Source organism: Pseudomonas sp. GW821-FHT05D12, from assembly GCF_059419825.1.
The window spans coordinates 57,672-173,014 of record NZ_JBWKSN010000011.1; the positions used below are offsets into that span (position 1 = coordinate 57,672).

A 115,343-nucleotide genomic window follows, 5' to 3' on the forward strand; every position below is an offset into this window, starting at 1 on the left:
CCATCAGCAAGACCAATCGTCACCCCGCAGACGGCAAGAAACCCATCACCATCTTCGGCCCGGACTTTCCGTTTGCCTTCGATGACTGGATCGAACACCCGGCCGGGCTGGGCAGCATTCCCGCCGCCAACCATGGCGCCGAAGTGGCGATCGTCGGGGCCGGGATCGCCGGCCTGGTCGCCGCCTACGAGCTGATGAAACTGGGCCTCAAGCCGGTGGTGTACGAAGCCTCGAAGATGGGCGGCCGCCTGCGCTCCCAGGCCTTCGAAGGCGCCGAAGGCATCATCGCCGAGCTGGGCGGCATGCGCTTCCCGGTGTCGTCCACCGCGTTTTATCACTATGTCGACAAGCTGGGCCTGGAGACCAAACCCTTCCCCAACCCGCTGACGCCGGCGTCCGGCAGCACGGTGATCGACCTCGAAGGCCAGACCCATTACGCCCAAAAGCTCTCAGACTTGCCGGTACTGTTCCAGGAAGTCGCCGATGCGTGGGCGGATGCCCTGGAAGCCGGCTCGCAGTTCGGCGATATCCAGCAGGCGATCCGCGACCGTGACGTGCCTCGCCTCAAAGCGCTGTGGAACAAGCTGGTGCCACTGTGGGACGACCGCACTTTCTACGACTTCGTCGCCACCTCCAAGGCATTCGCCAAGCTCTCGTTCCTGCACCGCGAAGTGTTCGGCCAGGTCGGTTTCGGCACCGGCGGCTGGGACTCTGACTTCCCCAACTCGATGCTGGAAATCTTCCGCGTGGTCATGACCAACTGCGACGACCACCAGCACCTGGTGGTCGGCGGCGTGGCCCAGGTGCCGATGGGCATCTGGCGTCACGTACCGGAGCGTTGCGCCCACTGGCCGGCCGGCACCAGCCTCAGCTCGTTGCACCGCGGCGCGCCGCGCGCCGGGGTCAAGCGCATCGCCCACGCTGCCGATGGCCGCTTTGCCGTCACCGACAACTACGGCGACACGCGCGAATACGCCGCCGTGCTTACCACCTGCCAAAGCTGGCTGCTGACCACCCAGATCGAGTGCGATGAAACCCTGTTCTCGCAAAAAATGTGGATGGCCCTCGACCGCACGCGCTACATGCAATCGTCGAAAACCTTCGTGATGGTCGACCGCCCGTTCTGGAAAGACAAAGACCCGGAAACCGGCCGCGACCTGATGAGCATGACCCTCACCGATCGCCTGACCCGTGGCACCTATCTGTTCGACAACGGCGACGACAAACCCGGGGTGATCTGCCTGTCGTACTCATGGATGAGCGACGCGTTGAAAATGCTGCCGCAGCCTATCGATAAACGCGTGAAGCTGGCCCTCGACGCGCTGAAAAAGATCTACCCGAACGTCGACATCAAGGCACGCATCATCGGCGATCCGATCACAGTGTCCTGGGAAGCCGACCCGCACTTTCTCGGGGCCTTCAAGGGCGCGCTGCCGGGTCACTATCGCTACAACCAGCGGATGTATGCGCACTTCATGCAGAAGGACATGCCCGCTGAACAACGTGGGATTTTTATCGCCGGCGATGACGTGTCCTGGACCCCTGCCTGGGTCGAGGGCGCGGTACAGACCTCGCTGAACGCGGTGTGGGGCATCATGACCCACTTTGGCGGCAGCACTCACCCCGAGAATCCCGGGCCGGGTGATGTATTCGACGAGATCGGGCCGATCGCCCTGGCGGACTAAGGAGTTGAGAATGCGTGTCGCCCTGTACCAATGCCCGCCGTTGCCGCTGGATGTGGCCGGCAACCTCAAGCGTCTGCACCAACTGGCGCATGAAGCTTCGGCTGCCGATGTGCTGGTGCTGCCGGAGATGTTTCTCAGCGGCTACAACATCGGCGCCGAGGCGGTTGGCGCCCTGGCCGAAGCGCAGGATGGGCCATCGGCTCAAGCAATTGCCGAAATGGCGCAAAGCGCTGGCCTGGCGATTCTGTACGGCTACCCGGAACGCGCCGAAGACGGACAGATCTACAACGCCGTGCAATTGATCGACGCCCACGGCCAGCGCTTGTGCAACTACCGCAAGACCCACCTGTTTGGCGACCTGGACCACTCGATGTTCAGTGCCGGCGGCGATGATTGGCCGCTGGTGGAGCTCAACGGCTGGAAGCTCGGCGTCCTGATCTGCTACGACCTGGAGTTCCCGGAAAACACCCGCCGCCTGGCTCTCGCCGGAGCCGAGCTGATCCTGGTACCCACGGCCAATATGGTGCCGTTCGACTTTGTTGCCGACGTGACGGTGCGGGCACGCGCCTTCGAGAACCAGTGCTACGTGGCCTACGCCAATTACTGTGGGCATGAAGGCGAGATTCAGTACTGTGGGCAAAGCAGCATCGCCGCGCCGGACGGCCAGCGCATCGCCCAGGCCGGCCTGGATGAAGCCTTGATTGTCGGCACGCTGGATCACCAATCGATCCGCGACGCGCGCGCCGCCAATCACTACCTGCAAGACCGCCGCCCCGAACTGTACGGCGCACTGCACAAGCCCTGATCCTGCGGGTTTGCTAGCATAGGCACCTCTCTTGTTTCGGAAGTGCCCATGCCTGCGCCGGCCCACCCCCATCGCCAACACCTGACCCTGGCCAACGGCCTGCGGGTTTCCCTGCACCATGCGCCGCGCTTGAAACGCAGTGCGGCGGTCTTGCGGGTGGCTGCCGGCAGCCATGATGTGCCGCTGGCGTGGCCGGGGCTGGCGCATTTTCTGGAGCACCTGTTGTTTCTCGGTACTGTGCGTTTTCCCACGGGCGAAGGCTTGATGGCCTACGTGCAACGCCAGGGTGGCCAAATCAATGCCAGCACGCGCGAGCGCACCACGGAGTTCTTCTTCGAGTTGCCGGTGGCGAGCTTGGCGCAAGGTTTGGAGCGGCTGGCAGACATGCTGACTCACCCGCGCCTGACGGTCGAAGACCAGTTGCGTGAGCGCGAAGTCCTGCACGCCGAGTATGTGGCCTGGTCCCAGGATGCCCAGGCGCAACAGCAGGTTGCGTTGCTGGCAGGCCTGGCGGCGGATCATCCGTTGCGGGGTTTTCATGCAGGTAACCGCGACAGCCTGCCGGTGGAGCGTGAGGCTTTTCAGCAAGCGTTGCGGGCATTCCACCAAGGGTTCTATCGCAGCGGGCAGATGACGTTGAGCCTTGCCGGCCCCCAGTCGCTGGCAGACTTGCAAGCCTTGGCGCAGCAGTTCAGCGCAGCCCTGACCTCGGGGCCTTTGCAGCCCCAAGTCGAGCCGCCGCCATTGGCGCAAGGCCAGGCACCGAGTTATCAACATGTCGCCGATAACCACCTGCACCAGGTCATTACCTGCAGGGTTCCCCGCGAAGCACTGGATTTTCTCTGCACCTGGCTAAACGCCTCGGCACCAGGCGGCCTGTTGGCGGAACTGAAGGCAAGAAAACTCGCCAGCGCAGTGCAGGCGTCGGTGCTTTACCACTTCGCCGGACAAGCAGTGCTGGATATCGACTTCACGCTCGCGAACCAAAGCGCTTCGGCGACACACGTCGAGGCATTGCTTTACGACTGGCTGAGCTTTTTCGCACACAGCGACTGGGCTTCACTGCGAGAAGAATTCGACCTGCTGGCGGCGCGCCAACAGCAGGTGCAAGGCGCACTGGCCCTGGCCCGGCACGACAGCGAAGGCCTGACGGATGAGGACGTCGCGGCCCTCAAGACCCTGCTGGAGACCCTGCACCTACCGTCCTGCGAACAGGCCTGGCAACTGCCGCCCAACAATCTGTTCCTGCGCCCACCCGTCAAGGACGAGCGCGCCGGCCTGATTCGTGGCCAAACCAGCGCCCACCGGGGCTTGCGCACCTTTGCCCAAGACCGTTCGCGGGGGCGGCGAGAGCTGTCGGCACTGACATTCAGCCAAGGGTTGGCGAATGACAGCGATGAGGGCGCGCTCTACCTGCACTGGCGGTTTGAGGCCGCCGTACCCGCCGGGCTGGATAGCACCTTGCAGGCACTGCGCGAGAATGCTCGTCAGGCAGGTGTTGAAATGTCTTTCGAAACTGTCGGCAATGACTGGCTGGTGAAGCTGATCGGGCTGCAAGAGCCGATGCCAGCGATACTCGAGGCGCTGGCGCTCGACTTGAATCAACCGCAAGAGACGCCCAGCGCCCCGACACCGATGCTGGCGATCCGGGCATTGCTCAAGGCGCTCCCTGCCTGTTGCACCGCCGGCGTCAGCGTCTCCAGCGAGCAACCCATGTCCTGGGCCACCGCACGTTGGCAAGGGCTTGGCGTTGGTTTGTCACCCGCCTCTGAAGTGGCGATCAAGGCTGCGGCCGCGCGCTTGCCCGGGCACGCAGTGCGACTGGAATCCACGTGCACCAGCATCAGCGGCCAACATCTCTGGCATCAACTGAACACCGACTCCGCAGAGGCGGCGTTGCTGCTGTTTTGCCCTGCGCCGACCCAGTCCCTGACGGACGAAGCCGCGTTACGATTGCTCGGGCATTTGCTCCAGGGCCCCTTCTACCAACGTCTGCGGGTCGAGCTGCAGTTAGGCTACGCCGTGTTCAGCAGCGTCCGACAAATCAACGGGCAAATCGGACTGCTGTTTGGCGTGCAATCCCCCAGCGTTTCACTTGAAGGGATCCTTGAGCATCTGCAGGCTTTCCTGGCGCAGTTGCCTGCGCTGATCGACAGCCGCTCGCTGGATAACCAGGCCCTGGCGCAACAATTCACGGTCCAGGCGCTGCCCATCGCCCACGCCGCCGAACTGCTCTGGCAGGCGGATTTGGCGGGCCATCCGTCGGATTACCTCACGCGCCTCCAACAAGCGATCCAGGCCTGCACCCGCGAAGACCTGCTGCACGCCGCCCGACAGCTCGAGGCTGCTGCAGGCGGCTGGCGCTGCATCGCCAACGGCCCGCGCATCAACGATGCCTGGCAAATGCCCGGCTGATCATTGCCGCCCTTGCAAAAGGCTTTTGTTACCGAGACAGCGCTAACTTGAAAAGAATTGCGTAACATTCATACGCACACCTCTGAACATCTCCGACTGGAGGTGGACTATATGTATTACTTGGTAGTGAATGTCCCATCCCTTCGTAGGAGTAAGAATATGACCTGGTCCAAACCTGCTTACACTGATCTGCGCATCGGTTTCGAAGTCACCATGTACTTCGCCAGCCGTTAATCCGCTGGGTAATACAACGCCTCGGTTCGCCCGGGGCGTTTTTGTTTTGAGCTTTGCTTGATGGAGCGGCCATGTTTGTCCAGATTCTAGGTTCCGCCGCCGGCGGTGGCTTCCCGCAGTGGAACTGCAACTGCGTGAACTGCGCGGGTTTTCGTGACGGCAGCCTGCGGGCGCAGGCGCGCACCCAGTCGTCCATCGCGATTTCCGACGACGGCGTGAACTGGGTGTTGTGCAATGCCTCGCCCGATATCCGCGCGCAACTCCAGGGCTTTGCGCCGATGCAACCCGGCCGCGCCCTGCGCGACACCGGCATCAGCGCAATCATCCTGATGGACAGCCAGATCGACCACACCACCGGCCTGCTGAGCCTGCGCGAAGGTTGCCCACATCAGGTGTGGTGCACCGACATGGTCCATGAAGACCTGAGCACCGGCTTCCCGTTGTTCACCATGCTCACCCATTGGAACGGTGGCCTGGCCTGGAACCGTATCGAACTGGACGCCAGTTTCACCATCCCGGCCTGCCCCAACCTGCGCTTCACTCCCCTGCCGTTGCGCAGCGCCGCGCCACCTTATTCGCCGCACCGCTTCGATCCGCACCCAGGCGACAACATCGGCCTGATCGTCGAAGACCTGCGCACCGGCGGCAAACTGTTCTACGCCCCGGGCCTGGGCAAGGTCGACGCCCCCTTGCTGGAAATCATGGCTGGCAGCGATTGCCTGCTGGTGGACGGCACAATGTGGGACGACGACGAAATGCAGCGCCGTGGCGTCGGCACCCGCACCGGCCGCGAGATGGGGCACCTGGCACAAAACGGCCCCGGCGGCATGCTGGAGGTGCTGGAACAGCTGCCGAAGCAGCGCAAGGTGCTGATCCATATCAACAACACCAACCCGATCCTCGATGAAGACTCCCCCGAGCGTGCCGAGCTGGGGCGACGCAATGTCGAAGTGGCTTACGACGGCATGAGCATTGAATTGTAGGAGTGATCGAAATGACTGACACACCGCTGACCACAGCCGAATTCGAAGCCGCGTTGCGCGCCAAGGGCGCCTTCTATCACATCCATCACCCCTACCATGTGGCGATGTACGAAGGCCGTGCCACGCGCGAGCAGATCCAGGGTTGGGTCGCCAACCGCTTCTACTATCAGGTGAACATTCCGTTGAAAGACGCCGCGATCCTGGCCAACTGCCCGGACCGCGAGATCCGCCGCGAGTGGATCCAGCGCTTGCTCGACCACGACGGCGCGCCCGGCGAAGACGGCGGCATCGAAGCCTGGCTGCGCCTGGGCCAAGCCGTCGGCCTTGACCCGGACCAGCTGCGCTCCCAGGAACTGGTGCTGCCCGGCGTACGGTTTGCGGTGGATGCCTACGTCAACTTTGCGCGCCGCGCCAGTTGGCAGGAAGCCGCCAGCAGCTCGCTGACCGAACTGTTCGCGCCGCAGATCCACCAATCGCGCCTCGACAGCTGGCCGCAGCATTACCCGTGGATCGACCCCGCCGGCTATGAGTACTTCCGCACCCGCCTCGGGCAGGCTCGGCGTGATGTCGAGCATGGCCTGGCGATCACGCTGCAGCACTACACCACCCGCGAGGGCCAGGAACGCATGCTGGAAATTCTCCAGTTCAAACTCGACATTCTGTGGAGCATGCTGGATGCCATGAGCATGGCCTATGAATTGAAACGCCCGCCGTATCACAGCGTGACCGAGCAGCGGGTCTGGCATAAAGGGATCACCCTATGAGCTTCGATCGCAGCAGAAAACCGACCTGGCGCCAGGGCTATCGCTACCAGTATGAACCGGCGCAGAAAGGCCATGTGTTGCTCTATCCCGAGGGCATGATCAAGCTCAACGACAGCGCCGCGCTGATCGGTGGCCTGATCGACGGCGATCGTGATGTCGCCGCGATCATCACCGAACTTGAGCGGCAATTCCCCGGCGTACCGGAGCTGGGTGAAGACATCGAGCAGTTCATGGAGGTCGCCCGTGCTGAGCACTGGATCACCCTTGCCTGAGCAGCCGCCCATTGGCTTGCCATTATGGCTGCTGGCCGAGCTGACTTACCGCTGCCCGTTGCAGTGCCCGTATTGCTCCAACCCGCTGGATTTCGCCGAGCAGGGCAAGGAGCTGAGTACCGAACAGTGGTTCAAGGTATTTCGCGAGGCGCGTGAGATGGGGGCCGCGCAGCTGGGCTTTTCCGGCGGCGAGCCGTTGGTGCGCCAGGACCTCGCCGAGTTGATTGCAGAAGCACGCAGGCTGGGCTTCTACACCAACCTGATTACCTCCGGCATTGGCCTCACCGAGCAGAAGATCAGCGACTTCAAGAAGGCCGGCCTGGACCATATCCAGATCAGCTTCCAGGCCAGCGACGAACAGGTGAACAACCTGCTGGCCGGTTCGAAAAAAGCCTTCGCGCAAAAACTCGAAATGGCCCGCGCGGTCAAGGCGCACGGCTACCCGATGGTGCTGAACTTCGTCACCCATCGGCACAACATCGACAAGATCGACCGCATCATCGAGCTGTGCATTGCGCTGGAGGCGGACTTCGTCGAGCTCGCCACCTGCCAGTTCTACGGCTGGGCGCAACTCAATCGTGTGGGCTTGTTGCCGACCCGTGAGCAACTGGTGCGTGCCGAACGCATCACCAACGAATACCGCGCCAAACTGGAAGCCGAAGGCCACCCGTGCAAGCTGATATTCGTGACGCCGGATTACTACGAGGAACGCCCGAAAGCCTGCATGAACGGCTGGGGCAGCATCTTCCTGACCGTGACACCGGACGGCACTGCCCTGCCCTGTCACGGTGCCCGACAGATGCCGGTGCAATTTCCGAATGTGCGTGACCACAGCATGCAGCACATCTGGTACGACTCGTTCGGTTTCAACCGCTTTCGCGGCTACGACTGGATGCCCGAGCCGTGCCGCTCATGCGACGAAAAAGAGAAGGACTTCGGTGGCTGCCGCTGCCAGGCCTTCATGCTCACGGGGGATGCGAGCAACGCCGACCCGGTATGCAGCAAGTCCGAGCAGCACGGCATCATCCTGCAAGCGCGGGAAGAAGCCGAACATGCCACCCAGACCATCGAGCAACTGGCCTTTCGCAATGAGCGCAACTCAAGGCTCATCGCAAAAGGCTGACGGCCTCAGCGCTTGGCGATGATGTACACCGCGTGCACGATGCCGGGAATGTAGCCGCACAGGGTCAGCAGGATGTTCAACCAGAACGCGCCGGCGAAACCTACTTGCAGGAACACACCCAGTGGCGGCAACAGAATGGCGATGATGATACGAATGAAATCCATGGGATCAGCTCCAGAAAATCGGCTCGTGTGAGCCGTCTAGCTAATCGACCTTGGGCGTTCGTGAGGGTTCAGTGGGATCTGGCACTGGGCCATCCTTCAGGTCAGGATCTGCAACCCGTGTTTTCGCACGATGCTCAGCAGCTTTAGCGCCATGCCGCTGCGTTGTTTCTCGCCGGACTCCCATTTTTTCACCGTGGAGGCGCTGGTGTTCAGGTAGCGGGCGAAAACTGGTTGGCTCACATGACTGCTTTCACGAAGCTGCTTGATGAGTGCCCGGTCGGCATTCCTTGCCGACGTCCGCTAAAAAGCCATTGTTTTCACTGACGCTCAATCAACCTTTTCAATCCAAAAATTTCACCGACAAAAAAACGCCCCCAGCCAAAAGAATCAGGCTGGAGGCGCCGCGTATGCCGCGAGACGGTTCGAGAATCAGGATTTAGACGGCGATGCCCTTGCGGCATTGCAGTTGGGCTGTGCGCACGCGGGAGAAGGCACGGGCCAGGCGCAGGAGCATTTCGTCGATGTTGCTCTTGCTCACCGTCAGGGCCGGGGTGAAACGCAGGCAGTTGGATTGTGGCGCGTTTAGGATCAGGCCTTCATGCAGTGCGGCTTTTACCACCGCCTCGGCAGAATCATCCGACAAGGTCAGTCCCCAGATCAGGCCGTGGCCACGCAGTTGGCCATGGTCGTAGCGATAGGCCAGGCGGGCAAGGCCTTCGCCCAGGTAGCAACCCGACTCACGCACCTGTTCAAGAAAACCGTGCCCCAGCACCGTATCGAGTACCGCCAGCCCGGCCGAGGCCATCAGCGCATTGCCATGATGGGTGCCTTCCAACTCGCCCGCCGCAAAGCAACAGGCTTTGCCACGCGCCAGTAGTGCCGCCAACGGGACGCCGCCGCCCAGGCCTTTGCCGAGGGTGAGGATGTCGGCGCGCACGCCGTACTGCTGTTCGGCGAGCAAGGCGCCGCAACGGCCGAGGCCGGTCTGGACTTCATCGAGGATCAGCAGGATCCCCAGTTCCCGGCACAGGCGCTCGACGCCTTTGAGGTAGTGCTCGGTCGCAGGGATCACGCCGGCTTCGCTCTGGATCGGTTCCAGCATGATCGCAACGGTTTGCGCATCGACGGCGGCATGCAGCGCCGGCAGATCGTTAAAGGGCACATGGCTGAAGCCAGGCAGTTGCGGTTCAAAGCGGTTTTCACCGGCATTCGACGAGGCAGCCATCGCGGCAAAACTGCGGCCATGGCAACCACTGCTGGCGCTGATGATGCGGTAGGCGCCACCCCGGTGCAGTTGGCCCCATTTGCGCGCCAGCTTGATCGCCGCTTCGCAGGCCTCCGCGCCGCTGTTGAGCAGGTACGCCTGGTCGCTGCCGGTGCGGTGGCACAGGCGGTCGACAAGGTTGAGTTGGGCACGGTTATGCAAGCCGATACCGGGATTGATCAGTGCCTGGGTCTGGTCGGCCAAGGCTTTGATCAGCACCTGCGGGCTGTGGCCGAGGCTGTTGGCGGCATTGCCCTGGCTGAAATCCAGGTAAGCCCGGTCGTCGCTGTCCCACAGCCATGAGCCCTGGCCGCGTACGAAGACCTGGGCAGGCCGCGCGACGGTGGGCATCAGGCAGTCACTGGACAGGTCGTGGTGGGAGGCGTCCTCGATCAGGTCGTCGAGACTCGGCACAGGGCGGCGCATATTGAACAGGTTCACACTTCACCCCCGATGGCAAGCACACCATGGTGGGTCACCCCTGCACTCACGACCTTGAGGTTTTTTGCGTTGCCTATGTAAATACCATCAACATAAACACTGTTCATTGCCCGATCCGGCCCTGTAAGCCCTGCGAATAGGCGCTAGACTAGGCGTCTCGGGGGCCAACGGCCATTTCGATTTTCCAGCTTTTTCGATAAGAAAGACTTATGGATTTCAAGCAACTGCGTTATTTCGTCGCGGTGTATGAAGAAGGCCACGTAGGCCGCGCGGCTGAACGCCTGTCGATCTCACAACCGGCGTTGTCGCAACAGATTCGCCAGCTGGAGCAGAACCTCGATGTGAGCCTGTTCGAGCGCAGCAGCAAGCGCCTGCTGCCGACCCTCGCCGCCCACACCCTGTACAACCACGCCCTGCCGCTGATCGATGGCATGCAGCAGGCCGTCGAAGCCTTGCGCAACTTCAAGGGCCAGGCCATGCGCACCTTGGCCATCGGCGTGCTGCAAACCGTGCACACCAGCCTGGTCCCGCAAATGCTTGAACGCGTGCGCAAGGCCCAGCCGCACCTTGTGGTGCAGATCTACGAATTGACCGGGCTGGAGATCGAGCGCCGCCTGCTCAACGGCTCGCTGGACATCGGCATCAGCTACCTGCCGCCGCGCCAGCCAGGCCTGCACGGCGTGCTGCTGTATGAAGATGAGTTGAAGGTCGTCATCCCTGAAGACCACCCCTTGCGGGAATTCAAGAAAGTCTCGCTGAAACAGGCGGCCGAGTTGCCGATGTTGCTGCTGGGCGAAGAATTCCAGGTGCGGCAGATCTGGCAGGGCCAGTTGTCCAACCTCGGGCGCCGGCCGCAGGTACAGGCCGAACTGAATACCATGGTGGGAATTCTCGACAGCCTGCCACATACCAAGCTGGCCACCGTGCTACCGGGGCGCTCGCAGGACGAGCACAACAGCAAGGCATTGCTGTGGAAACCCTTGAGTGAACCCAGGGTGCCATTGAAGGTAGGTTTGGTGTGCCGCGATGTGCAGCGCCAGCAGGCGACGGTGGCATTGCTGCGCACGCTGCTGGAAGACGTGATGAACGCCCCGCCGGTACAGCCGTGAAGTGGGCGGTCCGGACTTTTTCGCGGGCAAAAGAAAACCCCGCCGAAGCGGGGCTTTGCAGACTGTTTCCCTGACATCCATTTCACTCCGCCGTCCTGGCAGAATCCTACGTGTCCGTGTTGTTGCTTTGCGCTTCCTGCGCGACGTCCATGTGAAGTAGATTATCCGTGGATCCAATTTGGCGATAGAGGACGAATAGCAGTACGTCATGTAAGAGAATGCTTACACGACCTCCACGCCGTTAGAACAGGGCTTCATCCAGCAGGAACAGCGATTCGCTGCCGGCTTTGACCGACGCACTCAGTGAATGAATACGTGGCAGCAGGCGGGCGAAGTAGAAGCGCGCGGTCCCCAGTTTGCTGGCGTAGAAATCTTCCTCAGCCTCCTTGCCCAACGCCGCCTTGGCCATGCGCGCCCACATATAGGCATACGCCAGGTAGCCAAAGGCGTGCAGGTACTCCACCGATGCCGCGCCGATTTCATTCGGGTTGGCCTTGGCGCGATCCAGCACCCAGGCGGTCAATTCATCCAGGTTATCCAGCGCTGCGCTGAGCGGACGGGTGAACTCACCCAACTCAGCGCCCGCCGTGGTGATGAACTGGCGGATTTCATCAGCGAACAACCGGTAGAACGCGCCGCCGCTGCCGACGATCTTGCGCCCCATCAAGTCCAGCGCCTGGATGCCGTTGGTGCCTTCGTAGATCTGCGTGATGCGTACATCACGCACCAGCTGCTCCTGGCCCCACTCACGGATGTAACCGTGGCCACCGAACACCTGCTGGCCAAGCACGGTGGTTTCCAGGCCGAGGTCGCTGAGGAACGCCTTGGCCACCGGCGTCAGCAACGCCACCAGGTTATCGGCACGCTCGCGCGCTGCCGCGTCTTCGCTGAACTTGGCGATGTCCAGTTGCGTCGCCACGTAGGTGGAAAACGCCCGGCCGCCTTCGTTGGCGGCTTTCATGGTCAGCAGCATGCGACGCACGTCCGGGTGGACGATGATCGGGTCGGCCACTTTGTCCTTGGCCTGGGCGCCAGTCGGCGCACGACTTTGCAAACGGTCGCGCGCGTATTCAATCGCGTTCTGGTAGGAGCGCTCGCCCGACGCCAGGCCCTGGATACCCACCCCCAGACGCTCGTAGTTCATCATCGTGAACATCGCCGCCAGCCCACGGTTAGGCTCGCCCACCAGGTAACCCACGGCTGCGTCGAAGTTCATCACACAGGTGGCGGAGGCCTGGATGCCCATCTTGTGTTCAATGGAGCCACAGGTCACCGGGTTGCGCGCGCCCAGGCTGCCGTCGGCATTGACCATGAATTTCGGCACCAGGAACAGCGAGATGCCCTTGGGACCGGCCGGCGCGTCCGGCAGTTTGGCCAGCACCAGATGGATGATGTTTTCAGTGAGGTCGTGTTCGCCACCGGTGATGAAGATCTTGGTCCCGCTGATCGTGTAGGAACCGTCCGCCTGAGGCTCGGCCTTGGTGCGGATGATGCCCAGGTCGGTCCCGGCGTGTGCTTCGGTCAGGCACATGGAACCGGCCCACTCGCCGGAGTACATCTTCGGCAGGTAGGTTGCCTTGAGTTCTTCGCTGGCATGGGTGTTGATCGACACACAGGCGCCGGACGTCAGCATCGGGTACAGGCCGAATGCCAGGCTCGAGGAGTTGATCATCTCTTCGACCTGCGCCGACACCGCCTTGGGCATGCCCATGCCGCCGAAGATCGGATCACCGCCTACGCCCACCCAACCGCCTTCGGCGTAGGTTTTGTAGGCCTGTGGATAACCATCCGGCGTGGTGACTACGCTGTCCGCCCAACGGCAACCCTGCTCATCGCCACCGCGACTGAGCGGGGCGATGGATTTGGCGGTGACTTTGCCGGCTTCTTCGAGGATTGCCTCTACGGTTTCGGCGTCAACGGTGTCTGCCAATGCCGGCAATTGGGCCCAAGTCTTGGCGACCTCAAAAACTTCGTTGAGGACGAAGCGCATATCACGCAGCGGCGCTTTGTAATCAGCCATGGCAAACCTCGTGAGAACGTTAAAAGTAATTCGGTAGGATCGGTTTTACAGGCTCCGAGTGTAACTGAACAACTTTTGAGACACATAGGGTCCATTCGTGACCATTCAGTATTTATAAGTCACACGTAAGTCTAATATGGCAGCGGGCTTGCTCGCGAAGGCGCTGTGTCAGTCACCTGAGGTGCTTCTGACACATGGCTTTCGCGAAGCAAGCCCGCTGCGCAGTTAGCGCTTGGAGAATCCGTGCCTACAGTGCAAACAACTGCGCCGGCAAGCTCATCAGACACTCGCTGCCCGCCTCCACAGCGGCGCGGTGAGTCGCTGTACGCGGCAGCAAACGCTTGAAGTAGAAGTCGCAGGTAGCCAGTTTGGCTTGGACAAACTCGGCATCGTCGTGTGCCTGAGCCGCTATTGCCATGCGCAACCACAAGTAGGCCAAGATGATGTAGCCGCTGTACATCAGGTAATCCACGGCCGCTGCGCCGACTTCATCGGGGTTCTTCATCGCGGCGGTGCCGACCTTCACCGTCAACTCGCCCCACTCCTGGTTCAACTGATTGAGTTGCGCCACATAAGCCTTGAGCTGCGGATGCTCGGCATTCGCCGCGCAGAACTTATGCACAATTTTGGTAAAGCCGCGCAACAACTTGCCCTGGCTGCCGAGCACTTTGCGCCCCAGCAGGTCGAGGGCCTGGATGCCGTTGGTGCCTTCATAGATCGGTGCAATCCGTGCATCGCGGGCCAGTTGCTCCATGCCCCATTCGCGGATGTAGCCGTGGCCGCCGAAAATCTGCATGCCGTGGTTGGTCACCTCCAGCCCAGTGTCGGTCATGAAGGCCTTGCAGATGGGGGTGAGGAACGCCAGCAGGTCTTCGGCCTCCTGGCGTTGGCCGGCGTCGCTGCCCAAGTGCGCGGTGTCGAGCAATTGCGCGGTGAAATAGGTCAGCGCGCGGTTGCCTTCGTTGAAGGCTTTCATGGTCAGCAACATGCGGCGTACATCGGCATGCACGATGATCGGGTCGGCGGGTTTTTCCGGGGCCTTGGCGCCGGTCAGCGAGCGCATTTGCAGACGGTCGTTGGCGTACTTGACCGCGCCCTGGAAGCTCGCCTCGCCATTGCACAAGCCCTGCATGCCGGTGCCCAGGCGCGCATGGTTCATCATGGTGAACATGCAGTTGAGGCCTTTGTTCGCCTCGCCAATCAAGAAGCCTTTGGCACCGTCGAAGTTGAGCACGCAGGTGGCCGAACCCTTGATACCCATCTTGTGCTCGATGGAGCCGCAGTGCACCGCGTTGCGTTCGCCCGAATCGGCATGGAACTTGGGCACGATGAACAACGAGATGCCCTTGGTACCCGCCGGTGCATCCGGCAGCTTGGCCAGCACCAGGTGGATGATATTGGCGCTCATGTCGTGCTCGCCGGCCGAGATGAAGATCTTGCTCCCAGTGAGCGCATAACTGCCATCTGCCTGGGGCACGGCGCGGGTCTTGATCAGGCCCAGGTCGGTGCCGCAATGGGCTTCGGTCAGGCACATGGTGCCGGTCCATTCACCGGCGGTGAGTTTGCCCAGGAAGGTGGCCTTCTGTTCGTCGGTGCCGTGGGCGTGGATCGCCGACATCGCGCCGTGGGTCAGGCCCGGGTACATCCCCCAGGAGGTGTTGCTGGAGCCGATCATCTCGCTGAGCACCAGGCCGAGCGATTGCGGCAGGCCCTGGCCACCGTAGGCCGGATCCGACGCCACGCCGTGCCAGCCGCCCTCCACATACTGGGCGAAGGCCTGCTTGAAGCCCTTGGGCGTGGTGACCACGCCATTGTCGAAATGGCAGCCTTCTTCATCACCGCTGCGGTTGAGCGGTGCGAGCACGTTCTCGCAGAATCTGGCGCCTTCTTCGAGGATGGCACTGACCATGTCCGGGCTGGCATCCGTCGCGCCCAAGGCCGCGTAGTGGCCGTGGAAATCAAACACGTTGTCGATCAGAAAGCGCATGTCGCGCAGAGGGGCTTTGTACTCAGGCATGGCAATGTCTCCGGCAGCAGATGGTTTTAACCTACTGCCGGCCGGCGCCCCGGACAATCATTGTAGAACCGATGAATACAGCGCCATCACTCAACCGGCAGCACTCTCCGTGCGCACGGCGCCACGTCGGGTTTGCCCGGCCGCCACCACACAGTTACGCCCCGCGCCCTTGGCGGCGTACAGCGCCTGATCGGCGGTCTTGAGCACTTCTTCGGGGGAGCGCTGCTCGGCCTGGCGCTCGGCCACGCCGATGCTGATGGTCACCGACACACTCGATGCACCGCTGCCGGCACGGCGCTGACGGCCCTGATGATCGTCCTGGGGACGGTCCGAGTTGCGCAGCTTGATGTCGTAGTCGGCGATGATCTCGCGAATCTCTTCCAGGTGCGGCATGCACTCATCCAGGGTCTTGCCGGCGAACACCACGGCGAATTCCTCACCGCCATAGCGATAGGCACGCCCACCGCCGTTGACCTTGGACAGTTTGCTCGCCACCAGGCGCAGCACCTGGTCGCCTACGTCATGGCCATGGGTGTCGTTGAAGCGCTTGAAGTGGTCGACATCACTCATCGCCAGCACGTAGTTGCGCCCCAAGCGCTGCATGCGCTCATTCAGCGCTCGGCGCCCCGGCAAGCCGGTCAGCTCGTCGCGGAAGGCCATTTGATACGCCTCGTGGGCCACGCCGGCGGCGATCATCAGCATCACCTGGCTGCACATGATGTTCAGGGTAAACGGCAGGATGAAGGTTTGCGGCAGCATCCAGAACAACCCCAGCAACCCCACCAGTTGCGCCGCGTGCAGCGGGCGCGGCTGGTACCAGTACTGGGCGGCGAGGGTCAGGAAGCCGATCAGGAACATCGGGTACGACAGCTGGATCAGGCTCATCCAGGTGCCATGCAGCGCCGGCCAGCGAATCTCTGCCAGCCAGTTCAGCACCGCCTGGGGATAACTTTGCTCCAGCGCCAATGCCACGCTGCCGACCGCCAGCAGCACCGCGCCACGGGCGACGAAGTCACGGAACAGGTGGGTCTTCTCCTGCCAGAGCGCGTAGATGCTGAAAAGCAGTGGCAACAACAGGCAACACAAGTGAAACACCACGGCGGCGTCTTCGCGCACGCGCCCATTGTCACGGTAAAAGTCGGTCTGGGTGTCGAGCAGGAAATAGGCGATGTACACCGTGATCATCAAGAACAGTTCACGTTGGCGGCGATACACCGCGCAGTACGAACCGCCGAGCAACAGCACCAGGGTCGGCAGCACGTTGAACAGCGAGGTGAAGAAGACGTTGAGATCCTTGACGTACGCAGCCGAGAGCCCGGCCAGCAAGAGCAGCAACGAAGGGAGAAAATGACTGAAACGTACAGCGGACACGCGTGACAAGGGTAAAGCTCCGACCCGCAAAGAAGTAATGGCACTGTGCCTTCACGCAGACAGTTAAGCACAACCTGTGTGACATGTATCACATTGCCATCACTTTAACGGCAGCCTGCGGCAATCCCTGAGCGCATTACTGCGGTTTTTTCTCACGCATAAAAAAACCGCCGCGCCTCAAAAGGCGCGGCGGTTTGTTCAGACAACCCGGTAAGGCTTAGTAAGCCAGGCCGAAGTCCTCTTCTTTCATGTCCATCAGGTTGTTGGCGCCCGACAGCATGGTGGCCACGTGTGTACGAGTCCGTGGCAGGATGCGCTGGAAGTAGAAGCGCGCAGTTTGCAGCTTGGCGGTGTAGAACGCCTCTTCGGTGGTGCCGCCAGCCAGTTTCTCGGCGGCCAGGCGGGCCATGTCGGCCCAGAAGTAGGCCAGGCAGGCGTAACCCGAGTACATCAGGTAATCCACCGACGCCGCACCGACTTCTTCACGGTCTTTCATCGCGGCCATGCCGACCTTCATGGTCAACTCGCCCCACTCTTTGTTCAGCGCGGCCAGCGGCGCAACGAATTCCTTGACGGCCTCGTTGCCTTCGTTGGCCTGGCAGAACTTGTGCACGATCTTGGTGAAGCCCTTGAGCGCTTCGCCCTGGGTCATCAGCACTTTACGGCCGAGCAGGTCCAGCGCCTGGATGCCGGTGGTGCCTTCGTACAACATCGAGATGCGGCTGTCGCGAACGTTCTGCTCCATGCCCCACTCGGCGATGAAGCCGTGGCCGCCGTAGATCTGCACGCCGTGGTTGGCCGATTCAAAACCGACTTCGGTCATGAACGCCTTGGCGATCGGAGTCATGAAGGCCAACAAGCCATCAGCCTGTTTCTTGGCGTCTTCGTCGGTGCCGTACTTGACGATGTCCACTTGCTTGGCGGTGAAGTACACCATCGCACGGTTACCTTCGGCGAAGGCTTTCATGGTCAGCAGCATGCGGCGCACGTCAGGGTGCACGATGATCGGGTCAGCGGCTTTGTCCGGGGCTTTCGGGCCGGTCAGCGAACGCATTTGCAGGCGGTCGCGAGCGTACTTCAGGCCGCCCTGGAAGCCGATCTCGGCGTGGGACAGGCCTTGCAGCGCGGTACCCAGGCGAGCGGTGTTCATAAAGGTGAACATGCAGTTCAGGCCTTTGTTCGCCGGGCCGATCAGGAAACCGGTGGCCGCGTCGAAGTTCATCACGCAGGTGGCGTTGCCGTGGATGCCCATCTTGTGTTCCAGGGAGCCACAGGTCACTGCGTTGCGCGCACCGATCGAGCCGTCTGCGTTAGGCAGGAACTTGGGCACGATGAACAGCGAGATACCTTTGGTACCCGCCGGTGCATCCGGCAGGCGGGCCAGCACGATGTGGACGATGTTGTCGGCCATGTCGTGTTCACCGGCCGAGATGAAGATCTTGGTGCCGGACACTTTGTAGGAACCGTCGGCCTGAGGTTCAGCCTTGGTGCGCAGCATGCCCAGGTCGGTGCCGCAGTGTGGCTCGGTCAGGCACATGGTGCCGGTCCATTCGCCCGACACCAGCTTGGTCAGGTAAGCGGTTTGCTGCTCGGGGGTGCCGTGCTCGGAAATAGTGTTCATCGCACCGTGGGACAGGCCCGGGTACATGCCCCACGACCAGTTGGCCGCGCCAACCATTTCGCTGACCGCCAGGCCCAGGGATTCCGGCAGGCCTTGGCCGCCGTGCTCGACGTCGTGGGCCAGGCTTGGCCAGCCGCCTTCGACGAACTGTTTGTAGGCTTCTTTGAAACCGGTAGGGGTCTTAACGCCTGACTCGCTCCAGGTACACCCTTCGATGTCGCCCACGCGGTTCAACGGTGCCAGCACTTGCTCACAGAACTTGGCGCCTTCTTCGAGGATGGCGTCAACCATGTCCGGGGTAGCGTCCTGGCAAGCCGGCAGGCTCTGATAGTGCGCTTCATAACCGAGCAGTTCGTCACGAACGAAGCGAATATCACGCAAGGGGGCCTTGTAGTCAGGCATAGCGATAAACCTCTGCTGATGAATCTGGAATGAACAACCGCATGGATTTGCTGTGGCGGTCAAACAGGTGTTTGAAACATACGTTTACGACCTGGGGTTGTCAAGCATCGTCCCGACGCCGTTTGTCATGACGCGCATCAATGCCACGCACGGCAAGGCCTGCGGCGGGATGTCACAAGGCGATCAGGAGAGAAATAGAACCGCAGGAGCTGGCTTGCCTGCTTTACAGGCGCAGCGGGGTATCAAGGGGACCGAGTAGAGGCTATCGCAGGCAAGCCAGCTCCCACAGAAGAACAGGCATGCCTGAAAAGAGGGGATCAGGCGTAGGTGTCGATCAGCGTGCCGAGCATTTCATCCGAAGCCTTGGCGACTTTGGCGCCCAGCTCCACTTGAAACTTGCCTTCGGCCATTTCGACCATATTGCTGGCCGAGTTGGAAGGCTGGGCCCGGTCGTTGGCGCGAAGACGATCGATCTGCGCATCCGACGGTTGGGTAGTCGCGGCGCTGGCAATGTTGCCGGCGGCCTGGTCGACACGGTTCTGCCCGGTCTGAATGCTGCTCAGGCCCGAGTAAAACGCGCTGCTTCCAGAGATTTCCATGGCGTAAGCCTGCCTTTAGAGAATCGTGAACGCTGATTGAAGCAGAGAAACCGGCAAAACGCCCGTCAAAAACACTAATGGCATAATGCCTTGTCGATAGCCAAAATCAGTCAAGCAGGTCCAACTGCAGGTGCTGCGCCACGGCTTCGGCGCTGGCGTGCTTGAGTTTCGGCACGCGGCCCAGGCACGGTGCGGGCAAGCGTTCGGCCAGGGTGGCGAGGTTTTCTTCCAGACGAGAGGTCTTGGGATCGATGATGTTCGCCACCCAACCCGCCAGCGGCAAACCGTCCCGCGCGATGGCTTCGGCGGTGAGCAAGGCATGGCTGATACAGCCCAGGCGCACGCCGACGACCAGAATCACCGGCAGCTTGAGCGCCATGGCCAGGTCCGACAGGTTGTCCTGGTCGGCCAACGGTACGCGCCAGCCGCCTGCGCCTTCGATCAAGGTGAAATCCGCTTGCCGCGCCAGGATCTGCTGCATGGGCTTCAACAGCGATTGCACGGTCAACGCCACCCCCGCCTCGCGCGCGGCCAGGTGCGGGGCGATGGCAGGCTCGAACGCCACCGGGTTGACCTCGGCATAACTCAGCGGCAATGAACATTCGGCCAGCAGCGCCAGCGCGTCCGCGTTGCGCAAGCCTTTGGGCGTGACCTGGCAACCGGAGGCCACCGGCTTTCCGGCGGCGGTGCTTTTGCCGAGCTGGCGTGCGGCGTGCAACAGGCCGGCGGCGACGGTGGTCTTGCCGACATCGGTGTCGGTGCCGGTGATGAAGTAGGCGGCGCTCATAGAGGTTTCTCCAGTACGGCATACACCACTTGGTAAGTCGCCGGCAGGCCCTGGGCCTGGCGGAACTGCTCGTAAGCGTTCACCAGTGCAACAATCCGCGCGCGCCCCGTCAACCCTCCCGGGCGACCCGGGTTGAGGTTATGCGCGCCCAATGCCTTCAATTCGTGGGTGAGGCTGCGCACATCCGGGTAATGCAGCACATGCGGGCGACGCTCCAGGCTCACCACGCGCAAGCCGCTGGCGGCGCACAACTGCTGATACGCCTCGAACGTGCGGAAGCGATTGACGTGAACCAGCCCGTCGACGGCGCGCCAGCTGTCGCGCAGCTCACCCAGGGTGCCCACGCACAAGCTCGCAAACGCCAACACACCGCCGGGCCGCAGCACGCGCCAGGCTTCGCTGAGTACAGCGTCGAAATTCGCACACCATTGCACCGCCAGGCTGGAGAAGATCAGCTCACAACTCTCGTCTTTCAACGGCAGGCGCTCGGCATCACCGGCGATGAAATGCTCGGCCCCGCCCAGTGGACGCGCGTGGTTGAGCATGCCTTCGGCGATATCCAGGGCCACGCCCTGGCTGGCTGGCAATAACCCGGCCAGCGCGCGGCTGAAATAGCCGGTGCCACAGCCCATGTCCAGCCAACGATCTGGCGCGATAGCCGCCGGCAGGCGTGCCAGCAGCGCATGCCCTACCGCGCGCTGCAACTCGGCGACGCTGTCATAACTGGCCGCCGCACGGGAAAAGGAGGCCGCCACCTGGCGCTTGTCCGGCAACGCGCCGGGCAAGGAAGGCTGGGATAGATCAGTCATCGACGCACTCATGCAAAAAAGCCTGGATGGCCCCCGCCACACCGTGGGGGTCTTCCAGAAGAAAAGCGTGACCGGCCTGTTCAATCAGGCCGATTTCAACATCGGGCAGCAGGGCCAGCAAGTGGCTGGCGGCCTCGGCGGGGACCAGTTCGTCCAACCCGGCAAACAGGTGCAACTGCGGGCCGCGATAGGCCAGCAAGGCTTCGCGGGTGTCCAGTTGGGCGAGCAGCTCCAGGCCGCTCATCAATGCGCTGGACGCCGTAGTCGGTGCCCCGCTGACCAGCAGGCGCGCCAGCCCACGCGGGTCTTCGGCGCCCTTGGCGCACAGCAGGCCGAAGCGTTTGAGGGTCACCTGTGAGTCGGCATGGCAACCGGCGAGAAACGCATCGAAGGTCTCGGCGGGCATCGCGCTGGGCCAGCCGTCATGGGCGACAAAACACGGGTTGCTCGCCAACGTCAGCAGGCCGCAGCAGCGCTCGCCGCGGCGCGCCGCCAGCTCAGAGGCAAGCATGCCGCCCAGGGACCAGCCGCCCAGCCAGGCGTTGTCCGGGAGCGTGGCGTCGAGTTCGTCGAGCCACTCATCCACGTCGCTGGAAGCCAGCAGCGGCAAGGGCTCGATCTGCACCCGCAGGTGCGCATCAATCCCCTGCAAGGCGGCGGCCAGGGGTTCCAGCGGTGATACGCCAAGGCCCCAGCCGGGCAGCAATATCAGTCGATCACGCATGGTCGGACTCCAAGCGAAAACACGCTTCCAACGCGTTTAACAATAGCTGCACCTGCGCTGCGCTGTGGGCCGCCGTCAAGGTCACGCGTAAACGTGCACTGCCGGCCGGCACGGTGGGCGGACGGATCGCGGTAACCATCAGCCCGCGCTCGCGCAGCCGCTGGGACAGGCGCACAGCCTTGGCGCTGTCGCCAATCAGGATGGGCTGGATCGGCGTAAAGCTGTCCATCAAGTCCAGGCCAAGCTGCTCGGCGCCCTGGCGGAACTGGCGAATCAGGCCATTGAGGTGCTCGCGGCGCCAATGCTCGGTGCGCAGCAACTCCAGGCTTTTCAGCGTGGCGCAGGCAAGCGCCGGCGGCTGGCTGGTGGTGTAGATGTAGGGCCGGGCGAATTGGATCAGGCTTTCGATCAGCTCCTCGCTGCCGGCGACAAACGCGCCGGCGGTGCCGAACGCTTTGCCGAGGGTGCCGACCAACACCGGCACGTCCTCCTGGCTCAAGCCGAAATGCTCGACAATCCCGCCCCCATTGGCGCCCAGCGGGCCAAAGCCGTGCGCGTCATCCACCATCAGCCAGGCGCCCTTGGCCCGGGCTTCACGGGCCAGTGCCGGCAAGTCGGCGAGGTCGCCGTCCATGCTGAACACGCCATCGGTGACCACCAGAGTATTGCCGGTGGCTTTCTCCAGGCGCTTGGCCAGGCTGGCGGGGTCGTTGTGCAGGTAGCGATTGAAACGCGCCCCGGACAGTAGCCCGGCATCCAGCAAGGAGGCGTGGTTGAGGCGATCTTCCAACACCGTATCGCCCTGCCCGACCAGCGCCGTGACGGCGCCAAGGTTGGCCATGTAGCCGGTGGTGAACAGCAAGGCGCGTGGACGCCCGGTGAGGTCGGCCAACGCTTCTTCCAGCTCATGGTGCGGCGTGGCGTGTCCGACCACCAGGTGCGAAGCGCCGCCGCCCACGCCCCAGCGGGACGCACCGGCGCGCCAGGCTTCGATCACTTGCGGGTGATTGGCCAGGCCGAGGTAATCGTTGTTACAGAAAGCCAGCAACGGCTGGCCATCCACCACCACTTCCGGGCCTTGGGGGCTGCCGAGCAAGGGGCGTTGGCGATAAAGGTGTTCGGCACGGCGGGCAGCGAGGCGCGCGGCGAGATCGAAAGACATGCAGGCCTCGGCAGATCAAGGAACTTGAGACTGAATGCGATCAACTGTGGGCGCGGACTTGCTCGCGAAGGCGGTGGGTCAGTCAGCACATCTGGCACTGAGACACCGCCTTCGCGAGCAAGCCCGCTCCCACCTTTGGAATGCATTCCAAATAGAAGGCGACGTCAAACCACGGCGTTATAGAACTGCTCGCTGCTCTTCTGCTCCACCAACGCCTGCTCGATCGCCGCCTGGTGCACTTCATCGGCGTGCTCTTCGCGCGCTTCCGGCAGGATGCCCAGGCGTGAGAACAGCTGCATGTCCTTGTCGGCCTGTGGGTTGGCGGTGGTCAGCAGTTTGTCGCCGTAGAAGATCGAGTTGGCGCCGGCGAAGAATGCCAGTGCCTGCATCTGCTCGTTCATCGCCTCGCGGCCGGCCGACAGCCGCACATGGGATTGCGGCATCAGGATGCGCGCCACGGCGAGCATGCGAATGAAGTCGAACGGGTCGATATCTTCGGCGTTTTCCAGCGGCGTGCCGGCGACTTTCACCAGCATGTTGATCGGCACCGATTCTGGATGCTCCGGCAGGTTGGCCAGCTGGATCAGCAGGTTGGCGCGGTCATCCAGCGACTCACCCATGCCGAGGATACCACCGGAGCAGATCTTCATCCCCGAGTCACGTACGTAGGCCAGGGTTTGCAGGCGCTCGCCGTAAGTGCGGGTGGTGATGATCGAGCCGTAGAACTCCGGCGAGGTGTCGAGGTTGTGGTTGTAGTAGTCGAGGCCGGCCTGGGCCAGGGCTTCGGTCTGGTCCTGGTCGAGACGGCCAAGGGTCATGCAGGTTTCCAGGCCCATGGCCTTCACCCCTTTGACCATCTGCAGCACGTAAGGCATGTCTTTGGCCGACGGGTGCTTCCAGGCCGCGCCCATGCAGAAACGCGTTGAGCCGATGGCTTTGGCGCGAGCGGCCTCTTCGAGGACCTTCTGCACCTCCATCAGCTTTTCTTTTTCCAGGCCGGTGTTGTAGTGGCCCGACTGCGGACAATATTTGCAATCTTCCGGGCAGGCGCCGGTCTTGATCGACAGCAAGGTCGACACTTGCACGCGGTTGGCGTCGAAATGCGCGCGGTGCACGGTCTGCGCCTGGAACAACAGGTCATTGAACGGCTGCACGAACAACGCTTTGACTTCGGCTAAGGACCAATCGTGACGCAACGTGGCGGTGGTGCTGGCGCTCATGGGCGATTCCTTGATTATGCTTGGGCAAGCGCTGCGGGAAGGGCAATACCCACAAGCGCGACACGGATGCTCGGCATATTTAAGGAAGATTCATGCACTGTCAACCCGAATACAAACACAAGGTTTACATCTGGTTAAAAAACACACAAACATGTTTACTCTGTGATGAAAGCCCCCAAACAGCCGAGTGCGTATGCACTGCCTGCGAATCGCAATTGCCCTGGCTGACGGAACACTGCGAGGTGTGCGCCCTGCCGTTGCCCATGGACGGGTTGATCTGCGGCCAATGCCAGCGCCAGCCGCCGGCCTTTAAACAAGTGGTCGCGCCCTTCACCTTCAGCTTCCCCGTCGACACCATGATCACCCGTTTCAAGCATCAGGCCCGCTGGCCACTCGGGCACCTGCTGGGCCGCTTGCTGGGTCAGCACCTGCGCCATCGCCTGGACAACGCTGAACTCAGCCGCCCCGATTGCCTGCTGCCGGTGCCCATGGCGCGCAAACGCCTGCGCGAACGCGGTTACAACCAGGCGCTGATGCTGGCGCGCTGGCTCAGCGAGGAGCTGGGCATCGGCGTTGATGAACACCTGTTGCTGCGCCCCCAGGAAACCGTCGCGCAACAGGCGCTGGACGCCAAGACCCGCCGACGCAACCTGCTCGGCGCTTTCGCCCTGGCGCCCGGCGCGCTGGTGCAGGGCCGGCACTTTGCGCTGGTGGACGATGTACTCACCACCGGTGCCACCGCCCACAGCCTGGCGCGCCTGCTGCTGAGCGCCGGGGCGCGGCAGGTGGATGTGTATTGCCTGGCACGCACGCCCAAACCGGGCGGCTGACTTGACTCCCGCGCGCCAGCGCTGCAACGTCCGCTCATCTCAACGAAGCGTGTGCCCATGTCCCTGCCGACTTCCCTCAGCCAACACATTATCCGTCGCCCCCAGCGCATCGCCTTGCTGGGGCATATCGCCGAGCAGGGCTCCATCACCCGTGCCGCCAAGAGTGCCGGCCTGAGTTACAAGGCGGCCTGGGACGCCATCGACGAGCTCAACAACCTGGCGCAAAAACCGCTGGTGGAGCGCAGCGTCGGTGGCAAGGGCGGGGGCGGCGCCAAGCTGACGGCCGAAGGCGAGCGCGTGTTGCGCCTTTACCAGCGCCTGCAAATGTTGCAGGCCGAGGTGCTGGGTTCGGATGAGGCCGCCAGCGACTTCAGCCTGCTCGGCCGCTTGATGCTGCGCACCAGCGCGCGTAACCAGTTGCACGGGCAAGTGATCGCCATCGAGCAGCATGGCCGCAACGACCTGATCTACCTGCAACTGGCCGGCGGACTGACCCTGCAAGCGCAAATCACCCACGACAGCACGCAACGGCTGGAGCTGGAAATGGGCGTCGAAGTGGTCGCGCTGATCAAGGCGGGCTGGTTGGAACTGCTCGCTCCGGAACAAGCTGCAACACCTGGACACAATTGCATGGGCGGCAGCGTCGAGGCCATTCTCGCGGCCGACGACGGCCCCAGCGAAGTGCGCATCGCCTTGCCCACTGGCCAGGTTTTGTGCGCCCTGGCCCAGCCCGACGCACTCAAGGCGCTGGGTGCCGTTGAAGGCAAGACGCTCCAGGTGCAATTTGCGCCGAGCAATGTGCTGCTCGGCACACCGGTGTAGCAGCGCCCCGCCTTCAAACTGCAACAATTTCGTCACGCCCGCTCCTTAAGGTGTCTGCAAAAACCGCAGGGAGCCTGAGATGAGCCTATTAGAAGAAAACCAAGCCACCGACCTCGAGCAGATAGTCGGCCTTACCCGCCGCCGCTTTATCGGCGCCGGCGCCCTGTGCGGTGCCGCGATGTTCCTCGGCGGCAACCTGCTGAGCCGCAGCGCATTGGCCGTCAACGCCGCCACAGCCAGCCCGTTGCTGGGCTTTACCAGCATCGCCGCCGCCACCAGCGACGCCATCACCCTGCCGCCCGGCTACAGCGCTTCGGTGCTGATCAGCTGGGGCCAGCCGCTGCACAAGAACGCGCCGGCGTTCGACCCGTCCGGCAACGGCACCGCCAAGGCCCAGGAGCAGCAGTTCGGGGACAACAACGACGGCATGAGCCTGTTCGCCTTCCCCGGCGACGATAACCGCGCGCTGATGGCGATCAACAACGAATACACCAACTATCGCTACCTCTTCGCCCACGGCGGTGCGCCGCAGTCGGCCGAAGACGTGCACAAGGCCCAGGCCAGCGAAGGCGTGTCGGTGATCGAAGTGCAGCGCAAAGGTGACAGCTGGCAGTTCGTCCAGGACTCGCGCTACAACCGCCGCATCCACGGCAACTCGCCGATCCGCGTGGGCGGCCCCGCTGCCGGCCACGCCTGGCTGAAAACCTCTGCCGACAAGTCCGGCAAGCAGGTGCTGGGCACCTTTCAGAACTGCGCCAACGGCAAGACGCCGTGGGGCACTTACCTGACGTGCGAGGAGAACTTCACCGACTGCTTCGGCAGCAGTAACCCCCAGCAAAGCTTCGACGCCGGGCAGAAACGCTACGGCGTGGTGGCCGCCAGCAAAGACATCAACTGGCACCTGCATGACCCGCGCTTCGACATCGCCAAAAACCCCAACGAGCTCAACCGCCACGGCTGGGTGGTGGAGATCGACCCGTTCGACCCGCACTCCACGCCGGTCAAGCGTACCGCCCTGGGCCGCTTCAAGCACGAGAACGCCGCCCTCGCCGAAACCCGCGACGGCCGCGCCGTGGTGTACATGGGCGATGATGAACGCGGTGAGTTCATCTACAAATTCGTCAGCCGCGACAAGATCAACCACAAGAATCCGAAGGCCAACAAAGACCTGCTCGACCACGGCACCTTGTACGTGGCGATCTTCGATGCAGGCGACGGCGATGCCGACCACCCCAAGGGCAAGGGCCAATGGGTTGAGCTGACCCACGGCAAAAACGGCATCGATGCCAGCAGCGGTTTTGCCAGCCAGGCTGAAGTGCTGATCCACGCCCGCCTGGCCGCCAGCGTGGTGAAAGCCACGCGCATGGACCGCCCGGAATGGATCGTGGTCAGCCCCACCGACGGCCAGGTCTATTGCACCCTGACCAACAACGCCAAGCGTGGCGAAGACGGCCAGCCGGTGGGCGGCCCCAACCCGCGTGAAAAGAACGTCTACGGCCAGATCCTGCGCTGGAAGGCGGATGCCGATAACCACGGTGCCAACACGTTCAGCTGGGACCTGTTTGTGGTCGCCGGCAACCCCGGTGTGCATGCCGGCACGCCGAAGGGCGGTTCGTCGAATATCAACCCGCAGAACATGTTCAACAGCCCCGACGGGCTGGGGTTCGACAAAGCCGGACGCCTGTGGATCCTCACCGACGGCGACTACAGCAACGCGGGCGACTTCGCCGGCATGGGCAATAACCAGATGCTGTGTGCCGACCCGAGCACCGGTGAGATTCGCCGCTTCATGGTCGGACCGGTGGCCTGTGAGGTGACGGGGATCAGCTTTTCGCCGGATCAGAAGACCCTGTTTGTGGGGATTCAGCACCCGGGCGAAACGGGCGGTTCGACGTGGCCGGAGCATCTACCCAACGGCAAGCCGCGCTCGTCGGTGATGGCGATTCGGCGGGATGATGGTGGCGTCGTGGGCGCCTGATAGGCCGTCTTCGCGGGCAAGCACGCTCCCACAGGTGAATGCATTCCAGCCTGGGGACGTGGGCGGATGCTAATTGCATCTGCGGGGTTGGTGGTGCCTGAGAGGTCGTCTTCGCGGGCAAGCCCGCCCCCACAGGTGAAAGCATTCCAGCCTGGGGACGTGGGCGGATTGGACGCCGGTGCATGCTGGAACTGGGTCAACTGTGGGAGCGGGCTTGCCCGCGAAGGCGTCCGCACAGCCACCACCTATCTCTGCCCGTGTGCGTTACCATACCCGGCCGGACGCGGCGCTCTGCTGCGCGCAGGAGTTCGCATGGCCCATCCGTTTGAAACACTCACCCCCGACCTGGTGCTCGACGCCGTCGAAAGCATCGGTTTCCTCAGCGATGCGCGCGTTCTCGCGCTCAACAGCTACGAAAACCGCGTCTACCAGGTGGGCATCGAAGACGCCGAACCGCTGATCGCCAAGTTCTACCGCCCCCAGCGCTGGACCAACGAAGCGATCCTCGAAGAACACCGCTTCACCTTTGAACTGGCCGAGTGCGAAGTCCCGGTGGTTGCGCCGCTGATCCACAATGGCGAAAGCCTGTTCGAACACGCAGGTTTCCGCTTCACCCTGTTTCCTCGCCGTGGCGGCCGTGCGCCGGAGCCGGGCAATCTCGATCAACTCTATCGCCTCGGGCAATTGCTCGGCCGCTTGCACGCGGTGGGTGCCACGCGCCCGTTCGAACACCGCGAAGCCTTGGGCGTGAAGAACTTTGGCCACGACTCCCTCACCACCCTGCTGGAAGGCAACTTCATCCCCAAGAGCCTGTTGCCAGCCTATGAATCGGTGGCCCGCGACCTGCTCAAGCGGGTGGAAGAGGTGTACAAGGCTACCCCGCACAAGAACATCCGCATGCACGGCGATTGCCACCCCGGCAACATAATGTGCCGCGACGAGATGTTCCATATCGTCGACCTCGATGACTGCCGCATGGGCCCGGCCGTGCAGGACCTGTGGATGATGCTCGCCGGCGACCGCCAGGAATGCCTGGGGCAGCTGTCAGAACTGATGGACGGTTACCAGGAATTCCACGACTTCGACCCGCGTGAACTCGCGCTGATCGAACCGCTGCGCGCCTTGCGCCTGATGCACTACAGCGCCTGGCTGGCACGGCGCTGGGATGACCCGGCGTTTCCCCACAGCTTCCCGTGGTTCGGCAGTGAGCGGTACTGGGGCGATCAGGTGCTGGCGTTGCGCGAACAGCTCTCGGCGCTCAACGAAGAACCGCTGAAACTGTTCTGACCGAAATGCCCCTGTGGGAGCTGGCTTGCCTGCGATGGCGTCACCTCGGCGAGCCTGATACACCGGGTTGCCTGCATCGCAGGCAAGTCAGCCCCCACAGAAAAGCCAGTCCCACTGTCTGACAAAAATCCTTACAATCGCGCTTTGTTAGCTGCCTAAGCAAGGATTCTGCATGCACGCCGCCAACCCTCGCAAAGGGTACATTTTGGGCCTGAGCGCCTATGTCATCTGGGGTCTGTTCCCGCTCTACTTCAAAGCCATCGCCAGCGTACCCGCCGCCGAAATCATCGTGCACCGGGTGCTGTGGTCGGCGCTGTTCGGTGGCGTGCTGCTGATGGTGTGGAAACACCCCGGCTGGTTCCGCGAACTGCGGGACAACCCCAAGCGCCTGGCGATCCTGGCCCTCAGCGGTTCGTTGATTGCGGGTAACTGGCTGACCTATGTGTGGTCGGTGAACAGCGGGCGCATGCTCGAAGCGAGCCTGGGTTATTACATCAACCCGTTGGTGAATGTGCTGCTGGGCATGCTGATCCTCGGCGAACGCCTGCGCCGCCTGCAGTGGGTCGCCGTAGGCCTGGCAGCGGTGGGTGTAGCCCAGCAGGTGTGGCAGGTGGGCAGCTTGCCGTGGGTGTCGCTGGTGCTGGCACTGACTTTCGGGTTCTACGGCCTGATCCGCAAGCAGGCACCGGTCAAGGCGTTGCCGGGGTTGGTGGTGGAGACTTGGATGCTGGTGCCGATTGCGGTGGCGTGGCTGCTGTTCAATCCGTCGGCGCACAGTGCGCAGCTGGAATTCTGGAGCACATCCGAGGCCTGGTGGCTGGTGGCCGCAGGCCCGGTCACGTTGATCCCGCTGGTGTGCTTCAACGCCGCTGCGCGGCATTTGCCCTACACCGCATTGGGCTTCCTGCAGTACGTAGCGCCGACGCTGGTGCTGCTGGAAGCCGTGTTGCTGTTCGGCGAACATCTGGCGCAAAGCACGCTGATCGCGTTCGCCTTTATCTGGGCCGGCCTGGTGGTCTACAGCCTGGACGCCTGGATGAGCGTGCGCAAACGCTGATCAAATAACGTACAAATCTCTGCAGGCCACGAGTGGCGTGGCTTGCAGACATCCACCCCAAGGTTATCCACAACCTGATCCCCGCCATTTGTGCACAAGCCCTTGAAACTGCTCGTTTTTTGCTCAGCTCGCGAAGACGCACGCAGTGCGTGGCCTGGGGCCAGGTCTCTACAGGTTATCCACAGGCCCATGCAAGATTTCCATGTATAACCTTGTGCGTGGTTATTCCTCGTTGCGCAGTTCCACCATCAGGTCATCCGCCAGGGTTTCCAAGGATTCCTGCAACGCCTCCAGGGACACGTTCGACGGCACCTGCAGCAGGGCCTCGGCGCTGAACAGCAGGTCGCCGCTCATCGGCGCTGGGCGCACATCGGTGCTCAAGCGCTCAAGGTTGACCCCCTGCTTGCTCAGCAGCGCCGTGATCTCGCGCACGATGCCCGAACGGTCATTGCCCACCAGCGTCATCAGGATCGGTTTGGACGCCGACGCCTGCCCGCTGCTGCCCTCGCCCACCAGCACCCGAATGCCGTGGGTGGACAAGTCCTCCAGCGCGGCCACCAGGGCCTGACGGCTTTCCGCCGGCACACTGACGCGCAGGATCCCGGCAAACTGCCCAGCCATGTGCGCCATGCGGCTTTCAAGCCAGTTGCCGCCGTGCGCCGCGATGTTCTGCGCGATGCGTTCCACCAGGCCGGGTTTGTCGGCGGCGATAATAGTGAGTACAAGATGGTCCATGGCGAATTCCTCAGATGTTGTTGTTTTCTGTAGGAGCCGGCTTGCCGGCGACAGCGGCCTGATCATCGCCGCAAGGCTCAAGGGCCTCATCGCTGGCAAGGACTCAGCGTCCCCCCAGCTCTTACAAGGTGGACGCAGGCGTGGCCGAAAACAAATCGTGTACCATTTTTAGATTTATCTGGAACAATCTCATAGTTTTTTGAGAACATCCCATTCTCCGCTGTGACCGTACGACCAAAGTGGGTCGCTAAACGACGTATTTAGTCTAATTTTCACAACCGCAAGTCATCATGTAGTATGCCCAACCGTGCACTACATAATGAAAATCTGAAACAGCGTATAAGCTCCGCAGAGTGAGGCAAGCAATGACTGAACACGTTCAAGTCGGTGGCCTGCAGGTCGCCAAAGTCCTGTTCGACTTCGTGAACAACGAAGCCATTCCCGGCACCGGCATCACTGCCGACCAGTTCTGGGCCGGCGCCGACAAGGTCATCCATGACCTGGCACCGAAGAACAAAGCCCTACTCGCCAAACGCGATGATTTCCAGGCGCGGATCGACACCTGGCACCAGACTCACGCCGGCCAGGCCCATGACCCGGTGGCCTACAAAGCCTTCCTGCAAGATATCGGATACCTGCTGCCAGAAGCCGCAGATTTCCAGGCAACGACCCAAAACGTCGATGACGAAATTGCCCGCATGGCCGGCCCCCAGCTGGTCGTGCCCGTGATGAATGCCCGCTTCGCCCTCAACGCCTCGAATGCGCGCTGGGGTTCGCTGTACGACGCGCTGTATGGCACCGACGCCATCAGCGAAGCCGACGGCGCCGAGAAGGGCAAGGGCTACAACAAGGTGCGTGGCGACAAGGTCATCGCCTTCGCCCGCGCTTTCCTCGACGAAGCCGCGCCGCTGACGGCCGGCAGTCACGTCGACTCCACCGGCTACAAGATCGTCGACGGCAAGCTGATCGTCAGCCTCAAGGGCGGCAGCAACAGCGGCCTGCGCGACGACGCCCAGTTGATCGGTTTCCAGGGCCCCGCGGCCGAGCCGATCGCGATCCTGCTCAAGCACAACGGCCTGCACTTCGAAATCCAGATCGACGCCAGCCCCCCGGTCGGCCAGACCGACGCCGCCGGCGTCAAAGACGTGCTGATGGAAGCAGCGCTGACCACCATCATGGACTGCGAAGACTCCGTCGCCGCCGTCGATGCCGATGACAAAGTGGTGATCTACCGCAACTGGCTCGGCCTGATGAAAGGCGACCTGGCCGAAGAAGTGGCCAAGGGCGGCAAGACCTTCACCCGTACCATGAACGCCGACCGTGTCTACACCGGCGTGGATGGCCAGGACGTGACCCTGCATGGCCGTTCGCTGCTGTTCGTGCGCAACGTTGGCCACTTGATGACCATCGACGCGATCCTCGACAAAGACGGCAACGAAGTCCCGGAAGGCATCCTCGACGGCCTGCTCACCAGCCTGGCGGCGATCCACAGCCTCAACGGCACCAGCAGCCGCAAGAACAGCCGCACCGGTTCGGTGTACATCGTCAAACCGAAGATGCATGGCCCCGAAGAAGCTGCGTTCACCAACGAGCTGTTCGGCCGCATCGAAGACGTGCTGAACCTGCCGCGCAACACCTTGAAAGTCGGGATCATGGACGAGGAGCGCCGTACCACGGTCAACCTCAAGGCCTGTATCAAGGCCGCCAGCGAGCGCGTGGTGTTTATCAACACCGGCTTCCTCGACCGTACCGGTGACGAAATCCACACCTCCATGGAAGCCGGCGCGATGGTGCGCAAGGCGGCGATGAAGGCGGAAAAATGGATCGGCGCCTACGAAAACTGGAACGTCGATATCGGCCTGAGCACTGGCTTGCAGGGCCGTGCGCAGATCGGCAAAGGCATGTGGGCGATGCCCGACCTGATGGCCGCGATGCTCGAACAGAAGATCGCGCACCCGCTGGCCGGTGCCAACACCGCCTGGGTACCCTCGCCGACCGCCGCGGCGCTGCACGCGTTGCACTATCACAAGGTCGACGTGTTCGCCCGCCAGGCCGAACTGGCCAAGCGCGAGCGCGCCTCGGTGGACGATATCCTCACCATTCCACTGGCGCAAAACACCGACTGGTCCGAGGAAGAGATCCGCAACGAACTGGACAACAACGCCCAGGGCATCCTCGGCTATGTCGTGCGCTGGATCGACCAAGGCGTGGGCTGTTCGAAAGTGCCGGACATCAACGACGTCGGCCTGATGGAAGACCGCGCGACGCTGCGTATCTCCAGCCAACACATCGCCAACTGGCTGCGCCACGGCATCGTCAATGAAGCCCAGGTGCTGGAAAGCCTCAAGCGCATGGCGCCGGTGGTGGACCGTCAGAATGCCGGGGATGCGCTGTACCGTCCGCTGGCGCCGGATTTCGATAGCAACATTGCCTTCCAGGCCGCGGTGGAGTTGGTGATTGAAGGGACCAAGCAGCCGAATGGGTATACCGAGCCGGTGTTGCATCGTCGGCGTCGGGAGTTCAAGGCCAAGAATGGGCTTTGAATAAAGTGAGGTAAGTGAAAAGCCCCTATCGAGAGATCGGGGCTTTTTCATTTGTGATCCAGACAACTTAAGTATCAGGTATATGAGTTTCTGAATGTGCCATTGAGCACGACAAAAGTCCCATCACCCTTCTTAAAGCGAACGTTCAGCAACCACCCAGTGTGTTCAAAGGCAGTACCAAACTGAGGCCGATCGACCCAGAGCCAAATCTCACCTTCTACCGCTGAATAATACAGTTCGCCATCCGGTGCCCGGTACCACGGTCTAAGACTCGTCGCTTCAAAGACGTGAAAGCCGTTGGGCACGTCATGGCCGTAGCGCAGGTCGATGCGTTCGGGGTCAGCCCCCAATATTGCAGTCCAAGATCGGGCTCCAAGCACTTCTTGCGCCTGAAACAAACGAGCTGCTTGGTTCTCAATGACCAGAATGTAGGCGTTACCCTCTTGGGCATTGGCTCGAGCTGCCTGTAATTGCGTTTCGTCGATTAGTGGTTTTTCCGTACTCATGATGAATTCCCGTTCAATGGTTATGAAACATGGATCCTCGCTCCATGCCTGCTAAACCACTAAACATTGGATAAATCATGAACTCTACTGTCAGAATTGACAGTAGCGACGAACGGAACCTACTGCGCCATCCCCAACTCCCGCTTGACCATCTTCGCCAACTTCACGCTATCAATCGGCTTGAGCAAGAAGTCCACCACGCTCAAATGCATTGCATCGATCACATCCGGGGCCTCGGCGTCTCCCGACATAATGATGATCGGCAACGCCGCACGGGTGGAACTGCGCACCTGGCGAATCAGTTCCAGGCCATTGCTGGGGGCCATGCGCAGGTCAGTGATGAGCAAACCGATGGAGCTGCTGGAGCTCAACAATTCCCACGCTGTCTTGCCGCTGTCGGCCGTCATGCAGCGAATACCGTCCAGGCCCAGGATCTCCGCCAGCAGTTCACGCGCATCCTTGTCGTCGTCAACAATCAACACGCGTTGTGGCGGTAAATCAGGCTCCAGCATCACGGCGCTCAGCGCCTCGCGCTCGGCATCACTCAAAATATCGTGGTCGGACATACAGTTCTCAGCAGTTCTCATCAATCTCCCAGCACACTCGTCAGACATCTGCGGAAGGGCGTTCAATGTGCACTTCGTCGGAAAGTTTGCCTAGTGGGCGTTCTACGGGGTTTGGACGATAGTCATGTAAGGTTTTTCCTTAGTTTTACGCCGTTTTCATCGACCTAGACTTACGTCCAATGGGCACCTGCCGCGCAGGAGTCGACCATGCAGGACGATAACGACAAAAAAATTGCGGTCATGTTATGAGTAAAGCTGATGCCTTCGCCCAAGCGGGGAAAACTGCTGTATTGCAGAACATCCACGGCACCCTGCAGTTCCTGCAACGCTTCCCACCGTTCAACCAGATGGAGCACGCACACCTGGCGTTCCTGGTGGAGCAGTGTCAATTACGCTTCTTCGGCCCCGGCGAGAGCATCCTCAAACCGTCGGGCGGGCCGGTGGAGCACTTCTACATCGTCAAGCAAGGCCGCGTGGTGGGTGAACGGCCGGACTCGAAGCAAGCCACCTTCGAAATCACCGCCGGCGAGTGTTTCCCCCTCGCCGCGCTGTTGGGCGAGCGGGCCACACGGACCGAGCACAAGGCCGCCGAAGACACCTTTTGCCTGCAACTGAACAAGCCGGCCTTTATCAAGCTGTTCGCCCTTTCCAGCCCGTTTCGCGACTTTGCCCTGCGCGGCGTCAGCAGCCTGCTGGACCAGGTCAACCAGCAGGTGCAGCAAAAAGCCGTGGAAACCCTCGGCACCCAATATTCCCTGAACACCCGCCTGGGCGAGTTGGCCATGCGCCACCCGGTCACCTGCAGCCCGCAAACACCGCTGCGTGAGGCGGTGACGCTGATGCACGAGCAGCAAGTCGGCAGCATTGTGATCGTCGATGAACACAAGGCGCCGCTGGGGATTTTCACCCTGCGCGATTTGCGCCAGGTGGTGGCCGATGGCACCAGCGATTTCAGCCAGGGCATCGACGCCCATATGACCCAGGCGCCGTTCTTCCTGACCCCGGACCACAGCGCGTTCGACGCTGCCATCGCCATGACCGAACGGCATATCGCCCACGTTTGCCTGGTCAAGGAAAAGCGCCTGTGTGGCGTGGTGTCCGAGCGCGACCTGTTTTCCCTGCAACGGGTCGACCTGGTGCACCTGGCACGCACCATCCGCAACGCGCCCCGGGTGGAGAACCTGGTGGCGATTCGCGGCGAGATCGGCCAGTTGGTCGAGCGCATGCTGGCCCACGGCGCGTCGTCGACGCAGATCACCCACATCATTACGCTGCTCAACGATCACACCGTGTGCCGGGTGATCGAACTGACCCTGGCGGAAAAAGGCGACCCAGGCGTGCCCTTCAGTTGGCTGTGTTTTGGCAGCGAAGGCCGCCGCGAGCAGACGCTCTTCACCGACCAGGACAACGGCATCCTGTTCGACGCCAAGGACGCCGTCGAGGCTGCGACCCTGCGTGGGCGCCTGCTGCCCCTGGCGCAGCAGATCAACCAGAGCCTGGCGCTGTGCGGCTTCAGTCTGTGCAAGGGCAATATCATGGCCGGCAACCCCGAGCTGTGCCTGTCGCGGGCCGAATGGGCGCGGCGCTTCGGCGCGTTTATTCGCGAGGCGACGCCGGAGAACCTGCTGGGTTCGAGCATTTATTTCGACCTGCGCGTGGTGTGGGGCGATGAGCGCGGCTGCGAACAACTGCGCCAGGGCATTCTCGACCAGGTCGCGGATAACCGGCTGTTCCAGCGCATGCTGGCGGAAAACGCCTTGCGCCAGCGCCCACCCGTAGGACGTTTCCGTGATTTTGTGCTGTCGCGCAAAGGTGCGGAAAAAGCCACCCTCGACCTCAAGGTCCAGGGCTTGACGCCCTTCGTCGACGGCGCGCGATTGCTCGCCCTGGCCAATGGCATCCACGCCAATAACACCCTGGAGCGCCTGCGCCAGCTGGTGGTCAAGGAGGTGATCGAGCCGCTCGACGGCGCCGCCTACGAAGAGGCCTACCACTTCATCCAGCAAACCCGCATGCAGCAGCATCAGTTGCAGACCCGGGAAAACCAGCCGTACTCCAACCGCGTCGACCCTGACAGCCTCAACCACCTGGACCGCCGCATCCTGCGTGAGTCCCTGCGCCAGGCCCAGCGCCTGCAAAGCAGCCTGACCCTGCGGTACCAGCTGTGAGCCTGTTCGGCTGGCTGCGCGCGGCTAAACCCGGGCTGGATGCCGCGCAGCAACAACGCCTGGCGCAATTGCCCAAGCCTGCGGCCCTGGGCGACGGTCCGCTGCGCAGTCAGCGCTGGGTGGTGGTGGACCTGGAAACCAGCGGCCTGAACCTCAATCGCGACCAGGTGCTGTCGATCGGTGCAGTGGTCATCGAGGACGGCGCGGTGGATTTCTCCCAGCTGTTCGAGCGCACCTTGCACCGCGCCGACACCAAGCTCAGCCCCAGCGTGCTGATCCACGGCCTGGGACCCAGTGCAATTGCCGCGGGCAGTGATCCGGTGGAAGCGCTGCTGGATTTCATGGCGTTTGTCGGCGACAGCCCGCTGCTCGCGTTCCACGCGCCATTCGATCAGCACATGCTGTGCCGGGCGCTCAAGGACAGCCTGGGCTATCGCCTGGCCCACACGTTCCTGGATGTGGCCGACATCGCCCCACTGTTGTGCCCCGAAGCACACATCCGTGAAGCCGGGCTGGATGACTGGATCCATCACTTCAATCTGCAGGTGGGCGAACGCCATCATGCCAGCGCCGACGCCTTGGCCACAGCGGAGCTGATGCTCATCCTGTTGAGCCGTGCGCGCCAGCAGCAGATCGACACGCCCCAGGCGCTGCAAGAGCGTTTGAGCCAATGGAAACGGCGTAAACAGGCGCCATCGTTTTAATGTCATCTCCCGACAGACGCCAATTGCGCCCATCCCACGCCTCTGACACAATCGCGAATAATTCTCGTTAGTTTAAACCTCTTGTTTATTCGGTGATGCCTTGTCGTCGGTCCAGAACCCACACAGTGAGCTTGTTGGCGCGTTGTATCGCGACCATCGTGGCTGGCTGTTGGCCTGGCTGCGGCGCAATGTGGCCTGCCCGAGCCGCGCCGAGGACCTGAGCCAGGACACCTTCATGCGCCTGCTCGGCCGTGACGAGTTGCGCGCCCCCCGCGAGCCGCGTGCCTTCCTGGTGGCAATCGCCAAAGGGTTGTTGTTCGACTACTTCCGTCGCGCAGCGCTGGAACAGGCGTACCTCAGCGAATTGATGCTGATCCCGGAAAGCGAACACCCCTCGCCCGAAGAACAGCAGTTGATCCTCGAAGACCTCAAGGCCATCGACCGCCTGCTCGGCAAGCTGTCGAGCAAGGCCCGCGCGGCCTTCCTCTACAACCGCCTCGATGGCCTGGGCCACGCGGAAATCGCCCAGCGCCTCGGCGTCTCCGTGCCGCGCGTGCGCCAATACCTGGCCCAGGGCATTCGCCAGTGCTACATCGCCCTGTATGGCGAGCCGCTGTGAGCGTGATCAGTTCCAAGCCCGTGTCGGCCCGTGTGCTGGATGCGGCGATCGCCTGGCAACTGTCGCTGGATTCCGGTGACGGCAGCGCGGTGGAGCGCGAGGAATTCGACAAATGGCTGGCCAGCGATGAAGAGCACGCCCGCGCCTGGCGCCAACTGGGCATGCTCGACCAGCGCTTCAGCGTGGCCTCGGGCCCGGCGCGGGTGGCGTTGCTGCAGTCGCGCGAGGGCATTCGCCAGCGCGTGCGCAAACTCGGCAGCGGCCTGGCGAGCATTGCGCTGGTGTGCGGCCTGGCGCTGTTCGCCGGCGAACGCTACGTGCCGATCCACTATTGGCTGGCCGACCAACGCACGGCCACCGGTGAACAACGCACGCTGAAACTGGCGGACGGCACGCTGATCAACCTCAATACCCACAGCGCCATCGACGTACGTTTCGATGACAAGCGCCGGCTGATCGTGCTGCAGGAAGGCGAAATCCTCGTCGAGACCGGCCACAACGATGCGCGCCCGTTCTACGTGCAAACCCGCGACGGCAACCTGCGGGCGCTGGGCACGCGGTTTATCGTCAAGCGCGAAGACCACGCCACGCGCCTGAGCGTGCTGCAGTCGGCAGTGGGCGCCCAGCCCGAGGCATTGCCGCAGGAACAGATCTTCAAGGAAGGCCAGCAAGTGCTGATGCGCAGTGACGGCCTTAGTCCTACGCTGGCCGTCACCCCCGCTACCGATGCGTGGACGCGCGGCATGCTGGTGGTCGAAAACGCCCGTCTCGGCGATGTGGTGGCCGAGCTTGGTCGCTACCGCACCGGTCATTTGGGTGTGGATAAAAGCGTGGCGGACCTGCGCATCACCGGCAGCTTCCCGTTGCACGACACCGACCTGGCCCTCAACGCGCTGCTGCCGACCCTGCCGGTGCAGATCCAGCAGCACACGCCGTGGTGGGTGACGGTGACCGCCAAGCCTTAGCTCAGGCGGGGCCTGGGCCATGGCTATCGCGGGCAAGTCGAATCGTCGCACCGCCCCTCCCACAGGTTGATGTGCGAATACCTCAAATGTGGGAGGGGCGGTGCGACGATTCGACTTGCCCCCGATGAGGCCCTCAAACCCACCACAAAAATATTTTGATGCTGCCCTATCACTTTCCGATTCTCGTTCGGCACATAGGCAATTGCGAATTACTTCCATTCAGGAGCCGCCCATGTCCCGCACGCTAGACACCTTGTTGCGCCCCAGCCTGTTAGCCGTGGCGATTGCCCTTTGCACGCCGCTGGCGAGCACCGCGCTGATCGCCGCCGAGCAGTCATCCAGCGTGCGCGCGTACAACCTGCCGGCTGCGCCGCTGTCCAGCACCCTGAACCAGATCGCCAGCCAGGCCGGCCTGGCCTTGACCCTCAACCCGGCGTTGGCATCGGGCAAGACCTCGGCGCCGGTCCAGGGCCAGTTCGATGCCCCGGGTGCGCTGCGTGAGGCACTGCGTGGCACCGGGCTGCAGCTGGAGCAAAGCAGTGCGGGGACTTATTCCCTGGTGACGATCCCGGAAGGCGTGATGGCGCTGCCGGTCACCAACATCACCGGGCAGGAGGGCAACCAGGAAAGCGCCTGGGGCCCGGTGCAAGGCTACTTGGCCACACGCACCGCCGCCGGCACCAAGACCGACACCGCCCTGGTGGAAGCGCCGCGCTCGATCTCCGTGGCGACCCGCGAGCAGATGCAGGACCGCAACGTGCAGAACCTGGATGACGCGGTCAAATACATGCCCGGCATCGTGTCCGCCAGCTACGGCAGCGACACCCGTTATGACTGGATGCGCGTGCGCGGCTTCGAACCCACCCAGTTCCTCGACGGCCTGCCCCTGCCGCGCGGCGTGTATGCCAACCCCAAAGCCGAGACCTGGAACCTCGACCGCATCGCCCTGCTGCGCGGCCCGGCCTCGTCGGTGTATGGCCAGACCCCGCCAGGCGGCCTGCTGGACATGGTCAGCCGCCGTCCCAGCGCCGAATCGAGCAATGCCATCCAGGTGCAATACGGCAGTGACAACTACCGCCAGATCAACTTCGCCAGCACCGGCAAGATCGATGATGAAGGCCAGTTCCTCTATGGCGTCAGCGGCGTGGTGCGCGATGCCGGCACCCAGGTCGACCACATCGACAACAAGCGCTACAACATCGCGCCGAGCCTGACCTGGAACATCGACACCGACACCAAGCTGACCCTGCTGTCGCAGTTCACGCGTGACGATACTGGCACTACCAGTCAATTTCTGCCGATCCAGGGCACCAAGATCAAGCTCCCCCAAGGCCAGGTCTCCCACCACAAGAACCTCGGCGACCCCGACTATGAGTTCTACGACCGCACCTACTACGCCCTGGGTTATGCGTTCGAGCATCGCTTCAACGATACCTGGCAGTTCAAGCAAAACCTGCGCTATACCAAGTCTGAGCTGTCGTTCCAGCAACTGACGGTCGGTTCCTATATCTACTCCCCGGCTGACGCCAACGGCAATATCAGCCGCTCGAGCACCAACGTTGACGAGGACATCGGCCAGTTCGCAGTGGATAACAATTTCCAGGCTGACTTCGCCACGGGCGACATCACCCACACGGTACTGCTGGGCCTGGACCACCAGCGCACCGACACCTCCTTCCGGACGATCTACGGCACGGCGTCGAACATCAATATTTTCAACCCGACCAACACCGTGCCCACCCTGCGCCCGACGGACGTCACGCCGTACTACGACTACAACCAGAAAACCATCCAGACCGGCCTCTACGCACAAGACCAGATGGCCCTCGACAACTGGCGCCTGACCCTGGGTGGGCGTGAGGACTGGGTGCATCAGGGCACCACTTACTTCAACAAGCTGGACGCGACCAACACTGACCGCAGCAAGAACTTCAGCGGCAACGCGGCGCTCAGCTATGTGTTCGATTCGGGCTTCGTGCCCTACCTGTCGTACGCCGAGTCGTTCCAACCGGCGAGCAACGCCAGCGTCGACCCCGTCAAGTCGTACAAGCCCACCGAGGGCAAACAATGGGAACTGGGGATCAAGTACCAGCCACCTGGCTCCAATACGCTGCTGAGTGCGGCGGTCTACGACTTGACCCAGAAAAACGTGCTGGTGACCCGGATCGGCGCGGGTAACCAATCGATCACCGACCAGGCCGGCGAAGTGAAGGTCAAGGGCCTGGAACTGGAAGCGGTGTCCGACGTGACCGAAAACCTCAAGGTCATCGCCGCCTACACCCTGTCCAAGTCCGAAGTGCAAACCGGTATCTACAAAGGCAACCGCCTGCAACTGATCCCCAACCAGCAAGCCTCGCTGTGGACCGACTACACCTGGCACACCGGTGTACTCGATGGCTTCGGCATCGGCTTCGGCGCGCGCTACACCGGCAACACTTATGGCGACCAAGGCAACACCTGGACGGGCAAGGCCAACGCCTACACCGTGTTCGACGGCGCGGTGCACTACGACCTCGGCCGCCTGGACAACAGCCTCAAAGGCGCCTCGGTGAAACTCAACGCCACCAACCTGTTCAACAAGGACTACATTTCCACCTGCGATGGCTCCTACTGCTACTTCGGCGACCAACGCAGCGTCGTCGCCAGTGCCACCTACCAGTGGTAATCGACTGAGTTAACCATCAGGCCGTCCTCCGGGGCGGCTTTGGTGCGCCTGAAGGCTGGAAAATGAAAAGTAAAACCATCCGCCGCTGGTCCTTTATCCACACCTGGACCAGCCTGGTCTGCACGGTGTTCCTGCTGCTGCTCGCCCTGACCGGGCTGCCGCTGGTGTTCCACCACGAGATCGATCACCTGCTGGGCAACGAGCCAGAACTGGCGCAGATGCCCGCCGATACGCCGCAGCTCAACCTTGAACAGCTGGTGGCCAAAGCGCAGGCCCATCGCCCTGGCGAAGCCATGCAATACCTGGCGTGGGACGAGGACGACAAGAACGGCGTGATCGCGATCATGGCTGCGACGGCCGGCACCGAACCCAACTCGTCGCACACTTTCATGCTTGATGCGCGCACCGGCGACGCTGTCGAAATGCCGTCCGCGAATGGCGGGCTGACCCTGTTCCTGCTGCGCCTGCATGTGGATATGTTCGCCGGCCTGCCGGGCAAGTTATTGCTGGCGTTCATGGGCATTCTGTTTGTGCTGGCCATCGTGTCGGGCACGGTGCTGTACCTGCCTTTCATGCGCCGCTTGAAGTTCGCCACCGTGCGCCAGGACAAATCCACCCGCCTGCGCTGGCTCGACCTGCATAACCTGATCGGCGTGGTCACCCTGACCTGGGCGCTGGTGGTGGGCGTCACCGGCGTGATCAGCGCCTGTGCCGACCTGATCATCGCAGCCTGGCGCCAGGACAGCCTCAGCGCCATGATCGAGCCGTACAAACATGCCCCGCCGCTGACCCAGCGCGCGCCCGCCACCGAGCTGCTGAGCATTGCCGCCCAGGCCGCGCCCGGCATGCAGCCGGACTTCATTGCCTTCCCCGGCACGCGCTTTTCCAGCGAGCACCACTACGCGGTGTTCATGAAGGGCAGCACGCACCTGACCTCCCACCTGCTGACGCCGGTGCTGATCGACGCCAGCACCCTGGCCGTCACCGCCATCGCCGAACGGCCGTGGTACATGGACGCCATGGGCATGTCTCAGCCCCTGCACTTTGGCGATTACGGCGGCATGCCGATGAAAGTCCTCTGGGCGGTACTGGATGTGCTGACCATCATCGTGCTGATCAGCGGGATTTACCTGTGGATCGTCAGGCGCAAGGCGGGCAAGGCATGAAGCCACGGCAGTCGAATTTCTGGAAAGTGTTTGGCATTCCGCTGGGGATTGGCCTGCTCAGCGCCGCCGGGTTGTTTGCGGCGTTACTGGGGGATGGGTGGTGGGATTCGCTCAGTTGGGTGGGGCTTGGGATACCTGCGGTGATCGGAGTATGGGCCCTCCTGCGGAAGCCGGCTTACCGGCAAAAACCCTGAGAGTACCGCGTCAAATCTGATGCACTGCGCTATCGTAAGCGTCCTTCGCGAGCCCGCTCGCCCCTCCAGAGGAATGCCCATGTCTGTGCCCAGCATGACCTTGTTCCACAACCCCGCTTCACCGTTTGTTCGCAAAGTTCGCGTGCTGCTGATCGAGACCGGCCAGCAGGACCGCGTGGCGCTGCACGGCTGCATGCCGACGCCGGTCAACCCGGATGCGCAGGTGGTGCAAGGCAACCCCGTGGGCAAGATCCCGGCCCTGCGCCTGGCTGACGGCAGCGTGTTGCACGACAGCCGGGTGATCCTCGATTACTTCGACCACCAGCATGTCGGCAACCCGCTGATCCCCCGCGACGGTTCGGCCCGTTGGCGGCGCCTGACCCTGGCCTCGATGGCTGACGGCATCATGGATGCGGCCGTACTGGTGCGTTACGAGTCGGCCCTGCGCCCGGCGGAAAAACACTGGGCGCCGTGGCTCGACGAGCAGCGCAACAAGATCCGCCGCACCCTCGCCGAGCTGGAACAGGACGCCATCGCCGAGCTGACCAGCCACTTCGACATCGCCTCGATCAGCGTGGCCTGCGCCCTCGCCTACCTCGACTTCCGCCACCCCGATATGCACTGGCGCGCGGCCAACCCACAGCTGGCCGCCTGGTACGCCGAGGTCAGCCAGCGGCCTTCGATGCTGGAGACCCAGCCGCCGGTATAGCCCTGTTTCCACCTGACCCTGTGGCGAGCGGGCACCTTGTGGTGATCGAACTCCCTGTGGCGAGCGGGCTTGCCCCGCGTTGGGCTGCGAAGCGGCCCCATCAGGCCCCCGCGTTTTATCCAATGAAACTCATCTCAAGTCTTGGGGCTGCTGCGCAGCCCAACGCGGGGCAAGCCCGCTCGCCACAGAAAACCCGCTCACGACAGGAGGCTCGCCCGCCACAACCACGGGGAACAGCCGGTTGATCCTCGCCACCAACTGCGCCTTCACTCGCTGATCCTCACGCAAGCCGATCATTGCACGTCCTCCAGGTCGAACTGCAACGGCTCGGCGACCTTGCGCTTGCCCACGCCGTACCAATCCAATTTGCGCGTCAGCACCATCACCGTCCCCAGCAGGCCAAACAGCAACAGCGAGCCCATCAGCAACGCGTAATCCTCGGCACTCAACAACCCGTACAACAAGCCATACAACGCCGCCAATCCAGCGGAAAAGCCCAGGCCATGGGCGACGCTGCGCAGCACGTGGCACACATAAAATCCGATCAGCAACACACAGGCACTCGCCGAGATCAGGTAGGCCAGCGCAAAGCCCAGGTGCTCGGACAACGACAACAGCAGCAGGTAGAAAAACGCCAGTGCAAAGCCCACCAACGCATACTGGACCGGGTGCACCGCCAAGCTCTTGAGCACTTCGAAGAGGAAGAAACCGGCAAAGGTCAGGGCAATGAACAGCAGCGCGTATTTGATCGCGCGGTCGCTCTTGAGGTACTGGTCCACCGGATCGATGAAGTTCACGCCAAAGCTGCGGTTGTTGAAGTCGTTGCAGCCCTGGCTGTCCAGGCAGGTTTGCAGGGCCTGCTCAAGGTTGGTGGAGAAGAACGAAGTCTGCCAGCTGGCGCTGAAGCCTTGATCGGTGACCTCGCGCTGGGTCGGCAGGAAGTTGCCGATGAAGCTGGGGTGCGGCCAGTTGGAGGCGAGCGAGACCTGGCTGGTCTTGCCCACGGGCACCACTCGCAGTTGTTCGGTGCCTTGCAGGCGCAGGTCGAAAGCGAAGTCCACCACGGCCGGTTTTTTACTGTCCTGTTCGGGCAGCGCAACGTGCACGCCCTCTCCCAGCCAGTCCACTTGGGAGCCCGGCGAGAACTCCAGGCGCTGGCTGCCCAGCTCGAGTTTCAGCGCGTTTTCGATACCACGAATATCACTGATGCCCACCGCCAGGAATGCCGGTTCGAAGCGGTAATCGGCAAAGTCTTCGGTGATCCCCAGCTGCGCAGGCAGCTCGAAACGCCCGCTGATGCGGGTGTCGGCATGGAACAGCCGCGCCTGGTAGATTCCCCGGGCACGCAGTTCGGTTTGCACCTTGCCGTCGAGCTCGAAACGGTCCGGCAGGAAATACAGGCGACCGCGCTCCTCACGGGTGACCTCGTAGCGTTTGTTGAGCTTTTCATTGAGTTTCCACTCGCGCACGGTCTTGCGATACGGCACCACCATCACCGGTCCGGTGAGGCGCTGGGCATAGCTGGAGCTGCGCGCAATGTCCATCAGGACGCCGTCGCGCAGTTGCTGGCGATCGCCGATAATGCCGTTGATCATCAGCAACGGAATCAGCAACAGCAGGATCAGCAGCGCAATCGCGCCAAGTTTGAAAAGCAGGCTGCGGTTCATGGGTCTCTCCCTGTTTTGATGGGCAGAGCATGAGCCGCGCGTGTGGGGGATTTATGTGGGCAATGTGGAGACTGTGTGGAGATGCAGCACCACCTGGACGCCACCCGGCACATTGCCGATCTGCAACGCGCCGCCGTGCAGCTTCATCACTTCCTCGACAAAGTTGAGGCCCAGGCCAGTGCTTTTGCGCCCGCTGGCCGGGCGTGGCAAGGAGTAGAACCGCTCGCTCAGGCGCGGCAAGGCGTAGTCGGGAATCGGCGCCGCCTGGTTGAACAGGCTGACCTGCACCGCGTGGTGCAGTGTCTGCGCACTGAACCTCAAGGTGCCGCCGGACGGGGTGAAGTCGAGGGCATTCTCGAGCAGATTGCCCAGGGCCTGGCGAAGCAGAAAAGGTTCGCCGAACACCTTCACGTCGGCGCCGATCGTTTGTTCGATGTGCAGGCCGGCGCCTTCGATACGCGCGCATTGGGCCGTGAGAACCTCATCGACCAAGCCGGCCAACGGCAGGCTGACCTGTGCTTCCAGGCCCTGGCGTTGCTCCACTTGCGCCAGGTTCAGCAGGCGCTCGATCAACTGCTGCAGGCGCGCGCTCTCGCTGTCGATATTGCCAACGAAACGCTGCTGTTGCTCGCGGCTCATATCGCCCTGCAACAGCTCCGCCGCGCCGCGAATCGCGGCCAATGGGCTTTTCAATTCATGGGTCAGGGTGTGCACGTAATGCTCGACGTAGGCCTTGCCCTCCAGCTGCGTGCGCATATGCTCCACGGCGGTGGACAGCTGCTTGAGCTCGCCGCCGCGGTAGTGCGGCAACTCGGCACGCCGGCCTTCGCTGACCGCCTGCGCATAGGCCGTCAACCGGTGCAGGGCCCTGCTCAACCACCATGACAACACCGCCCCCAGCAACAGGCCGAGCACCACCAGCCCGGCGCCGTACCAGAGCAGCCGCCGCTCGGTGCGATCGACATACGGCTGCAGCGAGCTGTTGGGCTTGGCCACCGTGACCACGCCGATGATCTGGCCGTTATCGCGGATCGGCGCGCCCACGTGCATCACCGATGAGGCGGGGTCGTCCAGTTCGCTGCGGGTGGAACGCGCGCCGTATTCGCCGCGCAGGGTCAGGTACACGTCGTTCCATTTCGAGTAGTCCTGGCCCACCGCTTCGCCGCTGGAATCGAGCAGCACAATGCCCTTGGCATCGGTCACGTAGATACGGTGGTTGACCTGGTTTTTCGGCAGGCCCCAGATGGTCGCGCCCGGCTGGCGATTGCCGTAGGCCTTGAGCAGCTGCGGCCAGTGGCTCTGGCCGAGGGTGTGGTTTTTCACGTCATCGCGCAGGATCTCGGCCAGCAGGTTGGCAGTGTCCACCAGGGTTTCTTCGGTGGACTGGCGCACGCCGGGGCGGATTTCCTTCATCACCGTGCTAAGCACGAAGTAGCCGGTCAGGCCGATGAACAGCGCGTACACCAGGAAAATCCGCAGCCCCAGGCGCATCAGCTGTTGCCCGGGCTGTAGCTGTAGCCGAGGCCGCGATGGGTCTGGATCGGCTCGGCGTCCGCCGCAATGCCACGCAATTTGCTGCGCAGGCTCTTGATGTGGCTGTCGATATTGCGCTCGTAGCCGGCATCCGCCGCCACGCCCACCGCGTCCAGCAACTGCTCGCGGCTGAACACCCGCTCGGGTTGTTCCAGCAGGCTCTGCAGCAGGCGGAACTCGTGGCGCGTGAGGCTCAGGGGCTGGCCGCGATAACTGATCTGCATGCGCTCCAGGTCAACCTGGAACACGGCGGGGGCCACGCCAGGGCCGACCCTCTTGAGGATCGCCCGCACCCGCGCCGCCACTTCCCGCGGGCTGAACGGCTTGACCACATAATCGTCAGCGCCGATCTCCAGGCCCACCACCCGATCGATCTCGCCATCGCGCGCACTCAGGAACATCACCGGCACTTCGCTGAAACGCCGCAATTGCTTGCAGGTCTCAAAGCCGGTGATATCCGGCAGGCCGATGTCGAGGATGATCAGGTCGGCCGGTGTTTGCCGTTGATGGGCCAGCGCCTCCTGGCCAAGGCTCAGCCAGGTGGTGGTGAAGCCCTCACCTTGCAGGGCAAAGATCAGCGTGTCGGCTATCGCCGCTTCGTCTTCGACAATCAGGATGTGCGGCATGGGTTCGATCAGCAGTCCGGTTTGTCAGCGGTATAGCGACGGGCCGGGTTCACCGCTGCGCCAAACTCGCGCAGGGCCTTGGCGCCAATCAGCAACGGGTAGTTGAAGCTGCTGCGGTCGGTCAGGTTGACCTCGACGGTGCGCTTGACGTCGCCCAGGCACATTTCCAGGTCGATCACCGGACGCTTGGCCACGCTGGCTTCGTCCTTGTCGTCGTCTTCGTCGGCGCGGCTCTTGATCTTGCTGATGCGCGACACTTTGTGTTCGTAGACTTTGTTGCTGGCGTCCTTGCCGCCGAGGCGGAAGCGCACCCAATCGTCGCCATCACGGGTGAAGGTCTCGATGTCACGGGCCGACAGCGAAGCGGTCAGCGCGCCGGTGTCCATCTTGGCCTTGAAGGTTTCGCCGATCTCCGGCAACTGGATGTATTCGTAGCGACCGTAAAGGGTCGGCTCGGCAGCCATGACGGGCAGGGCAACCAGGGCGAGCGAGGCAAGGAGCAGTTTCACGAAGTGGTTTCCTCGGAAAGAAGTAGGCGGATTCTAGACCGCAAAGGGGGCACTTAGTTAGCTGATCCGAGCATACCCGGCACATTGTGAAACATTCGTCCGGTGATTTGAGATTTGGCCTGCAGACCAAGCTCTCTTATCATGACCCGCCCACACGATCCCAAGAGTTGCTTATGCGCCGCCTGCTCACCGGCTGTTTCGTTACCTTGCTGCTGTTGCTCAACACCCTGGTGCTGTTCGGGCCGTTGATGGTATTTGCCCTGCTCAAGCTGGTGGCTCCCGGACGTTTTCGCGACTACGCATCCTGGGCGGTAATGTGGATCGCCGAGACCTGGGCCGAGATCGACAAGCTTATTTTCTCGTGGTGCATCCCGACCCGCTGGGACATTCGCGGCGGCGGCGACCTGCGCGGCGACACCAGCTACCTGGTGATCAGCAACCACCAATCGTGGGTGGATATCCCCGCGCTGATCCAGGCCCTCAACCGGCGCACACCGTTCTTCAAATTCTTCCTGAAAAAAGAGCTGATCTGGGTGCCCTTCCTCGGCCTGGCCTGGTGGGCGCTGGATTACCCGTTCATGAAGCGCTACACCAAGGCTTTCCTGGCCAAGCACCCCGAGCTGGCCGGCCAGGATCTGAAGATCACCAAAGAGGCCTGCGAGCTGTTCAAGCGCCAGCCGGTGACGGTGGTCAATTACCTGGAAGGCACGCGGTTCACCCCGGCCAAGCGCAAGCAGCAGGACTCGCCGTTCGAGCGTCTGCTCAAACCCAAGGCGGGTGGCGTGGCGTTTGTATTGGCGGCGATGGGTGAACAACTGGACGCCGTGCTCGACGTTACGGTCGTCTATCCCCAGGAGAGGATCCCGGGCTTCTGGGACTTGATCTGCGGCTCGGTGCCGACGGTGATCATCGATATCCAGACCCGCGAGCTGGATCCGGCGTTGTGGCAGGGCGATTACGAAAACGATCCGGTGTTTCGCCAGACCGTCCAGAACTGGGTGAACCAGCTCTGGCTGGAGAAAGACGCGCGCATCGCCCAACTGCGCGCGGAAAACCCTTAACTGCCGGTGCCCCACGCCTGGGCCAGTTTGCCCAACACGGAGCTGCTGGCGCCCTGGCCGCCCAGGTACTGCAGGATCACCGGGGCAAACTGGCCGACCATGCCGCTGTCCATGCCCAGGGCGCTGAACGCGGTGTTCAGGTCATTGGTGTTTTTCACATTCCCCAGCAGGCCATCCAGGCCGCTGGTCTTGCTGCCGCCGGTCTGGCCGAGCATCCCGCTCAAGGCCCCGAGGCTGCCCAACGCGTTGTTGCCCGACAGCTGATCCAGGCCCGGCACGCTCTTGCCCAGTTGCGAGTAGTCGGTGCTGCTCAGTTGGTTCTTGGCCAGGCCGAGCATCGCGCCGGTGCCGCCGACCGCTTGCTCGGGGGTGACATTCAATTGCGAGGTCAATGCGCTCAGCAGGCCGGCCGTCTCGGACGACGGCGCGGCGGCAGCGGCTTTGTTGTTGCCCCCCTGCATGCCGGAAATGGCATTGGCCGCATCGCCAAGGCTGAACCCTGCGGCGAACACCGGGCCGGCCGCCAGGGTCATCAGGCAGGAAAGGGCGAAACCGCGTGAAATCTTCATCGAAACAACCTCTGGATATAGGTGCGAAAGCAGGCGTTTGACTGGGTAGCCCGGAGGATTGTTCCCAGTGCATCCAATCCCCCGTCTGCTGCGTATAACCACCACACACCTGTTGAGGACGACGCCGGTGAATGGAACGCACGCGCAACCTGGACTACCCTCTGCCTGCCACCGCTTGCACGTGCAGTCCCACCGCCCTGTCGCCAGGGCCTGGAGAAGCCCTATTTCCACTTCCGACGCTGACCCGCTGCGGCCCCTGCTGGCCCAATGCGCCCTGGGCAACCGCCAGGCGTTCGAAACCCTCTACCGTACGGTTTCACCGCGGCTGCACGGCGTTGCCTTGCGTTTCATGGGCCGCCCGGACCTGGCTGAAGAGGTGCTGCAGGAAGCCTTCGTGCGTATCTGGTACAACGCCTCGCGCTACGAGGCCCACCTGGCGGCGCCGATGACCTGGATGGTGAACATCACCCGCAACCTGGCCATCGACCAACTGCGCAAACGCCGTGAACAACCGTTGGCAGATGGCCAACAGGACGCCCTGCTCGATGACGGCCCCAGTACCTTCGAACAGCTCGACAGCGAGCGCGAGGCGCGCGCGCTGAACCGCTGCCTCGACACGCTCGACGGCATGCAGCGCCAATCGATCACCGTGGCTTACTTCCAGGGCCTGTCGTGCTCGGAATTGGCCGACCATCTGGCCGCGCCGCTGGGTTCGGTCAAGTCCTGGATTCGTCGCGGCATGGAACGCCTGCGCAGGTGCCTTGAATCATGAACTACCAGACCACTCCCCTGCGCCGCGCCCTGGCGGGCGACTACGCCATCGGCCTGATGCCCGCTACCGCCCGCCGCCGGTTTGAGGCCCTGCTGCTCGACGACGCCGCATTACGCGTGGAACTCGGCCATTGGCAGGCGGCCCTGGCCAGCCTGACCGGGACCCTGCCCGAACGGCCGGTGCCCGATCACGTGTGGGAAGGCATCCAGGCGCGGATCGAGCCGCAGGTCCTGCACCTGCCGGCGAAGAAACCGTTGTGGCTGAACCTGCGGCTATGGGCGGCGGCCTTCGGGATTGTCATCGCGGTGCTGGTGGGCGTGCTGTACCAGCGCGACCTGGGCGTGGAATACAACGCCACACTCGTCGCTGCCAACCAGCAACCGGCGCTGCAGATCAAGGCGTTTGCCGATCACCTGCAAGTGGAGCCGCTGGCGTTGGCCGCACTGGAGCCGACGCGCGACCTGGAATTGTGGGCCATCCAGCCCGGTGGCAAACCGATCTCGCTGGGCCTGGTGCCGACGGCTGGCAGAGGCCGGATTCAGCTGAGCCCGGCACAGCAAGCCTTGCTTGCCGCACCGCTGACCCTGGCCGTGAGCCTGGAGCCGCGTGGCGGTTCGCCCACCGGGCAGCCGACCGGACCGGTGCTGTATCAGGGCCAATTGGCATCACTTTGAGCGCCAACCGGTTCAGGAACCCATCGCGCAAACCAGGGTCCATGACAGGACTGAAAGCCCTGTCAGGACCCCCTTCATGAGCGCGACACGCCCCACTATCATCGAGCCCAAGCCCCCTTTCTGGAGCCGTCCGCGCCTGTTCATCGGCGTCTGCGTGGCCGTGATCGCCGGCCTCGGCGGCGCGTTCTACACCCAGGACAACGTCAAGTCCGCCGCCACTCTGGTGACCACCACCCAGCAGCCGGCGGCGCAGGTCATGGCGCACAAGGATTACCTCGAAGTCGAACCGATCGCCACGACAGCGCCCGAGCCCGATCGCAGCCTGGAACTGTGGGCCATGCCCGAAGGGGGCAAACCAGTCTCCCTGGGGCTATTGCCGGAGGACGGCAAAGGCATCATCGGCCTCAACCCGCGCCAACAGGCAAGCATCCGCCAGCCGGTGGCGTTGCTGGTGAGTTCGGAGACCAAGGGTGGCTCGTTGAGCAAACAGCCGACAGGGCCGACGGTGTATCAGGGCGCGCTGGCAGTGCGGTGAGTTGGCCTTTTGCGTGTCTCGCGATAAAAGCCCATCAGTTAATCGCGATCTGTTCTAGAAAACTGTGATTTCTCACAGTAGCCGTCGACGCAAAACCACCCGCAGCATAAAGCCTCCCGCGCGGCACAGGAGGTGGGCCATGAACAGCGCAATGTCTGCAGGTGTGTTCGTCACGATCGCACTGATGAGCCCTGCCCACGCGGCGGCAACTTCCACCTGCCCGCCGATCCAGGACATCAAGCAAACGGCAATGGCCAACGGCGGTTACCGCTACGAAACCTCACAGCCTGACGGGCTCACCTGGACAGGCGAAAACCCGCAGGCGGCGGTGTCGGACCTGACTGACTCGACCTTCCACGATGCCCGTTACGACATGAACAACAAGGCCGTCATTTGCACCTACAAAGGCCCCATGAATAACGACGCCAGCGTTTCGGTAACGGCACCTGTCGTTGATTGGAACGTTACGCCCACCAGAGGCGAGTGGAGAGGCACCTATTGCGAAGCCCTGGACCGTTCCAGGTGTGAATTTACGCACCACTGAAAAGGGCGACTTGAAGTCGCCCTTTTTTATTACGCCGCGCTGAACAACTTGTGCGGATCGATCACAAATTTCTTCGGCACACCCGCATCGAACTCGCCGTATCCACGCGGTGCATCATCCAGGCTGATCACCTGCACACCGACGATCTCGGCGATGTTGATACGGTCCCACATGATCGCCTGCATCAGCTGGCGGTTGTACTTCATCACCGGCGTCTGCCCGGTGTGGAAGCTGTGGGATTTGGCCCAGCCCAGGCCAAAGCGAATGCTCAGGCTGCCCATTTTCGCGGCGGCGTCGACGGCGCCCGGGTCTTCGGTCACGTAGAGGCCGGGGATACCGATCTTGCCCGCCACGCGCACCACGCCCATCAGCGAGTTGAGCACGGTGGCCGGGGCCTCCGCCTTGGCGCCTTCATGACCGTGGCCACGGGCTTCGAAGCCTACGGCGTCGACGGCGCAGTCCACTTCCGGCTCGCCCAGCAGCGCGGCGATCTGTTCGTGCAGCGGGGTGTCCTTGGACAGGTCGGCAATCTCAAACCCCTGGGCCTTGGCGTGGGCCAGGCGGATCGGGTTGACGTCACCGATGATCACCACCGCCGCGCCCAGCAGGCGTGCCGAGGCCGCTGCAGCCAGGCCGACCGGGCCAGCGCCGGCGATGTAGACGGTGCTGCCAGGGCCGACACCGGCCGTCACGGCGCCGTGGTAACCGGTAGGCAGGATGTCGGAGAGGCAGGTCAGGTCGCGGATCTTCTCCATGGCCTTGTCGCGGTCCGGCAGTTTAAGCAGGTTGAAATCGGCGTACGGCACCAGCACGTACTCGGCCTGGCCGCCGGTCCAGTCGCCCATGTCGACATAGCCATAGGCGCCCCCCGCACGTGCCGGGTTGACGGTCAGGCAGACGCCGGTATGTTGCTCCTTGCAGGAACGGCAACGGCCGCACGCCACGTTGAAGGGGACGGAGACCAGGTCACCGATCTTGAGATTTTCAACGTCGCTGCCCTTCTCGATCACTTCGCCGGTGATCTCGTGACCGAGCACCAGGCCGGTCTGGGCGGTGGTGCGGCCGCGCACCATGTGTTGGTCGGAGCCGCAGATGTTGGTGGAGACCACGCGCAGGATGACGCCGTGCTCGATCTTCCTGCCACGGGGGTCCTGCATTTTGGGATAGTCGATTTTCTGTACTTCGACCTTGCCGTTGCCGAGATACACGACACCACGATTACCAGACATGCTTTCACCTCGCTGTTGTTTTTATGGAACCGCGTTGCCCAGGCAGGCAGCGCGTTTAAGTGCTCGGGTACAGATGCTGTTTTTGCGTTGTTGCTGATGGCCCTTTCGCGAGCAAGCCCGCTCCCACATTCGACCGCATTCCAAAGGTGGAACCCGGTCGAATGTGGGAGCGGGCTTGCTCGCGAAGGCGTCCATCAGAGCACCACCGTGCGATTGGCGTTCAAGAACACCCGCCGCTCAATGTGGTACCCCACTGCCCGGGCCAGGGTCAGGCCTTCGATATCGCGCCCCTTGGCAATCAAATCCTCCGGATAGTGGCTGTGATCCACCACCTCCACACCCTGGGCGATGATCGGGCCTTCATCCAGGTCGTTGTTGATGTAATGCGCCGTGGCGCCGACCAATTTCACGCCCTTGTTGTAGGCCTGGTGATAGGGCTTGGCGCCCTTGAATCCCGGCAGCAACGAGTGGTGGATATTGATCGCCTTGCCATCCAGCTTGCGGCACAGCTCCGGCGACAGCACTTGCATGTAGCGCGCAAGGATCACCAGCTCTGCCCCCGTGTCTTCCACCACTTGCCACACCTGCCGCTCCTGGGACGGCTTGTCATTGGGGTCGAGGGGGAAATGGTAGTAGGGAATCTGGTGCCAGTCGGCCAAAGGCTTGAGATCGGGGTGGTTGGAGACCACCGCGACCACATCCATCGACAGCTGGCCGATGCGCTGGCGGTACAGCAGGTCATTCAGGCAGTGATCGGCCTTGGAGACCATGATCACCACTTTTGGCCGGTAGTTCGGCGCCGTCAGCTCGAAGATCATGCCAAAGGCTTCACCGCGCGCGGCCAGGCCATCGCGGAAAGCCTGCTCGTCAAAGCCGTCGGGCTGGCGGAATTCCACGCGGATAAAAAATCGGCCCGAGAGGCGGTCATCGAACGAATGGTGCTCGGTGACGTAGCACCCCTGCTCGAACAGATAGCGGGTGACCGCGTCCACCGTGCCGAGCACGCTGGGGCAGTCGGCGGTCAAAATCCATGTATCGGGTGCGCGGCTCATAGTGCATGACTCCTTGATCGTTCCCACGTTCTGCGTGGGCATGCCGCCATGGACGCTCTGCGTCCGCTCTTGGGACGCAGGGCGCCCCGGGATGCATTCCCACGCGGAGCGCGGGAACGATCATGTCAGGCTTGAACGTTGAGGCCGAATTCGGCCGAGGCATCCTGCAGCCACAACCACCAGTAGTCCGAGAAGCTGCGACGAATCACCAGCTCCCAGGTGTCTTCAGCGGTATGGCGGATCACCAGTTGCGACTTGGCGAACACCGTGCCCACCGCCTTGCCCACCGGGAAGTTGTTGGGGTGTACGTCGTAGCTGGTGGACTTCATCAGCACGTCGCGCACATTCGGGCCGCTGAGCTCGAGGATCTGCTGGCCGCCGCTGACGTTGACGATCTGGATATGCAGCTCGCCCAGCGCCTCGCGCAAACTTTTCTCGGCGGCGAACTCTTCACCGCTTGGCACGACCAGTAGCCACTCATCCGGGCCGAGCCATTGCAGGCTGGTTTCGCCATTGACGATCACTTGCAGGGCGCCAGGCAACTCGATGCCCAGGGCCTTGTGCACGCCGGCGGCGAAGGCGGCATCGTGGCCATCGCCACGGATGGTCAGGTGGCCGAGGAGTTTCTTTTCACGCACGGTCACGCCGGCATTCTTGCGGCTCTTGCCGACCAGGCTGGCGAGGTCGGCATGGTGCAGCGACGACTCGGCCTTGGCGCCGGTGGTGGGGCGTTGTTGGTAAACATTGGCTGCTGTCATAAAGCACCTTTCTAAATTCTGTGGTGAATCTACTGGCGCCTTCGCGAGCAAGCCCGCTCCCACATTTGGAATGCATTCCCCTGTGGGAGCGGGCTTGCTCGCGAAGGCCGCGACTCGGTCTGTCAGATGTTCTGGCGCTCGCCTTTCGGGTCAAAGAACACCGAAGACACGATCTCCGCCTCGATCACGCTGCCGTCGGCCTGCGGCGAAAACACCCGCTCGCCGATGCGCTTCAAGCCGCCCTTCACCACCGCCATCGCAAACGAATAACCCAGCGAGTTGTGCGCATAACTTGAGGTGACGTGGCCAACCATCTTCATCGGGATCGTCTGCTTCGGATCGAACACCAGTTGCGCGCCTTCCGGCAGCCACACGTTCGGATCGATCGGCTTCAAGCCCACCAGTTGCTTGCGCTCTTCGCGCACGCAGTCTTCACGGTTCATCCCGCGCCAGCCGATCCAGGAGAACGGCTTGGTGCGACCGACACACCAACCCATGTTCAGGTCGTCCGGGGTCATCGAGCCGTCCGTATCCTGGCCGACGATGATGAAGCCCTTCTCGGCCCGCAGCACGTGCATGGTCTCGGTGCCGTAGGGCGTGAGGTTGTACTTTTTGCCGGCCTCGACGATTTTCTCCAGCACACCCATCGCATAGTCGGCCTGCACGTTGACTTCGTACGACAGCTCGCCGGTAAACGAGATGCGGAACACCCGCGCCGGCACACCGCCGACCAGGCCTTCCTTCCAGGTCATGAACGGGAAGCCGTCCTTGTCCAGGTCGATGTCGGTCACTTCACTCAACAGCTTGCGGCTATTGGGACCAGACAGGGTCATGGTCGCCCAGTGGTCGGTGACCGAAGTGAAGTACACCTTGAGGTCTGGCCACTCGGTCTGCTGGTAGATCTCCAGCCACTGCAGCACGCGCGCGGCGCCGCCGGTGGTGGTGGTCATCAGGAAGTGGTTGTCGGCGAGGCAGGCGGTGACGCCGTCGTCGAAGACCATGCCGTCTTCCTTGCACATCAGGCCGTAGCGCGCCTTGCCCACATCGAGCTTGGTCCACGCGTTGGTGTAGATGCGGTTGAGGAACTCACGCGCGTCCGGGCCCTGGATGTCGATCTTGCCGAGGGTGGATGCATCGAGCAGGCCGACACTGTCGCGCACGGCCAGGCACTCGCGCTTCACGGCAGCGTGCAGGTCTTCACCGTTACGCGGGAAGTACCACGGGCGTTTCCACTGGCCGACGTCTTCAAACTCGGCGCCGTTTTTCACGTGCCAGGCTTGCAACGCGGTGTAGCGCACCGGCTCGAAGATGTGCCCACAGTGGCGGCCCGCGACGGCGCCGAAGGTCACCGGCGTGTAGTTGGGACGGAACATGGTGGTGCCCATCTGCGGGATGGTCACGTTCAGCGAACGGGCGGCGATGGCCAGGCCATTGACGTTGCCCAGCTTGCCCTGGTCGGTGCCGAAGCCCAGCGCGGTGTAGCGCTTGACGTGCTCGACCGACTCGAAACCTTCGCGGGTCGCGAGTTCGATGGCGGCGGCGGTGACGTCATTCTGCAAATCCACAAATTGCTTGGGCGCCCGCGCGGTAGCTTTCTCATGGGGCACCTGGAACAACGCCAGTGTCGGCTCTTCCAGACGGCTCAAGGCTTTCGGCAAGGTGCCTTCCACCGGTGCGAAACCGGCGTCGCTGGCCGCGCGCACGCCGCCTTCAAAACCATCCGCCAGGGAATCGCCGAGGCCGTAGACGCCGTTGATACCACCGACGCACACGCGCTTCTGCGGCGCTTCGCCCGGGACGAAGCCGAGGATGTCTTCACGCCAGGTCGGCTTGCCGCCCAGGTGCGAAGCCAGGTGGACCACCGGGCTGTAGCCGCCGGAGCTGGCGACCAGGTCGCAGTCCAGCCACTCGCCGGGGCTGCTGACTTTATGCGCCTTGACGTCGATGGCCGCCACGCGGGCGCCGGTCACGTGCTTGCTGCCACGGGCCTCGATCACGGCGCTGCCGGTGAGGATGCGAATGCCTTTGGCACGGGCCTCTTCCACCAGCGCGCCGCGTGGGTTGTGGCGCGCATCGGCCACGGCGACCACTTGCAGGCCAGCGTCGAACCAGTCCAGCGCCACGCGATAGGCGTGGTCGTTGTTGGTCGACAGCACCAGCTTCTTGCCCGGAGCCACGCCGTAGCGGCGCACGTAAGTCGAGACCGCACCGGCGAGCATGTTGCCCGGCACATCGTTGTTGCCGTACACCAGCGGGCGCTCGCACGCGCCGGTCGCCAGCACCACGCGCTTGGCACGCACACGGTGGATACGCTGGCGCACCTGGCCGATCGGCGCACGGTCGCCGAGGTGATCGGTAAGGCGCTCGTGAATGGTCAGGAAGTTATGGTCGTGGTAGCCGTTGACGGTCGCGCGAGGCAGCAGCACCACGTCCGGCAGGGCTTTCAACTCGGCGATGACGCTGGCAACCCACTCGGTGGCCGGCTTGCCGTCGAGGCTCTCGCGCGAATCCAGCAACGAGCCGCCGAACTCTTCCTGCTCGTCGGCGATGATCACGCGGGCACCGCTGCGCGCGGCGGCCAGTGCAGCGGCCAAACCGGCAGGGCCGGCGCCGACAATCAGCACGTCGCAGTGACGGTTCATGTTGTCGTAGGTGTCCGGGTCATTCTCGGTCGGCGAGCGGCCCAGGCCGGCAGCCTTGCGGATGTACTTCTCGTACGTCATCCAGAACGACTGCGGGTACATGAAGGTTTTGTAGTAGAAACCCGGCGGCATCAGCTTGCCGCCGACCTTGCCGAGAATGCCCATCATGTCGTTGTTGACGCTCGGCCAGCCGTTGGTGCTGGTGGCGACCAGGCCTTGGTACAGCGCCTGTTGGGTAGCGCGCACGTTGGGAATCTGGGTGGCTTCGGTGGCGCCGATCTGCAGCACCGCGTTCGGCTCTTCGGCACCGGCGGCAAAGATGCCGCGCGGGCGGGAATACTTGAAGCTGCGGCCGATGATGTCGACGCCGTTGGCCAGCAGGGCTGCGGCCAGGGTGTCGCCTTCAAAGCCTTTGTAGCTCTGGCCATTGAAGCTGAAGCTCAGCACTTTGTTCCGGTCGATCCGGCCACCGTTGGACAGGCGATTGATCTGGCTCATACCTTCTCTCCAGAAGCCTTGGCGGTGAATTGCGGCTTGGTGCCTATCTTGTAGGTTTCAAGAATTTCGTAGGTCACGGTGTCGCGGGTGGCGTTGAAATACTGGCGGCACCCGGCGGCGTGGATCCACAGCTCGTGGTGCAGGCCACGCGGGTTATCGCGAAAGAACATGTAGTCGCCCCACTCTTCGTCGGTGCAGGCATTCGGGTCCAGCGGGCGCGGGATATGCGCCTGGCCGGACGCGTGGAATTCCTCTTCGGAGCGCAGCTCAAAGCAGTGAGGACAGAAGATATGCAACATAGGGAATTTCTCCTGTTAGTGAGCGACGGCTGCAGCGCCGTGTTCATCGATCAACGCACCGTTGTGGAAACGGTCGATGGAGAAAGGCGCTGCCAGCGGGTGCATTTCACCCTTGGCGAGGCTGGCGGCAAACACGTTGCCTGAGCCCGGCGTGGCCTTGAAGCCACCGGTGCCCCAACCGCAGTTGAAGAACATGTTCGGGACCGGGGTCTTGGAGATGATCGGGCAGGCGTCCGGCGTGGTGTCGACGATGCCGCCCCATTGGCGGTTCATGCGCACGCGCGACAGCACCGGGAACATCTCGACGATGGCCTGGATGGTGTGTTCGATCACCGGGTAAGAGCCGCGCTGGCCGTAGCCGTTGTAGCCGTCGATACCCGCGCCGATCACCAGGTCGCCCTTGTCGGACTGGCTGATGTAGCCGTGCACGGCGTTGGACATGATCACGCTGTCGATGATCGGCTTGATCGGCTCCGACACCAGTGCTTGCAACGGGTGGGATTCGATCGGCAGGCGAAAGCCCGCGAGCGAAGCCATGTGCCCGGAATTACCGGCGGTGACCACGCCGACGCGCTTGGCGCCGATGAAGCCCTTGTTGGTCTCCACGCCGATGCACACGCCGTTTTCCTTGCGGAAACCGATCACTTCGGTCTGCTGGATCAAGTCCACGCCGAGTGCATCAGCGGCGCGGGCAAAGCCCCAGGCCACGGCATCGTGACGGGCCACGCCGCCACGCCGTTGCACAGTGGCGCCCATCACCGGGTAGCGGGTATTTTTCGAGCAGTCGAGGTACGGGATCTCATCGGCCACTTGCTTGGCGTTGAGCAGTTCGCCGTCCACGCCGTTGAGGCGGTTGGCACTCACGCGGCGCTCGGAATCTCGGATGTCCTGCAGGGTGTGACACAGGTTGTAGACGCCACGCTGGGAGAACATCACGTTGTAGTTCAGGTCCTGGGACAAACCTTCCCAGAGCTTCATCGCGTGTTCGTAGAGGTGCGCCGACTCGTCCCACAGGTAGTTGGAACGCACGATGGTGGTGTTGCGCGCGGTGTTACCGCCGCCCAGCCAGCCTTTCTCGACCACGGCCACGTTGGTGATGCCGTGTTCCTTGGCCAGGTAGTAGGCGGTCGCCAGGCCATGCCCGCCACCGCCGACGATGACCACGTCGTAGACCTTTTTAGGGGTCGGCGTGCGCCACATCTTCTGCCAGTTTTCGTGGTGGCTGAGTGAGTGCTTGAAGAGGCCGAAGCCCGAGTAGCGTTGCATAGTCATTACTCCAAAACCGCGCTCAGCGATAAACCGGGAAATCAGCGCACAGGGCAGACACGTGCTTGGCCACGTTGGCCTCGACGTCGGCGTCGCCGAGGTTGTCGAGGATGTCGCAGATCCAGCCGGCCAGTTCGATGCACTGCGCCACTTTGAAACCACGCGTGGTCACCGCCGGGGTGCCGATACGCAGGCCCGAGGTCACGAACGGCGACTGCGGGTCATTCGGCACGGCGTTCTTGTTGACGGTGATGTGGGCGCGACCGAGGGCGGCGTCCGCCTCTTTGCCGGTGAGGCCCTGGCGGATCAGGCTGACCAGGAACAAGTGGTTGTCAGTGCCGCCGGACACCACATCGTAGCCCCGCTTGATAAACACCTCGGCCATGGCCTGGGCGTTGTCGATGACCTGTTGCTGGTAGGCCTTGAAGCCAGGCTCCAGCGCTTCCTTGAAGCACACGGCCTTGCCGGCGATCACGTGCATCAGCGGGCCGCCCTGGGCGCCGGGGAATACCGCGGAGTTGAGTTTTTTCTCAATCTCTTCGTTGGACTTGGCCAGGATCAAACCGCCGCGCGGGCCGCGCAGGGTCTTGTGGGTAGTGGTGGTGACCACATCAGCGTACGGCAGCGGGTTCGGGTACAGGCCGGCGGCAACCAGGCCGGCGACGTGAGCCATGTCGACGAAGAGCAACGCCCCGACCTTGTCGGCAATCTGGCGAAAACGGGGGAAATCCAGGGTCTTGGAGTACGCGGAGAAACCGGCGACGACCATCTTCGGCTTGTGCTCCACCGCCAGGCGCTCGACTTCGTCGTAGTCGATCAGGCCGGTGTCGGTGTTGATGCCGTATTGCACCGCGTTGTACAGCTTGCCCGAGGACGACACCTTGGCGCCGTGGGTCAGGTGACCGCCGTGGGCCAGGCTCATGCCGAGGATGGTGTCACCGGCGTTCAGCAGCGCCAGGTACACCGCGCTGTTGGCGGACGAGCCGGAGTGCGGCTGCACGTTGGCGTAATCGGCGCCGAACAGTTGCTTGGCGCGTTCGATCGCCAGCACCTCGACCTTGTCCACGTGCTCGCAGCCGCCGTAGTAGCGCTTGCCCGGGTAGCCTTCGGCGTATTTGTTGGTGAGGCCGCTGCCCTGGGCTTCCATCACGCGTTTGCTGGTGTAGTTCTCCGACGCGATCAGCTCGATATGATCTTCCTGGCGCTGCTCCTCGGCATTCATGGCCGCCAGCAGTGCGTCGTCATATCCCTGGATCTGGTCTTTTTTGCTGAACATCGCGTCTCTCCCAGCCTTTCGTATTGTTGAGGCCCTCGCAGGGCCCTTTGATGCGATGGTAGGGCTGGCGCCCGCAGGTCAAATGCCTACGGACGCCACGCAAAGGTGCGTTTACGACATTAGATGAGCGACACGAAACAAATGTGGGAGCGGGCTTGCTCGCGAATGCGGTGGGCCAGCCAATATAGGTGCAGCCTGACACACCGCTTTCGCGAGCAAGCCCGCTCCCACAGGGGTTAGGCGATGATCTTTCGAAGGAGTAGCAGCAGCAGGAAATGCGCTGGATAAAGCGCATACGCCCAGCGGCGCATGGCGGGGGGCGACACCTGCCCGCCATGTCGCAACAAGACCACTCCGGCCAATGGCGCAATCAGGCATGTCGCCAATCCCATTAACGCCACTGGCGTGCCGCTATTGAGCAGGATCTGCCATTGATTGGCAGCCACGCATACCAGGCCCGGCAATATGCTGAAATACCAGGGCCGGCGGAACACCACGAGCATCGCCAGCGGCAGCACGACGCCAAAGAAACCGAACATGAGTTTGGCCGAAAATACACCGGCGACAACTAACGCAATCAGCGCCAATCCTCGATCAACCAGCGCCTTCTGCTGCCATCCTCGGGCAACCAGCAGACCCAGCGCGAGGGTCGGCAGCACGTTCAAGGTATCGGCGTCGTCGATAAACAGACGGTACGGCACTTCACTGATCACGCTGAACAGCAGCAACCAGCCCAGATAGCGCCATTGGCCCGTCACCGGCGCGCCCTTGACCCGATGCAAATTCGCCGCAATCGCCAGGCAAAACCACGGGAACGCCAGGCGTCCCGGTACGTACAGGCCATCCAGGCTCAGCCCGACATAGCGCAGGTGATCAAGCACCATGCACAGCAGCGCCAGCCACTTGAGCAGGTCCAGGGCGCCATCACGGACGCGTCTGACAGGAATCGTTTCAGTGCCGTGCATAATTCCCCAGTGACTTTGCATTTACAGTGCGTGCGCACGCCCGACAATCTTGGTTACAGTGCGCACCAACATCGACCACAGGAATGGGCCATGACCGACAAGAGCCAACAATTCGCCAGCGACAACTATTCGGGCATCTGCCCGGAAGCCTGGGCCGCCATGGAACAAGCCAACCAGGGCCATCAACGCGCCTACGGCGATGATGAATGGACCCATCGCGCCGCCGACGGTTTCCGCAATCTGTTTGAAACCGACTGCGAAGTGTTCTTCGCCTTCAACGGGACTGCAGCCAACTCGCTGGCGCTGTCCTCGTTGTGCCAGAGCTACCATAGCGTGATTTGCTCGGAAACCGCCCACGTCGAAACCGACGAATGTGGCGCACCGGAGTTTTTCTCCAACGGCTCCAAGCTGCTCACCGCGCGCACCGAAAACGGCAAGCTGACCCCGGAATCGATCCGTGAGATCGCCCTCAAGCGCCAGGACATCCACTACCCCAAACCGCGCGTGGTCACCTTGACCCAAGCCACCGAAGTCGGCAGCGTGTACACCCCGGAAGAAATCCGCGCGATCAGCGTTACCTGCAAGGAGCTGGGCCTGAACCTGCACATGGACGGCGCACGCTTCTCCAACGCCTGCGCGTTCCTCGGCTGCTCGCCGGCCGACCTGACCTGGAAAGCCGGGGTCGACGTGCTGTGCTTTGGCGGGACCAAGAACGGCATGGCGGTGGGCGAAGCGATCCTGTTCTTCAACCACAAACTGGCCGAAGACTTCGACTACCGCTGCAAACAGGCCGGCCAGCTGGCGTCGAAAATGCGCTTCCTCTCCGCGCCGTGGGTGGGCCTGCTGGAAAACGACGCCTGGCTCAAACACGCACGCCATGCCAACCACTGCGCGCAGCTGCTGAGCAGCCTGGTGGCAGACATTCCGGGTGTGGAATTGATGTTCCCGGTACAGGCCAACGGCGTGTTCCTGCAACTCTCGGAACCGGCCATCGCCGCACTCACGGCCAAGGGCTGGCGCTTCTACACCTTCATCGGCAAAGGCGGTGCGCGCTTCATGTGTGCGTGGGATACCGAAGAAGAGCGCGTAAGAGAATTGGCTGCGGATATTCGGGAAGTGATGAACGCTTAACGTAGGAAAAAGGCCAGCGAATACTGGCCGAATGCCGAGACTGTTTTTTGATATTTCTGACAGCAGCGGACCCGCTTTTCGTTGACTAGCCTCTTGGAACCCGGAAGGAAAAGGCCGCTGCAGCGACCCCCTTTCGGGTAACACCGCCTGCCGAACAATCGGCCGGAAATGGAACTCCAGCAGAGGACTACACCATGGAATATCAAAACAACACTAACAACCTGCAAGGCGACGGCACCATCAGCACCACCGTCATTGATTGGGATGAGTTTCGCAAATACGCAAAAGTCGGTGACACCATCCGCGAACCATCCAGGACCTTGCGGATCTACGACAAAGTCTACGAATTGACAGCATCAGGCCAGCACTTCGTCGTGCATATCTATGCCCAGTAACCGTTAGCTTGAGCATTCCCCAGTCACCCAGCCATCACTGATGTAACCCGGTAAAACTGTGGGAGCGGGCTTGCTCGCGAAAGCGGAGTGTCAGTCGCTGGAGATTTTGACTGATACACCGCATTCGCGGGCAAGCCCGCTCCCACATTGGATCGTGCTCGCTTAAGCGCGTGGTAAATCAGAATTCGATGCGCACATCACCCTTGGGCACACTGCAGCACGACAGGATGTAGCCTTCGGCTTCGTCTTCCTCGGTGATCCCGCCGTTGTGGTCCATCTCGACCTCCCCGCCCAGCTTCATCACTTTGCATGTTCCGCAGATGCCCATGCCGCAGGCCTTGGGGATCAACAGCCCAAGCTTGGCCGCCGCTGCGTGGACGGTTTCGCCAGGAGCCACGCGAATGCTCTTGCCCGAGGCAATGAACTCCACCTGGTGCAGGTCCGCCAGGTCGATTTCCGGTGCATCGGCCGCTTGTTCGGCTTGCTCCACCGCATCGGCGCGCGCTTCCGGCGGCGTCGCGCCGAAGGATTCCTCGTGGTAGCGCGCCATGTCGAAACCGGCAGCTTCCAGCAGGCGCTTCACTGCGTTCATATAAGGCGTGGGGCCGCAGCAGAATACTTCGCGCTCCAGGAAGTCCGGCACCATCAGCTCGAGCATCTTGTGGTTCAAGTAGCCGCGATAACCGGCCCAGGGCTCGCCCAGCCCGTGTTTCTCGCAGATCAGGTGCAGGCTGAAGTTGTCGATCCGCGACGCCATGTGTTCCAGCTCGCGGTGGTAAATGATGTCCTTGGGCGAACGGGCGCTGTGGATAAACGTCATGTCGACGTTGGCGTTGGTGTCGTAGAACCAGCGCGCCATGGACATCACCGGGGTAATCCCCACGCCACCGCTGAGGTACAGCACTTTCGGGCTCGGGAAGTCGATGGCATTGAACAACCCCACCGGACCGTGCACCGCCAGTTCCTGGCCTTCATGCAGGGTGTCGTGCAGCCAGTTGGACACACGCCCACCCGGCACGCGCTTGATGGTCACCGAGAAGCTGTAAGGCACCGACGGTGAACTGGAAATGGTGTAGGAGCGCATGATCGGCTGGCCGTCGATTTCCAGCTCCAGGGTCACGAACTGGCCCGGCTTGAAAAAGAACAGGATCGGCTGGTCGGCCATGAAGCAGAAGGTGCGCACGTCCCAGGTTTCCTGGATGACTTTGACGCAACGGACGATGTGTCGACCATTGGCCCAGGTCTGGGTGGTGACCGGATTCAGGAAGCTGTTGGACATGCTGTTCTCCGTAGCCGTGTGTCGGCCTGATGGTGGCGATTCTGCGTAACGCGAGAACCACCCATTTACCTATCTGCGACATTCACATACTTATCGCGACCAGCCCCCATACCACGGGGGTTGCGCGTCGGGATCAGAGTGGGCCATGTCGCTCATGGATAAGGTTCAGGGCATCGGCGGCCCCACACTCGCTCCCAACAACGACGCTTTCTTTACGCCTTGCACAGCAACAACCGTAGCCACTTATCCCGGCCACACAGAATGGCCATGAGGACACACACGATGGACGTCACCGCAACCCTGAGCTTGGGCGATCCGCTGGAACCCGCACGCAAGGCCACCGCGCAAATGCTGCAAGAGCGCGAGCGCACCTTCTCGCTGCCGCAGCCGTTCTACTCTGACGAACGGCTGTTCGATATCGACATGCAGGAGATTTTCCAGAAAGAGTGGTTGATCGCCGGCATGACCTGCGAAATCCCTACCAAGGGCAACTACCTGACCCTGCAAGTGGGCAAGAACCCGATCATCGTGATCCGTGGCGCCGAAGGCGTCGTGCATGCGTTCCATAACGTGTGCCGCCACCGGGGCTCGCGCCTGTGCACCAGCGACAAGGGCAAGGTCGCCAAACTGGTGTGCCACTACCACCAATGGACCTACGAGCTGGACGGCCGCCTGCTGTTCGCCGGCACCGAGATGGGCGCCGACTTCGATATGAAGCAGTACGGCCTCAAGCCAGTGAACGTGAAGACCGCCGGCGGCTACATCTTCATCAGCCTGGCCGAGAATCCGCCGGCCATCGATGACTTCCTGTCGACGCTCAATCACTACATGGAACCGTACGACATGGAGAACACCAAGGTGGCGGTGCAAACCACCTTGATGGAAAAAGCCAACTGGAAACTGGTGCTGGAAAACAACCGCGAGTGCTACCACTGCAACGCGTCGCACCCGGAGCTGTTGAAAACCCTGCTGGAATGGGACGACGTCACCGACCCGCGCGCCGACCAGGCCTTCAAGGACCACGTCGCCGCCTCGGCCGCCGCCTGGGATGCCGAGAAAATCCCTTACGCCCACGCCAGCTTCGGCCTGCGCAACCGTATCGTGCGCATGCCTTTGCTCAAGGGCACCGTGTCGATGACCCTGGACGGCAAGCAGGGCTGCGCCAAGCTCATGGGCCGCATCAAGAACCCCGACCTGGGCTCGATGCGCATCCTGCACTTGCCGCACTCGTGGAACCACTGCATGGGCGACCACATCATCGTGTTCACCGTGTGGCCGATCAGCGCCCAGGAAACCATGGTCACCACCAAGTGGATCGTGCACAAGGACGCCGTCGAAGGCGTGGACTACGACGTGGAGCGCATGCGCCAGGTGTGGGACGCCACCAACGACCAGGATCGGCGCCTGGCCGAAGAGAACCAGCGCGGCATCAACTCCACGGCCTATCAGCCAGGACCGTACTCGAAGACCTATGAATTTGGCGTGGTGAACTTCGTGGACTGGTACAGCGAGCGCATGCTCAACAACCTGGGGGCGGCGCCCGCGCCTTACCTCAAGGGCGTTGCGGTTCACGAGTAACTGACACACCACAGATAAAAATGTGGGAGCGGGCTTGCTCGCGAAAGGGGTGGATCAGCCGGTAAATTGTACGACTGGCAAACCGCTTTCGCGGGCAAGCCCGCTCCCACTTTTAGTCCCACGCAGTGATCAATAATTGATCAACTCCGCTACACCCCTTTACCACTGTGCCCTCCAGCCTTTACCCAACAACTTATCCACAAAGCCACCCACAGCAATTGTGGGCAACTGCGCAACCCGCCCAAAATTAACTGAAGAAAATCCGTGACTTATTCAAGCTCACGGTTCCAGAGACCTATTGATCACTTTTTGACCAATCCTTTGCAAGCCACATAATCCGTGGGCTTCAGCGGTACGCAAACACCTTATCCACAGAAGCACCAACAGACTTTGGGGGCAACTTTGCCAGCGCTGTGGAAAACCGCTTCAAACCTTCATAAACCGGGGTATCCAGGCTCACACAGCCGGTAATACTGCCTAATTGATCATATTTCGACCAACAACTTGAAAGCCCCTGTTTATATGGCCTGCAGCCGATAGCGAACATCTTATCCACAGAAGCGCCAACAGACTTTGGGGGAAAGTCTGTGGACAGAGAGGCGCTGAATAAGAGAAAAACCCAAGGAAAAACCGTCAGTTAGGCTGGTTGTTTTTCATACAGAGGGCTACAGGGCTTGATTTGCAGGGGGTGTGGACAACCGCGAACAGGTTATCCACAGGTGGATCAACAGGGATTGTGGGTAATCCTTCAGGCGCGCCGCAAAACACTGGCCCAACCGGCTTTCCTGTGGGAGCGGGCTTGCCCGCGATGCAGGCGACCCGGTCCAGGGCAAGACCGCGATGAAGCCATCGCAGGCAAGCCAGCTCCCACACAGGCCTCGTAATGCCCTGAATCAGCGCACGACGCCTTCTTCGATGAGCAGCTTGAGAATGGCCTGGGCGCCCTCTTCGGCGCTCACGCCCTTGAGTACTTGCCCGCCGCCGCCGCTGGCCTTGGCCGTGGCCGCCTTCATGCGGTCAGCGCCACTCTTGGCCTTGATCACCTTGAGGCGCTTGGGCCGTGGCTTGGCCGGCTGCAACAGCGCGCCGGTGAATAACTCGTCCTGCTCGACCTCAACCTCATGGGCCGCCAGCTCGCCGCGTTGCGCGGGGCCATAGGCGCTTTGTCGTGGCTTGGGCGCGGCGTTATCCACAGTCGCCAGGAACGGCAGGCGTACCTTCAGGCGGCGCCGCTGGCCACGGGGCAAGGCTTGCAGCACGTGGGCCACGCCGCCATCAATGGACTCCACCTGCGCCAGGCCGACAATCAGCGGCCAGCCCAACTGCTCGGCCAGCAGGAACGGCAACATTCCCGAGCCTTCGCCGGTTTCAGCCTGGCTGCCGGTGAGCACCACCTGGGCGCCGGCCTCGCGCAAATAATCACTGAGCACCGGTAAGGCATCAGCGCCGGCCGGTTGTTCGAGCACGTGCAGCTGCGGCAAACCCATGCCCAGGTAGCTGCGCAAGGTCGGCTCGTGGATATCGCCGGCGTGCAGCACCTGCAATTTGTCCCCCGCCATCTGCAGGCCCAACTCGACCGCGCGCGCGTCCTGTTCGGCGCGACGTGGGCGGCCAGAGGTCGGGTGGGCGCCGATGGACACCAGGCTGATTACATTCGTGGTCATGGCCATATCCTTAAGCCGCATCGCGCTTGGCGCCGTTGCGGTATGTCTGCACCGCATCGATCAAGGCTTGCAGAATCGCGGCGCTGTCGCCGATTACCGACAGGTCGGCACGCTTGATCATGTCGCAGCCGGCGTCGAGGTTGATCGCCACCACCTTGTCGCAGGCACCGATACCTTGCAGGTGTTGGATCGCCCCGGAAATCCCCACGGCCACGTACACCCGCGCCGTCACCCAGGTGCCGCTGGCGCCGACCTGGCGATCGCGGGCCATGAAGCCGTCGTCCACCGCCACGCGCGATGCGCCTTCGGTGGCGCCCAATGCAGCGGCGGTCTGGTGGAAGAGCGCCCAGTCCTTCACGCCATTGCCGCCAGAGAAAATGAATTCGGCCTCGGCCATCGGAATCGCTGCCGGGTCCACCGCCACCGCGCCGAGGTCTTCGATGCGCGGCAGGCTGCGCGCCAGGCTTGTGGATAACTCCACGGGCAACACTTCGTGGCGGGTCTCGCTGACCGGCTCGGCGCACTCGGCGGCGGCCAGGATCAGGCGCGGCAGCGGTCGCGCCAAGTCCTCCTGGCCTGCCCCGGCGCGGCCGATGCACTCCTGCCCCTTGATCTGCCACACCCGCGTGGCCGGGCGTTCCTTGAGGCTGGCGGCAAAGCGCCGACCCAACTCACCGCCACCGCTGCGACTGTCGGGCAGCAACCAATGACGCGGGTTGAACTGGTTATCCACAGCACGCAGGCCCTGCACGCGTTGTTCCGGTGCATAACCGTCGAATTCGTGGCCGTCGAGCACGAGCAGGCGATCCACCCCGGCCGTGGCAAAGGCGCTTTCCTTGTGCTCGCCAAACACCACCGCCAGCACCGCGCCGTCACTGCCGGCGAGTTGCCGCGCGAGGCCGAGCAGGTCGCGGTCGTGGCTGCTCAGGCGGCCGCCGACCATGTCCGGCACCACGTTGATGTAGAACGCCGGCGCAGGCACCTGGTGCAGCGGCAACTGCACCTGCACCGCCGCCGTACGCTTGGCTGCGCCGCCCTGCTGGGCGCCGCTGCGGTCGATGCGCTTGATGCCGTTGGGGCCGATGAACCCGACACCGTGGACGTTTTTGCGAATCACACCGTTAGGCCCCATCCAGCTGTGTTGCGCCGGCTGCATCGCCGCATGCAACGGGTGCAGGCGGTTGCGGGCGATCCATTCGGCCCGTGGGTCGCGGCGGATAATGTCGCTCATCAGTGCACCTCCGCAGGTTCGCGTTTCAGGGGCTTGGCCGGTGTGGCGTCTTCAAGCAACGCGTCAGCCACCAGTTCGGCGATGTCCTTGATCATCGGGCGCGGTTCGACCACACCTTCCAGCATCGCAGTGCATTGCGGACAGCCCACGGCGACCAGCTCGGCGCCGGTTTCGCGGATGTCCTCCATGCGCATATCGGGGATACGTTGCTTGCCGGGGATGTCGGTGATCGGCGCACCACCACCGCCGCCGCAGCAGCGTGAACGGAAGCCCGAGCGTTGCATCTCCTTGACCTCGATGCCCAGCGCGCGCAGCACCTGGCTCGGCGCCTCGTATTCGCCGTTGTAGCGCCCCAGGTAGCACGGGTCGTGATAGGTCACGCTGTTGCCCTTGTGCTGGCCCAGGTTCAGCGCGCCGTCGCCGATCAACTCGGCCATGAAGGTGCTGTGGTGCTGCACCACGTAGTCACCGTTGAAGGCGCCGTACTCATTTTTCAGCACATGGAAACTGTGCGGGTCGCAGGTGACGATGCGCTTGAAGCTGTACTTGGCCAGGGTCTGGATATTGCGCGTGGCCAGCAGTTGGAAGGTGGCTTCATCGCCGAGACGACGGGCCACGTCGCCGCTGTCGCGCTCTTCGAGGCCGAGCACGGCGAAGTCGACCTTGGCGGCCTTGAGTACTTTGACGAAAGCCCGCAGGGTGCGCTGGTTACGCATGTCGAATGCGCCGTCGCCGACCCAGAACAGCACGTCGGCGCGGCCTTTGTCGCTGAGCAATGGCAGGTTCAAATCCGCCGCCCAGTTCAGGCGCCCGCCCGGCGCAAAGCCGCCGGGGTTGTCGGTGGCGATCAGGTTTTCCAGGACCTCGGCGCCCTTGTTCGGCGTGGCGCCTTTTTCCAGGGTGAGGTGGCGGCGCATGTCGACGATGGCGTCCACGTGCTCGATCATCATCGGGCACTCTTCCACGCAGGCGCGGCAGGTGGTGCAGGACCACAGGGTCTCGGCGTCCACCAGGCCATTGACGATCGGTTGGTGCGGGTTGCCGCTGTGTTCGCCGACAGGCTTGCCGGGATAAGGGCTGCCGGCGAACTTGGCATCGGTGCCGCCGGCCAGGCCGACCACCATGTCCTGGATCAGCTTTTTCGGGTTCAGCGGCTGGCCGGCGGCGAATGCCGGGCACGCGGCCTCGCACTTGCCGCACTGCACGCAGGCGTCGAAGCCGAGCAGTTGGTTCCAGGTGAAATCCTTGGGTTTTTCCACCCCCAATGGCGCGGTCTTGTCGCTGAGGTCCAGCGGTTTCAAGCCGGTGGAGCGGCCGCCACCGAAGCGCTCGGCCCGGCGGTGCCAGGCCAGGTGCAAGGCGCCCGCGAAGGCGTGTTTCATCGGGCCGCCCCAGGTCATGCCGAAGAACATTTCGGACACGCCCCACAGCACGCCGACGCTCAGCAGCGCAGCGAGCAGCCAGCCGCCGAAGTCCGCCGGCAGGACCCCGGCCACCGGCAACGTCACCAGGAAGAAACTCACCGAAAACGCCATCAGGCTTTTCGGCAGGCGCATCCACGGGCCTTTGGACAGCCGCGCAGGCGGGTTGCGCCGACGCAGGTAGACGAACATGGCACCGACAAACATCAACACCGAAGCCAGCAGCAAGGCGTAGCCGAGGATGCGGTTATGCAGGCCGAACCCATGCACCAGGATCGCCAGCAACGCCGAGAGCACAAAGCCCAGGGCGGTGGCGACGTGGGTGTTGGCGATGTATTTGTCACGGGCGACCACGTGGTGCAGGTCGACCATGTAGCGCTTGGGCATGGCCAGCAGGCCGCCCAGCAGGTCGACTTTGGATGCACGGCCACGGCGCCACATGTTCACCCGGCGCAGGGCGCCGAGGACGGCGAGGCCTATCGCTGCGAACAAAAGAACAGGAAGCAAGGTGTTCAACATGGTGAAGCTCCCACATTTTTGACCGAGTCCACATTGGTTCGGTGTTGGGTCAGAAATCCTTGCACAGGCGCAGGGCGTCATAGATCGCGGCGTGGGTATTGCGCTGCGCTACACAGTCACCGATGCGGAACAGCAAGTAACCCTCACCCGCCTCGCTCAAACACGGCTGCGGCTTGATCGCGAACAGGGCTTCGATGTCCATCTGGCCCTTGTTGCGCGAGCCGGCTTTCAACCCGTAATAGAGTTCTTCATCCGGGCGCACGCCGTTCTCGACCACCACCTGGTCGACCACCCGCTCCTCTTTGGCGCCGGTGTATTCGTTCTCCAGCACCGCCACCAGCTTGTCGCCTTCGCGGTAGACCTTTTCCAGCATCATGTCGCCGGTCATGATCACTTCCTTGGGGTACATGCTGCGGTAGTAGGTCGGGAACGACGTACCGCCGACGGCCACGCCGGGCTTGATGTCGTCGGTGACGATCTCGACCTGGCTGCCCTTGTCCGCCAGGAAGTCCGCCACCGACATGCCGGTGAATTCGCAGATGGTGTCGTACACCAGCACGTTCTTGCCCGGCGCAACCTTGCCGTCGAGCACGTCCCAGCTGCTGACCACCAGGCCTTCGGCTGTGCCCCAGTGTTCATTCTGTTCCAGGAACGGATGCCCGCCGACGGCCAGCACCACCACATCCGGGCGCAGGTCGAGGATCGCGTCGGCATTCGCCGCCACGCCCAGGCGCAGGTCCACGTTCAGGCGCGCCAACTCCAGCTGGAACCAGCGGGTGATGCCGGCGATCTGGTCGCGTTGCGGGGCTTTGGAAGCGGTGGTGATTTGCCCACCGATAAAGTCTTTCTTCTCGAACAGGGTCACGTCGTGGCCCCGTTCTGCAGCCACCCGTGCGGCTTCCATCCCGGCCGGGCCGGCACCGACCACCACGACTTTGCGTTTGGGCCCGGTGGACTTCTCGATGATGTGCGGCACGCCCATGTACTCACGGGATGTCGCAGCGTTCTGGATGCACAGCACATCCAGGCCCTGGTACTGGCGGTCGATGCAGTAGTTGGCGCCGACGCACTGCTTGATCTGGTCGACCTGGCCCATCTTGATCTTGGCGATCAGGTGCGGGTCGGCGATGTGCGCACGGGTCATGCCGACCATGTCGACGTAGCCGCCTTCCAGAATCCGCGTGGCCTGGTTCGGGTCCTTGATGTTCTGCGCGTGCAGCACCGGGGCCTTGACCACTTCCTTGATACCGGCCGCCAGGTGCAGGAACGGCTCCGGTGGATAACTCATGTTGGGGATCACGTTGGCCAGGGTGTTGTGGGTGTCGCACCCCGAGCCGACCACACCGATGAAGTCGAGCATGCCAGTGTCGTCGTAGTACTTGGCGATCTGCTTCATGTCCTCGTGGGACAGGCCGTCCGGGTGGAATTCATCGCCACACAAACGAATGCCGACGCAGAAATCCGGACCGACTTCCTTACGCACCGCCTTCAACACTTCCAGGCCGAAGCGCATGCGGTTTTCAAAGCTGCCGCCCCATTCGTCGGTGCGCTTGTTGACCCGCGGGCTCCAGAACTGGTCGATCATGTGCTGGTGCACCGCCGACAGTTCCACCCCGTCCAGGCCACCGGCCTTGGCGCGTGCCGCCGCCGTGGCGTAGTTGCCGATCACGCGCCAGATTTCTTCCGGCTCGATGGTCTTGCAGGTCGCACGGTGCACCGGCTCGCGGATGCCCGAGGGCGACAGCAGGGTCGGCCAATGCTCGCCGTCCCAGCGCGAGCGGCGGCCCATGTGGGTAATCTGGATCATGATCTTGGCGCCATGCTTGTGCATGGCATCGGCCAGGTTCTGAAAGTGCGGGATGATGCGGTCGTCGGCCAGGTTCACCGATTTCCACCAGCCTTGCGGGCTGTCGATGGCCACACTGGAAGACCCGCCGCAGATCGCCAGGCCGATCCCGCCCTTGGCTTTCTCTTCGTAGTACTTCACATAGCGGTCGGTGGTCATGCCGCCGTCGGTGGCATACACCTCGGCGTGGGCGGTACTGAGCACGCGGTTGCGAATGGTCAGTTTGCCGATCTGGATCGGCGCGAACATTGCTTCGAAAGCCATGGCAGGGTTCCTCGACTTACAACGGCTTGACGGTGAACAGGCCGTCGTCGTGGCCCTCTTCGGAGCCGCCGTAGACTTGCTCGGCTACCGTGCGAATGCTGCTGCCGCGTGCCTGCAGGATCTGGTCCATCGCGCCGGCAAACCAGCCGGTGAACATGTAGTCGACCTTGCGCCCGACCTTGCCGTACACGTAGACAAACGCCGAGTGTTCGAGCTTGACGCTGGCCGTGCCTTTGTCGAGGTCGATGTCCTGGATCTTGAACAGGCCCCAGCCACGTTGCGACAGGCGCTTCATGTAGTGCTCGAACACCGCGACGCCTTCCAGGCCGTGGCATTCGGCTTCTTTTTCACACCAGTGCCAGGCGGATTTGTAGCCGGCCTTGTAGAGGATCTCGGCATAGGCCTCGGCGCCCAGCACTTCTTCGATACCGATGTGGTTGTTGACGAAGAAATGGCGCGGCACGTACAGCATCGGCAGGGCGTCGGAGGTCCAGACACCGGTTTCGCTGTCGACTTCGATAGGCAATTGCGGGGCGATCTTGGCCATGGAAACTTAACTCCAGAAAATTCGTTTTCAGTGCTTAGCAAAGCTTTTGCTTTGCTCTTATAAACAAGCCGTGTGAATGACTTTGGAGCCGTAGCGAGCACGTCGAGAGCAAGGAAGGACCGGAGCGACAAGCGAGGCAGTACGGGACGTACGGCGAGTTTGGCGCGAGGACCTGACGCAGCTATCGGCGAGCGGAGTAGGCTCCGGAGGTATTCACTCGCCCCAAACGTCCTTCAAGACGTTGACCCAGTTCTCGCCCATGATCTTGCGCACCACGCGCTCGCTGTGGCCGCGCTTGAGCAGGGTCTCGGTGAGGTTGGGGAACTCGCCCACGGTGCGAATGCCCAGCGGATTGATGATCTTGCCGAAGCTGGTCAGGCGGCGGGCGTAGCCCTTGTCATGGGTCAGCATTTCGAAGAAATCCTGGCCATGGCCCTGGGTGAAGTCGGTGCCGATGCCGATGGCATCTTCGCCGACGATATTCATGGTGTATTCGATGGCTTCGGCGTAGTCGTCGATCGTCGAATCGATGCCCTTGGCGAGGAACGGCGCGAACATGGTCACGCCGACAAAACCGCCATGGTCGGCAATGAACTTGAGTTCTTCGTCGGACTTGTTGCGCGGGTGCTCTTTCAGGCCGGAAGGCAGGCAGTGGGAGTAGCACACCGGTTTTTTCGATTCGAGGATGACTTCTTCGGAAGTCTTGGAGCCGACGTGGGACAGGTCGCACATGATGCCGACGCGGTTCATTTCGGCGACCACCTCGCGTCCGAAGCCCGACAGGCCGCCATCGCGTTCGTAGCAGCCGGTACCCACCAGGTTCTGGGTGTTGTAGCACATCTGCACCACACCGACGCCGAGCTGCTTGAAGATCTCGACATAGCCCAACTGGTCTTCAAACGCATGGGCGTTCTGGAAGCCGAAGATGATGCCGGTCTTGCCCTGCTCCTTGGCCTTGCGGATGTCAGCGGTGGTTTTCACCGGGATCACCAGGTCGCTGTTCTCGCGGATCAGGGTCTGGCTGGCGACGATGTTGTTGATCGTGGCCTGGAACCCTTCCCACACCGACACGGTGCAGTTGGCGGCGGTGAGGCCACCTTTGCGCATGTCCTCGAACAGGTCGCGGTTCCACTTGGCAATAATCAGCCCGTCGATAACGATGCTGTCGGCGTGCAATTCGGCTGGGCTCATCAGGCGTCCCCTTATTGGCGATTCATGCGCCGAATCGTCTGCCGGCGCTTTGGGGCCAGCATATGCCCAGGGCAAACCCGAGCCGGGTGCAAAAACGACAGGGGAATTGCCGAAAGCGTCAATCCGCGACAAAGGCTGTTAAGAGGTGTCTGACTGGCGGCTGTTATTTGTCTTACGCTTGAGCCAGAATTCCGCATCACCTGATATGAGACGGCGCAATGAAATCGATTTTCCTGGCTTTGGCACTCATCGCAACCGGCGTCCACGCGGCCGAAGACACCGACAGCACGCCGTGCGATGGCATCGAAAACGACAAGCAAACCCTGGAATGCGCCACCTACAACAAAACCACCGCCGAACAGCTGCTCAAGGATAACTACCAGGGCCTGCTGGAACGCATGGGTTCGACCTATGGCAGCGACAAGACCAAACTCGCCGACATTACCGCTCGTCTGAAGGATGCCCAGCAAAAGTGGGAAAAACTGCGTGACGCCGACTGCGCCGTGGACACCTTCCCAGCGGTGAACGGGACCAAGGCCTACGCGATTGCGCAAAATGACTGCCTGGCGCGGATGAGTGATGAGCGGTCGGAGTTTTTGGAGTCGATCGGGCAGGAATAAGCGACAATCCCCGTCACTTTCCTCTTGAATCAAGGCTACTCATGACTCTCTGCGGCATCGAAATCAAAGGCAGCGAAGCCATCATCGCCGTTGCCTCCCTGGATAACCAGGCGCTGGCCCACATCGCCCTGGCCACCAAGAAAATCGCGCTTGAAGACGACGATGAAGCCGCCAACGTCAAAGCCTTTGCGGCACAGGTGAAGGCGTTCGTGCAGGCCAACGCCATCACCCGGATCGCGATCAAGAAGCGCAGCAAGAAAGGCGAGTTCGCCGGCGGCCCGACCACGTTCAAGATCGAAGGCGTGTTTCAGTTGCTGGAGGGGGTTGAAGTGACGCTGCTGTCGCCGCAGACCATCAATGCACAGAACAAGAAACACAACTTCGAGCTGCCGGCCTCGTTGAACAAGTATCAGCATGAAGCCTATAAGGCGGCGTGTTCGGCCCTGCTGAAGAAATAAGCCACACACCAACCCCCTGTAGGAGCTGGCTTGCCGGCGATGACGGTTTGCCAGACAACCCTGCACTGCCTGATCGACCGCTATCGCAGGCGAGCCAGCTCCTACATTTGACCTGCGCTGCCCTTCAGCGCTTGCGCAGCAGCCAATCGCCGAAGGTTTTGTCCTCCAGGGCATAGCCGCCCCGGCTCGACTTCCACACCAGTTCCTTGTCGCGCAGGGCATCGATACAGGCCTGAATCGTCTGGGTGCCCGGCACCACATCGCTGCCCATGGCCTCCAGCGCCTTGCTCACCGCCGTGAGGGTGCTGTCGGTGAACGGCGCAAAGGGTTCGTTGTTCTGCGAGCGCTGCACCATGACCTCGAGCACGGCTCGCTGGGGGACGGTGAGGTTGTTCCAGGCACTTTCGAATTCAGTCCACACGCCGGCGCGCAGAAATTCGGCGCGACTGTGCAGCAACTGGCCCAGGTTGCTCGCTTCGCCCAGCTCCAGCGCCACTTCGCCAATAATGGTGCGCAGCATTTCGGGGCGACGACCTACCAGCTCGAAGGCGTCATCAATGTCGGCGGCGTTGAACTGATTGGTTTTAGCCAAATGTGCGTTGAGGTGCGCGGTGTAGGCTCGCGTGAACTCTTTGCCGAGCAACGGGAACGGCGTGATGCTGGACCCGAAGAAAGGCTGACTCTTGCCCAGCACCAAATGGGCCAGCTTGTCGCGGTTGGAACCGGTGAACACCAGGTGCAAACCGCTGCCCTCCTCGTCACGCCCTTGATTTAGCTGGTCCCGGGCGGCCTTCAGCGCGAACATCGCATTGATGCCTGACTCGGTGGTCAAGGCGTGCTGCGCTTCGTCAATCACCAGCACAACGGGTTTTTCCGCAGCACTGTGGAGCAATTCCAAGGCTTGGGTCAGCGTCGCACCGACGGGCAATTGTGGCTTGGTGAAATCCCAGGACAGGGTACGCAGGAAGCTTAATTTCTCGATGCCAATGTTCTTGGCCAGCTTGCGAATGCCCTTTTCATAGGGCACCAGCGCGGCGGCGATTGCACTGGCGATCAACTCCGCAGGGTCTTTTTCTTTGTCGGCCCACAGATCGACATACACCGCCAGCCAACCGCGCAGCTGGCACTCCGGGATCAGGTCTTCACGCAAAAACGTACTTTTGCCCGTGCGACGCGGCGCCGCTAGAAACAGACCCGAGGTGAAATCCTGGATGCCAGCCCCCACCAGGCCATCGGCAATGCTGCTGGCCAGGGCGGGACGGCGGAATACAAAGCCGCTGTGCTTGGACATGGTTTTATACTCAATTATGCAAAGGACTATAAATTATAGTAGCGAGTATAATCTACTATAATTGGCCGTCAAACCGCCTCCCGTCGCCGGTCCTCCCGCGGACATTTCGCAAACCGCGCCCGATAACTCCGGGTGAAGTACGACGGCGACTCAAACCCGCAGGCAATGCTCACTTCCAGCACGCTCATATCGCTCTGGCGCAGCAGTTGCCGGGCTTTTTCCAGGCGCAGGCCGAGGTAGAAGTTGCTCGGTGTGTCGTTCAGGTGCAGGCGAAACAAGCGCTCCAGCTGGCGCCGCGTGACCTTGATCGCCTCCGCCAGGGCCAGGGTGCTCAGGGGCGGTTCGGTGTGCTGCTCCATTTCGCCGATCACCTGCACCAACTTCTTGTTGTTGATGCCATAGCGCGTAGCGATCTGCATGCGCTGGTGGTCTTTGCGTGGGCGAATACGCCCGAGCACGAATTGCTCGGAGACCTGGATCGCCAGGTCCGGGCCGTGGGCCTGGGCGATCAGGTCAAGCATCAGGTCGATGGAAGCGGTGCCGCCGGCGCAGGTGATGCGTCGGCGGTCGATCTCGAACAGCTCCTGGGTCACGGTGAGCTGTGGATACGATTCCTTGAAGGCGTCGATGGCTTCCCAGTGCAGGGTCAGCCGGTGGCCGTCGAGCAAACCGGCTTCGGCCAGCACACACGCACCGGTGTCGATGGCGCCGAGGGTCACGCCATCGTGGTCGAGGCGGCGCAGCCAGTGCTCCAGCGCAGGCGTGGCGAACTGCAGCGGCTCGAAGCCGGCCACCACCAGCAGCGTCGCGCCTTTTTTCAGGGGTTCCAGCGCGGCATCGGCGTTGACCGACATGCCATTGCTCGCCAGTACCGCCCCTCCATCGGCGCTCAGTATGTGCCAGCGGTACAGCTCACCACGAAAGCGGTTGGCGACCCGCAGCGGCTCCAACGCGGAGATAAAACCGATGGCCGAGAAACCCGGCATCAGCAGAAAGTAGAAATCCTGGGACATGGTGGCGCTCTCGTCGGACGGGCAGCGTGGCACTGTGATACTCCCGTTCATGGGCGGATTCAAGGGGGCAGGTCGCTGCAGTGCAAGAGCGAGTCGCCGCCGTGCGTTTTCTCGACCTGCAAGCTGCGTAACTTGGCCTCACGGCGCACAAAGACGCCGGACCCCACAATAACGACCTGCCGAGGGATCCACCATGAACCGACTGATCAGCCGCTGCGTGCTCGCATTCAGCGCCAGCGCCATTTTGAGCACGAACGTCCTGGCTGCCGATGCGGCCTCTTGCCAGAACGTGCGCATGGGCGTGGTGAACTGGACCGACGTAATCGCCACCAGCGCCATGACCCAAGTGTTGCTCGACGGCCTCGGCTACAAGACCAAACAGACCAGCGCTTCCCAGCAAATCATCTTCGCCGGCATCCGCGACCAGCGCCTGGACCTGTTCCTTGGCTACTGGAACCCGCTGATGACCCAGACCATCACGCCGTTCGTCGACGCCAAGCAGGTCAAGGTCCTCGACAAGCCGAGCCTGGAAGACGCCCGCGCCACCCTCGCAGTTCCCACGTACCTCGCCGACAAAGGCCTGAAAACCTTCGCCGACATCGCCAAGTTCGAGAAAGAGCTGGGCGGCAAGATCTACGGCATCGAGCCTGGCTCGGGCGCCAACACCCAGATCAAGGCCATGATCGCCAAGAATCAGTTCGGCCTCGGCAAGTTCCAGCTGGTGGAATCCAGTGAAGCCGGCATGCTCGCCGCCGTCGACCGCGCGGTGCGCCGCAAGGAAGCGGTGGTGTTCTTCGGCTGGGCGCCGCACCCGATGAACGTCAACGTCGCCATGACTTACCTCACCGGCAGCGACGATGCCCTGGGCCCGAACGAAGGCATGGCCACCGTGTGGAGCGTTACCGCGCCGAACTATGCCGAGCAGTGCCCCAACGTCCACAAGCTGCTGACCAACCTGACCTTCACTGCCGCCGACGAGAGCCGAATGATGCAGCCGTTGCTGGATCACAAGGACGCCCTCGAGTCCGCCAGGCAGTGGCTCAAGGATCACCCGCAAGACCAGCAGCGCTGGCTCGAAGGGGTGACCACGTTCGACGGCAAACCGGCCGCCGCCAACCTGCAATTGAGCAGCAAATAACCTGATCCGCATCACCGTTTCGCAGCCGCTCCTGGCTGCGAACGGCACCACCACGCCTGTAAGGAACCTGCCTCATGAACCACGACGTCATCATCACCTGCGCACTCACCGGTGCTGGCGACACGACCGCCAGAAGCCCGCACGTGCCGGTCACCCCCAAGCAAATCGCCGCCGCCGCGGTGGAAGCCGCCAAGGCCGGTGCCACCGTGGTGCACTGCCATGTGCGTGATCCGCACACTGGCAAGTTCAGCCGCGACGTCGCCCTGTACCGCGAAGTGATGGAGCGCATCCGCGAGGCCGACATCGACATCATCGTCAACCTCACGGCCGGCATGGGCGGCGACCTGGAGATCGGCGGCGGCGAGCACCCGATGGAGTTCGGCCCCAATACCGACCTGGTCGGCCCGCTGACCCGCCTGGCTCACGTCGAGGAGCTGCTGCCGGAAATCTGCACCCTGGACTGCGGCACCCTGAACTTCGGCGACGGCGACACCATTTACGTGTCGACCCCGGCGCAACTGCGTGCCGGCGCCAAGCGCATTCAAGAGCTGGGCGTGAAGGCCGAGCTGGAAATCTTCGACACCGGCCACCTGTGGTTCGCCAAGCAGATGATCAAGGAAGGCCTGCTCGATAACCCGTTGTTCCAACTGTGCCTGGGCATTCCATGGGGCGCGCCGGCCGACACCACCACCATGAAAGCCATGGTCGACAACCTGCCCGCCGACGCGGTGTGGGCCGGCTTCGGCATTGGCCGCATGCAAATGCCGATGGCCGCACAAGCGGTGCTGCTGGGCGGCAACGTGCGGGTCGGCCTGGAAGACAACCTGTGGCTGGACAAGGGCGTGCTGGCGACCAATGGCCAACTGGTGGAACGGGCGAGTGAAATCCTCAGCCGCCTGGGTGCACGGGTCATGACCCCGGCGGAAGGTCGCATCAAGATGGGCCTGGCCAAGCGCGGCTGATTGCTTGCCGAAAGCGAATTAAACATGTGGGATCACCGAATACTTCAGGAATTTTCCATGAGCTTTATCACTGAAATCAAAACCTTCGCCGCCCTCGGCAGCGGCGTTATCGGCAGCGGCTGGGTGTCCCGCGCCCTGGCCCACGGCCTCGACGTGGTCGCCTGGGACCCGGCGCCCGGTGCCGAAGCCGCCCTGCGCAAGCGCGTCGCGAATGCCTGGGGCGCCCTGGAGAAACAAGGCCTGGCGCCGGGTGCCTCGCAGGGGCGCCTGCGCTTTGTCGCCACCATTGAAGAGTGCGTGAAAGACGCCGACTTCATTCAGGAAAGCGCCCCGGAGCGCCTAGAGTTGAAGCTGGAACTGCACAGCAAGATCAGTGCAGCGGCCAAGCCGAATGCATTGATTGGCTCGAGTACATCAGGGCTGTTGCCGAGCGAGTTTTATGAAGGCTCCACGCACCCGGAACGTTGCGTGGTGGGTCATCCGTTCAACCCGGTGTACCTGTTGCCGCTGGTGGAGGTGGTCGGCGGCAAGCACACCGCGCCGCAAGCCATTCAGGCCGCGATCACGGTGTATGAATCGCTCGGCATGCGCCCGTTGCATGTGCGCAAGGAAGTCCCCGGCTTCATCGCCGACCGCTTGCTCGAAGCGCTGTGGCGCGAGGCGCTGCACCTGGTGAATGACGGCGTGGCGACCACCGGTGAAATCGACGATGCGATTCGTTTTGGCGCCGGCTTGCGTTGGTCGTTCATGGGCACCTTCCTCACCTACACCCTGGCGGGCGGTGATGCCGGCATGCGCCACTTCATGGCGCAGTTCGGCCCCGCGCTGAAGTTGCCGTGGACATACCTGCCGGCACCGGAACTCACCGACAAGTTGATTGACGATGTGGTCGACGGCACCCGCGATCAACTCGGCAGCCACAGCATTTCGGCGCTGGAACGCTATCGTGATGATTGCCTGCTGGCAGTGCTGGAGGCGGTCAAGGTGACTAAAGCCAAGCACGGCATGAGCTTCGCCGAATAACGGCAGTTGATCCTTGTGGGAGCTGGCTTGCCGGCGATAGCGGTGGTGAATCCGACATCGCCATCGCCGGCAAGCCAGCTCCCACAATTGACCGAATAATGATCCGGAATCCCAGACATGCCTGCATTGACCACCTATACCACCAAAATCCAGCCGGATTGGGTGGACTACAACGGCCATCTGCGCGATGCGTTCTACCTGCTGATCTTCAGCTACGCCACCGACGCGCTGATGGACACCCTGGGGCTGGACAGCGAAAACCGCGAAGCCAGCGGCCACTCGTTGTTCACGCTCGAGCTGCACCTCAACTACCTGCACGAGGTGAAACTGGGTGCCGAGGTTGAAGTACACACGCAACTGATCGCCCACGACGCCAAGCGCCTGCATCTCTATCACAGCCTGCATTTAGTCGGTCATGAGCAGGAACTGGCCGGCAATGAACAGATGCTCTTGCACGTCGACCTGGCAGGGCCGAATTCGGCGCCGTTCACCGAGGCCACGCTGGAAAAGCTGACGGTCATCAGCACCGCTCAAGCCGACCTGCCCCGCCCTGCCCTGCTGGGTCGAGTGATTGGATTGCCACCCAAAAAACCATAAGGAGCCACCATGCAAACCGCCGCCGCTGTTGCCGATTTTCGTACCTACCCCAAGATCAGCGACCTCGCCGATGCGCAGGTGCTGAACGATCAGATTCGCGTGCGGTGGGCCGATGGACGGGTCAGCCCGTTTCATCATCAATGGCTGCGCGATAACTGCCCGTGCACCGAATGCGTGTACAGCGTCACCCGCGAGCAGGTGCTGGAAATCGTCGACGTGGACGAGGCACTGACCGCCGTCGATGTGCAGATCGAGCAGGGTTTTCTCAGTGTGCAGTGGCTCGGCGGCCATCGCAGCCAATACGATCCCGGCTGGTTGCGGGCTCACGCCTACGACGACGAATCGCGCGCTGAACGCCAGGCTGCCCGGCCGAAATCCAGGCTCTGGGACAGCCGCTTCACGTTGCCGGTGTTCGACTACGCCGCCGTGATGGAAGACCCCAAGGCGCTGCTGCAGTGGCTGCTGGCCGTGCGCGACTCTGGCTTGACCCAAGTGCGCGGCGTACCGACCGAACCCGGCTCACTGGCGCTGATCGCCAAGCGTATTGCGTTTATCCGCGAAAGCAATTTCGGCGTGCTGTTCAACGTGCAATCCAAGGCCGATGCCGACAGCAATGCCTACACCGCCTTCAACCTGCCGTTGCACAGCGATTTGCCGACGCGAGAGCTGCAACCGGGGCTGCAATTTCTGCATTGCCTGGTGAACGATGCCACCGGCGGCGAGAGTATTTTTGTCGATGGTTTCGCCATCGCCCATGCCCTGCGCACGGAAGACCCCGAGGCGTTTCGTGCACTGTGTGAAATCCCCGTGGAGTTTCGCAACAAGGACCGTCACAGCGACTATCGCCGTCTCGCGCCGATCATTGCACTGGATGCCCTGGGCGATGTGGCGGAGATTCGCATGGCGAACTTTTTGCGCGGGCCGTTCGAGGCGCCGGTGGAGCAGATGCCGTTGTTGTATCGGGCTTATCGGCGGTTTATTGCGATGACGCGCGAGGCTCGTTTTCGGCTGGTCAAGCGCCTGAACCCGGGTGAGTTGTGGTGCTTCGATAACCGCCGCACCTTGCATGCGCGCAATGCGTTTGATCCGGCTTCGGGGGCGCGGCATTTCCAGGGGTGCTATATCGACCGGGATGAGTTGTTGTCGCGGATATTGGTGTTGCAGCGGTAGACCGAGGCGCGCCCTTCGCGAGCAAGCCCGCTCCCACACTTGACCGCGTTTTTTCAGCAGGAACTCGGTCAAATGTGGGAGCGGGCTTGCTCGCGAAGGGGCCCGCACAACCACTACAAATTCAGCAAAAAAAACCCCGATCCAGCCGTGACTGGATCGGGGCAGAGTGCTTTGTGTGAGCTGCGCATCCCGAGGGTGACCAAACCTTCAAGCTGCTTGCTTGATGCCAGTGTGCACACTCCTCTTCCTTGCGAGTTAGCCGAAAACGACCTGTTCATAGGTGTGCCGGACATTCACGCATTCAGGCCTTGCCGACTCGGTGATGGCCTACCAGAATCGACCTCAATCTCCCGCTCCCTACACCAGGATAAACGTCATGATGCACGCGGATTTGATTGACCAGGATGACCTGCTGAGCCAACTGCGCTCGCTGGGTTTCGAGGTGTCCAGCGGCGCCAGCGCCGAACAGGCCTGCGAGTGCGCCGTGCGCGGGTTGAGTGCCGCACGGGCCAAGGCGCTCAAGGGCATGGTGGAACAGATGTACACCGGCAGCGCGACGATCCTGCCGGCGGTACGCGAGGCAATCGACAAGCAGTTGTTGCCGGCCTTGGTGCAGTTCAAGCAGAACTCTGGCGCCTGATAAAGCGTCATCGCCGGCAAGCCAGCGCCCACATTTGAATCTATTCACAGATCAAAATGTGGGAGCTGGCTTGCCTGCGATGAAGACGGCTCGGCCTAGAGCCTTACACTGGCAAAAGTCGACTCATTGCGCGCCTGGCTCAACGCCGACATCGGTCCCGACAACGGTGACAACACCAGCGCCTGCGGAATCGGCATCATCGCCACTTGCTGCGTGGTGTTGGAACCCACACGCTCATCGCGTGGCGGAATGCCGAAGTATTCGCGGTAGCACTTGGAGAAGTGCGGCGTGGAGACAAACCCGCACACCGACGCCACTTCGATGATCGACATCGGCGTTTGCTTGAGCAACTGCCGCGCACGGATCAGGCGCAGCTTGAGGTAGTAGCGCGACGGCGAGCAGTGCAGGTATTTCTGGAACAGCCGCTCCAGCTGGCGCCGCGACACGGCGACGTACACCGCCAGCTCATCCAGGTCGATCGGCTCTTCAAGGTTGGCTTCCATCAGCGCGACGATTTCCTGCAGCTTCGGCTGGTTGGTGCCGAGCATGTGCTTGAGCGGCACGCGCTGGTGATCCTGTTCGTTGCGGATGCGTTCGTACACGAACATCTCGGAGATGGCTGCGGACAGTTCGCGACCGTGGTCGCGGCTGATCAGGTGCAGCATCATGTCCAGCGGCGCGGTGCCACCGGAGCTGGTGAAACGGTTGCGGTCGAGGGTGAACAAGCGCGTGCTCATGGCGACACGCGGGAAGGCTTCCTGCATCGACGCCAGGCATTCCCAGTGCACGCTGCAATCAAACCCATCGAGCAAGCCGGCGCAGGCCAGGGCCCAGCTGCCGGTGCACACCGCGCCAAGGCGACGCGACTGGCGCGCCTGGCTTTGCAGCCACGACACGTGTTCACGGGTAACGGTGCGCTGGATACCCACGCCGCCGCACACAATCACAGTGTCCAGGGCCGGGGCTTTGTGCATGGAGGCATCGGGGGTGATTTGCAGGCCGTCGCTGGCCCAGACCTGGTTGCCGTCGACACTCAGGGTGGTCCAGCGATACAGCTCGCGGCCGGACAACTGGTTGGCCATGCGCAGCGGCTCCACTGCCGACGCCAGGGAAATCAGCGTGAAATTGTCCAGCAGCAAAAAGCCGATGGATTGAGGCGCACGGTTCTGGGGTTGGGCCCCTGAGTTGAACGACGTCATCGCGGTATCTCCTCACACAAAGCGGGTGATGGCCTCAGGCGAGGCTCTTGTTATTGCGCTCGTCCTGGAGAGGCGAGGCTTTGAATTGATAGAGCAAATGCCATGCCTAAATTTGAATGGCCATTCAATAACTCCTGAAAACGACCTGATGAAGCGTCAATATAAGCCCGCGCCGCGAGTGCGGGATATGACCCGATTCAGTGGCAGGAGTGAGCCTGCTCAAGGGGTGTGAGCAGATCGGTAGCACTTGTGGGAAGGCGCTTTCAGGGCGTAGGAAAAGTCTGTCACCACACGCACAGGTGACGGGTGGTCGAGGGGTAAATCGTTTGGGAGCTACTTATCTGTTTGCGACGCGCTAAAAGGTGGCGCTTTTGATTGGGATGTTCACTTTATGCGCAGTTTGCACCTCAATTGTGGCGAGCGGGCTTGCCCCGCGTTGGGCTGCGCAGCAGCCCCAGAACCTGACACCTCGATATTCCTGAACGAACTCAGTGAAGTTATTGGGGCTGCTGCGCGGCCCAGCGCGGGGCAAGCCCGCTCGCCACAACAAGCCGCCCACCGGAAAAAGGGGGTCAACACTCCACCGCACTCACCGCCAACCCACCGCGTGAGGTTTCCTTATACTTGTCGTGCATGTCCGCCCCGGTATCGCGCATGGTGCGGATCACCCGGTCGAGCGAGATGAAGTGCTGGCCATCACCGCGCAGGGCCATCTGCGCCGCGTTGATCGCCTTCACCGCCGCAATCGCGTTGCGCTCGATGCACGGCACTTGCACCAATCCGCCCACTGGATCGCAGGTCAGGCCGAGGTTGTGTTCCAGGCCGATCTCCGCAGCGTTGCACAGTTGCTCCGGCGTGGCGCCGAGGATCTCCGCCAAGCCGGCGGCGGCCATCGCACAGGCCGAGCCGACTTCGCCCTGGCACCCGACCTCGGCGCCGGAGATCGACGCGTTTTTCTTGCACAGGATGCCCACCGCCGCAGCGCCGAGCAGGTAGTCGACCACGTTGGCTTCGGTCACTTCCTCGCTGAATTTCATGAAGTAGTGCAGCACTGCCGGGATGATCCCCGCCGCGCCGTTGGTGGGTGCGGTGACCATGCGTCCACCGGCAGCGTTTTCTTCATTGACCGCCAGGGCGAACAGGTTGACCCACTCCATCGCGCTCAAGGTCGAGCCGATCACATTGGGTTTGTTCAGCTCCAGCAAACTGCGGTGCAACTTGGCCGCGCGGCGGCGCACGTTCAGGCCGCCCGGCAAGATGCCCTCGTGCTTGAGCCCCTCCTCCACACACGCCTGCATGGCGCGCCAGAGTTTCATCAGGCCGCTGCGGATTTCATCTTCCGAGCGCCAGGTTTTTTCATTCGCCAACATCAACTCGGCGACGCGCAGGTTGTGGGTCTTGCACAGCTGCAACAACTCCACCGCGCTGGAAAAATCATAGGGCAGCTCGGTGCGGTCCATATCCGCCACGCCACTCTGCGCCTGGGCTTCATCCACGACAAAACCGCCGCCCACCGAATAGTAGGTGTCGCGATGCAACTCACCGTCATCGCCGAACACCACCAGGGTCATGGCGTTGGGATGAAAGGGCAGGTTTTCGTCGAGCAGGCGCATGTCGCGTGCCCACACAAACGGCACCGGCAAACGCCCATCCAGCAGCAGCGTGTCGGTCTCGCGCAGGGTGTGGATACGCAGGCCGATCTGCGCCGGATCAATCGCGTCGGGCCACTCGCCCATCAGGCCCATGATGGTCGCGGTGTCGCTGCCGTGGCCAATGCCGGTGGCCGACAATGAGCCGTAGAGCTGAACTTCGACGCGCCTGACTTGTTCCAACAGTTCACGTTCACGCAATGCCTGGACGAACAACGCCGCGGCGCGCATGGGGCCGACGGTGTGAGAACTAGAAGGCCCGATGCCGATCTTGAACAGGTCGAAAACGCTGATAGCCATTAACGTGGGACTCCGCAGGTGAGCAAACCGGACACCAAGGAGCTGCTACGCTCAGATCGCCCAGATGGCGGCATCATCAAGCTTTTATCCGCCGTCACGGCGTCTCACACCGACGTACCCATGCTCACCAGCGTCGCTCTCGTGCGATCAGGCGTTTTGGCCGTTTTTAGCGGTGCAGATCGTTGAAAACTGCAGTTTTGCCTTTGGAAAAATCTGTAAGCGACGTCACCGACACTGGATACGACCATCCCTGTACTGGATACGACGCCCCCTGTAGGCGTCAGATTTTCACTGGTACATGATCAGTCTCGACTCGTTTGCAAGGCACCGCGCCGCCGCTGCGTCGCACGTTCCAACCGCAACACATATAAAGCGCGGCGAATGCCGCCAGAAAAAACACAGGAGTCTACCCAGATGAAAGGTTCACCCTCGTTGTTGTTGGCCGCCATGCTGAGTCTGCCAGTCCTGGCGCACGCTGCAGAACCGGCACAATGTCAGACCGTCAATTTCTCCGATGTCGGCTGGACCGACATCACCGTCACCACCGCGACCACCAGCGAAGTCCTCAAGGGCCTGGGCTACAAGCCGCGCACCACGATGATTTCGGTACCTGTGACCTACAAGTCCCTGGCCGACGGCAAGAACATGGACATTTTCCTCGGCAACTGGATGCCGACCATGGAAAACGACATCAAGCAGTACCGTGATGCCGGCACCGTGGAAACCGTGCGCGCCAACCTGGAGAACGCCAAGTACACCCTGGCGGTACCCGAAGCGCTGTACAACAAAGGCCTGAAAGACTTCGCCGATATCGCCAAATTCAAGGATGAGCTGGGTGGCAAGATCTACGGCATCGAGCCGGGTAACGACGGCAACCGCACCATCCAGACGCTGATCGACAAAGACGCCTTCGGCCTGAAAACCGCCGGCTTCAAAGTCGTCGAATCCAGCGAAGCCGGCATGCTTTCCCAGGTCGAACGCGCCACCAAGCGCGACCAGGCCATCGTGTTCCTCGGCTGGGAACCGCACCCGATGAATACTCGCTTCAAGATGAAGTACCTGACCGGGGGTGACGACTCGTTCGGCCCCAACTACGGCCAGGCCACCATCTACACCAACACCCGCAAGGGCTACACCCAGGAATGCAGCAACGTCGGCCAGTTGCTGAAAAACCTGGTGTTCACCCTGAACATGGAAAGCACCCTGATGGGTAAAGTCCTGGACGAAAAACAGAAACCCGATGCAGCGGCCAAGGCCTGGCTGAAGGCCAACCCGCAAGTGCTCGACACCTGGCTCGCAGGCGTCACCACCGTCGATGGCAAACCCGGTCTGGAGGCCGTCAAAGCTTATCTCGCCAAATAACACCCGCTGACCCCAGGCCGGTGCGCTGGCCTGGGATGTTTTCCCCTTCGCATGTGGACATTCACTACCATGCTGACTGAACAGAAAATCCCACTAGGCCAGTACATCGCTGCCTTCGTCGAATGGTTGACCCAACACGGCGCCAACTACTTCGACGCAATCGCATCGACGCTGGAAACGATGATCCACGGCGTGACGTTTGCGCTGACCTGGTTCAATCCGCTGGCATTGATCGGTCTGATTGCGCTGCTGGCTCACTTCATTCAACGCAAGTGGGGCCTGACTGTATTTGTCATTGCCTCGTTCCTGCTGATCCTCAACCTGGGGTACTGGCAGGAAACCATGGAAACCCTCGCGCAGGTGCTGTTCGCCACCCTGGTCTGCGTGGTCATCGGTGTGCCGCTGGGCATTGTTGCCGCGCACAAGCCGATGTTCTACACCCTGATGCGGCCGGTGCTCGATCTGATGCAGACCGTACCGACCTTCGTCTACCTCATCCCTACCCTGACCCTCTTCGGGCTGGGTGTGGTGCCCGGGCTGATATCCACGGTGGTGTTCGCGATTGCCGCGCCGATCCGCCTGACCTACCTGGGTATCCGCGATGTACCGCAAGAGTTGATGGACGCCGGCAAGGCCTTTGGCTGCTCGCGCCGTCAGTTGCTCTCGCGCATTGAACTGCCCCACGCCATGCCGAGCATTGCCGCCGGCATTACCCAATGCATCATGCTGTCGTTGTCGATGGTGGTGATCGCGGCCCTGGTAGGCGCCGACGGCCTCGGCAAGCCGGTGGTCAACGCGCTGAACACCGCCGATATCGCCCTCGGTTTCGAAGCCGGCCTGGCGATCGTATTGCTCGCCATCATGCTCGACCGCATCTGCAAACAACCCGACGCCAAAGTAGGGGGTGATGCATGAGCATTATCCGATTCGACAAGGTCGATGTGATCTTCTCCAAGGACCCACGCGAAGCCCTCAAGCTGCTGGACCAAGGGATGCACCGCAACGAAATCCTGAAAAAGACCGGGCAGATTGTCGGCGTTGAAAAAGCCAGCCTGGATATCGAGAAAGGCGAGATCTGCGTGCTCATGGGCCTCTCCGGGTCCGGCAAGTCGAGCCTGCTGCGTTGCATCAACGGCCTCAATACCGTCAGCCGTGGCCAGCTGTTCGTGGAACATGAAGGACGCCAGATCGACATCGCGTCGTGCACGCCCGCCGAGCTGAAAATGATGCGCACCAAGCGTATCGCCATGGTGTTCCAGAAGTTCGCCCTGATGCCCTGGCTGACAGTGCGCGAAAACATCAGCTTCGGCCTGGAAATGCAGGGCCGCCCGGAGAAAGACCGCCGCAAGCTGGTGGATGAGAAACTCGAGCTGGTGGGCCTGACCCAGTGGCGCAACAAGAAACCGGACGAACTCTCCGGCGGCATGCAGCAGCGCGTCGGCCTGGCGCGTGCGTTGGCGATGGACGCCGATATCCTGCTGATGGACGAACCTTTCTCCGCCCTCGACCCGCTGATCCGCCAGGGCCTGCAGGACGAGCTGCTGGAGCTGCAACGCAAGTTGAGCAAGACCATCGTGTTCGTGAGCCACGACCTCGATGAAGCGCTCAAGCTGGGCAGCCGCATCGCGATCATGAAAGACGGCAAGATCATCCAGTACAGCGTACCGGAAGAGATCGTGCTGAACCCGGCGGACGACTATGTGCGCACCTTCGTCGCCCATACCAACCCGCTCAACGTGCTGTGCGGGCGCAGCCTGATGCGCACCCTGGACAACTGCAAGCGCGTGAACGGCTCGGTGTGCCTCGATCCGGGTGGCGACTCATGGCTGGACCTGGCCGAAGGCAACACCATCACCGGTGCTCGCCAGAATGGCGCGGTGATGAACCTGCAGAACTGGGCGCCGGGGCAACCGGTGGAAGGTCTGGGCCGGGTGCCGACACTGGTGGACTCCAACATCGGCATGCGCGATGCGCTGCAGATTCGTTATCACACCGGCAACAAGCTGGTGTTGCATGACAACAACCAGGTGGTGGGGATTCTGGGGGACAGTGAGCTCTACCATGCCCTGCTGGGCAAGAACCTGGGCTGAGCAGTGCACAGATCGGCTGAATGAACTGGGTCAATGTGGGAGCTGGCATGCCTGCGATAGCAATGGTGAATCCAACATAGCTATCGCAGGCAAGCCAGCTCCCACATTTGATCTCTGTTTCGGCATAAAAAAAGCGGCGCCAGTGAGGGCGCCGCTCCTTTCAGGCATCAGCTATAGACACGGCCAAGGAGCTGCCGATGGCTTTCAAACTGATCGAGCACGTCCCGGGTGATCTGTTCCTGGGCAAAGCCCATCAGGTCGTACTCCTGAGGCCCGTTGTGCAGGTAGACCTCGGCACGGTAGTAGCGGGTGCGCTCTTCTTCCGGCAGGTCGCTCGGCGCCGACGAGTAAGCATCCAGGCTCACTTCGTAGACAAACGGGTTGCCCTCTTCCATCTCGATGCGCACACCGATGCAACGCTTGGATTTGCCCAGCAGGGTCTGCACTTCCAGCCCCTGGTCGCGCAACGCCGTCGCGGCTTCTTCCAGCGCCGGCGTGACGTGTTTGTCCATGAAGCGCTGCACAGTGGCCTGGCTCGGTTGCAGATCCAGCGCGGTGAGGCGCTCGCTGAACCCCCGACGGCCACGCTCGGCCAACTGCGCCTGCTCCTGTTCGATTGCGACGTCCTGGCGCATGGCCTTGTGCAAACCGAACATGAAGAAAATCAGCACCACCGAGAACGGCAGCCCCGCCAGCACCACCATGGTTTGCATGGCTTCGAAGTTACCGGCGAACAGCAGGCCGATAGTCACCAGGGTGATCACCGCCGACCAGAAGATCCGCAGCCAGTGCGGCGCATCTTCATCCACATTGCCGCCTTTGCAGGAAAGGTTGGCCATCATCACCGCGCCGGAATCCGCCGGGGTCAGGAACAACACGAAGCCGACGAAGATCGACACACCGATGACGATTTTCGACGCCGGGTAATGTTCCAGCAGTTGATAGATGGCCATGGACGGCTGTTCCAGCGCCGTCTTGCCCAACTCCACCGCACCGTGATTGAGCACCAGGTCCAGCGCCGAGTTGCCGAAGATCGACAACCACGCCAGGGTGAAGCCCAGCGGGATCAGCAGCACGCCGGCCACCAGCTCGCGCACGGTGCGGCCACGGGAAATACGCGCGATGAACATGCCTACGAATGGCGCCCAGGAAATCCACCAGGCCCAGTAGAACAGGGTCCACAGGCCCATCCAGCGTTCGGTCTTGTCGGCGTCGCCTTCATACACATAGAGGTCGAAGGTTTTCAGCACCAGGCCGTTCATGTAGTCGCCGATGTTCTGCACAAAGCCGTTGAGCAAGTGCAGGGTCGGGCCGAACAGCAATACGAAGATCAACAAACCGCTGAACAGCACGATGTTGAGGTTGGACAGGCGGCGAATGCCGTTCTCCACACCCGACACCGCAGCGATGGTTGCCACGGTGCTCATCACGATGATCACGATCAACAGGTTGGTGTTGCTGTGCTGCATGCCGAACAGGTTTTCCAACCCGGACGAGACCTGCATCGAACCAATACCCAGGTTGGTCACCAGGCCGAGCAGGGTCACGAACATGCCGAAGCCGTCCACCGCATGGCCGGCCGCGCCCTTCACCCAACGCTCGCCTACCAGCGGGTACAGCGCCGAACGCAGCGCCAGCGGCTGGTTATGCCGGTACGCGAAGTACGCCACGGCCAGGCCGACCAGGGCATAGATCGCCCAGCCGTGCAGGCCCCAGTGCAGAAAGGTCAGTTGCAGCGCCTGGCGTGCTGCGCCATTGCTGGCGGCCGCGCCTTCGGGCGGGTTGAAGTAGTGGTCCAACGGCTCCGAAGCGCCGAAGTACAGCAGCGAAATGCCGATCCCGGACGAGAACAACATGCCGGCCCAGGCGCCGTAGCTGAAGTCCGGGGTGTCGTCCTTGCTGCCCAGTTTCAATTTGCCGTAGGACGAAAATGCCAGGCCGACCACAAACACCAGGTAAGCGGCGATGACCACCATGTAGTACCAGCCAAAGCTTTTCGACAGCCAGGCCTGTGCTACGCCGAGCATGCGCCCGGCCTCCTGCGGGGCGATGATCAGAATGGCGGTCAACAACAGAATGAGCGCGGTGGAGGTGTAGAACACCCAACCGTTGACCCGGACCTTTTCCGGCGGGGTCTTTATAAGAGAGGCAGAACTCATGGCGCAGATGCTCCGGGCAGTGCGAGAGAGAAACACAAGGCAACGGTTATCCCGGGACATCGATTTTTCGGCAGTCGACGGACGGGTGTTATAAAGACACCCCGAAAATTCTTGAGCCCCGCCGAAGCGGTGCCCAGGCCCTGATACGGCCTGTTTCAAGGACTTTTGCAGGTGTCAGATGTCGCAGCTCGCAGGTAGGAAATATCTGTAGGCAGCGACCATTTGTCGCAGATCTTATTCTTTGTTGATTGAACGTTCAATCAAAACAAAATAGACTGGCCATCAAGCCGACGGACGTTGAACGCCCATCGGCAGGCCTAAGGAGAGGTGCTACATGCCCAAGGTCGGTATGCAACCCATACGCCGCCAGCAGTTGATCGAAGCCACCTTGACGGCGATCGATCAGGTCGGAATGGGGGATGCCAGCATTGCGCTGATCGCCCGTCTGGCCGGCGTCTCGAACGGCATCATCAGTCACTACTTTCAGGACAAGAACGGCCTGATCGCCGCGACGATGCGGTACTTGATGAATGTGCTGATCGAGAACGTCCACGAACGCAGGCTCGCACTGAAGGATGACAGCCCACGGGCGCACCTTCAGGTGATCATCGAGGGCAACTTCGATGCCAGCCAGGTCAACGGCCCGGCAATGAAAACCTGGCTGGCCTTCTGGGCCACCAGCATGCACCACCCGTCATTGCACAGGTTGCAGCGGATCAACGATCAACGTCTGTATTCCAACCTGTGCTGCCAGTTCCGCCGAGTGCTGCCGCTGCCGCACGCACGCAAAGCAGCCCGAGGCCTGGCGGCCCTGATCGACGGTTTGTGGTTGCGCGGCGCCCTGTCGGGAGACGCTTTCGACACGGCGCAAGCGCAACGGATCGCTTACGAATACATGGATTTCCAATTGGCCAAGCAGGTGAGTTAGAGCACACACAACCGCTCAACCCCTGAACTGCTGTCGATCAGTGATGCCAGACCCTCATGGCCCACTTTCGGCGGTCAACGCCAACCACTTATGCACTTGCGAGGACTTTATGGCCCGTTTCGAACTGCAAAAACTCTACATTGACGGCGGCTACAGCGACGCTGGCAGCGATGCCACCTTCGAAGCCATCAACCCGGCTAACGGTGAAGTTCTCGCCCAAGTGCAACGCGCAACGTTCGATGACGTTGAACGTGCCGTGGTCAGCGCCGAAAAAGGCCAGAAGATCTGGGCCGCGATGACCGCCATGGAGCGTTCGCGCATCCTGCGTCGCGCCGTCGACATCCTGCGTGAGCGCAACGACGAGTTGGCCGCCCTGGAAACCCTGGACACCGGTAAAGCATTCTCCGAAACCCAATACGTCGACATCGTCACCGGCGCTGACGTGCTGGAGTACTACGCAGGCCTGGTGCCGGCCATCGAAGGTGAGCAGATCCCGCTGCGCGACACGTCCTTCGTCTACACCCGCCGCGAGCCGCTGGGCGTGGTTGCCGGTATCGGCGCGTGGAACTACCCGATCCAGATCGCCCTGTGGAAATCCGCACCGGCCCTGGCTGCCGGCAACGCGATGATCTTCAAGCCGAGCGAAGTCACCTCGCTGACCACCCTGAAACTGGCCGAGATCTACACCGAAGCCGGCGTTCCGGCGGGCGTGTTCAACGTACTGACCGGCAGCGGCCGTGAAGTCGGCACCTGGCTGACCGAGCACCCGCGCATCGAGAAAGTCTCCTTCACCGGCGGCACCGACACCGGCAAGAAAGTCATGGCCAGCGCTTCCAGCTCCTCGCTCAAGGAAGTGACCATGGAGCTGGGTGGCAAGTCCCCGCTGATCGTGTTCGAAGACGCCGACCTGGATCGCGCCGCCGACATCGCGATGATGGCCAACTTCTACAGCTCCGGTCAGGTCTGCACCAACGGCACTCGCGTGTTCGTGCCCAAGCACCTGCAAGCCGCCTTCGAAGCCAAGATCGTTGAGCGTGTGGCACGCATTCGCGTTGGCGACCCGCAAGACGAAAACACCAACTTCGGCCCGCTGGTCAGCTTCGCCCACATGGAAAGCGTGCTCGGCTACATCGCCAAAGGTAAGGAAGAAGGCGCTCGCGTACTGTGCGGCGGCGACCGCCTGACCGACGGTGCATTCGCCAAGGGCGCCTACGTGGCCCCGACCGTGTTCACCGACTGCACCGACGAGATGACCATCGTGCGTGAAGAAATCTTCGGCCCGGTAATGAGCATCCTCACTTACGAAACCGAAGAAGAAGTGATCCGTCGCGCCAACGACACCGACTTCGGCCTGGCTGCGGGCCTTGTGACCAAGGACCTGAACCGCGCCCACCGCGTGATTCATCAGCTGGAAGCGGGTATCTGCTGGATCAACGCCTGGGGCGAGTCCGACGCGAAAATGCCGGTCGGTGGCTACAAGCAATCCGGTGTGGGCCGTGAGAACGGCATCAGCTCGCTGAACAACTTCACCCGCATCAAATCGGTACAGGTTGAGCTGGGCGACTACGCCTCGGTGTTCTGATAAGCGGCAAGCGGCAAGCTTCAAGCTGCAAGTAAAAGCAGTTTGGTTTGCCGCACTTCCCAGATACACCGCTCGCTGCTCTTTCTTGCAGCTTGAAGCTTAGAGCTAGCAGCTCTCAAGGAGACCCCCATGACTCAAGAATACGATTACATCATTGTGGGTGCCGGTTCCGCCGGTAACACCCTGGCGACCCGTCTGACTGAAGACGAAGGCGTCACCGTCCTGCTGCTGGAAGCCGGCGGCCCGGACTACCGTTTCGATTTCCGTACGCAAATGCCGGCCGCCCTGGCGTTCCCGCTGCAAGGCCGTCGCTACAACTGGGCCTACGAAACCGATCCAGAGCCTCACATGGACGGCCGCCGGATGGAATGCGGTCGCGGCAAGGGCCTCGGCGGTTCCTCGCTGATCAACGGCATGTGCTACATCCGTGGCAACGCCATGGACTACGACAACTGGTCGAAACTGCCGGGCCTGGAAAACTGGACCTACCTGGACTGCCTGCCGTATTTCCGCAAGGCTGAAACTCGCGACATCGGCCCCAACGACTACCACGGTGGCGACGGCCCGGTCAGCGTGACCACGCCTAAAGCCGGCAACAACCCGCTGTTCCACGCCATGGTTGAAGCAGGCGTGCAAGCCGGCTACCCGCGTACCGAAGACCTGAACGGCTACCAGCAGGAAGGCTTCGGCCCGATGGACCGTACCGTCACGCCGAACGGCCGTCGCGCCAGCACCGCGCGCGGTTACCTGGACACAGCCAAGAAGCGTTCGACCCTGACCATCGTCACCCACGCCCTCACCGACAAAGTGTTGTTCGAAGGCAAGCGTGCCGTGGGCGTGCGTTACCTGATCGGTGCCGCCGAAGAGCGCGTTGAAGCCCGTGCGCGTAAAGAAGTGCTGGTGTGCAGCGGTGCAATCGCTTCGCCGCAATTGCTGCAACGCTCCGGCGTGGGCCCGGCCAAACTGCTCGAAAGCCTGGACATCCCGGTGGTCCACGACCTGCCGGGCGTTGGTGAAAACCTGCAGGACCACCTTGAGCTGTACCTGCAATACGCGTGCACCCAACCGGTCTCGCTGTACCCATCGCTGCTCTGGTACAACCAGCCAGCCATCGGTGCCGAGTGGCTGTTCAACGGCACCGGCATCGGCGCCAGCAACCAGTTCGAAGCGGGCGGTTTTATCCGTACCCGTGAAGAATTCGATTGGCCGAATATCCAGTACCACTTCCTGCCGGTGGCGATTAACTACAACGGCAGCAACGGTGTGAAAGAGCACGGTTTCCAGGCACACATGGGCTCCATGCGTTCGCCAAGCCGTGGCCGCGTGCAACTGAAGTCGAAGAACCCACGGGATTACCCGAGCATCCTCTTCAACTACATGGCCACCGAGCAGGACTGGCAGGAATTCCGTGACGGCATCCGCCTGACCCGTGAAATCATGCAGCAGCCGGCGCTGGATCCCTACCGTGGCCGCGAGATCAGCCCGGGCATCGAGGTGCAAACCGATGAGCAGCTGGACAAGTTCATCCGCGAGCACGCCGAAACCGCGTTCCACCCGTCCTGCTCGTGCAAGATGGGCACCGACGAGATGGCGGTGGTGGACGGCGAAGGCCGTGTGCACGGCATGCAGGGCCTGCGTGTGGTCGATGCGTCGATCATGCCGATCATCACCACTGGCAACCTGAACGCGCCGACGATCATGATCGCCGAGAAAATCGCCGACAAGATCCGTGGCCGCCAGCCGCTGCCGCGCAGCACCGCCGACTACTACGTGGCAGGCGATGCGCCGGTGCGTGGCAAGCCGTTGCGTGAAGTGGGCCCGACTGCGCAGTAACTGAAACACTTTGTGGCGAGCGGGCTTGCCCCGCGTTGGAGTGCGTAGCGCTCCCAAGATTTTTGGGGCCGCTGCGCAGCCCAACGCGGAGCAAGCCCGCTCACCACAAGGGTTCACCTGCTACAAGTAGTCGCCCTCCTTGATCAGCTCCCAGCCCAGGCCTACTCTGTTTGCCTGCCTGCGCTGAGCCGCCCACAAGGAAGGCCCCATGTTCGACCACCACGCCACACTCAAAAAGCATTTCAGTGCCCTGCGCACCACCGCCGACTTCTTCTCGCTGCGTTATGTCCGCGAATCCGGACAGTACCTGTCGGTACGCAAGAACGTCGCCGAACCGCCCCACCTGAACCACGACGAAGGCGCCATGCTCACCGTACGTGTCAACGGTGTGGAGGCCTACGCCGCGACCCACGATATTTCCCTGCATGGCCTGCAAGCCGCCCTTGAGCGCGCCGAACAGCAAGCCCGGCGGATTTTGCCTCACGCCCTGCTCGACCTGCGCGACCAACACGTCTCCAGCGACGTCGCCGACTACCTGTCACCCAACCTCGCGCAAGCCTTCCCCTCCCTGAGCGATTGCTACCAATTGCTCGGTGATGAATCCGCCGCCGTGCCCCACGACGAGCGCCTGGTGAACTGGGAAGTCAGCCTCGGCCTGACCCATGTCGAGCAGATCTACCTCAACAGTGCCGGCGCCGAGCTGCGCCAGGCCCAGCGCTTTGTGTTCCCCGGCGTCAATGTCACTGCCTACGACGGCAACGACAGCCAGTCGCGCACCCTTGGCGGCAGCAACTTCGGCCAGCAAGGAGGCTTTGATGTGATCGACCGCTTCGGCCTGGTCGGCGCTGCGCCGCGCATTGCCGACGAAGCCCTGCAACTGCTGCTGGCGCCGAACGCGCCCCAGGGCCCGCGCGACCTGCTCTTGATGCCCGACCAGATGATCCTGCAGATCCACGAGTCCATCGGCCACCCGCTGGAGCTGGACCGCATCCTCGGCGATGAGCGCAATTACGCCGGTACCAGCTTCGTCAAGGCCGAGGACTTCGGCCACCTGCAATACGGCTCCGAACTGCTCAACGTGACCTTCGACCCGGACATCCCCGAACAACTGGCCAGCTACAGCCATGACGATGACGGGACCCCGGCCAGCAAAGAGTTCCTGATCCGCGAAGGTGTGCTGCTCAGGCCACTCGGCGGCGCGCTGTCGCAGTTCCGTGCCGGCCTGGGCGGCGTCGCCAACAGCCGCGCCAGCAGCTGGAACCGCCCGCCGATCGACCGCATGGCCAACCTGAATATCGAAGCCGGTGACCAGAGCCTGGCGCAACTGATTGGCGGCATCGAACACGGCATCCTGATGTCGACCAACCGTTCCTGGTCTATCGACGATGCACGCAATAAATTCCAGTTCGGCTGCGAATGGGGCCAGCTGATTGAAAACGGCGAGCTCAAGGGCGTGGTGAAAAACCCCAACTACCGGGCGATTTCCGCGCAGTTCTGGCGCAACCTCAGCGCCGTGGGCGATGCCAGCACCTTCAAGGTCCTGGGCACGCCGAACTGCGGCAAAGGCGAACCCAACCAAGTGATCCGCGTCGGCCACGCGTCGCCGGCCTGTGTGTTCAGCAACGTTGACGTATTTGGGGGAGATGCCTGATGAACAATTTCAAGGCATTGGTGCAATGGCTCAAACAGGCCATCACCGACAAGGAACAATTTCACCTGGGCTATGCGGCCGAGTCGTCCGAGTTCGTGCGCTTCAACCACGCCAAAGTGCGCCAGGCCGGCCAGGTGCAACAGGCCAGCCTCAACCTGAAACTGATCAACGATGGCCGCCACGCCGACCTCGGCATCACCCTCGCCGGTGATCCGGAGCTGGACCGCCAGCGCCTCGCCGAGGGCCTGCAACAGCTGCGCGAAACCCTGCCGCTGCTGCCCCACGATCCCTACCTGCTGCTCAACCACAACGCCTGGCAGAATCACAACGAACAGGACCTGCCGTTGCCGGACCTGGCCCAGGTGCTGGACGAAATCAGCCAGGCGGCTGCAGGTGTCGACCTCGTCGGGTTCTACGCCGCCGGCCCGATCAGCCGCGGCTTCGCCAGTTCGAACGGCGCGTTCGGCTGGCACCAGGCCAATAGCTTCAACTTCGACTTCAGCCTGTTCCACGCCAATGGCGAGGCTGTCAAAGCCAGCTACGCCGGCCATGCCTGGAACAGCGCCGAGTTCGCCCGGCGCTTCCAACTGGCCCGCGAACAGCTGGAATTCCTCGGCCGCCCGTTGCACGCGCTGGCACCCGGTGAATACCGCGCCTACCTGGCCCCGGCGGCGCTGGAAGAAATCATCAGCATCATCACCTGGGGCGGTTTCTCGGCCCAGGCCATCGCCAGCAAGGGCAGCTCCCTGCAACGCCTGTACGCCGGCGAGCAACACCTCAGCCCGCAGGTGACGGTGGACGAACAGGTCAACGGCTCCCTGAGCCCGGCGTTTTCCAGCGAAGGCTACCCGCGCAGCGATGTCAGGTTGATCAACGCCGGCAAGGCCGACGGCCAATTGGTGAACTCGCGCAGCGCCGCCGAGTACGGCCTGAGTGCCAACGGCGCCAGCCGTGACGAATCCCCCAGCGCCTTGCAGATGGCGGCGGGCACCCTCGCCCAGGCCGACATCCTCAAGCAATTGGGCACCGGTTTGTACATCAGCAACCTGTGGTACCTGAACTACTCCGACCTGCCGGCCGCCCGCCTGACCGGCATGACGCGCTTCGCCACGTTCTGGGTGGAAGACGGCGAGATCAAGGCGCCGGTCAGCACCATGCGCTTTGATGACAGCGTGTTCCAGTTGCTCGGTGCGCAGCTGGAAGCACTGACCGCTGATCGGGAACTGCTGCTGTCGGCCAGCACGTATGGCCAGCGCAACACCGCCTCCAACCTGCTGCCAGGCGCCCTGGTCAAACGCCTGACCCTGACTTTATAAGCACCGCCAGTCCCGGTGGGAGCTGGCTGGCCTGCGATAGCATCACCGCGGTGTCACTGATACACCCTGGTGCCTGCAGCGCAGGCAAGCCACTTCCCACACTGCTTTGCATTGATTTCAGCCACTGCATTTCGTCCCTTCCTACCGACAATTCCCATCTCACCCGTCTCTCCGTGCGGCCGGTTGTCGCCCGCAAAAAACCTCGTTATAACGGTTAGTGGCACCCCGCCACTAACCCCACGTGCGCGCACGTGATGCACGACCTTGCCTGGATTGGGCAAGCTGGAGCGTTGACATGAACCATGGAAGTTTTGTCATTGAAAAGCTGTTCAAGCACTACAACGTTCATGTTGAGCAGCTGGGAAACGATTCGGAAAAGAACACCGTGCTGATGGTCAATGGAGCGCTGTCCACCACGCGCTCCTTTGCCCGGACCAGCAAATGCCTGGCCGAGCACTTCAATGTGCTGCTGTTCGACCTGCCGTTCTCCGGCTATTCGCGCGAACACAACACCGACCTCGACCTGGTGACCAAGGACGACGAGGTGCAGATCCTGCGGGCCCTGGTCGAACGCTTCGAGGTCAATCACCTGGTGTCAGCCTCCTGGGGCGGCATCTCGACACTGCTGACCCTGGCGCACAACCCGCCCTCCATCGAGAGCTCGGTGGTGATGGCCCTGGCACCCAACCTCAACCAGGCGATGCTCGATTATGTGGAGCGCGTACGCGTGCTGATCGAGGCCGATGACAAATCCGCCGTCGGCCACTTGCTCAACGAGACGGTGGGCAAGTACCTGTCGCCGCGCCTCAAGCGCAACAACCATCGTCACCTGTCGAACATGGCCACCACCGAATACCGCCAGGCGCGCTTTCATATCCATCAGGTACTCGCCCTGGGGGATGGCAACTACCTGCCGGCCCTCACCCGCATCGAGACGCCGGTGCACTTCATCAACGGCACGCTGGACGAATACACCCCCGCCGCCGAAGCCCGGTTATTCAAACAGTATGTCGGGCGCAGCAGCTTTGCCGTGGCGGAACACACCGGCCATTTGCTTGACCTGGAATCCCGTGAGGCGGCCCTGGCGGTGCACCGTGCCTTGCTGGATTTCCTGGTGGGAGAGCATGCAACGATGTCGGATTTAGACGAACCGCCAGTGGGAAAAGGAGCGACGGATGGCGCATAATCGCCGACACATAGCCTGCTAACAAAAAGGTCACCTATGCCGAATCGCGCCCCTCTCGATGCCAAGACCGCCCGCTGGCTACCCTGGGTGGTCGCGATTGCCTTCTTCATGCAATCGCTGGATGGGACGATTCTGAACACGGCATTGCCGGCCATGGCCCGCGACCTCGCAGAGAACCCGCTGCGCATGCAAGGGGTGGTGATCGCCTACATGCTCACCGTCGCCTTGCTGATCCCGGCGTCGGGCTGGGTCGCCGACCGCTTCGGCACCAAACGCATCTTTTTCGGCGCGATCATGCTGTTCAGCATCGGCTCATTGTTGTGTGCACTGTCGAGCAGCCTGACCATGCTGGTCGGCGCGCGGGTGATCCAGGGCCTGGGTGGCGCGCTGATGCTGCCGGTCGGCCGGCTCGTGGTGCTGCGCGCCTACCCCCGCTCCGAGCTGGTGCGCATCATGGGTTTCATCACCATCCCCGGCCTGCTTGGCCCGCTGCTCGGCCCGACCATGGGCGGCTGGATGGTGCAATACCTGACCTGGCACTGGATCTTCCTGATCAACCTGCCGGTGGGCATGATCGGTTGCTACGCCGTGTGGAAATTCATTCCCGACCTGCGCGGCAGCGAGCGCACGCGCTTTGATGGCGTTGGGTTTCTGCTGTTCGGCGCGGCAATGGTGCTGATCACTATCGCCATGGAGGGCCTGGGCGAGCTGCACTTGCCGCACCTGCGCGTGATGTTGCTGCTGTTCGGCGGGTTGGCGTGCCTGGCGGCGTACTGGCTGCGCGCCGGGCATATCGAGAACCCGCTGTTTTCGCCCGTACTGTTCAAGACCCGCACGTTCGCCGTGGGCATCCTCGGCAACCTGTTCGCGCGCCTGGGCAGCGGCGCCCTGCCGTTCCTGGTGCCGTTGCTGCTGCAGGTGGCGCTGGGCTACTCGCCGTCCGAAGCCGGCATGAGCATGCTGCCACTGGCGGCGGCGGCGATGTTTGCCAAGTCCATCGCCCGGCCGCTGATCGAACGCCTGGGTTACCGGGTGGTGCTGACCGGCAATACCCTGGCCCTGGGCATCATGCTCGCGAGCATGGGTCTGGTCAGTGAACACACGCCCTACCCACTGCTGCTGGGCATGCTGGCGATACTGGGCGCGATCAACTCGCTGCAATTCACCGCGATGAACACCGTCACCCTGATCGACCTCGACGACGCCCAGGCCAGCAGCGGCAACAGTTTGCTCTCGGTGGTGGCGCAGTTGTCCCTGAGCCTGGGGGTGGCCTGTGCCGGCGCGTTGCTCGGTGGCTTTACGGCCGAAGCCGGCAACGACGGGGTCGACAGTGTGCTCGGCGCCTTCCAGCTGACCTTCCTGACCGTGGGCATCATGGCGATGCTGGCCGCTGCGATCTTCCTCCAGCTGTCGCCCAAAGACGGCAAACGCGTGGTCAGCCGCGAGCACGACATCGAGCATTGAAGCCGCTGCAAGCTTGTCGCTTGCAGCCCATCAGTTGCCGCTGTCCCCCACCCCCTTGTCTGGAACATGCGAAAAAACCCACGGGGGGCTGCTACACTGCGCAACATTTTGTTTTGCAGAGCCAGTCCCGTGACTACCATCGCCACCGCTTTTAATACTTTGCCGCTTTCCGCCGCCATGCTGGCTAACCTCGACTCGCTGGGTTATGTCGAGATGACGCAGATCCAGGCGCAAAGCTTGCCGGTGATCCTCAAGGGGCTGGACCTGATCGCCCAGGCCAAGACCGGCAGCGGCAAGACCGCGGCCTTCGGCATCGGCCTGCTGAACCCGATCAACCCGCGCTACTTCGGCTGCCAGGCCCTGGTGATGTGCCCGACCCGCGAGCTGGCCGACCAGGTCGCCAAGGAAATCCGCCGCCTGGCCCGCGCCGAAGACAACATCAAGGTGCTGACCCTGTGCGGCGGCGTGTCCCTCGGCCCGCAGATCGCTTCCCTGGAGCATGGCGCCCACGTCATCGTCGGCACCCCGGGCCGGATCCAGCAGCACTTGCGCAAAGGCTCACTGGTACTCGACGGCTTGAACACGCTGATCCTCGATGAAGCCGACCGCATGCTCGACATGGGTTTCTACGACGCCATCGAAGACATCATCAGCAAGACCCCGGCCCGTCGCCAGACCCTGCTGTTCTCGGCCACCTACCCGGTGAGCATCAAGCAACTGGCGTCGAAATTCATGCGTGCGCCGCAGCAAGTGAAAGCCGAGGCGTTTCACTCCGACGACCAGATCGAGCAGCGTTTCTACGAGATTTCCCCGGAAGAACGCATGGACGCCGTGACCAAGGTGCTGGCGCATTTCCGCCCGGCGTCCTGCGTGGCGTTCTGCTTCACCAAGCAGCAGGTGCAGGAAACCGTGGATCACCTGACGGCCAAGGGCATTTCTGCCGTCGGCCTGCATGGCGACCTGGAGCAGCGCGACCGTGACCAGGTGCTGGCAATGTTTGCCAACCGCAGCACCTCGGTACTGGTCGCCACCGACGTTGCCGCCCGTGGCCTGGACATTGACTCGCTGGACATGGTGATCAACGTCGAGCTGGCCCGTGACTCGGAAATCCACATCCACCGCGTCGGCCGTACCGGGCGCGCGGGTGAGACCGGCATCGCCATCAGCCTGGTAGCACCGTCCGAGGCGCACCGCGCCCAGGCCATCGAGCAACTGCAGAAATCGCCGCTGAACTGGGACCAGCTGGACAACCTCAAGCCACAAAGCGGCGGCCCGCTGCTGCCGCAGATGAGCACCCTGTGCATCGCCGCCGGCCGTAAGGACAAGGTTCGCCCGGGCGACATCCTCGGCGCCTTGACCGGTGAAGCAGGCATCCCGGGTGCCCAGGTCGGCAAGATCGCGATCTTCGACTTCCAGGCGTTTGTGGCCGTGGAGCGTGGGATCGCCAAGCAGGCATTGCAGCGCTTGAACGACGGCAAGATCAAAGGCCGTTCGCTGCGCGTGCGGATCCTGTAAAGATCTCAAGCGATACCGAGATCAAAAATGTGGGAGCGGGCTTGCTCGCGAATGCGGTGTATCAGTCGACAGATTCGGTGGCTGACACTGCGCATTCGCGAGCAAGCCCGCTCCCACATTTGACTGTATTCCAATCCAGAATTTGTATGAGGACATTGCTGTGCGCTCGACCGAAGTTGTGATCATTGGCGCCGGCGCCGCAGGCTTGATGTGCGCACTGACCGCCGCCGGGCGTGGACGCAAGGTGATGTTGATCGACCATGCCAACAAGGCCGGCAAGAAGATCCTGATGTCCGGTGGTGGCCGCTGCAACTTCACCAATATGTACACCGAGCCGGCCAACTTCCTCTCGCACAACGCACACTTCTGTAAATCCGCCCTGGCCCGCTATACCCAGTGGGATTTCATCGGGCTGGTGGCCAAGCACGGCGTGCCCTACCACGAGAAAAAACTCGGCCAGCTGTTCTGCGACAACAAGTCCAGCGACATCCTCGGCATGCTCCTGGATGAGTGCATCCAGACCGGCGTGAGCCTGCACCTGGACACCTCCATCGAAGAAATCGCCAAGCTCGACAACGGCTATCAGCTGCAGACCACCCTGGGTGAGTTGCGCTGCGAGTCCCTGGTGATTGCCACAGGCGGCCTGTCGATTCCGACACTTGGCGCCACCGGCTTTGGTTATCAGGTGGCCAAGCAGTTCGGTCACGAGCTGCTGCCGACCCGCGCGGGCCTGGTGCCGTTCACCATCACCGACCAGCTCAAGGAATTGTGTGGCGAGTTGTCCGGCACCTCGGTGGATTGCCTGGTCAGCTGCAACGGCCAGAGCTTTCGCGAGAACCTCCTGTTTACCCACCGTGGCCTGAGCGGCCCGGCGATCCTGCAGATTTCCTCGTACTGGGAGTCCGGCGATACCGTGGAGATCAACCTGCTGCCCGATCACGACGCCCACTGCTGGCTGCAAGAGCAACAAGTCGAGCGTCCCAACAGCGAGTTGAAAACCCTGCTGGGAGAGATCTTCACCAAGAAGATGGCCAACCTGCTGGCGGAAACCTGGTTCGTGTCCAAGCCCATGAAGCAATACACCCACGCCGAAGTGGCCGATATCGCGCAAAAACTCGCGAGCTGGCAACTGGTGCCGGCGGGCACCGAAGGCTATCGCACCGCCGAGGTGACGCTGGGTGGGGTGGACACGCGGGAAGTCTCGTCGAAAACCATGGAGTCGCTGAAAAGCCCGGGGTTGTACTTCATTGGGGAAGTGCTGGATGTGACCGGTCACCTGGGCGGGTTCAATTTCCAGTGGGCGTGGGCATCCGGTTACGCCGCCGCGCAGTACGCCTGAAGCGCGTACTCGGTCAAACTGTGGGAGCTGGCTTGCCTGCGATAGCGGTGGTGAATTCACCGCCGTCATCGCAGGCAAGCGAGCTCCCACATTCGTTTTGGGGTGGCACGCAAAAATATGCAATGAGATGTGATCGCTACGCTTGCCGTGACGTCACTGATGGCTCAATTTAGCGGCATCGTCCCGGAAGACTCCAGCCTTCATGTCATCGACCTCGTTCAAGCAGTCCATGCGGCGCCTGTGGGCGCTGGATAAATTCAGTTACAGCGTTCGGGTATTCATCGCCCTCACCGGCAGCATGGCGCTGTGCTGGTACCAGGATGAAATGACGCTGCTGATCCCGCTGTTCCTGGGGATTATCGCCAGCGCCCTGGCCGAGACCGACGACAGTTGGCAAGGCCGCCTGAATGCCCTGGCGGTGACGCTGGTGTGTTTCAGCATTGCCGCGCTGTCGGTGGAGTTGCTGTTCCCCTACCCCTGGATCTTCGCGATTGCCCTGGCGCTGGCCAGTTTCTGCCTGACCATGCTCGGCGCCCTCGGCGAGCGCTACGGGGCGATTGCGTCGGCGACGCTGATCCTGTCGGTCTACACCATGATCGGCGTGGACCAGCGCGGTGGCGCGGTTTCCGATTTCTGGCACGAACCGCTGCTGCTGGTGGCGGGAGCTGCCTGGTATGGCGTGCTTTCGGTGCTGTGGCAGGCGCTGTTTTCCAACCAGCCGGTGCAGCAGAGCCTGGCGCGGCTGTTCCGCGAACTGGGGCGCTACCTCAAGCTCAAGTCATCCCTGTTCGAACCGATCCGCCAACTGGACGTGGAGGCGCGCCGCCTGGAATTGGCCCAGCAGAACGGCCGGGTGGTCGCGGCGCTGAATGCGGCGAAGGAAATCATCCTGCACCGTGTGGGCAATGGTCGCCCAGGCTCGAAGGTCAGTCGCTACCTGAAGCTGTACTTCCTGGCCCAGGACATCCACGAGCGCGCCAGCTCATCGCATTATCCCTACAACGCCCTGGCCGAGGCGTTCTTCCACAGCGATGTGCTGTTCCGCTGCCAGCGCTTGCTGCGCCAGCAAGGCAAGGCGTGCCAGGCCCTGGCCGAGTCGATCCAACTGCGCCAGCCGTTCATCTATGACGACAGCTTCGCCGAGGCCCTGGGCGACCTGAACGCATCGCTGGAACACCTGCGCATCCAGAGCAACCCGGCCTGGCGCGGCCTGCTGCGCTCGTTGCGCGCCCTGGCGGCCAACCTGTCGACCCTCGACCGCCTGCTCGGCGACGCCAGCAACCCCGACGCCCTGGCCGACGCCACCGACAGCAACCTGCTGGACCGTGCGCCGCGCAACCTCAAGGAAATGTGGACGCGCCTGCGCACCCAACTCACGCCGACGTCGCTGCTGTTTCGCCACGCCTTGCGCCTGGCCCTCGCCTTGACCGTCGGCTACGGCATGCTCCACGCGATCCACGCCTCCCAAGGCTACTGGATCATCCTCACCACCCTGTTCGTGTGCCAGCCCAACTACGGCGCGACCCGGCGCAAACTCGGCCAGCGGATCATCGGCACCGCCATCGGCCTCACCGTGGCCTGGGCACTGTTTGATCTGTTCCCCAGCCCGCTGGTGCAATCGATGTTTGCCATCGCCGCCGGCCTGGTGTTCTTTATCAACCGCACCACGCGCTACACCCTGGCCACGGCGGCAATCACCCTGATGGTGCTGTTCTGCTTCAACCAGGTGGGCGATGGCTACGGGCTGTTCCTGCCGCGCCTGTTCGATACCTTGCTCGGCAGCCTGATCGCCGGCCTGGCGGTGTTCCTGTTCCTGCCGGACTGGCAGGGCCGACGCCTGAACAAAGTGCTGGCCAACACCCTGACCTGCAACAGCATCTACCTGCGCCAGATCATGCAGCAATACGCCGCCGGCAAGAGCGACGACCTCGCTTATCGCCTGGCCCGGCGCAATGCGCACAACGCCGACGCAGCCCTGTCCACCACCCTGGCGAATATGCTGATGGAGCCCGGACACTTTCGTAAGGAGGCCGATGTGGGCTTCCGCTTCCTGGTGTTGTCGCACACCTTGCTCAGCTACTTGTCGGGCCTGGGCGCGCACCGCGAAACCCAGCTGCCAGCCGAAGTACGCGAGCATTTGATCGACGGTGCCGGTAACAGCTTGGCAGCGAGCATTGATGAAATCGCCACCGGGCTGGCCAACAAGCAGCCGATCGCGATCCAGAGCGATGCCGAAGAAGCACTGGCGGCGGACCTGGAGCAGATGCCGGATGAGATCGATGAAGGCCAGCGGCTGGTGCAGACGCAGTTGGCGCTGATCTGCCGGCAGCTGGGGCCGTTGCGCACCTTGGCGGCGCATTTGATCAAAGACACCCGCGCGGCTTAGGTCGCTACCCCCGTAGGCGCCGGCTTGCCGGCGATAGGGCGCCCAAGGACGCTACATCCCATGCTGCCGCATCAATCGCGCATAACTGCCATCAGCCTTCATCTTGGCAATCTCCCGATCAAAGCTGGCAACGATCTGCTCATGCTGCGGGTTCTTCAGGCTGACCAGAATATGCAGGCTGTTTTCACTCAGCGGCTTGGGTAGAAACTCCACCGCATTGCGCACCCGCGCCGATTCGCGCGCCAGGTAATAGCGCGCCACGTATTCATCTTCCACTGTCAGCCGCACCCGCTGCGCCGCGAGCATGCGCACGGCCATGGCGAAGTTATGCACAGGGACTTTCTGCAACTGTGCATCCGCATCGAACGCCGCCGAATAGGCATAGCCGCGTACCACCGCGACGGGGTAGTCGTGCAGTTGCTCAAGGGTCTGGAAGTCGATGGGGTCGTCGTGGCGCTTGATGAAGCGCACACGGTTAAGCAGGTATTCGCCGGAGAACTGGCCCAGTTTCGTACGGGCATCGTCGTACCAGGCATTGACCAGCACGTCATAGCGGCCATCGCCGACGCCCATCAGCGCACGGGCCCAGGGCACCTGTTCGAAATCGCTGGCGTAGCCCGCGCGAGCCAGGGCGGTGCTGACAATGTCGGTGGCCAGCCCGCCGTTGATCAAGGTGGCATCGGTAAAGGGTGGCCAGGCATCCGCCACCAGGCGCAGACGCTGAGCGAACGCAGGCGTCGCCAGCAACACCACTCCAATCAAAGCAACGACACGAGTGAATCGCAGCATGCTCAAAGTCCTTGGCGGGCACTTGTTCCAGGCGGTGCCTGAGGTTCTAACAGTAGCTCAGATTACACAAAGAAACGGGCAGCGAATGCACTCAATAATGGCAAATTGATTTCACTCACAAAAATAGCTGATTTAGACAGACGCACCCGCCGCGCTTACTATCCAGACCTGACACTTATGCGAGAACACACCATGACAGTTGATTGGGTCTGCAAACATCACGACGAGCTGGGCAAAGAGCAGCTATACGCCATCATGCGCCTGCGCAATGAAGTGTTTGTCGTCGAGCAGAAATGCATCTACCAGGACCTCGACGGGCAGGACTTGTCGGGCGACACCCATCACCTCATGGCCTGGCAGGACAATGAACTGGTGGCCTACCTGCGCCTGCTGGACCCGGAGTCCCAGGGTGGAGATGTGGTGATCGGCCGCGTGATCGTCGCACCGGTGGCGCGCGGCACCGGGCTGGGGCATCGGATGATGACCGAGGCGCTCAAGCAAATCGCTGATATCTGGCCCGAGACGCCGATTTTTCTCTCGGCCCAGGCGCACCTGCAGGGCTATTACGGGCAGTATGGCTTTGTGGTGGCGGGTGAGGAGTATCTGGAAGATGACATTCCACACATCGGCATGCGCCGCGACTGAGAGCCTCATCGCAGGCAGCTCCCACACATCAAAAGGTGGGAACAGCCAATCAAGCTTCAGCGAAGCGGCGGCATAAGCGATAGGGGTTGGCCCCTCGCGATCCCTGTGGGAGCTGGCTTGCCTGCGATGGCGCCAGCGCACTCACCACCGACCTTCAGGGATACCCCAGCACCTGCTTCACCGACGCCAGATTCGCCTCGATCCACCGCCGATCAATCGCACCCCAGTCGCGAATCCGGTAATGCCCGGCATGGTTGCGGGCGCCGTCTTCCTGCTCGAACTCACACACGATATCCAGGTCCGCCAACGCCGCAATCGTGTCCTGCGCGGTGCGCCGGGGCATGCCGGTGGCGTCGGTCAGGGCCGGTACGCTGCTGGCCTGGCCGCTGTCGATCAGGTAGGCCACGTACAGGCGGCGGTAGAAGCTGCTCTTGGTCTTGCTCACATCCATGGTCGGTCGCCTTGTGCGGTCAGGGTTTGCCCTGCAGGTCGCGATACGTGAGGTACACCCGCAGGTCGAATTCCACCTGATGGTAGCCGGGCATCATGTATTCGCAGAGTTTATAGAACGCCTTGTTGTGGTCCGATTCCTTGAAGTGTGCCAGCTCATGCACCACGATCATGCGCAGGAATTCCGGCGCGGCCTCTTTAAACAGCGCGGCGATGCGAATCTCTTTCTTGGACTTGAGGTTGCCGCCCTGCACCCGCGAAATCGTGGTGTGCAGGCCGAGGGCGCGATGGGTCAGGTCCAGGCGGTTATCGAACAGCACCTTGTCGATGGCCGGCGCGTTGCGCAGGTGTTCCTGTTTCAAGGCCAGGGCATACGCGTACAGGGCCTTGTCGCTCTGCACGGCATGGCGTTCGGGGTAGCGCTGCTCCAGGTAGGCGCCCAATTGGTCCTTGGCGATCAATTGGCGCACTTGCTCTTGAAGGGCAGCGGGGTAGGCCTGGAGGTATTTCAGCGCGGTCATGGGGTATGGCAACAGAATTCGGAAGGTCGCCAGTGTAACGAATTCAGCGCAAGCGAGTGCGTGACCAGTCGACCACTTCCTCGGCCATCAACGGCTGCGCCGCCCAGGAACCCTGGATAAACGCGCAACCATTGGTCTTGAGCCAGTGGGCTTGCTCGGCGGTTTCCACGCCTTCGGCCACCACCAGCACATCAAAATGCCCGCACAGTTCGATGATGCTGCGCGCCATCGCCGCGTCGCGTGCCGAGCCCGGCAGGCGGGCGACCAATTGCGGGTCGAGTTTGAGCGTGTCGAACGCCAGGTCGCGCAGGTGGGCCAGGGAGCACTGGCCGGCGCCAAAGTCATCGAGGGCAATGCGCACGCCGATCCGACGCAGCAACTTGAGCTGTTTGGCGGACTCTTCCAGGTTGCTCATCAAGCAGTCCTCGCCGATTTCCACCTCCAGCTGCCGCGCCTGCAGCCCATGTCGCTCGAGTACCTGCTGCAGTTGATTGGCCAGGTTGGGCATATTGAACTGGCTGCTGCTCAGGCTCACGCTCAACACCAGCTCATCGTCGAACGTGGCTTGCCACGCCTGGCGCTGGGCAGCGACCTGCTGGTAGATCCAGGCACTCAATTGGCTGATCAGCCGTGCCTCTTCCAACAATGGCAGGAACAACCCCGGCGGCACATCGCCGACACTCGGATGCTGCCAGCGCAACAGCGCCTCGACGCCGCGCAGACGTCCGTCTGCCAGCGACACCTGAGGCTGGTACACCAGGGTGAAGTCCTTGTTTTGAATGGCGGTGCGCACGCTGTCTTCGAGCATCAGGCGCGAACGCGCGCGGCCGTTCATTTCCTGATCGTAATAGCGATATTGCTGACGCCCCGCACGCTTGGCTTCGTACATGGCGATGTCGGCAGCGCGCAGCAGGCCATTGAGGTCCGAACCACAGTCCGGAAAGATCGCGATACCAATGCTCACACCCAGCATCACATCCAGGCCATCCACCTGCTGGCAAATCGAAACCCGGTCGATCAGTTTTTCCGCAATCTTCGCCGCCTGCTCCGGGAATTCCAGCTCCAGCAACGCGGTAAATTCATCCCCACCCATGCGGCCCAGAATGTCACCGGAGCGCAGGCAACCCTGCAATTGCTCCGAGACCCAGCGCAGCACCCGGTCGCCGGCGTCATGACCCAGGGAGTCGTTGACCCGTTTGAAGCCATCGAGGTCCAGATAGAGCAGCACCAGGCAATGTTCCGCGCGCTCGCTGCGCAGCAAGGTGTTCTCGACGGTCTGGTAGAAGCCGCGCCGGTTCAGCAGGCCTGTCAGCGGGTCGGTGACCGCCTGGAACTCCAACTGCTGATGCAGGTGACGCACCTCGGACATGTCCAGTACGGTCACCACCATGGCCTTCTGTTCGGTCGGCAACGGCGCACACGACAACGCCACCGGCACTTGCTGGCCACGGCCGGTGCGCAGGATGGCGTCGTGCAGGCGCCAGGTTTCGCCCTTGCGAAACCCGGCATACATCTGCGATTCCAGCCACGTAGGGACATGCGGTTTTTGCAGGAAGCCGAGGAATTCCTGGCCCTGCAGCTCATGGATCGTGGCATTGAGCAGGCGCGAGATCGCCGGGTTGGCGTATTCGATCACGCCGCCTTCGCTCACCACCAGGATGCCTTCGGCGGCGTTATCCAGCACCGAGGCATTGAAGGCGCGCGCCGATTCCAGGTCATGACTCAGGCGCTGCAAGGCCCGGCGGTTACGCTGGTGCTCCAGCAACGCCTGGACCTTGGGCTTGAGGATATGCGGGTCGAAGGGTTTGAACAGGTAGTCGATGGCGCCACTGGCGTAGCCTTCCAGCACAGCGGCCGGGGATTGGGCATTGGCACTCAGGAAGATGATCGGCGTCATGCGGGTGCGCTGGCTGCCGCGCATCAGGCGCGCGACTTCAAAGCCGTCCATGCCGGGCATCATCACGTCGAGCAACACTAGGTCGACCTCATGTACCAGCAGCAACTCAAGGGCTTCCAGGCCGGAACCGGCGGTGACTACCTGCCAGTCTTCCCGCTGCAAAAGTGCGCGCATGCTGATCAGGTTTTCCGGGTAGTCATCGACCACCAAAAGAACCGAACTGCTATCGCCGTGGTGTGGAGCGCATTCCATGCTACATCTCTTCCTTGGGAGCCCACTCCGGTCACTTCTGGGAGAAAACCCGGACAAACACTGAGGCCTCACTCTAGCCCCGGTTCCGAAAAATCAGAAGTAACCTCAGTGCCATCATTGCGCCAAAGCTCAGGAAGCCGACTAACGGTCAGTGCCTGCAGCCCACGGTTCATGGGAAATATGGCTTTTTGGCATTCCTCTGGCGCCAATAATTTGCCATCGATTAATTAACAAGCGCAGGACTACGGCCTATAAAGAACCTGTCTGGCCTAAGGGCCATAGCCTACACCCCTCTGTAAAAAGGCCTACGCCATGATCGACCTCTCTACCTGGAACCTGAGCATTCCCGTTGGCTCGCCCCCCGCGACCATCGACACCCCGAAACTGCTTAGCGGCTTCAAGGACCAATATTTCCAGGCCGAAGGCAGCAACGTGCAATTCTGGACCCCCGTCACCGGTACCCGCACCGAAAACGCCGTCTACCCGCGCAGCGAACTGCGTGAAACCTACGCCGACGGCCGCTTGCGCAACTGGACCTACCCCGATGCCGACAATTTCCTGCGCGCCACCCTGGCCGTCAACCAGGTGCCCTCCAGCGGCAAGATCGTCATCGGCCAGATTCACGCCTATGACAGCCAGAAACCGCTGATCAAGCTGGAGTATCAATTCAAGGAAAAAACCCAGACCGGCAACATCGTCGCCAAAGTGCGCATGCGCCCGGACGAGGACGAAGGCCGGGTGATCATCGTCGCCTCCAATGTGCCGCTGGAGAAAACCTTCACCTACGTCATCAACCTGAACAAGGCCGGGCTGCTGAGTGTGTATGCCGCCGACGGTGAGTGGAACGAGCGCATCGGCGCGGCGTGGGCGGCCAAGCCGCTGTACTTCAAGGCGGGCGCTTATGTGCAGGACAACAGCGGGAATAGCAAGGAAGGCGCAAAGGTGACGTTTGCGAAGTTGGATATTGATCACGAGTGAATGGATTAGCCTCATTTCGAGTAGGCATTGTCGGATGAGTGCAAGGCTGATTCCCTGGTAAATCCAAGCACTTAAACCACCACCGCCCTCTGTAGGAGCGAGCTTGCTCGCGAAGAACTCACAGGCACCGCATTTATCCAGGATGCACGCGTTACCGTTGACGTTTTTCGCGAGCAAGCTCGCTCCTACAGAAGAAGGCAAGTACGCTTAACTGATCGGCAATAGGGCAAGCCTACTCGCCGCTTCTTATAGTTCGCCCCGTCGCTGGTATTGACTGGCGAAAGGGTTTGCTGCCAGAACGAACGCCCTACTCACTCAACAGACAATCGATCACTGCGATTTCGATACCCAGTCGACATTCCGCTCAACGATGGTCAATTCAAACCCCACGCCCCCTCTGCGACCTTGGGCATATAAATACCCCCACCAACAGCCTGCAACATCAACCTGCTCATACACCCCCACTATTCCTTCACTTAAAGAGTTCAAGCTGATTTTTACAGTGCTCACACCAGCATCAACCTTCGTCAAATCAAATTTAACTTGATTTTTATAGGATTCATCATAAGTCGCAATATCAAAATTACTTGTAGTGTCCCCGACACAAAGGTATTTTTTATATAAACCTATGCATTTTCCATACTGCTGATTTTGATCGCGACTATAAATGACATAGGCCCCTTCAACACAGCGAAAATAGAGAAGCGCACCTTCACTCTCAAACGTATTAGCACACAAATACTCACTAATTTTCGGTTGAGCACGTGCATTCGAACCATCGGGATTACTGGTCGCCACCAACGTTTTGAAAGTAACCGCCGCCCTCTTTGAGTCACTGGCATACATATACTTCAATCGGCCGGTAAATGATTGTTCGACATCAGAAGAGCTCATAAAACACCTCCATGAAAATAAAAAATTATAATTTGAAAACATGGGACACTTCAAAAACCGCAAATCAATTGCCGCACCTATAATAGAAAACACCCTCCCCAAAAACACCTGTTATAACTGACAGTTTTTTAGAAGGTTTCGAAATTAAATTTATACCCAATAAAGCAATTGATAACAAAAGTTCGATAGCGCTTATGGTCACGAGTGAATGGATTGGCCTCATTTCGAGTAGGCATTGTCTGATGAGTGCAAGGCTGATTCCCTGCTAAATCCAAGCACTTAAACCCACCACCGCCCTCTGTAGGAGCGAGCTTGCTCGCGAAGAACTCACAGGCACCGCATTTATCCAGGATGCACGCGTTACCGTTGACGTTTTTCGCGAGCAAGCTCGCTCCTACAGAAGGCAAGTACGCTTAACTGATCGGTATTAGGGCTGCCCTCTCCCTTGTTCTGTGCAGGCTGAGGATTCGGTGCTCGTCCTACGCGGCCGTTGCAGCAAGCCTACTCGCCGCTTATAGTTCGCCCCGTCGCTGGTATTGATCGGCGATGGGGTTTCGCAGCCCTAACGATACGTGTGCAACCAAGCATCATGAATGCAACGACGAGCGCTTCTGCGTCCGGCGTTCACTTTATGGTGGCTGTGTGTGGGAGACCTTCGGGTCTGCCGGGTTCCTCGTATCCTCGGTCTGCGAACCCGCACACAGCTACCACCCTTTCGTTTCGCAGCGAACGGCGGTAGTCCTTTTTAGATACGAGGAATATTTGCCATGAACGATCAACTACCACCCCGCCGCTTCACCCCTTGCACGGAAACCGCCACCGATTACCCCGTGCTCCTGATCGACAGCAACGCCCCACTGCTCGACCTTCACGCCTGCCTGCGTGAACGCCTCAACGCCGCCCTTGAACACCTCAACCTGATCGCCTGCTCCAGCCTGCCGGACTTCGCCGAGCGTGATCTGAATAACGTGGCCAATACCGCACGTATTCTCGTCCAGGA

Annotated in this window: 100 protein-coding genes and 1 pseudogene (1 of these 101 only partly in view); 55 read left to right on the forward strand and 46 right to left on the reverse strand. The window is 62.0% G+C overall.

Annotated features, from left to right (window positions below):
* Positions 1 to 2: 2 nt before the first annotated feature.
* From AC07SI_RS20610 to pqqE, 8 genes are all read left to right on the forward strand, one after another.
* Positions 3 to 1,685 (forward strand): flavin monoamine oxidase family protein, encoded by a 1,683-nt coding sequence (locus tag AC07SI_RS20610; protein WP_065904799.1) that lies wholly within the window; start codon positions 3 to 5, stop codon positions 1,683 to 1,685.
* Between the two features lie 10 nt (positions 1,686 to 1,695).
* Positions 1,696 to 2,490 (forward strand): carbon-nitrogen hydrolase family protein, encoded by a 795-nt coding sequence (locus tag AC07SI_RS20615; protein ID WP_495006412.1) that lies wholly within the window; start codon positions 1,696 to 1,698, stop codon positions 2,488 to 2,490.
* A gap of 48 nt (positions 2,491 to 2,538) precedes the next feature.
* Entirely contained in the window at positions 2,539 to 4,905 is a 2,367-nt protein-coding gene (pqqF, locus tag AC07SI_RS20620) for a pyrroloquinoline quinone biosynthesis protein PqqF (RefSeq protein WP_495006413.1), read from the forward strand.
* Positions 4,906 to 5,064: 159 nt separating this feature from the next.
* Positions 5,065 to 5,139, forward strand: coding sequence for a pyrroloquinoline quinone precursor peptide PqqA (gene pqqA / locus AC07SI_RS20625; protein ID WP_003194766.1), 75 nt, complete (start codon positions 5,065 to 5,067; stop codon positions 5,137 to 5,139).
* A 71-nt stretch (positions 5,140 to 5,210) separates the two neighbouring features.
* Positions 5,211 to 6,122, forward strand: a complete 912-nt coding sequence (gene pqqB, locus AC07SI_RS20630; protein WP_120450194.1) for a pyrroloquinoline quinone biosynthesis protein PqqB — start codon at positions 5,211 to 5,213, stop codon at positions 6,120 to 6,122.
* A gap of 11 nt (positions 6,123 to 6,133) precedes the next feature.
* Positions 6,134 to 6,886: a pyrroloquinoline-quinone synthase PqqC gene (pqqC, locus tag AC07SI_RS20635; RefSeq protein WP_017138042.1), complete on the forward strand. Its 753-nt coding sequence runs from the start codon at positions 6,134 to 6,136 to the stop codon at positions 6,884 to 6,886.
* Positions 6,883 to 7,158 (forward strand): pyrroloquinoline quinone biosynthesis peptide chaperone PqqD, encoded by a 276-nt coding sequence (gene pqqD / locus AC07SI_RS20640; protein ID WP_106802467.1) that lies wholly within the window; start codon positions 6,883 to 6,885, stop codon positions 7,156 to 7,158. The genes pqqC and pqqD overlap by 4 nt, the downstream gene beginning before the upstream one ends.
* Complete coding sequence (pqqE, locus tag AC07SI_RS20645) at positions 7,151 to 8,281, forward strand: pyrroloquinoline quinone biosynthesis protein PqqE (RefSeq protein WP_495006472.1); 1,131 nt, start codon at positions 7,151 to 7,153, stop codon at positions 8,279 to 8,281. The genes pqqD and pqqE overlap by 8 nt, the downstream gene beginning before the upstream one ends.
* Before the next feature lie 5 nt (positions 8,282 to 8,286).
* On the opposite strand, the gene AC07SI_RS20650 is transcribed toward pqqE, so the two are convergent.
* The 3 genes and pseudogenes from AC07SI_RS20650 to AC07SI_RS20660 all read right to left on the reverse strand — a co-directional run bounded on the left by AC07SI_RS20650 (position 8,287) and on the right by AC07SI_RS20660 (position 10,150).
* A complete protein-coding gene (locus AC07SI_RS20650; protein ID WP_007904205.1) occupies positions 8,287 to 8,445 on the reverse strand; it encodes a YqaE/Pmp3 family membrane protein in 159 nt (52 codons plus the stop codon).
* Between the two features lie 96 nt (positions 8,446 to 8,541).
* Positions 8,542 to 8,712 (reverse strand): annotated as a pseudogene (locus tag AC07SI_RS20655) (helix-turn-helix domain-containing protein); the annotation flags it as partial.
* Positions 8,713 to 8,881: 169 nt separating this feature from the next.
* Positions 8,882 to 10,150 (reverse strand): aspartate aminotransferase family protein, encoded by a 1,269-nt coding sequence (locus tag AC07SI_RS20660; protein ID WP_495006414.1) that lies wholly within the window; start codon positions 10,148 to 10,150, stop codon positions 8,882 to 8,884.
* A gap of 209 nt (positions 10,151 to 10,359) precedes the next feature.
* Between AC07SI_RS20660 and AC07SI_RS20665 the strand changes: the two genes are divergently transcribed.
* Positions 10,360 to 11,259: a LysR family transcriptional regulator gene (locus AC07SI_RS20665; protein WP_065904676.1), complete on the forward strand. Its 900-nt coding sequence runs from the start codon at positions 10,360 to 10,362 to the stop codon at positions 11,257 to 11,259.
* Between the two features lie 241 nt (positions 11,260 to 11,500).
* Here AC07SI_RS20665 and AC07SI_RS20670 read toward each other — a convergent pair whose 3' ends face one another.
* The 10 genes from AC07SI_RS20670 to bioB form a co-directional block, all read right to left on the reverse strand.
* Positions 11,501 to 13,279, reverse strand: a complete 1,779-nt coding sequence (locus tag AC07SI_RS20670) for an acyl-CoA dehydrogenase C-terminal domain-containing protein (RefSeq protein ID WP_120450198.1) — start codon at positions 13,277 to 13,279, stop codon at positions 11,501 to 11,503.
* A 247-nt stretch (positions 13,280 to 13,526) separates the two neighbouring features.
* Positions 13,527 to 15,296: an acyl-CoA dehydrogenase C-terminal domain-containing protein gene (locus AC07SI_RS20675; RefSeq protein WP_495006415.1), complete on the reverse strand. Its 1,770-nt coding sequence runs from the start codon at positions 15,294 to 15,296 to the stop codon at positions 13,527 to 13,529.
* Between the two features lie 90 nt (positions 15,297 to 15,386).
* A complete protein-coding gene (locus AC07SI_RS20680) occupies positions 15,387 to 16,676 on the reverse strand; it encodes a GGDEF domain-containing protein (RefSeq protein ID WP_106802463.1) in 1,290 nt (429 codons plus the stop codon).
* A 208-nt stretch (positions 16,677 to 16,884) separates the two neighbouring features.
* The gene (locus AC07SI_RS20685; protein WP_495006416.1) at positions 16,885 to 18,690 is read right to left on the reverse strand and encodes a phenylacyl-CoA dehydrogenase; all 1,806 of its coding nucleotides are present in this window, start codon (positions 18,688 to 18,690) and stop codon (positions 16,885 to 16,887) included.
* Positions 18,691 to 19,007: 317 nt separating this feature from the next.
* Positions 19,008 to 19,289, reverse strand: a complete 282-nt coding sequence (locus AC07SI_RS20690; RefSeq protein WP_495006417.1) for a pyrroloquinoline quinone biosynthesis protein PqqE — start codon at positions 19,287 to 19,289, stop codon at positions 19,008 to 19,010.
* Positions 19,290 to 19,395: 106 nt separating this feature from the next.
* Positions 19,396 to 20,076: a dethiobiotin synthase gene (gene bioD / locus AC07SI_RS20695; RefSeq protein ID WP_065904689.1), complete on the reverse strand. Its 681-nt coding sequence runs from the start codon at positions 20,074 to 20,076 to the stop codon at positions 19,396 to 19,398.
* Positions 20,073 to 20,885 (reverse strand): malonyl-ACP O-methyltransferase BioC, encoded by an 813-nt coding sequence (bioC, locus tag AC07SI_RS20700; RefSeq protein ID WP_495006418.1) that lies wholly within the window; start codon positions 20,883 to 20,885, stop codon positions 20,073 to 20,075. Before bioC ends, bioD begins: the two co-directional genes overlap by 4 nt.
* On the reverse strand, positions 20,878 to 21,609 hold the full coding sequence (locus AC07SI_RS20705; RefSeq protein WP_495006419.1) for an alpha/beta fold hydrolase: 732 nt from the start codon (positions 21,607 to 21,609) through the stop codon (positions 20,878 to 20,880). Before AC07SI_RS20705 ends, bioC begins: the two co-directional genes overlap by 8 nt.
* A complete protein-coding gene (bioF, locus tag AC07SI_RS20710; protein ID WP_106802459.1) occupies positions 21,602 to 22,771 on the reverse strand; it encodes an 8-amino-7-oxononanoate synthase in 1,170 nt (389 codons plus the stop codon). The genes AC07SI_RS20705 and bioF overlap by 8 nt, the downstream gene beginning before the upstream one ends.
* 164 nt (positions 22,772 to 22,935) lie before the next feature.
* A complete protein-coding gene (gene bioB, locus AC07SI_RS20715; protein WP_065871819.1) occupies positions 22,936 to 23,991 on the reverse strand; it encodes a biotin synthase BioB in 1,056 nt (351 codons plus the stop codon).
* 92 nt (positions 23,992 to 24,083) lie between these two features.
* On the opposite strand from bioB, the gene AC07SI_RS20720 reads away from it, so the two are divergent.
* The 5 genes from AC07SI_RS20720 (at position 24,084) to rarD (ending at position 29,965) form a co-directional block, all read left to right on the forward strand.
* Positions 24,084 to 24,821, forward strand: coding sequence for a ComFC family protein (locus tag AC07SI_RS20720; RefSeq protein WP_495006420.1), 738 nt, complete (start codon positions 24,084 to 24,086; stop codon positions 24,819 to 24,821).
* 57 nt (positions 24,822 to 24,878) lie between these two features.
* Complete coding sequence (locus tag AC07SI_RS20725) at positions 24,879 to 25,643, forward strand: TOBE domain-containing protein (protein WP_495006421.1); 765 nt, start codon at positions 24,879 to 24,881, stop codon at positions 25,641 to 25,643.
* Positions 25,644 to 25,722: 79 nt separating this feature from the next.
* On the forward strand, positions 25,723 to 27,621 hold the full coding sequence (locus AC07SI_RS20730) for a PhoX family protein (RefSeq protein WP_495006422.1): 1,899 nt from the start codon (positions 25,723 to 25,725) through the stop codon (positions 27,619 to 27,621).
* 312 nt (positions 27,622 to 27,933) lie between these two features.
* Complete coding sequence (locus tag AC07SI_RS20735; protein ID WP_495006423.1) at positions 27,934 to 28,908, forward strand: serine/threonine protein kinase; 975 nt, start codon at positions 27,934 to 27,936, stop codon at positions 28,906 to 28,908.
* Positions 28,909 to 29,080: 172 nt separating this feature from the next.
* The gene (gene rarD, locus AC07SI_RS20740; protein ID WP_065904709.1) at positions 29,081 to 29,965 is read left to right on the forward strand and encodes an EamA family transporter RarD; all 885 of its coding nucleotides are present in this window, start codon (positions 29,081 to 29,083) and stop codon (positions 29,963 to 29,965) included.
* A gap of 222 nt (positions 29,966 to 30,187) precedes the next feature.
* On the opposite strand, the gene AC07SI_RS20745 is transcribed toward rarD, so the two are convergent.
* A complete protein-coding gene (locus tag AC07SI_RS20745; RefSeq protein ID WP_065904712.1) occupies positions 30,188 to 30,700 on the reverse strand; it encodes a glycine cleavage system transcriptional repressor in 513 nt (170 codons plus the stop codon).
* A 365-nt stretch (positions 30,701 to 31,065) separates the two neighbouring features.
* On the opposite strand from AC07SI_RS20745, the gene AC07SI_RS20750 reads away from it, so the two are divergent.
* On the forward strand, positions 31,066 to 33,243 hold the full coding sequence (locus AC07SI_RS20750) for a malate synthase G (RefSeq protein ID WP_495006424.1): 2,178 nt from the start codon (positions 31,066 to 31,068) through the stop codon (positions 33,241 to 33,243).
* A 74-nt stretch (positions 33,244 to 33,317) separates the two neighbouring features.
* On the opposite strand, the gene AC07SI_RS20755 is transcribed toward AC07SI_RS20750, so the two are convergent.
* Together AC07SI_RS20755 and AC07SI_RS20760 are read right to left on the reverse strand one after the other, a co-directional pair.
* Positions 33,318 to 33,749, reverse strand: a complete 432-nt coding sequence (locus tag AC07SI_RS20755) for a hypothetical protein (RefSeq protein ID WP_106802454.1) — start codon at positions 33,747 to 33,749, stop codon at positions 33,318 to 33,320.
* 119 nt (positions 33,750 to 33,868) lie between these two features.
* Entirely contained in the window at positions 33,869 to 34,315 is a 447-nt protein-coding gene (locus tag AC07SI_RS20760; RefSeq protein WP_065904718.1) for a response regulator, read from the reverse strand.
* A 245-nt stretch (positions 34,316 to 34,560) separates the two neighbouring features.
* Between AC07SI_RS20760 and AC07SI_RS20765 the strand changes: the two genes are divergently transcribed.
* The 8 genes from AC07SI_RS20765 to AC07SI_RS20800 all read left to right on the forward strand — a co-directional run bounded on the left by AC07SI_RS20765 (position 34,561) and on the right by AC07SI_RS20800 (position 43,505).
* Positions 34,561 to 36,483, forward strand: coding sequence for a putative nucleotidyltransferase substrate binding domain-containing protein (locus AC07SI_RS20765; RefSeq protein WP_065904720.1), 1,923 nt, complete (start codon positions 34,561 to 34,563; stop codon positions 36,481 to 36,483).
* Positions 36,480 to 37,187 carry a 3'-5' exonuclease gene (locus AC07SI_RS20770; protein WP_201146018.1) on the forward strand — a complete coding sequence of 236 codons (708 nt, stop codon included), beginning with the start codon at positions 36,480 to 36,482 and terminating at the stop codon, positions 37,185 to 37,187. Before AC07SI_RS20765 ends, AC07SI_RS20770 begins: the two co-directional genes overlap by 4 nt.
* A 100-nt stretch (positions 37,188 to 37,287) precedes the next feature.
* On the forward strand, positions 37,288 to 37,806 hold the full coding sequence (locus AC07SI_RS20775; RefSeq protein WP_065904725.1) for an RNA polymerase sigma factor: 519 nt from the start codon (positions 37,288 to 37,290) through the stop codon (positions 37,804 to 37,806).
* Complete coding sequence (locus AC07SI_RS20780) at positions 37,803 to 38,771, forward strand: FecR domain-containing protein (RefSeq protein ID WP_495006425.1); 969 nt, start codon at positions 37,803 to 37,805, stop codon at positions 38,769 to 38,771. Before AC07SI_RS20775 ends, AC07SI_RS20780 begins: the two co-directional genes overlap by 4 nt.
* A gap of 232 nt (positions 38,772 to 39,003) precedes the next feature.
* Positions 39,004 to 41,436: a TonB-dependent siderophore receptor gene (locus tag AC07SI_RS20785; protein WP_495006426.1), complete on the forward strand. Its 2,433-nt coding sequence runs from the start codon at positions 39,004 to 39,006 to the stop codon at positions 41,434 to 41,436.
* A gap of 62 nt (positions 41,437 to 41,498) precedes the next feature.
* Entirely contained in the window at positions 41,499 to 42,602 is a 1,104-nt protein-coding gene (locus tag AC07SI_RS20790) for a PepSY-associated TM helix domain-containing protein (protein ID WP_065904730.1), read from the forward strand.
* Entirely contained in the window at positions 42,599 to 42,796 is a 198-nt protein-coding gene (locus AC07SI_RS20795) for a hypothetical protein (protein WP_495006427.1), read from the forward strand. The genes AC07SI_RS20790 and AC07SI_RS20795 overlap by 4 nt, the downstream gene beginning before the upstream one ends.
* A 79-nt stretch (positions 42,797 to 42,875) precedes the next feature.
* Positions 42,876 to 43,505 carry a glutathione S-transferase family protein gene (locus AC07SI_RS20800; protein WP_106802450.1) on the forward strand — a complete coding sequence of 210 codons (630 nt, stop codon included), beginning with the start codon at positions 42,876 to 42,878 and terminating at the stop codon, positions 43,503 to 43,505.
* Between the two features lie 293 nt (positions 43,506 to 43,798).
* Here AC07SI_RS20800 and creD read toward each other — a convergent pair whose 3' ends face one another.
* From creD to rloA2, 4 genes are read right to left on the reverse strand one after another with little or no spacing between them, the layout of a single operon-like run.
* The gene (gene creD / locus AC07SI_RS20805) at positions 43,799 to 45,172 is read right to left on the reverse strand and encodes a cell envelope integrity protein CreD (protein WP_201146020.1); all 1,374 of its coding nucleotides are present in this window, start codon (positions 45,170 to 45,172) and stop codon (positions 43,799 to 43,801) included.
* A 51-nt stretch (positions 45,173 to 45,223) separates the two neighbouring features.
* The gene (gene creC, locus AC07SI_RS20810) at positions 45,224 to 46,663 is read right to left on the reverse strand and encodes a two-component system sensor histidine kinase CreC (protein WP_495006428.1); all 1,440 of its coding nucleotides are present in this window, start codon (positions 46,661 to 46,663) and stop codon (positions 45,224 to 45,226) included.
* Entirely contained in the window at positions 46,663 to 47,331 is a 669-nt protein-coding gene (creB, locus tag AC07SI_RS20815; protein WP_201146022.1) for a two-component system response regulator CreB, read from the reverse strand. The genes creC and creB overlap by 1 nt, the downstream gene beginning before the upstream one ends.
* A gap of 8 nt (positions 47,332 to 47,339) precedes the next feature.
* Positions 47,340 to 47,840, reverse strand: coding sequence for a retropepsin-like aspartic peptidase RloA2 (rloA2, locus tag AC07SI_RS20820; protein WP_065904748.1), 501 nt, complete (start codon positions 47,838 to 47,840; stop codon positions 47,340 to 47,342).
* A gap of 173 nt (positions 47,841 to 48,013) precedes the next feature.
* Between rloA2 and yihG the strand changes: the two genes are divergently transcribed.
* A complete protein-coding gene (yihG, locus tag AC07SI_RS20825) occupies positions 48,014 to 48,901 on the forward strand; it encodes a 1-acylglycerol-3-phosphate O-acyltransferase, YihG family (RefSeq protein ID WP_213552705.1) in 888 nt (295 codons plus the stop codon).
* Here the strand turns inward: yihG and AC07SI_RS20830 are convergent.
* Positions 48,898 to 49,470, reverse strand: coding sequence for a DUF2780 domain-containing protein (locus AC07SI_RS20830; RefSeq protein WP_065904752.1), 573 nt, complete (start codon positions 49,468 to 49,470; stop codon positions 48,898 to 48,900). The genes yihG and AC07SI_RS20830 overlap by 4 nt on opposite strands.
* Before the next feature lie 127 nt (positions 49,471 to 49,597).
* Between AC07SI_RS20830 and AC07SI_RS20835 the strand changes: the two genes are divergently transcribed.
* The 4 genes from AC07SI_RS20835 to AC07SI_RS20850 all read left to right on the forward strand — a co-directional run bounded on the left by AC07SI_RS20835 (position 49,598) and on the right by AC07SI_RS20850 (position 51,995).
* Entirely contained in the window at positions 49,598 to 50,242 is a 645-nt protein-coding gene (locus AC07SI_RS20835) for an RNA polymerase sigma factor (protein WP_371920610.1), read from the forward strand.
* Entirely contained in the window at positions 50,239 to 50,916 is a 678-nt protein-coding gene (locus AC07SI_RS20840) for an anti-sigma factor (protein WP_065904756.1), read from the forward strand. The genes AC07SI_RS20835 and AC07SI_RS20840 overlap by 4 nt, the downstream gene beginning before the upstream one ends.
* 76 nt (positions 50,917 to 50,992) lie before the next feature.
* A complete protein-coding gene (locus AC07SI_RS20845; protein ID WP_065904758.1) occupies positions 50,993 to 51,451 on the forward strand; it encodes an anti-sigma factor in 459 nt (152 codons plus the stop codon).
* Between the two features lie 139 nt (positions 51,452 to 51,590).
* Complete coding sequence (locus tag AC07SI_RS20850) at positions 51,591 to 51,995, forward strand: hypothetical protein (RefSeq protein WP_495006429.1); 405 nt, start codon at positions 51,591 to 51,593, stop codon at positions 51,993 to 51,995.
* Positions 51,996 to 52,024: 29 nt separating this feature from the next.
* Here the strand turns inward: AC07SI_RS20850 and fdhA are convergent, their stop codons facing one another.
* The 8 genes from fdhA to AC07SI_RS20890 all read right to left on the reverse strand — a co-directional run bounded on the left by fdhA (position 52,025) and on the right by AC07SI_RS20890 (position 61,980).
* The gene (gene fdhA / locus AC07SI_RS20855) at positions 52,025 to 53,224 is read right to left on the reverse strand and encodes a formaldehyde dehydrogenase, glutathione-independent (RefSeq protein ID WP_034116135.1); all 1,200 of its coding nucleotides are present in this window, start codon (positions 53,222 to 53,224) and stop codon (positions 52,025 to 52,027) included.
* A 194-nt stretch (positions 53,225 to 53,418) separates the two neighbouring features.
* Complete coding sequence (gene purU, locus AC07SI_RS20860; RefSeq protein WP_034101145.1) at positions 53,419 to 54,276, reverse strand: formyltetrahydrofolate deformylase; 858 nt, start codon at positions 54,274 to 54,276, stop codon at positions 53,419 to 53,421.
* Between the two features lie 125 nt (positions 54,277 to 54,401).
* Entirely contained in the window at positions 54,402 to 55,034 is a 633-nt protein-coding gene (locus tag AC07SI_RS20865; protein ID WP_495006430.1) for a sarcosine oxidase subunit gamma, read from the reverse strand.
* A 122-nt stretch (positions 55,035 to 55,156) separates the two neighbouring features.
* Positions 55,157 to 58,174 carry a sarcosine oxidase subunit alpha gene (locus AC07SI_RS20870; RefSeq protein WP_495006431.1) on the reverse strand — a complete coding sequence of 1,006 codons (3,018 nt, stop codon included), beginning with the start codon at positions 58,172 to 58,174 and terminating at the stop codon, positions 55,157 to 55,159.
* The gene (locus tag AC07SI_RS20875) at positions 58,171 to 58,473 is read right to left on the reverse strand and encodes a sarcosine oxidase subunit delta (RefSeq protein WP_065904766.1); all 303 of its coding nucleotides are present in this window, start codon (positions 58,471 to 58,473) and stop codon (positions 58,171 to 58,173) included. Before AC07SI_RS20875 ends, AC07SI_RS20870 begins: the two co-directional genes overlap by 4 nt.
* Before the next feature lie 15 nt (positions 58,474 to 58,488).
* On the reverse strand, positions 58,489 to 59,739 hold the full coding sequence (locus AC07SI_RS20880) for a sarcosine oxidase subunit beta (protein WP_003209185.1): 1,251 nt from the start codon (positions 59,737 to 59,739) through the stop codon (positions 58,489 to 58,491).
* A 22-nt stretch (positions 59,740 to 59,761) separates the two neighbouring features.
* Positions 59,762 to 61,015 (reverse strand): serine hydroxymethyltransferase, encoded by a 1,254-nt coding sequence (gene glyA, locus AC07SI_RS20885; protein ID WP_495006432.1) that lies wholly within the window; start codon positions 61,013 to 61,015, stop codon positions 59,762 to 59,764.
* A gap of 236 nt (positions 61,016 to 61,251) precedes the next feature.
* Complete coding sequence (locus AC07SI_RS20890) at positions 61,252 to 61,980, reverse strand: TraX family protein (protein ID WP_495006433.1); 729 nt, start codon at positions 61,978 to 61,980, stop codon at positions 61,252 to 61,254.
* A 90-nt stretch (positions 61,981 to 62,070) separates the two neighbouring features.
* Here AC07SI_RS20890 and AC07SI_RS20895 point away from each other — a divergent pair, with 90 nt between their 5' ends.
* Both AC07SI_RS20895 and AC07SI_RS20900 read left to right on the forward strand, forming a co-directional pair.
* Positions 62,071 to 63,111 carry a threonine aldolase family protein gene (locus AC07SI_RS20895; RefSeq protein WP_065929441.1) on the forward strand — a complete coding sequence of 347 codons (1,041 nt, stop codon included), beginning with the start codon at positions 62,071 to 62,073 and terminating at the stop codon, positions 63,109 to 63,111.
* A 194-nt stretch (positions 63,112 to 63,305) separates the two neighbouring features.
* Positions 63,306 to 63,506: a hypothetical protein gene (locus AC07SI_RS20900; RefSeq protein ID WP_065904771.1), complete on the forward strand. Its 201-nt coding sequence runs from the start codon at positions 63,306 to 63,308 to the stop codon at positions 63,504 to 63,506.
* Positions 63,507 to 63,684: 178 nt separating this feature from the next.
* Here AC07SI_RS20900 and gbcB read toward each other — a convergent pair whose 3' ends face one another.
* Positions 63,685 to 64,785 (reverse strand): glycine betaine monooxygenase reductase subunit, encoded by a 1,101-nt coding sequence (gbcB, locus tag AC07SI_RS20905; RefSeq protein WP_495006434.1) that lies wholly within the window; start codon positions 64,783 to 64,785, stop codon positions 63,685 to 63,687.
* Positions 64,786 to 65,067: 282 nt separating this feature from the next.
* On the opposite strand from gbcB, the gene gbca reads away from it, so the two are divergent.
* On the forward strand, positions 65,068 to 66,363 hold the full coding sequence (gbca, locus tag AC07SI_RS20910; RefSeq protein ID WP_065904777.1) for a glycine betaine monooxygenase oxygenase subunit: 1,296 nt from the start codon (positions 65,068 to 65,070) through the stop codon (positions 66,361 to 66,363).
* 893 nt (positions 66,364 to 67,256) lie between these two features.
* Here gbca and etfB read toward each other — a convergent pair.
* The 6 genes from etfB to AC07SI_RS20940 all read right to left on the reverse strand — a co-directional run bounded on the left by etfB (position 67,257) and on the right by AC07SI_RS20940 (position 75,046).
* The gene (gene etfB, locus AC07SI_RS20915; protein WP_120450242.1) at positions 67,257 to 68,027 is read right to left on the reverse strand and encodes an electron transfer flavoprotein subunit beta; all 771 of its coding nucleotides are present in this window, start codon (positions 68,025 to 68,027) and stop codon (positions 67,257 to 67,259) included.
* Between the two features lie 10 nt (positions 68,028 to 68,037).
* Positions 68,038 to 69,258, reverse strand: a complete 1,221-nt coding sequence (etfA, locus tag AC07SI_RS20920) for an electron transfer flavoprotein subunit alpha (protein ID WP_213552691.1) — start codon at positions 69,256 to 69,258, stop codon at positions 68,038 to 68,040.
* The gene (gene dgcB, locus AC07SI_RS20925; RefSeq protein WP_495006435.1) at positions 69,258 to 71,198 is read right to left on the reverse strand and encodes a dimethylglycine demethylation protein DgcB; all 1,941 of its coding nucleotides are present in this window, start codon (positions 71,196 to 71,198) and stop codon (positions 69,258 to 69,260) included. The genes etfA and dgcB overlap by 1 nt, the downstream gene beginning before the upstream one ends.
* A 49-nt stretch (positions 71,199 to 71,247) precedes the next feature.
* Positions 71,248 to 73,308, reverse strand: a complete 2,061-nt coding sequence (gene dgcA / locus AC07SI_RS20930) for a dimethylglycine demethylation protein DgcA (protein ID WP_495006436.1) — start codon at positions 73,306 to 73,308, stop codon at positions 71,248 to 71,250.
* Positions 73,309 to 73,324: 16 nt separating this feature from the next.
* On the reverse strand, positions 73,325 to 73,855 hold the full coding sequence (locus AC07SI_RS20935) for a DUF5943 domain-containing protein (RefSeq protein ID WP_065904787.1): 531 nt from the start codon (positions 73,853 to 73,855) through the stop codon (positions 73,325 to 73,327).
* Between the two features lie 213 nt (positions 73,856 to 74,068).
* On the reverse strand, positions 74,069 to 75,046 hold the full coding sequence (locus tag AC07SI_RS20940; protein ID WP_065904789.1) for a dipeptidase: 978 nt from the start codon (positions 75,044 to 75,046) through the stop codon (positions 74,069 to 74,071).
* Positions 75,047 to 75,264: 218 nt separating this feature from the next.
* Between AC07SI_RS20940 and AC07SI_RS20945 the strand changes: the two genes are divergently transcribed.
* Together AC07SI_RS20945 and AC07SI_RS20950 are read left to right on the forward strand one after the other, a co-directional pair.
* A complete protein-coding gene (locus tag AC07SI_RS20945) occupies positions 75,265 to 75,666 on the forward strand; it encodes a lysozyme inhibitor LprI family protein (protein WP_034109800.1) in 402 nt (133 codons plus the stop codon).
* A 41-nt stretch (positions 75,667 to 75,707) separates the two neighbouring features.
* A complete protein-coding gene (locus tag AC07SI_RS20950; RefSeq protein WP_065904790.1) occupies positions 75,708 to 76,124 on the forward strand; it encodes a DUF3010 family protein in 417 nt (138 codons plus the stop codon).
* Positions 76,125 to 76,248: 124 nt separating this feature from the next.
* Here the strand turns inward: AC07SI_RS20950 and AC07SI_RS20955 are convergent, their stop codons facing one another.
* A complete protein-coding gene (locus AC07SI_RS20955) occupies positions 76,249 to 77,415 on the reverse strand; it encodes an AAA family ATPase (RefSeq protein WP_065904792.1) in 1,167 nt (388 codons plus the stop codon).
* A 68-nt stretch (positions 77,416 to 77,483) separates the two neighbouring features.
* On the reverse strand, positions 77,484 to 78,428 hold the full coding sequence (locus AC07SI_RS20960) for a GlxA family transcriptional regulator (RefSeq protein ID WP_065904801.1): 945 nt from the start codon (positions 78,426 to 78,428) through the stop codon (positions 77,484 to 77,486).
* Positions 78,429 to 78,621: 193 nt separating this feature from the next.
* Between AC07SI_RS20960 and AC07SI_RS20965 the strand changes: the two genes are divergently transcribed.
* The 6 genes from AC07SI_RS20965 (at position 78,622) to AC07SI_RS20990 (ending at position 83,958) form a co-directional block, all read left to right on the forward strand.
* On the forward strand, positions 78,622 to 79,566 hold the full coding sequence (locus tag AC07SI_RS20965) for a choline ABC transporter substrate-binding protein (RefSeq protein ID WP_495006437.1): 945 nt from the start codon (positions 78,622 to 78,624) through the stop codon (positions 79,564 to 79,566).
* A gap of 74 nt (positions 79,567 to 79,640) precedes the next feature.
* Entirely contained in the window at positions 79,641 to 80,528 is an 888-nt protein-coding gene (gene cdhC, locus AC07SI_RS20970) for a 3-dehydrocarnitine:acetyl-CoA trimethylamine transferase CdhC (protein WP_065904795.1), read from the forward strand.
* 57 nt (positions 80,529 to 80,585) lie between these two features.
* The gene (locus AC07SI_RS20975; protein ID WP_495006438.1) at positions 80,586 to 81,551 is read left to right on the forward strand and encodes an L-carnitine dehydrogenase; all 966 of its coding nucleotides are present in this window, start codon (positions 80,586 to 80,588) and stop codon (positions 81,549 to 81,551) included.
* Positions 81,552 to 81,668: 117 nt separating this feature from the next.
* Positions 81,669 to 82,148, forward strand: a complete 480-nt coding sequence (locus AC07SI_RS20980; protein ID WP_106802431.1) for a thioesterase family protein — start codon at positions 81,669 to 81,671, stop codon at positions 82,146 to 82,148.
* Positions 82,149 to 82,157: 9 nt separating this feature from the next.
* A complete protein-coding gene (locus AC07SI_RS20985; RefSeq protein ID WP_495006439.1) occupies positions 82,158 to 83,318 on the forward strand; it encodes a gamma-butyrobetaine dioxygenase in 1,161 nt (386 codons plus the stop codon).
* Between the two features lie 376 nt (positions 83,319 to 83,694).
* Positions 83,695 to 83,958: a hypothetical protein gene (locus AC07SI_RS20990; protein ID WP_495006440.1), complete on the forward strand. Its 264-nt coding sequence runs from the start codon at positions 83,695 to 83,697 to the stop codon at positions 83,956 to 83,958.
* A gap of 95 nt (positions 83,959 to 84,053) precedes the next feature.
* On the opposite strand, the gene gbdR is transcribed toward AC07SI_RS20990, so the two are convergent.
* Positions 84,054 to 85,157: a choline metabolism transcriptional regulator GbdR gene (gbdR, locus tag AC07SI_RS20995; protein WP_005792167.1), complete on the reverse strand. Its 1,104-nt coding sequence runs from the start codon at positions 85,155 to 85,157 to the stop codon at positions 84,054 to 84,056.
* 572 nt (positions 85,158 to 85,729) lie between these two features.
* Positions 85,730 to 87,106, reverse strand: coding sequence for an L-serine ammonia-lyase (locus tag AC07SI_RS21000; RefSeq protein ID WP_065904808.1), 1,377 nt, complete (start codon positions 87,104 to 87,106; stop codon positions 85,730 to 85,732).
* Positions 87,107 to 87,520: 414 nt separating this feature from the next.
* Here AC07SI_RS21000 and AC07SI_RS21005 point away from each other — a divergent pair, with 414 nt between their 5' ends.
* The 3 genes from AC07SI_RS21005 (at position 87,521) to choV (ending at position 90,558) form a co-directional block, all read left to right on the forward strand.
* The gene (locus AC07SI_RS21005; RefSeq protein WP_065904809.1) at positions 87,521 to 88,468 is read left to right on the forward strand and encodes a choline ABC transporter substrate-binding protein; all 948 of its coding nucleotides are present in this window, start codon (positions 87,521 to 87,523) and stop codon (positions 88,466 to 88,468) included.
* A 69-nt stretch (positions 88,469 to 88,537) separates the two neighbouring features.
* Positions 88,538 to 89,383, forward strand: coding sequence for a choline ABC transporter permease subunit (gene choW, locus AC07SI_RS21010; protein ID WP_015886271.1), 846 nt, complete (start codon positions 88,538 to 88,540; stop codon positions 89,381 to 89,383).
* Complete coding sequence (gene choV / locus AC07SI_RS21015) at positions 89,380 to 90,558, forward strand: choline ABC transporter ATP-binding protein (RefSeq protein ID WP_065904810.1); 1,179 nt, start codon at positions 89,380 to 89,382, stop codon at positions 90,556 to 90,558. The genes choW and choV overlap by 4 nt, the downstream gene beginning before the upstream one ends.
* 167 nt (positions 90,559 to 90,725) lie before the next feature.
* On the opposite strand, the gene AC07SI_RS21020 is transcribed toward choV, so the two are convergent.
* On the reverse strand, positions 90,726 to 92,660 hold the full coding sequence (locus AC07SI_RS21020; RefSeq protein ID WP_226939981.1) for a BCCT family transporter: 1,935 nt from the start codon (positions 92,658 to 92,660) through the stop codon (positions 90,726 to 90,728).
* 391 nt (positions 92,661 to 93,051) lie between these two features.
* Between AC07SI_RS21020 and betI the strand changes: the two genes are divergently transcribed.
* From betI to yccS, 10 genes are all read left to right on the forward strand, one after another.
* Positions 93,052 to 93,645 (forward strand): transcriptional regulator BetI, encoded by a 594-nt coding sequence (gene betI, locus AC07SI_RS21025; RefSeq protein WP_028618243.1) that lies wholly within the window; start codon positions 93,052 to 93,054, stop codon positions 93,643 to 93,645.
* A gap of 109 nt (positions 93,646 to 93,754) precedes the next feature.
* The gene (gene betB / locus AC07SI_RS21030; RefSeq protein WP_065904813.1) at positions 93,755 to 95,227 is read left to right on the forward strand and encodes a betaine-aldehyde dehydrogenase; all 1,473 of its coding nucleotides are present in this window, start codon (positions 93,755 to 93,757) and stop codon (positions 95,225 to 95,227) included.
* Between the two features lie 129 nt (positions 95,228 to 95,356).
* A complete protein-coding gene (betA, locus tag AC07SI_RS21035; protein WP_065904815.1) occupies positions 95,357 to 97,060 on the forward strand; it encodes a choline dehydrogenase in 1,704 nt (567 codons plus the stop codon).
* Positions 97,061 to 97,268: 208 nt separating this feature from the next.
* A complete protein-coding gene (locus AC07SI_RS21040; RefSeq protein WP_495006441.1) occupies positions 97,269 to 98,711 on the forward strand; it encodes a TldD/PmbA family protein in 1,443 nt (480 codons plus the stop codon).
* Positions 98,711 to 100,027: a TldD/PmbA family protein gene (locus AC07SI_RS21045; protein ID WP_495006442.1), complete on the forward strand. Its 1,317-nt coding sequence runs from the start codon at positions 98,711 to 98,713 to the stop codon at positions 100,025 to 100,027. The genes AC07SI_RS21040 and AC07SI_RS21045 overlap by 1 nt, the downstream gene beginning before the upstream one ends.
* Positions 100,028 to 100,322: 295 nt before the next feature.
* Positions 100,323 to 101,213 carry an alpha/beta fold hydrolase gene (locus AC07SI_RS21050; RefSeq protein WP_106802428.1) on the forward strand — a complete coding sequence of 297 codons (891 nt, stop codon included), beginning with the start codon at positions 100,323 to 100,325 and terminating at the stop codon, positions 101,211 to 101,213.
* Positions 101,214 to 101,249: 36 nt separating this feature from the next.
* Positions 101,250 to 102,677: a multidrug transporter subunit MdtD gene (gene mdtD / locus AC07SI_RS21055; protein WP_065904823.1), complete on the forward strand. Its 1,428-nt coding sequence runs from the start codon at positions 101,250 to 101,252 to the stop codon at positions 102,675 to 102,677.
* 177 nt (positions 102,678 to 102,854) lie between these two features.
* A complete protein-coding gene (gene dbpA / locus AC07SI_RS21060) occupies positions 102,855 to 104,192 on the forward strand; it encodes an ATP-dependent RNA helicase DbpA (RefSeq protein WP_232005461.1) in 1,338 nt (445 codons plus the stop codon).
* 160 nt (positions 104,193 to 104,352) lie between these two features.
* Positions 104,353 to 105,531 carry a BaiN/RdsA family NAD(P)/FAD-dependent oxidoreductase gene (locus AC07SI_RS21065; RefSeq protein WP_495006443.1) on the forward strand — a complete coding sequence of 393 codons (1,179 nt, stop codon included), beginning with the start codon at positions 104,353 to 104,355 and terminating at the stop codon, positions 105,529 to 105,531.
* 202 nt (positions 105,532 to 105,733) lie between these two features.
* Positions 105,734 to 107,917 (forward strand): YccS family putative transporter, encoded by a 2,184-nt coding sequence (gene yccS / locus AC07SI_RS21070; protein ID WP_065904826.1) that lies wholly within the window; start codon positions 105,734 to 105,736, stop codon positions 107,915 to 107,917.
* A gap of 51 nt (positions 107,918 to 107,968) precedes the next feature.
* Here yccS and AC07SI_RS21075 read toward each other — a convergent pair whose 3' ends face one another.
* Entirely contained in the window at positions 107,969 to 108,706 is a 738-nt protein-coding gene (locus tag AC07SI_RS21075; protein WP_065904827.1) for a substrate-binding periplasmic protein, read from the reverse strand.
* 192 nt (positions 108,707 to 108,898) lie between these two features.
* On the opposite strand from AC07SI_RS21075, the gene AC07SI_RS21080 reads away from it, so the two are divergent.
* Positions 108,899 to 109,351, forward strand: a complete 453-nt coding sequence (locus AC07SI_RS21080) for a GNAT family N-acetyltransferase (protein WP_065904833.1) — start codon at positions 108,899 to 108,901, stop codon at positions 109,349 to 109,351.
* Positions 109,352 to 109,505: 154 nt separating this feature from the next.
* On the opposite strand, the gene AC07SI_RS21085 is transcribed toward AC07SI_RS21080, so the two are convergent.
* The 3 genes from AC07SI_RS21085 to AC07SI_RS21095 are packed head-to-tail and all read right to left on the reverse strand — an operon-like array spanning position 109,506 to position 112,471.
* Entirely contained in the window at positions 109,506 to 109,802 is a 297-nt protein-coding gene (locus AC07SI_RS21085; protein WP_065904835.1) for a winged helix-turn-helix domain-containing protein, read from the reverse strand.
* 19 nt (positions 109,803 to 109,821) lie between these two features.
* Positions 109,822 to 110,322: a M48 metallopeptidase family protein gene (locus AC07SI_RS21090; protein WP_010207148.1), complete on the reverse strand. Its 501-nt coding sequence runs from the start codon at positions 110,320 to 110,322 to the stop codon at positions 109,822 to 109,824.
* A gap of 43 nt (positions 110,323 to 110,365) precedes the next feature.
* On the reverse strand, positions 110,366 to 112,471 hold the full coding sequence (locus tag AC07SI_RS21095) for a putative bifunctional diguanylate cyclase/phosphodiesterase (protein ID WP_065904837.1): 2,106 nt from the start codon (positions 112,469 to 112,471) through the stop codon (positions 110,366 to 110,368).
* Positions 112,472 to 112,783: 312 nt separating this feature from the next.
* Here AC07SI_RS21095 and AC07SI_RS21100 point away from each other — a divergent pair, with 312 nt between their 5' ends.
* Positions 112,784 to 113,449, forward strand: a complete 666-nt coding sequence (locus AC07SI_RS21100; RefSeq protein ID WP_065904839.1) for a polysaccharide lyase family 7 protein — start codon at positions 112,784 to 112,786, stop codon at positions 113,447 to 113,449.
* A gap of 330 nt (positions 113,450 to 113,779) precedes the next feature.
* Here the strand turns inward: AC07SI_RS21100 and AC07SI_RS21105 are convergent, their stop codons facing one another.
* A complete protein-coding gene (locus AC07SI_RS21105) occupies positions 113,780 to 114,343 on the reverse strand; it encodes a hypothetical protein (RefSeq protein ID WP_141697289.1) in 564 nt (187 codons plus the stop codon).
* Positions 114,344 to 115,110: 767 nt separating this feature from the next.
* Between AC07SI_RS21105 and AC07SI_RS21110 the strand changes: the two genes are divergently transcribed.
* Positions 115,111 to 115,343 carry the 5' portion of a fructose-bisphosphate aldolase gene (locus AC07SI_RS21110; protein ID WP_223015466.1) on the forward strand. 61 nt of this gene lie beyond the right edge of the window, so the window shows 233 of its 294 coding nt (coding positions 1-233); it begins with the start codon at positions 115,111 to 115,113; its stop codon lies off the right edge, out of view.

Excerpts from the sequence above, each read along its gene's own strand:
- AC07SI_RS21090 (WP_010207148.1), bottom strand. The coding sequence starts at position 110,322 with ATGACCGCGCTGAAATACCTCCAGGCCTACCCCGCTGCCCTTCAAGAG.
- AC07SI_RS21085 (WP_065904835.1), bottom strand. The coding sequence starts at position 109,802 with ATGGATGTGAGCAAGACCAAGAGCAGCTTCTACCGCCGCCTGTACGTG.
- dgcA (WP_495006436.1), bottom strand. The coding sequence starts at position 73,308 with ATGGCTTTCGAAGCAATGTTCGCGCCGATCCAGATCGGCAAACTGACC.
- creC (WP_495006428.1), bottom strand. The coding sequence starts at position 46,663 with ATGCGCCTGGGGCTGCGGATTTTCCTGGTGTACGCGCTGTTCATCGGC.
- AC07SI_RS20890 (WP_495006433.1), bottom strand. The coding sequence starts at position 61,980 with ATGCACGGCACTGAAACGATTCCTGTCAGACGCGTCCGTGATGGCGCC.
- AC07SI_RS21005 (WP_065904809.1), top strand. The coding sequence starts at position 87,521 with ATGAAAGGTTCACCCTCGTTGTTGTTGGCCGCCATGCTGAGTCTGCCA.
- AC07SI_RS21000 (WP_065904808.1), bottom strand. The coding sequence starts at position 87,106 with ATGGCTATCAGCGTTTTCGACCTGTTCAAGATCGGCATCGGGCCTTCT.
- AC07SI_RS20965 (WP_495006437.1), top strand. The coding sequence starts at position 78,622 with ATGAACCGACTGATCAGCCGCTGCGTGCTCGCATTCAGCGCCAGCGCC.
- rarD (WP_065904709.1), top strand. The coding sequence starts at position 29,081 with ATGCACGCCGCCAACCCTCGCAAAGGGTACATTTTGGGCCTGAGCGCC.
- AC07SI_RS20750 (WP_495006424.1), top strand. The coding sequence starts at position 31,066 with ATGACTGAACACGTTCAAGTCGGTGGCCTGCAGGTCGCCAAAGTCCTG.
- cdhC (WP_065904795.1), top strand. The coding sequence starts at position 79,641 with ATGAACCACGACGTCATCATCACCTGCGCACTCACCGGTGCTGGCGAC.
- choV (WP_065904810.1), top strand. The coding sequence starts at position 89,380 with ATGAGCATTATCCGATTCGACAAGGTCGATGTGATCTTCTCCAAGGAC.
- AC07SI_RS20650 (WP_007904205.1), bottom strand. The coding sequence starts at position 8,445 with ATGGATTTCATTCGTATCATCATCGCCATTCTGTTGCCGCCACTGGGT.
- choW (WP_015886271.1), top strand. The coding sequence starts at position 88,538 with ATGCTGACTGAACAGAAAATCCCACTAGGCCAGTACATCGCTGCCTTC.
- bioC (WP_495006418.1), bottom strand. The coding sequence starts at position 20,885 with ATGACTGATCTATCCCAGCCTTCCTTGCCCGGCGCGTTGCCGGACAAG.
- AC07SI_RS20980 (WP_106802431.1), top strand. The coding sequence starts at position 81,669 with ATGCCTGCATTGACCACCTATACCACCAAAATCCAGCCGGATTGGGTG.
- AC07SI_RS20830 (WP_065904752.1), bottom strand. The coding sequence starts at position 49,470 with ATGAAGATTTCACGCGGTTTCGCCCTTTCCTGCCTGATGACCCTGGCG.
- AC07SI_RS20865 (WP_495006430.1), bottom strand. The coding sequence starts at position 55,034 with ATGACAGCAGCCAATGTTTACCAACAACGCCCCACCACCGGCGCCAAG.
- etfA (WP_213552691.1), bottom strand. The coding sequence starts at position 69,258 with ATGAGCGACATTATCCGCCGCGACCCACGGGCCGAATGGATCGCCCGC.
- yihG (WP_213552705.1), top strand. The coding sequence starts at position 48,014 with ATGCGCCGCCTGCTCACCGGCTGTTTCGTTACCTTGCTGCTGTTGCTC.
- etfB (WP_120450242.1), bottom strand. The coding sequence starts at position 68,027 with ATGACCACGAATGTAATCAGCCTGGTGTCCATCGGCGCCCACCCGACC.
- AC07SI_RS20745 (WP_065904712.1), bottom strand. The coding sequence starts at position 30,700 with ATGGACCATCTTGTACTCACTATTATCGCCGCCGACAAACCCGGCCTG.
- AC07SI_RS20730 (WP_495006422.1), top strand. The coding sequence starts at position 25,723 with ATGAGCCTATTAGAAGAAAACCAAGCCACCGACCTCGAGCAGATAGTC.
- pqqC (WP_017138042.1), top strand. The coding sequence starts at position 6,134 with ATGACTGACACACCGCTGACCACAGCCGAATTCGAAGCCGCGTTGCGC.
- AC07SI_RS20670 (WP_120450198.1), bottom strand. The coding sequence starts at position 13,279 with ATGGCTGATTACAAAGCGCCGCTGCGTGATATGCGCTTCGTCCTCAAC.
- AC07SI_RS20975 (WP_495006438.1), top strand. The coding sequence starts at position 80,586 with ATGAGCTTTATCACTGAAATCAAAACCTTCGCCGCCCTCGGCAGCGGC.
- AC07SI_RS20940 (WP_065904789.1), bottom strand. The coding sequence starts at position 75,046 with ATGAGCCCAGCCGAATTGCACGCCGACAGCATCGTTATCGACGGGCTG.
- AC07SI_RS20725 (WP_495006421.1), top strand. The coding sequence starts at position 24,879 with ATGTCCCTGCCGACTTCCCTCAGCCAACACATTATCCGTCGCCCCCAG.
- AC07SI_RS20900 (WP_065904771.1), top strand. The coding sequence starts at position 63,306 with ATGGAATATCAAAACAACACTAACAACCTGCAAGGCGACGGCACCATC.
- AC07SI_RS20755 (WP_106802454.1), bottom strand. The coding sequence starts at position 33,749 with ATGAGTACGGAAAAACCACTAATCGACGAAACGCAATTACAGGCAGCT.
- AC07SI_RS21105 (WP_141697289.1), bottom strand. The coding sequence starts at position 114,343 with ATGAGCTCTTCTGATGTCGAACAATCATTTACCGGCCGATTGAAGTAT.
- creB (WP_201146022.1), bottom strand. The coding sequence starts at position 47,331 with ATGCCGCACATCCTGATTGTCGAAGACGAAGCGGCGATAGCCGACACG.
- AC07SI_RS20840 (WP_065904756.1), top strand. The coding sequence starts at position 50,239 with ATGAACTACCAGACCACTCCCCTGCGCCGCGCCCTGGCGGGCGACTAC.
- AC07SI_RS21050 (WP_106802428.1), top strand. The coding sequence starts at position 100,323 with ATGAACCATGGAAGTTTTGTCATTGAAAAGCTGTTCAAGCACTACAAC.
- AC07SI_RS20985 (WP_495006439.1), top strand. The coding sequence starts at position 82,158 with ATGCAAACCGCCGCCGCTGTTGCCGATTTTCGTACCTACCCCAAGATC.
- AC07SI_RS20870 (WP_495006431.1), bottom strand. The coding sequence starts at position 58,174 with ATGAGCCAGATCAATCGCCTGTCCAACGGTGGCCGGATCGACCGGAAC.
- AC07SI_RS20785 (WP_495006426.1), top strand. The coding sequence starts at position 39,004 with ATGTCCCGCACGCTAGACACCTTGTTGCGCCCCAGCCTGTTAGCCGTG.
- betI (WP_028618243.1), top strand. The coding sequence starts at position 93,052 with ATGCCCAAGGTCGGTATGCAACCCATACGCCGCCAGCAGTTGATCGAA.
- dgcB (WP_495006435.1), bottom strand. The coding sequence starts at position 71,198 with ATGTTGAACACCTTGCTTCCTGTTCTTTTGTTCGCAGCGATAGGCCTC.
- AC07SI_RS20735 (WP_495006423.1), top strand. The coding sequence starts at position 27,934 with ATGGCCCATCCGTTTGAAACACTCACCCCCGACCTGGTGCTCGACGCC.
- AC07SI_RS20675 (WP_495006415.1), bottom strand. The coding sequence starts at position 15,296 with ATGCCTGAGTACAAAGCCCCTCTGCGCGACATGCGCTTTCTGATCGAC.
- AC07SI_RS21045 (WP_495006442.1), top strand. The coding sequence starts at position 98,711 with ATGAACAATTTCAAGGCATTGGTGCAATGGCTCAAACAGGCCATCACC.
- AC07SI_RS20880 (WP_003209185.1), bottom strand. The coding sequence starts at position 59,739 with ATGCAACGCTACTCGGGCTTCGGCCTCTTCAAGCACTCACTCAGCCAC.
- AC07SI_RS21040 (WP_495006441.1), top strand. The coding sequence starts at position 97,269 with ATGTTCGACCACCACGCCACACTCAAAAAGCATTTCAGTGCCCTGCGC.
- betB (WP_065904813.1), top strand. The coding sequence starts at position 93,755 with ATGGCCCGTTTCGAACTGCAAAAACTCTACATTGACGGCGGCTACAGC.
- AC07SI_RS20945 (WP_034109800.1), top strand. The coding sequence starts at position 75,265 with ATGAAATCGATTTTCCTGGCTTTGGCACTCATCGCAACCGGCGTCCAC.
- AC07SI_RS20875 (WP_065904766.1), bottom strand. The coding sequence starts at position 58,473 with ATGTTGCATATCTTCTGTCCTCACTGCTTTGAGCTGCGCTCCGAAGAG.
- AC07SI_RS20665 (WP_065904676.1), top strand. The coding sequence starts at position 10,360 with ATGGATTTCAAGCAACTGCGTTATTTCGTCGCGGTGTATGAAGAAGGC.
- AC07SI_RS20950 (WP_065904790.1), top strand. The coding sequence starts at position 75,708 with ATGACTCTCTGCGGCATCGAAATCAAAGGCAGCGAAGCCATCATCGCC.
- mdtD (WP_065904823.1), top strand. The coding sequence starts at position 101,250 with ATGCCGAATCGCGCCCCTCTCGATGCCAAGACCGCCCGCTGGCTACCC.
- yccS (WP_065904826.1), top strand. The coding sequence starts at position 105,734 with ATGTCATCGACCTCGTTCAAGCAGTCCATGCGGCGCCTGTGGGCGCTG.
- AC07SI_RS20960 (WP_065904801.1), bottom strand. The coding sequence starts at position 78,428 with ATGTCCCAGGATTTCTACTTTCTGCTGATGCCGGGTTTCTCGGCCATC.
- pqqD (WP_106802467.1), top strand. The coding sequence starts at position 6,883 with ATGAGCTTCGATCGCAGCAGAAAACCGACCTGGCGCCAGGGCTATCGC.
- AC07SI_RS20800 (WP_106802450.1), top strand. The coding sequence starts at position 42,876 with ATGTCTGTGCCCAGCATGACCTTGTTCCACAACCCCGCTTCACCGTTT.
- AC07SI_RS20955 (WP_065904792.1), bottom strand. The coding sequence starts at position 77,415 with ATGTCCAAGCACAGCGGCTTTGTATTCCGCCGTCCCGCCCTGGCCAGC.
- dbpA (WP_232005461.1), top strand. The coding sequence starts at position 102,855 with ATGCTGGCTAACCTCGACTCGCTGGGTTATGTCGAGATGACGCAGATC.
- AC07SI_RS20760 (WP_065904718.1), bottom strand. The coding sequence starts at position 34,315 with ATGTCCGACCACGATATTTTGAGTGATGCCGAGCGCGAGGCGCTGAGC.
- AC07SI_RS20685 (WP_495006416.1), bottom strand. The coding sequence starts at position 18,690 with ATGCCTGACTACAAGGCCCCCTTGCGTGATATTCGCTTCGTTCGTGAC.
- pqqF (WP_495006413.1), top strand. The coding sequence starts at position 2,539 with ATGCCTGCGCCGGCCCACCCCCATCGCCAACACCTGACCCTGGCCAAC.
- glyA (WP_495006432.1), bottom strand. The coding sequence starts at position 61,015 with ATGTTCAGCAAAAAAGACCAGATCCAGGGATATGACGACGCACTGCTG.
- AC07SI_RS20935 (WP_065904787.1), bottom strand. The coding sequence starts at position 73,855 with ATGGCCAAGATCGCCCCGCAATTGCCTATCGAAGTCGACAGCGAAACC.
- pqqB (WP_120450194.1), top strand. The coding sequence starts at position 5,211 with ATGTTTGTCCAGATTCTAGGTTCCGCCGCCGGCGGTGGCTTCCCGCAG.
- AC07SI_RS20795 (WP_495006427.1), top strand. The coding sequence starts at position 42,599 with ATGAAGCCACGGCAGTCGAATTTCTGGAAAGTGTTTGGCATTCCGCTG.
- AC07SI_RS20720 (WP_495006420.1), top strand. The coding sequence starts at position 24,084 with ATGCACTGTCAACCCGAATACAAACACAAGGTTTACATCTGGTTAAAA.
- AC07SI_RS21095 (WP_065904837.1), bottom strand. The coding sequence starts at position 112,471 with ATGGAATGCGCTCCACACCACGGCGATAGCAGTTCGGTTCTTTTGGTG.
- AC07SI_RS20765 (WP_065904720.1), top strand. The coding sequence starts at position 34,561 with ATGAGTAAAGCTGATGCCTTCGCCCAAGCGGGGAAAACTGCTGTATTG.
- AC07SI_RS20990 (WP_495006440.1), top strand. The coding sequence starts at position 83,695 with ATGATGCACGCGGATTTGATTGACCAGGATGACCTGCTGAGCCAACTG.
- AC07SI_RS20845 (WP_065904758.1), top strand. The coding sequence starts at position 50,993 with ATGAGCGCGACACGCCCCACTATCATCGAGCCCAAGCCCCCTTTCTGG.
- bioF (WP_106802459.1), bottom strand. The coding sequence starts at position 22,771 with ATGTCTTTCGATCTCGCCGCGCGCCTCGCTGCCCGCCGTGCCGAACAC.
- AC07SI_RS20790 (WP_065904730.1), top strand. The coding sequence starts at position 41,499 with ATGAAAAGTAAAACCATCCGCCGCTGGTCCTTTATCCACACCTGGACC.
- purU (WP_034101145.1), bottom strand. The coding sequence starts at position 54,276 with ATGAGCCGCGCACCCGATACATGGATTTTGACCGCCGACTGCCCCAGC.
- AC07SI_RS21080 (WP_065904833.1), top strand. The coding sequence starts at position 108,899 with ATGACAGTTGATTGGGTCTGCAAACATCACGACGAGCTGGGCAAAGAG.
- gbca (WP_065904777.1), top strand. The coding sequence starts at position 65,068 with ATGGACGTCACCGCAACCCTGAGCTTGGGCGATCCGCTGGAACCCGCA.
- AC07SI_RS20705 (WP_495006419.1), bottom strand. The coding sequence starts at position 21,609 with ATGCGTGATCGACTGATATTGCTGCCCGGCTGGGGCCTTGGCGTATCA.
- creD (WP_201146020.1), bottom strand. The coding sequence starts at position 45,172 with ATGAACCGCAGCCTGCTTTTCAAACTTGGCGCGATTGCGCTGCTGATC.
- gbdR (WP_005792167.1), bottom strand. The coding sequence starts at position 85,157 with ATGACGTCGTTCAACTCAGGGGCCCAACCCCAGAACCGTGCGCCTCAA.
- AC07SI_RS20615 (WP_495006412.1), top strand. The coding sequence starts at position 1,696 with ATGCGTGTCGCCCTGTACCAATGCCCGCCGTTGCCGCTGGATGTGGCC.
- bioD (WP_065904689.1), bottom strand. The coding sequence starts at position 20,076 with ATGAGCGCCGCCTACTTCATCACCGGCACCGACACCGATGTCGGCAAG.
- bioB (WP_065871819.1), bottom strand. The coding sequence starts at position 23,991 with ATGAGCGCCAGCACCACCGCCACGTTGCGTCACGATTGGTCCTTAGCC.
- fdhA (WP_034116135.1), bottom strand. The coding sequence starts at position 53,224 with ATGTCTGGTAATCGTGGTGTCGTGTATCTCGGCAACGGCAAGGTCGAA.
- AC07SI_RS20895 (WP_065929441.1), top strand. The coding sequence starts at position 62,071 with ATGACCGACAAGAGCCAACAATTCGCCAGCGACAACTATTCGGGCATC.
- AC07SI_RS20690 (WP_495006417.1), bottom strand. The coding sequence starts at position 19,289 with ATGGAAATCTCTGGAAGCAGCGCGTTTTACTCGGGCCTGAGCAGCATT.
- AC07SI_RS21075 (WP_065904827.1), bottom strand. The coding sequence starts at position 108,706 with ATGCTGCGATTCACTCGTGTCGTTGCTTTGATTGGAGTGGTGTTGCTG.
- gbcB (WP_495006434.1), bottom strand. The coding sequence starts at position 64,785 with ATGTCCAACAGCTTCCTGAATCCGGTCACCACCCAGACCTGGGCCAAT.
- betA (WP_065904815.1), top strand. The coding sequence starts at position 95,357 with ATGACTCAAGAATACGATTACATCATTGTGGGTGCCGGTTCCGCCGGT.
- AC07SI_RS21100 (WP_065904839.1), top strand. The coding sequence starts at position 112,784 with ATGATCGACCTCTCTACCTGGAACCTGAGCATTCCCGTTGGCTCGCCC.
- AC07SI_RS20850 (WP_495006429.1), top strand. The coding sequence starts at position 51,591 with ATGAACAGCGCAATGTCTGCAGGTGTGTTCGTCACGATCGCACTGATG.